Annotated in this window: 95 protein-coding genes, 1 tRNA gene and 4 pseudogenes (1 of these 100 running past the window's edge); 54 read left to right on the top strand and 46 right to left on the bottom strand. The window is 71.0% G+C overall.

Translation table 11 applies throughout. The features are described from left to right. From AC07C1_RS18735 to AC07C1_RS18700, 8 genes are all read right to left on the bottom strand, one after another. Positions 1-1,005: the 5' portion of a lysine N(6)-hydroxylase/L-ornithine N(5)-oxygenase family protein gene (locus tag AC07C1_RS18735; protein ID WP_478940268.1), read on the bottom strand. It extends 273 nt beyond the left edge of the window; only the first 1,005 of its 1,278 coding nucleotides appear in the window; its start codon is at positions 1,003-1,005; its stop codon lies off the left edge, out of view. Beyond that, positions 989-2,431: a lysine decarboxylase DesA gene (gene desA / locus AC07C1_RS18730; protein ID WP_478940267.1), complete on the bottom strand. Its 1,443-nt coding sequence runs from the start codon at positions 2,429-2,431 to the stop codon at positions 989-991. Before desA ends, AC07C1_RS18735 begins: the two co-directional genes overlap by 17 nt. A 110-nt stretch (positions 2,432-2,541) precedes the next feature. Beyond that, the gene (locus AC07C1_RS18725; RefSeq protein WP_478940265.1) at positions 2,542-3,384 is read right to left on the bottom strand and encodes a siderophore-interacting protein; all 843 of its coding nucleotides are present in this window, start codon (positions 3,382-3,384) and stop codon (positions 2,542-2,544) included. Positions 3,385-3,432: 48 nt separating this feature from the next. Beyond that, positions 3,433-4,479: an ABC transporter substrate-binding protein gene (locus AC07C1_RS18720; protein ID WP_478940263.1), complete on the bottom strand. Its 1,047-nt coding sequence runs from the start codon at positions 4,477-4,479 to the stop codon at positions 3,433-3,435. Positions 4,480-4,628: 149 nt separating this feature from the next. Next, positions 4,629-5,789, bottom strand: a complete 1,161-nt coding sequence (locus AC07C1_RS18715) for an acyl-CoA dehydrogenase family protein (protein ID WP_478940262.1) — start codon at positions 5,787-5,789, stop codon at positions 4,629-4,631. Positions 5,790-5,794: 5 nt separating this feature from the next. Further along, positions 5,795-6,715 (bottom strand): hydroxymethylglutaryl-CoA lyase, encoded by a 921-nt coding sequence (locus tag AC07C1_RS18710; protein WP_478940427.1) that lies wholly within the window; start codon positions 6,713-6,715, stop codon positions 5,795-5,797. Between the two features lie 17 nt (positions 6,716-6,732). Next, positions 6,733-8,748 carry an acetyl/propionyl/methylcrotonyl-CoA carboxylase subunit alpha gene (locus tag AC07C1_RS18705; protein WP_478940260.1) on the bottom strand — a complete coding sequence of 672 codons (2,016 nt, stop codon included), beginning with the start codon at positions 8,746-8,748 and terminating at the stop codon, positions 6,733-6,735. 11 nt (positions 8,749-8,759) lie between these two features. Next, the gene (locus AC07C1_RS18700; protein WP_478940259.1) at positions 8,760-10,376 is read right to left on the bottom strand and encodes a carboxyl transferase domain-containing protein; all 1,617 of its coding nucleotides are present in this window, start codon (positions 10,374-10,376) and stop codon (positions 8,760-8,762) included. Between the two features lie 97 nt (positions 10,377-10,473). On the opposite strand from AC07C1_RS18700, the gene AC07C1_RS18695 reads away from it, so the two are divergent. The 5 genes from AC07C1_RS18695 to AC07C1_RS18675 all read left to right on the top strand — a co-directional run bounded on the left by AC07C1_RS18695 (position 10,474) and on the right by AC07C1_RS18675 (position 14,530). After that, complete coding sequence (locus tag AC07C1_RS18695) at positions 10,474-11,073, top strand: SACE_7040 family transcriptional regulator (RefSeq protein WP_478940257.1); 600 nt, start codon at positions 10,474-10,476, stop codon at positions 11,071-11,073. Between the two features lie 26 nt (positions 11,074-11,099). Beyond that, entirely contained in the window at positions 11,100-11,675 is a 576-nt protein-coding gene (locus AC07C1_RS18690) for a Uma2 family endonuclease (protein WP_478940255.1), read from the top strand. 133 nt (positions 11,676-11,808) lie between these two features. Beyond that, a complete protein-coding gene (locus AC07C1_RS18685) occupies positions 11,809-12,966 on the top strand; it encodes an acyl-CoA dehydrogenase family protein (protein ID WP_478940254.1) in 1,158 nt (385 codons plus the stop codon). 35 nt (positions 12,967-13,001) lie between these two features. After that, the gene (locus AC07C1_RS18680; RefSeq protein ID WP_478940253.1) at positions 13,002-13,874 is read left to right on the top strand and encodes an acyl-CoA thioesterase; all 873 of its coding nucleotides are present in this window, start codon (positions 13,002-13,004) and stop codon (positions 13,872-13,874) included. Between the two features lie 308 nt (positions 13,875-14,182). After that, positions 14,183-14,530 carry a hypothetical protein gene (locus tag AC07C1_RS18675; RefSeq protein WP_478940251.1) on the top strand — a complete coding sequence of 116 codons (348 nt, stop codon included), beginning with the start codon at positions 14,183-14,185 and terminating at the stop codon, positions 14,528-14,530. Positions 14,531-14,615: 85 nt separating this feature from the next. Here AC07C1_RS18675 and AC07C1_RS18670 read toward each other — a convergent pair whose 3' ends face one another. Further along, on the bottom strand, positions 14,616-15,404 hold the full coding sequence (locus AC07C1_RS18670) for a phosphatase (protein ID WP_478940250.1): 789 nt from the start codon (positions 15,402-15,404) through the stop codon (positions 14,616-14,618). Between the two features lie 78 nt (positions 15,405-15,482). Continuing rightward, positions 15,483-17,084 carry a PucR family transcriptional regulator gene (locus tag AC07C1_RS18665; RefSeq protein ID WP_478940248.1) on the bottom strand — a complete coding sequence of 534 codons (1,602 nt, stop codon included), beginning with the start codon at positions 17,082-17,084 and terminating at the stop codon, positions 15,483-15,485. A 170-nt stretch (positions 17,085-17,254) separates the two neighbouring features. Here AC07C1_RS18665 and AC07C1_RS18660 point away from each other — a divergent pair, with 170 nt between their 5' ends. Genes AC07C1_RS18660 through AC07C1_RS18650 form a run of 3 tightly spaced genes read left to right on the top strand, consistent with a single transcriptional unit; the run spans position 17,255 to position 21,449 of the window. Beyond that, on the top strand, positions 17,255-18,715 hold the full coding sequence (locus tag AC07C1_RS18660) for a sodium:solute symporter family protein (RefSeq protein ID WP_478940246.1): 1,461 nt from the start codon (positions 17,255-17,257) through the stop codon (positions 18,713-18,715). A 56-nt stretch (positions 18,716-18,771) separates the two neighbouring features. Further along, positions 18,772-19,740 carry an agmatinase gene (gene speB / locus AC07C1_RS18655; RefSeq protein ID WP_478940244.1) on the top strand — a complete coding sequence of 323 codons (969 nt, stop codon included), beginning with the start codon at positions 18,772-18,774 and terminating at the stop codon, positions 19,738-19,740. 23 nt (positions 19,741-19,763) lie between these two features. After that, positions 19,764-21,449 (top strand): thiamine pyrophosphate-binding protein, encoded by a 1,686-nt coding sequence (locus tag AC07C1_RS18650; protein ID WP_478940242.1) that lies wholly within the window; start codon positions 19,764-19,766, stop codon positions 21,447-21,449. On the opposite strand, the gene AC07C1_RS18645 is transcribed toward AC07C1_RS18650, so the two are convergent. Next, positions 21,446-21,658 carry a DUF397 domain-containing protein gene (locus AC07C1_RS18645; protein WP_478940240.1) on the bottom strand — a complete coding sequence of 71 codons (213 nt, stop codon included), beginning with the start codon at positions 21,656-21,658 and terminating at the stop codon, positions 21,446-21,448. The two genes, AC07C1_RS18650 and AC07C1_RS18645, sit on opposite strands and share 4 nt — an antisense overlap. A gap of 8 nt (positions 21,659-21,666) precedes the next feature. After that, a complete protein-coding gene (locus tag AC07C1_RS18640; RefSeq protein ID WP_478940238.1) occupies positions 21,667-22,518 on the bottom strand; it encodes a helix-turn-helix domain-containing protein in 852 nt (283 codons plus the stop codon). Between the two features lie 206 nt (positions 22,519-22,724). Between AC07C1_RS18640 and AC07C1_RS18635 the strand changes: the two genes are divergently transcribed. Beyond that, on the top strand, positions 22,725-23,132 hold the full coding sequence (locus tag AC07C1_RS18635; RefSeq protein WP_478940236.1) for an ATP-binding protein: 408 nt from the start codon (positions 22,725-22,727) through the stop codon (positions 23,130-23,132). 21 nt (positions 23,133-23,153) lie between these two features. Here AC07C1_RS18635 and AC07C1_RS18630 read toward each other — a convergent pair whose 3' ends face one another. Beyond that, a complete protein-coding gene (locus tag AC07C1_RS18630; protein WP_478940234.1) occupies positions 23,154-23,522 on the bottom strand; it encodes a hypothetical protein in 369 nt (122 codons plus the stop codon). Positions 23,523-23,684: 162 nt separating this feature from the next. On the opposite strand from AC07C1_RS18630, the gene AC07C1_RS18625 reads away from it, so the two are divergent. The 5 genes from AC07C1_RS18625 (at position 23,685) to AC07C1_RS18605 (ending at position 31,832) form a co-directional block, all read left to right on the top strand. Then, a complete protein-coding gene (locus tag AC07C1_RS18625; protein ID WP_478940233.1) occupies positions 23,685-24,608 on the top strand; it encodes a serine hydrolase in 924 nt (307 codons plus the stop codon). A gap of 53 nt (positions 24,609-24,661) precedes the next feature. Further along, positions 24,662-25,705 carry an esterase-like activity of phytase family protein gene (locus AC07C1_RS18620; RefSeq protein WP_478940231.1) on the top strand — a complete coding sequence of 348 codons (1,044 nt, stop codon included), beginning with the start codon at positions 24,662-24,664 and terminating at the stop codon, positions 25,703-25,705. Between the two features lie 91 nt (positions 25,706-25,796). Then, on the top strand, positions 25,797-29,516 hold the full coding sequence (locus tag AC07C1_RS18615) for an ABC transporter ATP-binding protein (protein WP_478940229.1): 3,720 nt from the start codon (positions 25,797-25,799) through the stop codon (positions 29,514-29,516). A 397-nt stretch (positions 29,517-29,913) separates the two neighbouring features. Continuing rightward, the gene (locus tag AC07C1_RS18610) at positions 29,914-30,306 is read left to right on the top strand and encodes a hypothetical protein (protein WP_478940227.1); all 393 of its coding nucleotides are present in this window, start codon (positions 29,914-29,916) and stop codon (positions 30,304-30,306) included. Positions 30,307-30,407: 101 nt separating this feature from the next. Further along, positions 30,408-31,832 (top strand): S28 family serine protease, encoded by a 1,425-nt coding sequence (locus AC07C1_RS18605; RefSeq protein WP_478940225.1) that lies wholly within the window; start codon positions 30,408-30,410, stop codon positions 31,830-31,832. Positions 31,833-31,985: 153 nt separating this feature from the next. Here the strand turns inward: AC07C1_RS18605 and AC07C1_RS18600 are convergent, their stop codons facing one another. Continuing rightward, positions 31,986-32,612: a hypothetical protein gene (locus AC07C1_RS18600; protein WP_478940224.1), complete on the bottom strand. Its 627-nt coding sequence runs from the start codon at positions 32,610-32,612 to the stop codon at positions 31,986-31,988. Between the two features lie 86 nt (positions 32,613-32,698). After that, on the bottom strand, positions 32,699-34,555 hold the full coding sequence (locus tag AC07C1_RS18595; protein ID WP_478940222.1) for a glycoside hydrolase family 3 protein: 1,857 nt from the start codon (positions 34,553-34,555) through the stop codon (positions 32,699-32,701). Between the two features lie 313 nt (positions 34,556-34,868). Here AC07C1_RS18595 and aroA point away from each other — a divergent pair, with 313 nt between their 5' ends. Then, on the top strand, positions 34,869-36,104 hold the full coding sequence (gene aroA / locus AC07C1_RS18590; protein WP_478940221.1) for a 3-phosphoshikimate 1-carboxyvinyltransferase: 1,236 nt from the start codon (positions 34,869-34,871) through the stop codon (positions 36,102-36,104). Positions 36,105-36,250: 146 nt separating this feature from the next. Here the strand turns inward: aroA and AC07C1_RS18585 are convergent. From AC07C1_RS18585 to AC07C1_RS18575, 3 genes and pseudogenes are all read right to left on the bottom strand, one after another. Then, positions 36,251-36,535, bottom strand: a pseudogene (locus AC07C1_RS18585) (LysR substrate-binding domain-containing protein); the annotation flags it as partial. Between the two features lie 154 nt (positions 36,536-36,689). Further along, the gene (locus AC07C1_RS18580) at positions 36,690-37,490 is read right to left on the bottom strand and encodes a sugar phosphate isomerase/epimerase family protein (protein WP_478940425.1); all 801 of its coding nucleotides are present in this window, start codon (positions 37,488-37,490) and stop codon (positions 36,690-36,692) included. A gap of 18 nt (positions 37,491-37,508) precedes the next feature. Continuing rightward, a complete protein-coding gene (locus AC07C1_RS18575) occupies positions 37,509-38,477 on the bottom strand; it encodes a bifunctional helix-turn-helix transcriptional regulator/GNAT family N-acetyltransferase (RefSeq protein WP_478940219.1) in 969 nt (322 codons plus the stop codon). 257 nt (positions 38,478-38,734) lie between these two features. Between AC07C1_RS18575 and AC07C1_RS18570 the strand changes: the two genes are divergently transcribed. Further along, entirely contained in the window at positions 38,735-40,162 is a 1,428-nt protein-coding gene (locus AC07C1_RS18570; protein ID WP_478940217.1) for an alkaline phosphatase family protein, read from the top strand. Positions 40,163-40,999: 837 nt separating this feature from the next. On the opposite strand, the gene AC07C1_RS18565 is transcribed toward AC07C1_RS18570, so the two are convergent. Further along, positions 41,000-42,046: a LacI family DNA-binding transcriptional regulator gene (locus AC07C1_RS18565; RefSeq protein WP_478940216.1), complete on the bottom strand. Its 1,047-nt coding sequence runs from the start codon at positions 42,044-42,046 to the stop codon at positions 41,000-41,002. Positions 42,047-42,297: 251 nt separating this feature from the next. On the opposite strand from AC07C1_RS18565, the gene AC07C1_RS18560 reads away from it, so the two are divergent. From AC07C1_RS18560 to AC07C1_RS18550, 3 genes are read left to right on the top strand one after another with little or no spacing between them, the layout of a single operon-like run. Further along, complete coding sequence (locus AC07C1_RS18560) at positions 42,298-43,449, top strand: Gfo/Idh/MocA family protein (protein ID WP_478940214.1); 1,152 nt, start codon at positions 42,298-42,300, stop codon at positions 43,447-43,449. Beyond that, positions 43,446-44,597, top strand: a complete 1,152-nt coding sequence (locus AC07C1_RS18555) for a dihydrodipicolinate synthase family protein (protein ID WP_478940212.1) — start codon at positions 43,446-43,448, stop codon at positions 44,595-44,597. Before AC07C1_RS18560 ends, AC07C1_RS18555 begins: the two co-directional genes overlap by 4 nt. Continuing rightward, complete coding sequence (locus AC07C1_RS18550; protein ID WP_478940210.1) at positions 44,594-45,433, top strand: sugar phosphate isomerase/epimerase family protein; 840 nt, start codon at positions 44,594-44,596, stop codon at positions 45,431-45,433. The genes AC07C1_RS18555 and AC07C1_RS18550 overlap by 4 nt, the downstream gene beginning before the upstream one ends. 41 nt (positions 45,434-45,474) lie before the next feature. Here the strand turns inward: AC07C1_RS18550 and AC07C1_RS18545 are convergent, their stop codons facing one another. Beyond that, a complete protein-coding gene (locus AC07C1_RS18545) occupies positions 45,475-46,377 on the bottom strand; it encodes a ribokinase (RefSeq protein ID WP_478940208.1) in 903 nt (300 codons plus the stop codon). Positions 46,378-46,417: 40 nt separating this feature from the next. Continuing rightward, the gene (locus AC07C1_RS18540) at positions 46,418-46,933 is read right to left on the bottom strand and encodes a hypothetical protein (RefSeq protein ID WP_478940206.1); all 516 of its coding nucleotides are present in this window, start codon (positions 46,931-46,933) and stop codon (positions 46,418-46,420) included. A gap of 53 nt (positions 46,934-46,986) precedes the next feature. Here AC07C1_RS18540 and recD2 point away from each other — a divergent pair, with 53 nt between their 5' ends. Beyond that, the gene (gene recD2 / locus AC07C1_RS18535) at positions 46,987-49,254 is read left to right on the top strand and encodes an SF1B family DNA helicase RecD2 (protein ID WP_478940204.1); all 2,268 of its coding nucleotides are present in this window, start codon (positions 46,987-46,989) and stop codon (positions 49,252-49,254) included. Between the two features lie 242 nt (positions 49,255-49,496). Then, positions 49,497-50,786 carry a citrate synthase gene (locus tag AC07C1_RS18530; protein ID WP_478940202.1) on the top strand — a complete coding sequence of 430 codons (1,290 nt, stop codon included), beginning with the start codon at positions 49,497-49,499 and terminating at the stop codon, positions 50,784-50,786. Positions 50,787-51,382: 596 nt separating this feature from the next. Here the strand turns inward: AC07C1_RS18530 and AC07C1_RS18525 are convergent. The 4 genes from AC07C1_RS18525 to AC07C1_RS18510 form a co-directional block, all read right to left on the bottom strand. Next, a complete protein-coding gene (locus AC07C1_RS18525; protein ID WP_478940200.1) occupies positions 51,383-53,629 on the bottom strand; it encodes a heavy metal translocating P-type ATPase in 2,247 nt (748 codons plus the stop codon). An 88-nt stretch (positions 53,630-53,717) separates the two neighbouring features. Beyond that, positions 53,718-53,957, bottom strand: coding sequence for a heavy-metal-associated domain-containing protein (locus AC07C1_RS18520; protein ID WP_478940198.1), 240 nt, complete (start codon positions 53,955-53,957; stop codon positions 53,718-53,720). A gap of 74 nt (positions 53,958-54,031) precedes the next feature. Next, positions 54,032-54,982: a PrsW family intramembrane metalloprotease gene (locus tag AC07C1_RS18515; protein ID WP_478940196.1), complete on the bottom strand. Its 951-nt coding sequence runs from the start codon at positions 54,980-54,982 to the stop codon at positions 54,032-54,034. A gap of 98 nt (positions 54,983-55,080) precedes the next feature. After that, positions 55,081-55,734: a TetR/AcrR family transcriptional regulator gene (locus tag AC07C1_RS18510; RefSeq protein WP_478940195.1), complete on the bottom strand. Its 654-nt coding sequence runs from the start codon at positions 55,732-55,734 to the stop codon at positions 55,081-55,083. 166 nt (positions 55,735-55,900) lie between these two features. Between AC07C1_RS18510 and AC07C1_RS18505 the strand changes: the two genes are divergently transcribed. Both AC07C1_RS18505 and AC07C1_RS18500 read left to right on the top strand, forming a co-directional pair. Beyond that, entirely contained in the window at positions 55,901-58,108 is a 2,208-nt protein-coding gene (locus AC07C1_RS18505) for an MMPL family transporter (protein ID WP_478940193.1), read from the top strand. 151 nt (positions 58,109-58,259) lie between these two features. After that, on the top strand, positions 58,260-59,309 hold the full coding sequence (locus AC07C1_RS18500; protein ID WP_478940191.1) for a zinc-dependent alcohol dehydrogenase family protein: 1,050 nt from the start codon (positions 58,260-58,262) through the stop codon (positions 59,307-59,309). 113 nt (positions 59,310-59,422) lie between these two features. On the opposite strand, the gene AC07C1_RS18495 is transcribed toward AC07C1_RS18500, so the two are convergent. After that, on the bottom strand, positions 59,423-59,623 hold the full coding sequence (locus AC07C1_RS18495; protein WP_478940189.1) for a helix-turn-helix transcriptional regulator: 201 nt from the start codon (positions 59,621-59,623) through the stop codon (positions 59,423-59,425). Between the two features lie 272 nt (positions 59,624-59,895). Continuing rightward, positions 59,896-60,810, bottom strand: a complete 915-nt coding sequence (locus AC07C1_RS18490; RefSeq protein ID WP_478940187.1) for a sugar phosphate isomerase/epimerase family protein — start codon at positions 60,808-60,810, stop codon at positions 59,896-59,898. A gap of 125 nt (positions 60,811-60,935) precedes the next feature. Between AC07C1_RS18490 and iolC the strand changes: the two genes are divergently transcribed. The 6 genes from iolC to AC07C1_RS18460 all read left to right on the top strand — a co-directional run bounded on the left by iolC (position 60,936) and on the right by AC07C1_RS18460 (position 68,863). Then, complete coding sequence (iolC, locus tag AC07C1_RS18485) at positions 60,936-61,886, top strand: 5-dehydro-2-deoxygluconokinase (RefSeq protein WP_478940185.1); 951 nt, start codon at positions 60,936-60,938, stop codon at positions 61,884-61,886. Between the two features lie 59 nt (positions 61,887-61,945). Continuing rightward, the gene (locus AC07C1_RS18480) at positions 61,946-62,830 is read left to right on the top strand and encodes a Cgl0159 family (beta/alpha)8-fold protein (protein WP_478940424.1); all 885 of its coding nucleotides are present in this window, start codon (positions 61,946-61,948) and stop codon (positions 62,828-62,830) included. 7 nt (positions 62,831-62,837) lie between these two features. Beyond that, positions 62,838-63,662, top strand: a complete 825-nt coding sequence (gene iolB / locus AC07C1_RS18475) for a 5-deoxy-glucuronate isomerase (protein WP_478940183.1) — start codon at positions 62,838-62,840, stop codon at positions 63,660-63,662. Further along, entirely contained in the window at positions 63,659-65,545 is a 1,887-nt protein-coding gene (gene iolD, locus AC07C1_RS18470) for a 3D-(3,5/4)-trihydroxycyclohexane-1,2-dione acylhydrolase (decyclizing) (RefSeq protein WP_478940181.1), read from the top strand. The genes iolB and iolD overlap by 4 nt, the downstream gene beginning before the upstream one ends. Before the next feature lie 15 nt (positions 65,546-65,560). Continuing rightward, on the top strand, positions 65,561-67,063 hold the full coding sequence (gene mmsA / locus AC07C1_RS18465; protein ID WP_478940179.1) for a CoA-acylating methylmalonate-semialdehyde dehydrogenase: 1,503 nt from the start codon (positions 65,561-65,563) through the stop codon (positions 67,061-67,063). 390 nt (positions 67,064-67,453) lie between these two features. Continuing rightward, the gene (locus tag AC07C1_RS18460; protein ID WP_478940177.1) at positions 67,454-68,863 is read left to right on the top strand and encodes an APC family permease; all 1,410 of its coding nucleotides are present in this window, start codon (positions 67,454-67,456) and stop codon (positions 68,861-68,863) included. Between the two features lie 8 nt (positions 68,864-68,871). On the opposite strand, the gene AC07C1_RS18455 is transcribed toward AC07C1_RS18460, so the two are convergent. Next, positions 68,872-69,027 carry a hypothetical protein gene (locus AC07C1_RS18455; RefSeq protein ID WP_478940175.1) on the bottom strand — a complete coding sequence of 52 codons (156 nt, stop codon included), beginning with the start codon at positions 69,025-69,027 and terminating at the stop codon, positions 68,872-68,874. 114 nt (positions 69,028-69,141) lie between these two features. On the opposite strand from AC07C1_RS18455, the gene AC07C1_RS18450 reads away from it, so the two are divergent. The 3 genes from AC07C1_RS18450 to AC07C1_RS18440 all read left to right on the top strand — a co-directional run bounded on the left by AC07C1_RS18450 (position 69,142) and on the right by AC07C1_RS18440 (position 73,601). After that, positions 69,142-71,784, top strand: coding sequence for a CocE/NonD family hydrolase (locus AC07C1_RS18450; protein WP_478940173.1), 2,643 nt, complete (start codon positions 69,142-69,144; stop codon positions 71,782-71,784). Then, positions 71,781-72,644 (top strand): ABC transporter permease, encoded by an 864-nt coding sequence (locus tag AC07C1_RS18445; protein ID WP_478940171.1) that lies wholly within the window; start codon positions 71,781-71,783, stop codon positions 72,642-72,644. Before AC07C1_RS18450 ends, AC07C1_RS18445 begins: the two co-directional genes overlap by 4 nt. Before the next feature lie 459 nt (positions 72,645-73,103). After that, the gene (locus AC07C1_RS18440) at positions 73,104-73,601 is read left to right on the top strand and encodes a chaplin (RefSeq protein ID WP_478940169.1); all 498 of its coding nucleotides are present in this window, start codon (positions 73,104-73,106) and stop codon (positions 73,599-73,601) included. Positions 73,602-73,790: 189 nt separating this feature from the next. On the opposite strand, the gene AC07C1_RS18435 is transcribed toward AC07C1_RS18440, so the two are convergent. Both AC07C1_RS18435 and AC07C1_RS18430 read right to left on the bottom strand, forming a co-directional pair. Then, positions 73,791-75,056 (bottom strand): NAD(P)-binding domain-containing protein, encoded by a 1,266-nt coding sequence (locus AC07C1_RS18435; RefSeq protein WP_478940423.1) that lies wholly within the window; start codon positions 75,054-75,056, stop codon positions 73,791-73,793. Then, positions 75,056-76,306, bottom strand: coding sequence for a carboxylate--amine ligase (locus AC07C1_RS18430; protein WP_478940168.1), 1,251 nt, complete (start codon positions 76,304-76,306; stop codon positions 75,056-75,058). Before AC07C1_RS18430 ends, AC07C1_RS18435 begins: the two co-directional genes overlap by 1 nt. Before the next feature lie 166 nt (positions 76,307-76,472). Here AC07C1_RS18430 and AC07C1_RS18425 point away from each other — a divergent pair, with 166 nt between their 5' ends. Continuing rightward, positions 76,473-77,780, top strand: a complete 1,308-nt coding sequence (locus tag AC07C1_RS18425) for a glycoside hydrolase family 26 protein (RefSeq protein WP_478940166.1) — start codon at positions 76,473-76,475, stop codon at positions 77,778-77,780. A 29-nt stretch (positions 77,781-77,809) separates the two neighbouring features. Here the strand turns inward: AC07C1_RS18425 and AC07C1_RS18420 are convergent, their stop codons facing one another. From AC07C1_RS18420 to AC07C1_RS18385, 8 genes are read right to left on the bottom strand one after another with little or no spacing between them, the layout of a single operon-like run. After that, on the bottom strand, positions 77,810-78,466 hold the full coding sequence (locus AC07C1_RS18420; RefSeq protein WP_478940164.1) for a YveK family protein: 657 nt from the start codon (positions 78,464-78,466) through the stop codon (positions 77,810-77,812). Then, a complete protein-coding gene (locus AC07C1_RS18415; RefSeq protein WP_478940162.1) occupies positions 78,463-79,614 on the bottom strand; it encodes a glycosyltransferase in 1,152 nt (383 codons plus the stop codon). The genes AC07C1_RS18420 and AC07C1_RS18415 overlap by 4 nt, the downstream gene beginning before the upstream one ends. Continuing rightward, positions 79,614-80,378, bottom strand: a complete 765-nt coding sequence (locus tag AC07C1_RS18410; protein ID WP_478940160.1) for a polysaccharide deacetylase family protein — start codon at positions 80,376-80,378, stop codon at positions 79,614-79,616. The genes AC07C1_RS18415 and AC07C1_RS18410 overlap by 1 nt, the downstream gene beginning before the upstream one ends. After that, positions 80,362-82,047: a murein biosynthesis integral membrane protein MurJ gene (gene murJ / locus AC07C1_RS18405; RefSeq protein WP_478940159.1), complete on the bottom strand. Its 1,686-nt coding sequence runs from the start codon at positions 82,045-82,047 to the stop codon at positions 80,362-80,364. The genes AC07C1_RS18410 and murJ overlap by 17 nt, the downstream gene beginning before the upstream one ends. Next, positions 82,044-83,381 (bottom strand): O-antigen ligase family protein, encoded by a 1,338-nt coding sequence (locus AC07C1_RS18400; RefSeq protein ID WP_478940157.1) that lies wholly within the window; start codon positions 83,379-83,381, stop codon positions 82,044-82,046. Before AC07C1_RS18400 ends, murJ begins: the two co-directional genes overlap by 4 nt. A gap of 3 nt (positions 83,382-83,384) precedes the next feature. Continuing rightward, positions 83,385-84,854, bottom strand: coding sequence for a sugar transferase (locus AC07C1_RS18395; protein ID WP_478940155.1), 1,470 nt, complete (start codon positions 84,852-84,854; stop codon positions 83,385-83,387). Continuing rightward, positions 84,851-86,089: a glycosyltransferase gene (locus AC07C1_RS18390; RefSeq protein WP_478940153.1), complete on the bottom strand. Its 1,239-nt coding sequence runs from the start codon at positions 86,087-86,089 to the stop codon at positions 84,851-84,853. Before AC07C1_RS18390 ends, AC07C1_RS18395 begins: the two co-directional genes overlap by 4 nt. 49 nt (positions 86,090-86,138) lie before the next feature. Beyond that, the gene (locus AC07C1_RS18385; RefSeq protein WP_478940151.1) at positions 86,139-87,242 is read right to left on the bottom strand and encodes a DUF3344 domain-containing protein; all 1,104 of its coding nucleotides are present in this window, start codon (positions 87,240-87,242) and stop codon (positions 86,139-86,141) included. 280 nt (positions 87,243-87,522) lie between these two features. On the opposite strand from AC07C1_RS18385, the gene AC07C1_RS18380 reads away from it, so the two are divergent. The 7 genes from AC07C1_RS18380 (at position 87,523) to AC07C1_RS18350 (ending at position 93,037) form a co-directional block, all read left to right on the top strand. Next, positions 87,523-87,762, top strand: coding sequence for a chaplin (locus AC07C1_RS18380; protein WP_478940150.1), 240 nt, complete (start codon positions 87,523-87,525; stop codon positions 87,760-87,762). Between the two features lie 193 nt (positions 87,763-87,955). Next, positions 87,956-88,225 carry a hypothetical protein gene (locus AC07C1_RS18375; RefSeq protein WP_478940149.1) on the top strand — a complete coding sequence of 90 codons (270 nt, stop codon included), beginning with the start codon at positions 87,956-87,958 and terminating at the stop codon, positions 88,223-88,225. Positions 88,226-88,491: 266 nt separating this feature from the next. Further along, positions 88,492-88,995, top strand: a complete 504-nt coding sequence (locus AC07C1_RS18370; RefSeq protein WP_478940147.1) for a tyrosinase family oxidase copper chaperone — start codon at positions 88,492-88,494, stop codon at positions 88,993-88,995. Next, positions 88,979-89,845: a tyrosinase family protein gene (locus AC07C1_RS18365; protein WP_478940146.1), complete on the top strand. Its 867-nt coding sequence runs from the start codon at positions 88,979-88,981 to the stop codon at positions 89,843-89,845. Before AC07C1_RS18370 ends, AC07C1_RS18365 begins: the two co-directional genes overlap by 17 nt. 318 nt (positions 89,846-90,163) lie before the next feature. Beyond that, entirely contained in the window at positions 90,164-90,397 is a 234-nt protein-coding gene (locus AC07C1_RS18360) for a hypothetical protein (protein WP_478940144.1), read from the top strand. Between the two features lie 277 nt (positions 90,398-90,674). After that, a complete protein-coding gene (locus AC07C1_RS18355; protein ID WP_478940142.1) occupies positions 90,675-90,938 on the top strand; it encodes a hypothetical protein in 264 nt (87 codons plus the stop codon). Between the two features lie 635 nt (positions 90,939-91,573). Next, complete coding sequence (locus AC07C1_RS18350) at positions 91,574-93,037, top strand: hypothetical protein (protein WP_478940141.1); 1,464 nt, start codon at positions 91,574-91,576, stop codon at positions 93,035-93,037. Positions 93,038-93,597: 560 nt separating this feature from the next. Here the strand turns inward: AC07C1_RS18350 and AC07C1_RS18345 are convergent. Continuing rightward, positions 93,598-93,849 carry a chaplin gene (locus AC07C1_RS18345; RefSeq protein WP_478940140.1) on the bottom strand — a complete coding sequence of 84 codons (252 nt, stop codon included), beginning with the start codon at positions 93,847-93,849 and terminating at the stop codon, positions 93,598-93,600. 644 nt (positions 93,850-94,493) lie between these two features. Next, on the bottom strand, positions 94,494-95,000 hold the full coding sequence (locus AC07C1_RS18340; protein WP_478940138.1) for an SRPBCC family protein: 507 nt from the start codon (positions 94,998-95,000) through the stop codon (positions 94,494-94,496). A 210-nt stretch (positions 95,001-95,210) separates the two neighbouring features. On the opposite strand from AC07C1_RS18340, the gene AC07C1_RS18335 reads away from it, so the two are divergent. Further along, positions 95,211-95,462, top strand: a complete 252-nt coding sequence (locus AC07C1_RS18335) for a hypothetical protein (protein WP_478940137.1) — start codon at positions 95,211-95,213, stop codon at positions 95,460-95,462. 107 nt (positions 95,463-95,569) lie between these two features. After that, positions 95,570-96,064, top strand: a complete 495-nt coding sequence (locus AC07C1_RS18330) for a hypothetical protein (protein ID WP_478940135.1) — start codon at positions 95,570-95,572, stop codon at positions 96,062-96,064. 294 nt (positions 96,065-96,358) lie between these two features. On the opposite strand, the gene AC07C1_RS18325 is transcribed toward AC07C1_RS18330, so the two are convergent. Further along, positions 96,359-97,534 carry a PP2C family protein-serine/threonine phosphatase gene (locus AC07C1_RS18325; protein ID WP_478940421.1) on the bottom strand — a complete coding sequence of 392 codons (1,176 nt, stop codon included), beginning with the start codon at positions 97,532-97,534 and terminating at the stop codon, positions 96,359-96,361. 319 nt (positions 97,535-97,853) lie between these two features. Between AC07C1_RS18325 and AC07C1_RS18320 the strand changes: the two genes are divergently transcribed. Further along, positions 97,854-98,891: an ATP-dependent DNA ligase gene (locus AC07C1_RS18320; RefSeq protein ID WP_478940134.1), complete on the top strand. Its 1,038-nt coding sequence runs from the start codon at positions 97,854-97,856 to the stop codon at positions 98,889-98,891. A 634-nt stretch (positions 98,892-99,525) separates the two neighbouring features. Here AC07C1_RS18320 and AC07C1_RS18315 read toward each other — a convergent pair. After that, positions 99,526-100,278, bottom strand: coding sequence for a GntR family transcriptional regulator (locus AC07C1_RS18315; protein ID WP_478940133.1), 753 nt, complete (start codon positions 100,276-100,278; stop codon positions 99,526-99,528). A gap of 79 nt (positions 100,279-100,357) precedes the next feature. On the opposite strand from AC07C1_RS18315, the gene AC07C1_RS18310 reads away from it, so the two are divergent. The 5 genes from AC07C1_RS18310 to AC07C1_RS18290 all read left to right on the top strand — a co-directional run bounded on the left by AC07C1_RS18310 (position 100,358) and on the right by AC07C1_RS18290 (position 103,490). After that, a complete protein-coding gene (locus tag AC07C1_RS18310) occupies positions 100,358-100,636 on the top strand; it encodes a hypothetical protein (RefSeq protein ID WP_478940131.1) in 279 nt (92 codons plus the stop codon). 523 nt (positions 100,637-101,159) lie between these two features. Further along, the gene (locus AC07C1_RS18305; protein ID WP_478940129.1) at positions 101,160-101,384 is read left to right on the top strand and encodes a hypothetical protein; all 225 of its coding nucleotides are present in this window, start codon (positions 101,160-101,162) and stop codon (positions 101,382-101,384) included. Then, positions 101,381-102,124 (top strand): GntR family transcriptional regulator, encoded by a 744-nt coding sequence (locus tag AC07C1_RS18300; protein WP_478940128.1) that lies wholly within the window; start codon positions 101,381-101,383, stop codon positions 102,122-102,124. Before AC07C1_RS18305 ends, AC07C1_RS18300 begins: the two co-directional genes overlap by 4 nt. Further along, complete coding sequence (locus AC07C1_RS18295; protein WP_478940126.1) at positions 102,121-102,423, top strand: hypothetical protein; 303 nt, start codon at positions 102,121-102,123, stop codon at positions 102,421-102,423. The genes AC07C1_RS18300 and AC07C1_RS18295 overlap by 4 nt, the downstream gene beginning before the upstream one ends. A gap of 374 nt (positions 102,424-102,797) precedes the next feature. Continuing rightward, positions 102,798-103,490 (top strand): Shedu anti-phage system protein SduA domain-containing protein, encoded by a 693-nt coding sequence (locus AC07C1_RS18290; RefSeq protein WP_478940124.1) that lies wholly within the window; start codon positions 102,798-102,800, stop codon positions 103,488-103,490. Between the two features lie 551 nt (positions 103,491-104,041). Here AC07C1_RS18290 and AC07C1_RS18285 read toward each other — a convergent pair. Together AC07C1_RS18285 and AC07C1_RS18280 are read right to left on the bottom strand one after the other, a co-directional pair. Then, positions 104,042-104,408: pseudogene (locus AC07C1_RS18285) on the bottom strand (tyrosine-type recombinase/integrase); the annotation flags it as partial. Positions 104,409-104,796: 388 nt separating this feature from the next. Next, the gene (locus tag AC07C1_RS18280; RefSeq protein WP_478940122.1) at positions 104,797-107,289 is read right to left on the bottom strand and encodes a phospholipase D-like domain-containing protein; all 2,493 of its coding nucleotides are present in this window, start codon (positions 107,287-107,289) and stop codon (positions 104,797-104,799) included. Between the two features lie 1,124 nt (positions 107,290-108,413). On the opposite strand from AC07C1_RS18280, the gene AC07C1_RS18275 reads away from it, so the two are divergent. Further along, positions 108,414-108,593 carry a hypothetical protein gene (locus AC07C1_RS18275; RefSeq protein WP_478940120.1) on the top strand — a complete coding sequence of 60 codons (180 nt, stop codon included), beginning with the start codon at positions 108,414-108,416 and terminating at the stop codon, positions 108,591-108,593. 313 nt (positions 108,594-108,906) lie between these two features. Here the strand turns inward: AC07C1_RS18275 and AC07C1_RS18270 are convergent, their stop codons facing one another. Next, positions 108,907-109,128 carry a hypothetical protein gene (locus tag AC07C1_RS18270; protein ID WP_478940119.1) on the bottom strand — a complete coding sequence of 74 codons (222 nt, stop codon included), beginning with the start codon at positions 109,126-109,128 and terminating at the stop codon, positions 108,907-108,909. 75 nt (positions 109,129-109,203) lie between these two features. Between AC07C1_RS18270 and repSA the strand changes: the two are divergent. The 3 genes and pseudogenes from repSA to AC07C1_RS18255 all read left to right on the top strand — a co-directional run. Continuing rightward, positions 109,204-110,262 (top strand): annotated as a pseudogene (gene repSA, locus AC07C1_RS18265) (replication initiator protein RepSA); the annotation flags it as partial. Further along, on the top strand, positions 110,259-110,459 hold the full coding sequence (locus AC07C1_RS18260) for a helix-turn-helix transcriptional regulator (protein WP_478940117.1): 201 nt from the start codon (positions 110,259-110,261) through the stop codon (positions 110,457-110,459). The pseudogene repSA and the gene AC07C1_RS18260, both read left to right, overlap by 4 nt. Continuing rightward, positions 110,459-111,859, top strand: coding sequence for a tyrosine-type recombinase/integrase (locus tag AC07C1_RS18255; RefSeq protein WP_478940115.1), 1,401 nt, complete (start codon positions 110,459-110,461; stop codon positions 111,857-111,859). The genes AC07C1_RS18260 and AC07C1_RS18255 overlap by 1 nt, the downstream gene beginning before the upstream one ends. A 181-nt stretch (positions 111,860-112,040) precedes the next feature. On the opposite strand, the gene AC07C1_RS18250 is transcribed toward AC07C1_RS18255, so the two are convergent. Next, positions 112,041-112,113 (bottom strand) — tRNA-Arg (locus tag AC07C1_RS18250). A 321-nt stretch (positions 112,114-112,434) separates the two neighbouring features. Here AC07C1_RS18250 and AC07C1_RS18245 point away from each other — a divergent pair. Beyond that, entirely contained in the window at positions 112,435-114,042 is a 1,608-nt protein-coding gene (locus tag AC07C1_RS18245) for a dynamin family protein (protein WP_478940113.1), read from the top strand. Between the two features lie 678 nt (positions 114,043-114,720). After that, positions 114,721-115,343, top strand: a pseudogene (locus tag AC07C1_RS18240) (hypothetical protein); the annotation flags it as partial.

Below are 115,343 nucleotides of genomic sequence, written 5' to 3'. Positions count from 1 at the left end.
GGTGGCGAGGATCAGGCCCTCGCTGGTCAGCTCGTAGTCCTTCTCCTGCTCCTCCTGGCGCAGGCCGAGGGTGTACGTGCCCTTCTCGTGACGCGCGCTGCGCAGGGCCGAGTTGGTGAGCAGGCGGGTGGGGACCGGGCCGCCGAGGTTCTTCTGGTAGAGCAGGTCGAAGATCTCGTTGACCAGGTCGCCGTCGATGCCTTTGAACAGGCCCTTCTGCTGGGCCGTGAGCCGGTACCGGGTCGCTTCCGGGAGCGCGTGGTAGTAGTCGATGTACTCCGGGGAGGTCATCTCCAGCGTGAGTTTCGTGTACTCGAGCGGGAAGAAGCGCGGCGAGCGGGTGACCCAGTTCAGCTGGTAGCCGTGGACGTCGATCTCGCTCAGCAGGTCGTGGTAGATCTCGGCCGCCGACTGCCCGCTGCCGACCAGCGTGATCGACTTCTTGCGTTGCAGCTCCGCCTTGTGCTGGAGATAGCGGGAGTTGTGGATGAAGTCGCCGTCCAGGTCCCGGCAGGCGTTCGGGATGTGGGGCGGGGTGCCGGTGCCGAGGACCAGACGACGGGCGCGAAACGTTTCGCCGGCCTCGGTGCGGACCGCGTACAGGTCGTCCTCGTACGTCACCCGGGTGACCGTGGTGCCGAAGCGGACGCTGCTCAGCTGGTTCGCCGCCCAGCGGCAGTAGTCGTCGTACTCGACCCGCAGCGGGTAGAAGTTCTCGCGGATGTAGAACGAGTACAGTCTGCCCCTCTCCTTCAGGTAGTTGAGGAAGGAGTACGGCGAGGTCGGGTCGGCGAGGGTGACCAGGTCCGACATGAACGGGGTCTGGAGGTGGGCGCCGTCCAGGAACATGCCCGCGTGCCACTCGAAGCCGGGCTTGGACTCCAGGAAGACGCCGTCCAGTTCGGCGATCGGCTCGGTGAGGCAGGCGAGCCCGAGATTGAAGGGGCCGAGCCCGATCCCCACGAAGTCGTGGGTCGTGCTCGGAGCTTCAGGACGCGCGGTCAAGGGACTCTCCCAGGTACTGCTCGGCGTGGCCGGCGATCAGGTCGAGGACGGCGGCGATGTCGGCCGTCGTGGTCTCGGGGTTGAGCAGGGTGAACTTCAGGTAGTGGCGGCCGCCGACCTTGGTGCCCGCGACCACGGCGTCGCCGGAGGCGAACAGGGCCTTGCGGGCATGGAGGTTGGCGCGGTCGATCTCGGCCGGGTCGGTGACGGCCGCCGGGATGTAGCGGAAGACGAGGGTGGACAGGGTGGGCTCGACGACGACGTCGTAGCGCGGGTCGGCGGCGAGCAGCCGCCAGCCCTGCCGGGCCAGGTCGCAGACCTCGTCGAAGAGCTGCCCGATGCCGCCGGCGCCCATCGTGCGCAGGGTGAGCCACAGCTTGAGGGCGTCGAAGCGGCGGGTGGTCTGCAGGGACTTGTCGACCTGGTTGGGGATGCGTTCCTGCACCGTGCGGCGCGGGTTGAGGTACTCCGCGTGGTAGGTGGCGTGCCGCAGGGTGGCCGCGTCCCGGACCAGCACGGCGGAGGAACTGACCGGCTGGAAGAAGGACTTGTGGTAGTCGACGGTGACCGAGTCGGCGCGTTCGATGCCGTCGATGCGGTCCCGGTACTTCAGGGAGGCGAGCAGTCCGCAGCCGTAGGCCGCGTCCACGTGCAGCCACACCCCGTACTGGGCGCACAGTCCGGCGATCTCCGGCAGCGGGTCGATGGAGCCGAAGTCGGTGGTGCCGGCGGTGGCGACGACGGCCATCGGAACCAGGCCGTCCTTGATGCAGCGCTCCAGCTCGTGGGCGAGGGCGACCGTCTGCATGCGCTTGTCGTGGTCGACGGGGACGGTGACGACGGAGTCCGGTCCCAGGCCGAGCAGTTTCGCGGACTTCTTCACGCTGAAGTGGCCGGCCTCGGAGGCGAAGACGCGCAGTCTCGCCGGATCGTCGTTCTTGGCCTCCTCCCTCGCCAGCAGCAGCGCCTGGAGGTTGGACTGGGTGCCGCCGGAGGTGAACACGCCGTCGGCCGCCGGGCCGAGGCCGATGCGGGCCGCCGTCCAGTCGATGAGCCTGCGCTCGATCAGGGTGGCGCCGGCCGACTGGTCCCAGGTGTCGAGGGAGGAGTTGACCGCGGAGAGCACGGCCTCGGCGAGCACCGCGGGGATGACGACCGGGCAGTTGAGGTGGGCGAGGTAGCGGGGGTGGTGGAAGTAGACGGCGTCCCGGAGGTAGAGGTCCTCCAGCTCGTCCAGCACGGCCGCGGTGTCGCCCAGCGGCCGGTCGAGGTCGATCGCGTCGATGCGGGGCGCGAGCGCGTCCACGGTGATGCCGGTGAACGGACGGTCGGTGGTGGCGAGTTTGGCCGCCACCCGCTCGACTCCTTCGGTCACGGAGCGGCGGTAGTGCTCCGCGGTGAGGCCATTGAGCAGGTGCGAGCGCATGTGGGGGTCCTCCGAGGGAACAGTCCGTGAGGGATAACTTAGGTTAGCCTAACCTAAGTTACCTGGGTCGAGGTATGCCTCTGCGCTGACAGGCGTCACTCCGGCGGCGGTTACTCCGCCGCGCGCAGCTGTTCCTCCGTCATGCCCTGCCGCCAGTACCCGACGAACGTCACCCGGCGCCGGTCGATCCCGCGCTCGCCGACGAAGTGCCGGCGCAGCGCCTTCACCTGGCCGGACTCGCCCGCGATCCACACGTACGGCCGCTCGGCCGGGGGGAGCCGGCAGGCCCGTACGGCGTCGACGGCCGTGGGGGAGTGCACGTGGCGTACGAGCCAGGTGATCTCCGCGTCCGCCTCCGTCGCCACGTCCTGGATGTCACCGGCGTGCGGCACCTCGAGCCAGGCGCGGGCGCGGGTGCCGGCGGGCAGGGTCTCGAGGATGGCGGTGGCGGCGGGTACGGCCGTCTCGTCGCCGCAGACGACGACGAGGTCGGTGTCCTCCGGCGGCCGGAAGCGGATCGCGCGGTTGTCGGCGATCGCCGGTCCGAGCAGCAGGACGCGGTCACCGGGGGTGGCACGGGAGGCCCAGCGGGACGCGGGCCCGGCCGGGGTGGGGGCGCCGGGCTCGACGCCGTGCAGCGCGAAGTCGATGTCGATCTCGTCGGGGTCCCGGCGCAGGGCGCGGAGCGTGTACGAACGCATCACGGCCCGTACCTCGTCCGGGAGTTCCCGCCAGCCCTGCCACCAGCCGTCCCCCAGCTCCAGCGGGACGACCGGCTCGCGCTGCCCCGGGTGCGGCAGGAAGAGGGACAGGGACTGGTCCCGCCCTGCGGAGTGGAAGGCGTGCAGATCGGCACCGGCGAGGGTGACCCGGACCAGGGACGGCCCGAGCCGCCTCGTCCGTGCGACCTGAAGGGAGAAGAAACGGAACGGGGCGGCCACGGCCGTCGTCATAGGGGGCTCCTGAGGGTGGGATTCAGGGCTTTGTCGGCTTGTCCGGGGTCAGGCGACCTTCTTGGCCTTCTCCAGCGCCTCGGCCAGGGTGGTCAGCAGCGGCACACACTTGCCGTACGACAGAATCGGCTCGGGGGACCGCGCGATGACCTGGCCGGCCTTCACCGCGGGCAGCTTCCTCCAGGTCGCCTTGGTGATGTCGGCCGGCTGGATGGTCGAGGAACGGTCGTCCATCATGATGATGTCGGCCGGGTACTTGTCGACGTTCTCCCAGCTCAGCGACTCGTACCAGCCGCCGCCCTTGGCCTTGGCGCTCTCCGGGGGCTCGACGAGGTTCACGCCGAGGGACTTGAAGTACTCCAGGTCGACGGAGAGGTTGGTGCCGGAGACGTAGAAGAGCTGGTCGCTCGCCGAGCCGGCCATCACCTTGATGCCGGGCTTGGCCTTGGCGGCGGCGCGCAGCCGGGCGGAGGCCTCCTCGAAGCGCTTCCTGGCGGCGGTCACCTCGGCGGCCTTCAGGTTCGCGCCGAGCGACCCGGCGAGGTCCCACATGCGCTGCAGCGACTGGGTGAGCCGGCGGTCGTAGACGGAGATGCCGACGCTGGGGGCCAGCTGGGCGATCTTCTTCTTCGACTCCTCGGGGACGTACCAGAGGGTGCCCGCGCCGTCGAACATCGTGGAGATCAGCACGTCCGGTGCCAGGGAGGCGTACTTCTCGATGTTGAACTGGCCCCAGGTGTTGCCGATGACCGTCACCTTGCTGACGTCCATGTCACCGGCTTGGACGTCGGGCTTGCCGTCCTGGGCCTTCGTCGGGCCGAAGACGCCCTTGACCTGGATGCCGTAGTCGTACAGCGCGGCGCCGACACCGGTGAACGCCACGATGTTCGCCGGGACCTTGTCCAGCTTCACGGTGGTGCCGCGGTCGTCCCTGAAGGACCAGGGGCCGGACCTGGCGGCCGCCGTCTCGTCACCGGTGCCCGCGTTTTTCCCCTCGCCGTCCCCACAGGCGGCGAGCGCGGCGCCGAGTCCGAGGGCGCCGCCCGCGGCGAGCAGTCCGCGGCGAGTGAGATGGGTGGCACGGGCACGGGGCATGGGTGCGACTGCTTTCGAACGGGGCGAGACGCCCGCCGGACAAGTTCGAAGGTAGGTTAGCCTAACCTTGCTTGATGTCCAGAGGGCGGGGCATCCTCCCCGGCGGGTCCCCGTCAGGGCGCCCGTGGTGTCCAACGGGCGCCCGGGGGTCAGCTCACCAACCCCAACTCCCGTGCGATCAGCAGGCGCTGGACCTCGCTCGTGCCCTCGCCGATCTCCAGGATCTTGGAGTCGCGCCACATGCGGGCCACCGGGTACTCGTTCATGAAGCCGTAGCCGCCGTGGATCTGGGTGGCGTCGCGGGCGTTGTCCACGGCGACGGTGGAGGAGTGGAGCTTGGCCAGAGCCGCTTCCTTCTTGAAGGGCTCGCCGGCCACCAGGCGGGAGGCCGCGTCGCGCCAGGCCAGACGGGCCGTGTGGGCCTTCATCTCCATGTCGGCGATCTTGAACTGGATGGCCTGGTTGGCGCCGATCGGGCGGCCGAAGGCGTGCCGTTCCTTCGCGTACTTCACCGACTCGTCCACGCAGCCCTGCGCCAGGCCCGTCGCGAGCGCCGCGATGGCGATGCGGCCCTCGTCCAGGATGCGCAGGAACTGGGCGTAGCCGCGGCCCTCGTCGCCCAGGAGGTTGGCGGCGGGGACCCGGACGTCGGCGAACGACAGCTCGCGGGTGTCGGAGGCGTTCCAGCCGACCTTCGAGTAGGGGGCCGCCACGGTGAAGCCCGGGGTGCCCGACGGGACGATGATCGCCGAGATCCGCGGCCTGCCGTCCGGCTTGCGGCCGGTGACCGCCGTGACCGTCACCAATCCCGTGATGTCCGTGCCGGAGTTGGTGATGAAGCACTTCGTGCCGTTGATCACCCACTCGTTCGTGTCCGGGTCCAGACGCGCCGTCGTACGGGTCGCGCCGGCGTCGCTGCCGCCGTCCGGTTCCGTCAGGCCGAACGCGCCCAGGATCTCGCCCGCGCAGAGCCGGGGGAGCCACTCGCGCTTCTGCTCCTGCGTGCCGAACAGGTGAATCGGCATGGCGCCCAGGGAGACCCCGGCCTCCAGGGTGATCGCCACCGACGAGTCCACCCGGGCCAGTTCCTCCAGGGCGATGCCGAGGGCCAGATAGTCGCCGCCCATGCCGCCGTACTCCTCCGGGAACGGCAGCCCGAACAGGCCCATGCGGCCCATCTCGCGGACGATCTCGTACGGGAACTCGTGCCGCTCGTAGAAGTCACCGATCTTCGGCGCCACGACATCGTGCGCGAACTCCTCCACGGTACGGCGGAGTTCTTCCAGCTCGGGGCTGAGGTGGTGGTCCATGCTGATCACTGGTCCTTGTGGGAGAGAGCGCGGACGGTACGGGACGGGCTGGGGCGGCCCAGTCGTTCGGCCATCCACACGCTCGTGGCGGTGAGACGGCCGAGGTCGACCCCGGTCTCGATGCCGAGGCCGTGCAGCATCCAGACGAGGTCCTCGGTGGCGAGGTTGCCGGTGGCGGACTTGGCGTAGGGGCAGCCGCCGAGGCCGCCCGCGGAGGCGTCGACGGTCGTCACGCCGCGTTCCAGGGCCGCGTAGGTGTTCGCGAGCGCCTGCCCGTAGGTGTCGTGGAAGTGCACGCCGATCACGTTCGTCGGCACACCGCTCTGGTTGAGGACGTCGAGGAGTTCGCGGACATGGCCCGGGGTGGCGACGCCGATCGTGTCGCCGAGGCTCAGCTCGTCGCAGCCCATGTCCCGCAGCGCCGTGCAGACGCGGGCCACCTGGTGGAGCGGGACCGCGCCCTCCCACGGGTCGCCGAAGCACATCGACACATACCCGCGCACATGCACGCCCGCGTCCTTCGCGCGCCGCACCACCGCCTCGAACACGGCCAGCGACTCGTCCAGCGTGCGGTTGAGGTTGGCCTTCGCGAAGGACTCGGTGGCACTGGCGAAGACAGCGACGCGCTCCGCGCCCAGCGCCAGCGCCCGCTCCAGGCCGCGCTCGTTGGGCACCAGTACCGGCAGGTCCACGTCCAGGTCGCGCACCAGCGGGAACAGCTGCTCGGCGTCGGCCAGCCGAGGCACCCAATCGGGGTGCACGAAGCTGGTCGCCTCGATGGTCGTCAGGCCCGCGTCGGCCAGGCGGCGCACGAACTCCGCCTTCACCTCGGTCGGTACGACCGTCTGCTCGTTCTGCAGCCCGTCGCGCGCGCCGACCTCGTGGATCCGCACCCGCGCGGGCAGTTCCCGGGCCGGTACGACCATGGGCAGCGCGTCGGCACTCACTGCGCCGCCTCCTTGGGCGTGATGACCGCCAGCACCTGGTCCATGGCGACCGTCGTACCCGGCGTCACGTCCAGCTCGGCGACCGTCCCGGCGTGCGGGGCGGAGATGACGTGCTCCATCTTCATCGCCTCCACCACCAACAGGCTCTGCCCGGCCGCCACTTCGTCGCCGACGGCCACCTTCACCACGGTCACCGTGCCGGGCATGGGCGCGGTCAGCGACTCGGCACCCGAGTGGGCCGCGCGACTCAGCGAGGCGGCCACCGGGTCGTGGTCGCGCACCTGCCAGGCGTCACCGTCCCGGCCCAGCCAGGTGCCGTCCGGCAGCGCGGCGAAGGTGTGGGTGACGCCGTCGAGCCGGAACGTGAACCGGTGCCCGGCGCCGCGCCCCGGAGGCACGCCCCCGGATCCCCGAAGCGGCGTGTCCGCCCCGGGGAGGAGCAGCTCGATTCCGCCGTCCGGTGCACTGCGCACGCGCAAGGTCACCGGCTCCTGGCCCGGCACCCGCAGGTGGTGCGGCGTCCAGGCCCGCTCGCCGCCCAGCCGCCAGCCGTCGGCGGCGGCGAACGGGTTCCGCCATCCGGAGCCGCCGGCGGGCGCGAGCGCGCTGTGACGCAGCAGGGCCGCCGCCGCGTAGACCTCCGCCGGCACCTCCTGCGGCACCAGCCCGTCCACTTCCCGCTCCACCAGCCCGGTGTCCAACTCGCCCGCCATCACCGCCGGATGGGCCAGCAGCCGGCGCAGGAAGCCCGCGTTGGTCTGCACGCCCAGCGTGACCGTCTCCGCGAGGGCCGCCCGGAGCTTGCGGAGCGCACTCGCGCGGTCGGGGCCGTAGGCGATCACCTTGGACAGCATCGGGTCGTACAGGCTGCCCACCTCGGTGCCCTCGCTGAGCCCGGAGTCGGTGCGGGCGCCGTCGCCCTGCGGCTCGTTCAGCAGCAGGACCGTGCCGCCGGAGGGCAGGAAACCGCGTGCGGGGTCCTCCGCACAGATCCGGGCCTCGACCGCGTGCCCGGTCAGCGTCACGTCCTCCTGGGCGAAGCCCAGCGGCTCCCCGGCCGCCACCCGCAGCTGCCACTCCACCAGGTCCAGGCCCGTGATCAGCTCGGTGACGGGATGCTCCACCTGGAGCCGGGTGTTCATCTCCATGAAGTAGTACGACGACGGATCCCCGCCCGGCACGATGAACTCCACCGTGCCCGCGCCCCGGTACCCGCAGGAGCGGGCCGCCTGTACGGCCGCCTCGCCCATCGCCGCGCGCGTGGCCTCGTCGAGGAGCACGCTCGGCGCCTCCTCGATGATCTTCTGGTGCCGCCGCTGGAGGGAGCACTCGCGTTCACCGAGGTGGACGACGCCCCCGTGGCCGTCGGCCAGCACCTGGATCTCGATGTGCCGGGGCCGGTCGATCCACCGCTCCACCAGCAGGGTGTCGTCGCCGAAGGAGGCGCGGGCCTCGCGGCGGGCGGCGGCGATCTCGTCGGCGAGCTGTCCGGTGTCCCGCACGAGCCGCATGCCCTTGCCGCCACCGCCCGCGGAGGGCTTCAGCAGCACCGGCGTCCCGATCTCCCGGGCCGCCCGGGCGAGTTGCGCGTCCGTCAGTCCGCTGCCGCTCGAACCCGGCACGACCGGCACCCCGGCCGCCCGCACCGTCTCCTTGGCGCGGATCTTGTCGCCCATCAACGCGATGGCGTCCGCCGGCGGGCCGATGAACACCAGCCCCGCCTGTGCGCACGCGCGCGCGAACCCGGCGTTCTCGGCGAGGAAGCCGTACCCGGGATGGACGGCCTGGGCGCCGGTGCGGGCGGCGGCCTCCAGCAGCCGCTCCACCGACAGATAGCTCTCGGCCGCGGGCGCCGGACCGATCCGTACCGCCGTGTCGGCCTCCCGGACATGCCGCGCGTCGGCGTCGGCGTCGGAGAAGACCGCCACCGAGCGCACGCCCAGCGAACGGAGCGTACGGATGACGCGTACGGCGATCTCGCCCCGGTTGGCGACCAGCACTGTGTCGAACACGGTTCCCCTCCTCACATCCGGAAGACGCCGAACTGGGGGTCTCCCAGCGGCGCGTTGGCGCAGGCCGTCAGGGCGAGTCCCAGCACCTGACGGGTTTCCAGCGGGTCGATGACGCCGTCGTCCCAGAGGCGGGCGGTGGCGTAGTAGGCGTTGCCCTGGCGCTCGTACTGCGCGCGGATCGGCGCCTTGAAGGTCTCTTCCTCCTCGGGCGGCCAGCCCTCGCCGCGCGCCTCCAGCTGGTCGCGCTTGACCGTGGCGAGGACGCTGGCGGCCTGCTCGCCGCCCATGACGGAGATCTTGGCGTTGGGCCACATCCACAGGAAGCGGGGCGAGTACGCCCGGCCGCACATGGAGTAGTTCCCGGCGCCGTACGAACCGCCGACGACAACGGTCAGCTTCGGCACGCGCGTGCAGGCCACCGCCGTGACCATTTTGGCGCCGTGCTTGGCGATGCCACCCGCCTCGTAGTCCTTGCCGACCATGAAGCCGGAGATGTTCTGCAGGAACACCAGCGGGATCCCGCGCTGGTCGCACAGCTCGATGAAGTGGGCGCCCTTCTGGGCGGACTCGGAGAACAGGATGCCGTTGTTGGCGACGATCCCGACCGGGTGGCCGTGGACGCGGGCGAAGCCGGTGACCAGGGTCTGCCCGAACTCGGCCTTGAACTCGGCGAACCGTGAGCCGTCCACCACGCGCGCGATGATCTCGCGTACGTCGTAGGGGGTGCGGGAGTCGACCGGGACGGCGCCGTAGAGCCCGTAGGGGTCCGCCTTGGGCTCGACGGACGGCTGGACCTCCCAGGGGAGGGACTGCCGGGCCGGCAGGGTGGCGACGATGTTCCGGACGATCCTGAGGGCGTGCGCGTCGTCCTCGGCGAGGTGGTCGGTGACCCCGGAGACCCGGGAGTGGACCTCGCCGCCGCCCAGCTCCTCGGCGGTGACGACCTCACCCGTGGCGGCCTTCACCAGCGGGGGCCCGCCGAGGAAGATCGTGCCCTGACCGCGGACGATCACGGCCTCGTCGCTCATCGCCGGGACGTAGGCGCCGCCGGCCGTGCACGACCCGAGCACGGCGGCGATCTGCGGAATCCCGGCGCCGGACATCCGGGCCTGGTTGTAGAAGATCCGGCCGAAGTGCTCGCGGTCCGGGAAGACCTCGTCCTGCATCGGCAGGAAGGCCCCACCGGAGTCGACCAGGTAGACGCACGGCAGCCGGTTGTCCAGGGCCACCTCCTGCGCGCGCAGGTGCTTCTTCACCGTCATCGGGTAGTACGTGCCGCCCTTGACGGTGGCGTCGTTGGCGACGATCACACACTCGCGCCCGCCGACCCGCCCGATCCCGGCGATCACCCCGGCCGCCGGGGCCTGTCCCTCGTACATCCCGTCGGCGGCGAGCGGCGCCAGCTCCAGGAAGGGCGACCCCGGGTCGAGCAGCGTGTCCACCCGGTCCCGCGGCAACAGCTTGCCGCGCGCGGTGTGCCGTGCCCGCGCCTTCTCGCCGCCGCCGAGAGCCGCCGCGGCCAGCTTGGCGCGCAGCTCCCCGACGAGTGCGAGGTGGCCTTCCTCGTTGGCCCGCCAGGCCTCCGACGCGGGATCTGCCGCGCTCGTCAGCTCCGGTGCCTCGTGCATCCTGCGGTCCCCTCACCCGGTGATCGAACCGGTTAATGAGCGTTAACCATTTCCTTCAGGTTAACGACCGCTAACCTCGCTGTCTAGAATTGCCTGCATGGTCACCAGAACCGACGCGCCCACCCGCCGCGAGCAGATCCTCAGGGAGGCCGCCCGGCTGTTCGCCGAACGCGGCTTCCATGGCGTCGGTGTCGACGAGATAGGCGCCGCCGTCGGCATCAGCGGACCCGGCCTCTACCGGCACTTCCCGGGCAAGGACGCGATGCTCGCCGAGCTGCTGGTGGGCATCAGCGGCCAGCTGCTGACCGGAGCGAAGCGCCGCCTGGCGGAGGCCGACGGGGACACCGGTGCCGCGACGGTCCTCGACTCCCTCATCGAGGGCCACATCGACTTCGCCCTCGACGACCGTCCCCTGATCACCCTGCACGACCGCGAGCTGGACCGCCTGCGCGACAGCGACCGCAAGCTGGTGCGGCAGCTCCAGCGGCAGTACGTGGAGCTGTGGGTGGAGGTCGTGCGGGAGGAGTACCCGGCGCTGACCGAGCCCACGGCGCGCTCGGCCGTCCACTCGGTGTTCGGCCTGCTCAACTCCACCCCCCACCTCGGCCGCGCCGGGACCCTGCCGGGCCGGGGGACCACCGCCGCCCTGCTGCACCGGATGGCACGGGGGGCGTTCGCGGCGGCGGGGGCGGAGTGAGGCGGGGGGGTCGCTACTTTCGGACCATGGACTACGCGAAGATGCGCTCGATCGCCGAGGAACTCGATGCCTGCTCCGAGCGGCTCGAGGGTGCCTGGAGGGTGGAGATCGGGCCGTCGGGGCCGGCGCTGGCCATGATCTGTTCCCCGAAGCGCCGCGCGGGCACGGTCCACCGCCTCCGCGACCAGCTCAACGCCCAGCTGCCCGTCACTCACCCCGGCTGTATCTGTGCGAACGGCCCCCAGATCGAGAACCCGGTGATCGGTCGTATGCGCCGTCCTGACGCGATCGTCGTGCCCGAGGCCGTACTCGACGAGGAGGGTTTCGCGGTCGACGCGACGCAGGTGCCGGCCGTCGTCGAGATCATCCCGCCGTCCGGCCCGGGCGGCGACTGTGCCGAGAAGCTCGCCGACTATCCGGCCATGAGCATCCCGCACTACATGATCGTCGACCCGCGCACCGGAACGATCGAGGTGCACTCCGACCCCTGCAAAGGGCGCTACACCCGCAAGGACCCGTACATCTACGGCGACTCCGTGCCGTTCGGTCCCTGGATCGTGGAGACCTCGGCCTTCCGCCGGTACGGCAGGGCCGGGGACTGACGCCGTCCCCGCTCGCCCGTTCCACCCGCGTGGTCAAGGTCACCCTGGACGCCGGAACGTACTCACCAGTACCTTGGAGTCTGAGCAAGCGCTTAGACATGCCGATGTCACAAGGTACGTGGAGGTGGGCGGCGTGCGCCGTACGGTGTTCAACGAGGATCACGAGGCGTTCCGGGAGACCCTTCGCGCCTTCATCGAGGCCGAGGTCGTGCCCGTGTACGACGAGTGGTTCGCCGCCGGCCAGGCGCCGCGCGACTTCTACTACAAGCTCGGCGAGCTGGGCATCTTCGGCATCAGCGTGCCGGAGGAGTTCGGCGGCGCGGGCCTGGACACCCACAAGTTCGAGGCCGTCGTCTACGAGGAGACCTCCCGCGCGGGCGTGAACTTCGGCGGTTCCGGCGTCCACGTCCTGCTGGCGCTCCCTTACATCAAGATGCTCGCCACCGACGAGCAGAAGAAGCGCTACCTGCCGAAGTTCGCCACCGGCGAGGAGATGTGGGCCATCGCGATGACGGAGCCGGGCACCGGCTCCGACCTCGCGGGCATGAAGACCACCGCCAAGCTGAGCGAGGACGGCACGCACTTCGTCCTCAACGGCGCCAAGACCTTCATCACCGGCGGTGTGCACGCCGACAAGGTGATCGTCTGCGCCCGCACCGCCGCGCCCACCGCCGAGGACCGCCGCCACGGCATCTCCCTGTTCGCCGTGGACACGAAGTCCGAGGGCTACTCCGTCGGGCGGAAGCTCGACAAGCTCGGCCTGAAGACCTCCGACACCGCCGAGCTGGCGTTCGTCGACGTCAAGGTCCCCGTCGAGGACCTGCTGGGCGAGGAGAACAAGGGCTTCTACTACCTCGGCCACAACCTGGCCTCCGAGCGCTGGGGCATCGCCTTCGGCGCCTACGCGCAGGCCAAGGCCGCGGTCCGGTTCGCCAAGCAGTACGTGCAGGAGCGCACCGTCTTCGGCAAGCCGGTCGCCCACTTCCAGAACACCAAGTTCGAGCTGGCCGCCTGCCAGGCCGAGGTGGACGCCGCCGAGGCCGTCGCCGACCGTGCGACCGAGGCTCTGGACGCCGGTGAGCTGACCCCCGCCGAGGCCGCCTCCGCCAAGCTGTTCTGCACCGAGGTCGCCCACCGCGTCATCGACCGGTGCCTGCAGCTGCACGGCGGCTACGGCTACATGAACGAGTACCCGATCGCCCGCCTGTACGCGGACAACCGCGTCAACCGCATCTACGGCGGCACCAGCGAGATCATGAAGACGATCATCGCCAAGGACATGGGTCTGTAAGGTCTCCGCAATCACTGGCCGGTACAACCAACTCCATGAGCCAGGCACTCCAGGACCTCCTCGATCTGCTCGACCTCGAGCAGATCGAGGAGGACATCTTCCGCGGCCGGTCCCGCTCCGCCGTCGTACCCCGGGTCTTCGGCGGGCAGGTCGCGGCGCAGGCGCTGGTCGCCGCCGGGCGGACGGTCCCCGCGGACCGGCCGGCCCACTCACTGCACGCCTACTTCCTGCGCCCCGGTGACCCGGGCGCGCCGATCGTCTACACCGTGGACCGCATCCGCGACGGCCGGTCCTTCACCACCCGGCGCGTGGTCGCCGTCCAGCACGGCAAGCCGATCTTCCATCTGTCGGCTTCCTTCCAGACGTACGAGGAAGGGCTCGACCACCAGGCGCCGACGCCCCCCGCGCCCGACCCGGCGACCCTGCCGACCTCTCAGGAGCGGCTGCACGGCTACGGCCACCTCGAGCCGGAGGTGGTCCAGCGGTTCCTGGAGGCCCGCGAGGCGATCGACCTGCGGTACGTGGACGAGCCGCCGTACGGCAGGTTCGGTGAGCCGCGCGAGCCGCACTCCCAGGTGTGGTTCCGCACCAACGGCAAGCTCGACGACGATCCGCTCTCCCACGTCGTCCTCGCGACCTACGTCTCCGACATGACGCTGCTCGACTCCGTGCTGCTCGCGCACGGGCGCGGCGGCTGGGCCGTCGGTGATGTCGTGGGGGCCTCCCTGGACCACGCGATGTGGTTCCACCGGCCCTTCCGCGCCGACGAATGGCTGCTGTACGACCAGGAGTCGCCGTCCGCGCACGGCGGCCGGGGCCTCGGCCAGGCCCGCATCTACACGCAGGACGGGCGGCTCGCCATCTCGGTCATCCAGGAGGGTGTGGTCCGCGTCCCGAGACGAATGTGACGGGCGTGCCTTCGGAGATGACGCGTGACGCAAGCGGGGCTAGGCTCTTGGAGTGAAAGCCGCGGCGAGCGGCATGCCCGGCCGACGAGGTTCCGGAGCCTCCGGATCTCAGTCGCAGCACTCGATGGCGTGATCACACGTACGGGTGGTCTGCAGGCGTCGGCGACGGGAGCATGCGTCTTCTCGTTCGACTCGCTGCGGTGACCTCGAGACCGCGCCGCGTTCTCCTTCTTGCCGCGGTGGCGGCCATCCACCTCGCGCCCTCCTGCGGGAGCACGCGAGAGACGATGGAGATGGAAGGTATACCCATGCGAGCACAGCGCACGAGGCGTCTTGTCGCGATGTCCGCCACCGGTCTGCTGCTGGCCGGCGGAGCCGCGATCGGCGCGGCCGGCACCGCCTCGGCCTCTGACCACGGCGACCACGGAGACAACAGCTCCTACAGCCGGGACTTCGGGGACGACAACGGGCGTCACGGCGACCACAGCTGGTGGAACGACGATGACGACGACTACGGCCGGAGCGACCACGGCGGCTATGGCAACGACGATGACGGCGGCTATGGCAACGACCACGGCGGCGGCTACGGCGGTGACCACGGCAACGGCAACGGTCACGGCGGCGGAGGTCATGGAGGAGGTGGCCACGGTCACTGATCCGACCACGAGCTGATCAAAGACGTGCGGCCCCGACAGCGGGGCCGTACCTCATGGTTGACACCCCGTCAGTCCGGCACCCTCGTCAGGCCAGGCCCGCCTCCGCCAGCAGATATGCCGTCATCGGGTCGTAGTAGCGGGGGCTGACCACATGGTCGTCGAGCGGTACGACCACCTGCAGGGTGCCCTCGGACTCGGCGAGGAACAGCGCGGGGTCGTTGCTGTCGGCGTACCCGACGGAGTCGACGCCGTGCCGGCCCGCGTATCCGGCCCAGCCGTGGTCGGCGACGACCAGGTCGGGCAGCGCACGCCCGGCACGCTCAAGTCCCGTCAGAATGGCCCGCATCGGCTCCCCGGAATGGGTGTGCCACAGCGTCGCCCCGTGCTCCAGCACGGCCACGTCCGCGAACTGCATGACATACCCCTCGTCCGTCTGCAGCCCGTCCGGGATGACGACGATCTCGCAGCCGGCGGCGCGCAGCGCGGCGGCCGTCGCCCGGTGCACGTCCAGCAGGCCGCCCGGGTGACCGGTCGCGAACAGCACCCGCTGCTTCCCGCCGGCCGCCTTGCGCAGCCGCGCCGCCATGCGGTCCAGCGCGTCCACGGTCAGCTCGGGGTCGATGGTGTCCTGCCCGTACCGGTACCCGGGATCGTCGTTGACGCCGACCCGCTCGGCCATGACCGCCAGCACGTCCTGCTCGTCCGTCCACCGGTCGCCCAGCTCCAGACCGAACCAGTAGAGGCGGTCGCCGTTGGCCAGCTTGCGGTAGTGGGAGAGGTTGTTCTCGCGGGGCGTGGCAACGTCCCCCGCGATACGGGTCCTCACCAGGTGGTCGACGAGCTGGGCGCGGCTGGGTGTCCCGGATATCGGCATGACTCCCATTGTGAGGCAGCGCGCCGCGGGCGTCTTCGGCATATCGCCTCCTGGGACGGGGGTCACCCGGCCGTGCCGTCAGCTCCGTCGCAGCGCGAACCACAACTCCATGCGGACGTCGGCGTCGTCCAGGTCGGCGTCCAACAGGGCGGCGCAGCGGGCGATCCGCTGCCGCACCGTGTTGCGGTGCACGTCCAGCGCCACCGCGGTGCGGTCCCAACTGCCGTGCAGCGACAGCCAGGCACGCAGGGTCTCGGCGAGCGCGGCCTGCCCCGCGAGGGGCGCGAGCAGCGCGCGGGCGTGCGTCTCGGCGTCCGCCCGCGGCACCAGGTCCGCCAGCGCCGGCCGGGCCGCGTGCCGGACCAGCGGGGTGCGGGTGGCGCGGGCGCGGGCCAGGGCGCGGGCCGCCTGGGTGTCGGCGGCCGGCCACTCGGGCGGCTCGACGGCGGCGCTCACCCCGAGTGTCCAGCCGGGCTGCGGCCCCGGTTCCCGCCCGGCCGGCACCAGCACCCGTACGACGTCACGGGTGACGTCGACCAGCGGCGAACCCAGGGCGGCGCCCAGGGCGGAGGCGGCGACGGTGTCCGGTTCCTGGGTTTCCGGCCGCGCGTGCACGACGAGCCACCGCCCGCCCCCGGCTTCCCCGGGGGACACCCGGCCGAGCAGCGGGGCCACCTCCTCGGGCGGGGCGCCCAGCAGCAGCCGCACCAGTGCCGAGGACCGGGCGGCACCGGCGCCGCTCTGGTGCTCACCGGTCAGCAGCGACAGCAGTACGGCGGCGACGGAGGCGATGGTGTGGTCGCCGGGTTCGCGGTGGGCGGTGGCCACGCCGAGCACGAAGCCTTCGCCGGCGCCCAGGGCGTAGACGGCGAGGTGGGTGGAGCCGAGGGTGTCGGTGGCGGAGGTGGGCCGCGGCCGGGAGGAGGACGTCTGTGCGGCGGGCGCCGGCGTCGCGGCGGGGGCGGGGCCGTCGCCCGGTGCGTGGTCGGCCGCCGTCGTCGCCCTGCCCTTCGGCCTGACCACACCGGCCAGCTTCGCCAGGGCCGCCCGCACGTCCTCGGCCGTCTCCCGGCCCGCGCCCGCGATGTCCGTACCGTCAGGCCCGTACAGCACCGCGCGCCCGCCCAGGCGCTGGGCGAGCTGGCGCAGCACCGAGGGGACGGGATCGGGGCGGGCGGCGGCCGCCGCGAGGCTCTGCTGGGCCTCCGTGGCACGGCGCAGCTCCGCCAGGCGGGCCTGGGCCATCAGCTGCCACACCGCGCGGGCCACTCCGGAGAAGGTGGTCTGCGGCGGGACCTCCAGCAGGGGCAGGCCGTGGGTGTCGCAGGCGTCGACCAGGGCGCTCGGCACCGTTTCGTGCACCGGCGCCAGGCCGAAGCCGAGGGCCGCGCCGCCCGCAGCCACGATCCGGGAGACGTAGTCGCCGAAATACGTGCCGGAACCCGCGGCCTCGGGGATGTGCACCCCGGCCGTCAGCAGCAGCTCGCCGCCCAGCAGGTACGGGTAGGGGTCGGCCATCTCGGAGGTGTGCGCCCAGTGGATCACGATGCCCGGGTCCGTGGGGCCCGCGATCTGCCGCAGCCCCAGATCCTCCCGCGCCAGCAGGGCCGACAGCGGGACCGGTGGGGTCGGTGGGACGGCTGGGGTGATCGTCTCCGGCATGATGTGCGTTTCCTCCATCCCGCCCCGTTCATATGGATGAAACGTACTCTTCGCAGTCGCTTTCCAGCCACCTAGGGTCGACACGGAACGGCAGCCGCGGGTACGGGCGGATGTCCCCGCGATCCGCTGCCGTCGCACCCCCACGTCTCTGCACGACACGCCACCGAAGTGCGCGAAGGAGGGCCTCCATGGCCGTCGACTACACAGTGATCGTCGTCTATCTCGCCGGCATGCTGGCCATGGGCTGGTGGGGCATGCGCCGGGCCAGGTCCAAGAGTGACTTCCTGGTCGCAGGCCGCCGCCTCGGCCCCGCCATGTACTCCGGCACCATGGCCGCGATCGTCCTCGGCGGTGCCTCCACCATCGGCGGCGTGGGCCTCGGCTACCAGTACGGCCTCTCCGGCGCCTGGATGGTCTTCACCATCGGCCTCGGCCTGCTGGCCCTCTCGGTCTTCTTCTCCGCCCGCATCGCCCGCCTGAAGGTCTACACCGTCTCCGAGATGCTCGACCTGCGCTACGGCGGCCGGGCGGGCGTGATCTCCGGCGTGGTCATGTGGGCCTACACCCTCATGCTCGCGGTGACGTCCACCATCGCCTACGCCACGATCTTCGACGTCCTGTTCGACATGAACCGCACGGTCGCGATCATCCTCGGCGGCTCGATCGTCGTCGCCTACTCCACCCTCGGCGGCATGTGGTCCATCACGCTGACGGACATGGTCCAGTTCGTCGTCAAGACCATCGGCGTGCTGCTCCTGCTCCTGCCCATCGCCGTGGTCAAGGCGGGCGGCTTCTCCGCGATGAAGGCCAAGCTGCCGACCTCGTACTTCGACCCGCTGGGCATCGGCGGCGAGACGATCTTCACCTACGTCCTGATCTACACGTTCGGCATGCTGATCGGCCAGGACATCTGGCAGCGCGTGTTCACCGCCCGCGGCGACAGGACCGCCAAGTGGGGCGGCACCGTCGCCGGAACCTACTGTCTGGCCTACGCCCTCGCCGGCGCGGTGATCGGCACGGCCGCCAAGGTGCTCTACCCGAAGCTCGGCAGCCCCGACGACGCCTTCGCCACCATCGTCAAGGACGAACTGCCCATCGGTGTGCGCGGACTGGTGCTCGCCGCCGCCCTGGCCGCCGTGATGTCCACCTCCTCCGGCGCCCTGATCGCCTGCGCCACGGTCGCCAACAACGACATCTGGTCGCGGGTGCGCGGTGTCGTGCGCCGGGACGGCGAGGAACCCGACGAGGTGGCGGGCAACCGTGCGTTCATCCTGGTCATGGGCCTGGCGGTGATCGGCACCGCGATCGCGCTCAACAACGTGGTCGAGGCGCTGACCGTGGCCTACAACCTCCTCGTCGCCGGTCTGCTCGTGCCCATCCTCGGCGGCCTGCTGTGGAAGCGCGGCACCGTGCAGGGCGCCCTCGCCTCCGTGATCGTCGGCGGCCTCGCCGTGATCGGCCTGATGGCCGGCTACGGCATCCTCGCCAACGAGCCCGTCTACTACGGCCTGCTCGCCTCCCTCGCCGCCTACGTCGCCGTCTCCCTGGCGACGAAGCCCACCGACGAGACGGTCCTCGCCACCTGGCGCGAGCGCCTCGCCGGACGGTCCCCCGAACTCGCGTCCGAACCGGTCCCGGCTCACCAGTAGAGTCGTATGGAAAGCAGTACATGCGCGACCAAGCGCAGGAAAGAAGGCATTTCATCATGAGCAGCAACGAGACGCCCCGCGGCCCCGTCGACTCCTCCCGCATCCCGCGGTACGCCGGACCCGCGACCTTCGCCCGGTTGCCCCGTCTCGACGAGGTCGGCACCGCCGACGTCGCCGTCGTGGGCGTGCCGTTCGACTCCGGCGTCTCGTACCGGCCGGGCGCCCGCTTCGGCGGCAACGCCATCCGCGAGGCGTCCCGGCTGCTGCGCCCCTACAACCCCGCGCAGGACGCCTCCCCCTTCGCCCTCGCCCAGGTCGCGGACGGCGGCGACATCGCCGTGAACCCGTTCAACATCAACGAGGCCGTGGAGACCATCGAGGCGGCCGCGGACGAGCTGCTCGGCACCGGCGCCCGCCTGATGACCCTGGGCGGTGACCACACCATCGCCCTGCCGCTGCTGCGCTCGGTCGCGAAGAAGCACGGCCCGGTGGCCCTGCTCCACTTCGACGCCCACCTCGACACCTGGGACACCTACTTCGGCGCCGAGTACACCCACGGCACCCCGTTCCGCCGCGCGGTGGAGGAGGGCATCCTCGACACCGAGGCGCTCTCCCACGTGGGTACCCGCGGCCCGCTGTACGGCAAGCAGGACCTCACCGACGACGAGAAGATGGGCTTCGGCATCGTCACCTCGGCGGACATCTACCGGCGCGGCGCCGACGAGGTCGCCGACCAGCTCCGTCAGCGCATCGGCGACCGCCCGCTGTACATCTCGATCGACATCGACTGCCTCGACCCGGCCCACGCGCCCGGCACCGGCACTCCCGAGGCGGGCGGCATGACCTCCCGCGAGCTGCTGGAGATCCTGCGCGGCCTGGCCTCCTGCAACCTGGTCTCGGCGGACGTCGTCGAGGTCGCTCCCGCGTACGATCACGCGGAGATCACCTCGGTCGCGGCCTCCCACACGGCCTACGAACTGACCACCATCATGAGCCGCCAGATCGCGGCTGCCCGCAACGCCTGACGCTCCATAGGGGACCGAGAGCAGTGACTCACGACCACGACCTGGTACTCCGCCCGACCGAGGCGCAGATCTCGACCGCGCTGAATCCTCCTCCGGGGCGCAACGGCGGAGACCTGGTCGTGGAGACCCTGGCCGGGCTGGGCGCGACGACCGTCTTCGGCCTGCCCGGCCAGCACGCCCTCGGCATGTTCGACGCCCTGCGCCGCTCCTCCCTGCGTTACATCGGGCTGCGGGTGGAGAACAACGCGGGCTTCGCGGCGGACGCGTACGGCCGGATCACCGGCGAGGCGGCCCCGCTGCTCCTGTCGACGGGCCCCGGCGCCCTGACCTCCCTCGCGGCCCTCCAGGAGGCGGCAGCGGCCTCCGCCCCCGTCCTGGCCGTCAGCAGCCAGATCCCGACGGCCGGCCTGGGCGGCGGCCGCCACGGCTACCTCCACGAACTGCCCGACCAGGCGGCCTCGTTCCGGGGCGTGGTGAAGTCGGTCCACACCGTCCGCACCCAGTCCCAGATCCCCTCCGCCATCGCGGCGGCCTGGAAGTCGGCACTGACGGCTCCGCACGGCCCGGTATGGGTGGAGATCCCGCAGGACGTACTCCTCGCCGAGACCTCGTTGCCGGTGGTGACGGCGATGGACGCGGCCCCGGACGACCTGGTGCCGCGCCCCGAGCTGACGGCGGTCGCGGCCGACCTGCTGTCGCGCGCGGCCCGCCCGGCGATCATCGCGGGCGGCGGGGTCGTACGGTCGGACGCCTCGGGCAAGCTGCGGCAGCTGGCCGAGAAGCTGGACGCCCCCGTGGTGACGACCTTCGGCGGCAAGGGCGCCTTCCCGTGGAACCACCCCCTGTCCCTCCAGTCCTGGCTGGAGGACCGGCACACGACGGACTTCCTGGAGGACGCGGACGTCCTGCTGGTGGTCGGCTCGGGCCTCGGTGAACTCTCCTCCAACTACCACACGTTCAAGCCCCGCGGCCGCGTGATCCAGATCGAGGCGGACCTCGGCAAACTGGAGTCCAACCACCCCGCCCTCGGCGTCCACGCGGACGCCCGACTGGCGTTGCAGGCCCTGCTGGAGACGGTGGAGGAGCGGACGGACGAGACCGCGCGGGGGCGGGTGCGGGAGCTGCTCGACAAGGTGGCGGCCCGTATCGCGTCCCAGGACCTCACCCTGGAACAGAACGTGCTGGCGGCGGTCCGCCGCGCCCTGCCGGCCGACGCCCCGTCCTTCTGGGACATGACGATCCTGGCCTACTGGGCCTGGTCGGCGTTCGATCCCCAGGGTGCGAATGTCATGCACTCCGCGCAGGGCGCCGGCGGCCTCGGCTACGGCTTCCCGGCGGCGCTGGGCGCGGCGGCGGCGGACCCCACGCGTCCGGTGCTCGCGGTGTCGGGCGACGGCGGCGCCCTCTACTCGATCGCCGAGCTGGCCACGGCCCGCCAGTACGACCTCCCGGTCACCTGGCTGATCGTCGACGACGGAGGCTACGGCATCCTCCGCGAGTACATGACGGACACCTTCGGCCAGGCGACGGCGACGGAACTCTCCCGCCCGGACTACGTGGCGTTGGCGGAGTCCTTCGGCGTCCCGGGCGTCCGTACGGCCCCGGAGACCCTGGAGGAGGACCTGACGAAGGCGCTGGCGACACCGGGCCCGTCGGTGGTCGTACTCCCCGCCGTACTGCGGATGTTCGCACCGACGCACCTGGCTTAGCCGGAGTTCTCCCGCACGAGCGACCCGGCCCCCTTCAGGGCATCGACGAAGCGGGTGAAGACCCCGGCCGGGAAGGTGAGGGTGGCTCTGGCGGGGGCCTTTGAGTCGCGGACGGCTATGTGGTTGTTCAAGTCGGCGACTTCGACGCATGCGTTGCCTTCGCCACCGCCGGAGAAGGACGACTTCCGCCATATGGGCGAGATGGTCATGGTGCTCTTCACAGCTCCTTGGCCAGCTTGTGGATGAAGTCACGAGAACGCGCGGGTTCGAGTGACACCGCTTCTACCCTACGGAAGAGCGTTCGAAAGCGGCTGAGTTGGGCTTCGGCGTCGACGAAGAGCGTGCCGTGGGGGCCATCGCGCACCACGGTGTCCAACTGGGGGACGGGACCGCCCGCGTACACCATGGCGCTGTCGGCACCTGCGAAGGCGTCCAGCTCGAAGGGGATCACCCGGACGGTTACGTGAGCAGCCTCGGACAGTTCCAGGATGCGGGCGAGCTGTGTCAGGGTTGCGGCGCGGTCACCGACCCTGATGCGCAGCGCCGCTTCGTGGATCACAGTCTCGTACGGGATTGGGTCGGGGCGCTCGATGATGACTCTCCGCCTCATACGGTGGTCCACCCAGCGTTCCAGCTCGCTCTCCGGGAAGTCCGGGTTCACGTACGAAAAGAGGGCGCGCGCGTACTCCTCCGTCTGAAGGAGGCCGGGAACGTGCAGGAAGTCCACGTCCCACCGGTAGCTCGCGTGATGCTCCAGCTCAGACAGGTCCAGGAACGAGGTGGGCAGAGAGCCCCGGTACTCCTCCCACCAGCCGCACACCCGATCGGTGGCCATGGCCACCAGCGCCTCGATCAACTCGGTGTCCGTGCAGGCGTAGTGCGCGGCAAGCCGCCGTACGCGGTCCCCGCTCACACCCGCTGTTCCGAACTCGATCTGACTTACCTGAGCCGAGTCCGTCCCGAGCAGGGCAGCGGCTTCGCGGCCCTTGAGGCCGGCGGCTTCACGTAGCTTCCGCAGCTCAGCACCCAGACGCGCCTGGCGTGCGGTGGCTTCCTTCCTGCGCGCCATGTCTTCCTCCCGCGCCCAACTGCCATGAAGACCATCCTCGTTCGAGGGTCAGATTACGGCAACGACTTGCGCGGTCCCAAATTGTGGCCCTACCGTCGGTGACGCAACGCACACACAGCGGAAGCGCACCGCTCCGTCTCTGTCATGACGGCTGCGGCAATGCCACCGCGCGCGAAGATCCCTGGCCTCACCGGAGTTGATGACGCATGCCCGAAACCTGGGACTACACCCTCTACATCCCGAACGACCTCAGAGCCGTCACGGTCTGCCGCCGCACCCTGCGCCTGATCCTGACGATGCACGGGCTGATCGGCCTCGTCGACACGGCGGAGCTTCTCGCGGCGGAGCTGGTCTCCAACGCGGTACGCCACACGAAGGGGCCGGCCGCGCTCAGGGTGCGCAGGACGCCGGAGGGCGTGGTGTGGATCGGGGCGTGGGACACGGACCCCGGGCCGCCCCGGCCTCCGCGACCGTTGGACCAGGTCGCCGAGCCGGCGGAGGAGGGGCGGGGCCTGGCGTTGATCCAGGCCTGCGCGGACTACTGGGGTTGGCAGCCGTCGGCCAGGTTCGGGAACCGGGGCAAGTTCGTGTGGTGCGAACTGGAGGCCGCGTGACGGTCGGCTGCTGAAGCGGGGTCAGGGCAGGACGGCCCGGAAGTCGTCCCTCAGCTCCGCCAGCTGCGCCTCGTATCCCGCCCTGTGCTCCGCCAGCTGCGCCGGGTTGATGGTGTGGTGGGGGACCGGGCCGTCCGCGAGCAGGCCCGGTATCGCCTGGAACGCCTTGGCCGCCGCCTCCCAGTGCGCGCCCCCGCGGCCCCGCGCCTTCGCCAGGTTGACGTAGGCGTCCGTCCTGATGCGGCTCATGCGCTGCTTCGGGCCGTCCTTCGCGGGGAAGTCGCCCGGGCTCGGCAGCTTGCGGCCGGTCTCGGCGACATAGTGCAGGACGGCGAGTGCCGCGAACAGCCGCCCGGACCGCCTCAGTTGGCTCTCCCTCTGCTGTGCCATGGGCGAATCATTGCCATGCCCGCGCCCCTTCACCCATCGAACTCCGGCCCCGCGAACACGTGTACAACTTTCGGTCGCCCCCGCGAGTCGATTCAGGTGGCGCATGCGTGCGCTCCACGGCGTTCAGGGGGACGCCTGTACGACATTCAAGGGGGACTTTCCATGACTCACCAGACATCCGGGCGGGCCGGCGTGCTCGCGGCCACCCTCGGTGCCGCCCTGCTCATACCGGCCGTCACGGCCGCCACCCCGGCCGCCGCCGCCACGCCCACCGTGAGCTGTACGTCCGCCAAGGCGGGCCTCGCCGCCAAGCTGCAGAAGGACATCACGGCCGCCCTCGCGGGCCGCGAGGGCACCGTCGCCATCGGCCTGTACGACCGTGGCACGAAGACCACCTGCGCCCTCCGGGCCACCAGCGCCTACGACTCGGCCAGCACCGTCAAGGTCACCGTGCTCGCCACACTGCTGTGGGACGCGAAGAAGCACAACCGGTACCTGACGGACACCGAGGCCTCACTCGCCAAGGCCATGATCACCAAGTCCGACAACGACGCGACCAGCAAGCTGTGGAAGCAGCTGGGCATGACGAAGATCAAGGGTTTCCTGGCCGCTGCCGGGATGACGAAGACCACGCCGGGCGCGAACGGTTACTGGGGCCTGACCCAGGAGAACGTCACCGACGAGCAGAAGCTGCTCCAGCTCGTCACCGCCAAGAACAGCGTGCTGAGCGACAACTCCCGGGCCTACATCCTGAAGTTGATGGGACAGGTCATCTCCTCGCAGCGCTGGGGCACGCCCGCCGGTGCGCCGTCCTCCGTCGCGGTGCACGTCAAGAACGGCTGGCTGCAGCGCTCCACCCACGGCTGGCGCGTGCACAGCCTGGGCACCTTCAACGGCGCCGGTCACGACTACACGATCACCGTGCTGACGCAGGACAACAGCACCATGAACTACGGCGTCACCACCATCCAGAACGTCGCCAGGGCCATCCACAAGGACCTGGTGCCGACCACCGCCGGCGCCACGCGCTACACCCCGACCAGCCGGCCCAGCGAGGCGTTCGTCGCGGTGCCCGCGCAGGGCTGAGGCTTCACGAGGCGGTCTCCCGCCGGTCACCGGACCGCCCTACGGTGACGGGCATGCGTCTGAGAACCGTACTCGCCACCCTCACCGCCGGCCTGGCGGCGGTCAGCTGCCTGACCACCGCCGGGCCCGCGAGCGCCCGCGCGGCCGCCGTCGGCACGGCGAACCCGCACGCCTGTTCGCCGGCCGTCTCCCTCACCCGCTTCAGCGACGCGCTCGACAAGACGACCTACGACGGCACCTTCGTCGGCAACTTCTCCGCCCTCGCGGTGGACCGGGACGGCTCGCTCGCGGCCCTGGCGGACCGGTCGTCCCTGTTCGGCCTGGACCCCCGGTCCCTCCAGCCGAAGGCGGCCGTCCACCTCGCCGACGAGAAGGGCGCCGACCTCGACTCCGAGGGACTCGCCATCGACGGCGACGGCACCCGGCTCGTCAGCTCCGAGACCGAGCCGTCCGTACGCCGCTACTCCCGCGACGGCAGGATCCTCGGCCGGCTCCCGGTGCCGGCCTCCCTCCGGGTCGCCCCGGCCGGCCGCGCCACCGCCAACCAGACCTTCGAGGGCCTGACCCTGCTGCCCGGCGGCCACCGGCTGCTGGCCTCGATGGAGTACGCGCTCTCCGGCGACAGCACGGGGATCGTCCGTTTCCAGACCTGGGAGCGTGCGCGGGGCGACCGCTTCCGGCTCGCGGCCCAGTACGCCTACCGCACCGACGCCGGCCTCGGCGTCCCCGAGGTCCAGGCCACGCCCGACGGCCGCCTCCTCGTCCTGGAGCGCGGTTTCACCTCCGGCGTGGGCAACACCGTCCGCCTCTACCTGGCCGACCCGCGCCACGCCACGGACACCAGCGGCATCGAGAACCTCACCGGCCGGCCGGACGTCCACCTGGTCAGGAAGACCCTGCTCACCGACCTCGCCACCTGCCCGCCCCTGGGCGCCACGGCGAAGCAGCCGCAGCCGAACCCCCTGCTGGACAACATCGAGGGCATGACGGTCACGGGCCGTGACCGCACCGGCCGCCTGAAGGTGCTGCTGGTGAGCGACGACAACCAGAACGCGGCGCAGACGACGCGGTTCTATTACTTGCGAGTACGCGTCTGACGGATGCCTCCGGTTTGTTGCGGAGGGATGAAATCCGCTTGATGGGGCGTTGGTGCCTTCCGGTAGACCAGGTCGACAGGAAGGCACCGGCGTGGCAACGCAACGGGGATGGGCACGAAGGCTGGCGGGCTACGCCTGGCGATATCCCAAGGACGTCGTCCTGGCCCTCGGCTCCTCCCTCGCGGGCATGGCCGTTCTCGCCGTCGTCCCGCTGATCACCAAGGTGATCATCGACGACGTGATCGGGGACCACAGCCGCGGCATGGCCCCCTGGGCCGGTGCCCTGGTCGGCGCGGCCCTCCTGGTCTACGCCGCCACCTACGTCCGCCGCTTCTACGGTGGCCGGCTCGCCCTCGACGTCCAGCACGATCTGCGGACCGAGATGTACGGCACGATCATCCGGCTCGACGGCCGCCGCCAGGACGAGCTGTCCACCGGGCAGGTGGTCGGCCGGGCCACCAGCGACCTCCAGCTGATCCAGGGCCTGCTCTTCATGCTCCCGATGACCATCGGGAACATCCTGCTCTTCGTGATCTCCCTGGTGATCATGGCGTGGCTGTCGCTGCCGCTGACCCTGGTCGCGCTCGCCGTCGCGCCCGCGCTCGGCTGGATCGCCCGGTGGAGCCGGACGAAACTGCACCCCGCCACCTGGTACGCCCAGGCTCAGGCCGCCGCGGTCGCGGGCGTGGTCGACGGCGCCGTGAGCGGCGTACGCGTGGTGAAGGGCTTCGGGCAGGAGGAGCAGGAGACCGGGAAGCTCCGGGAGGTCGGCCGCCGCCTGTTCGCCGGACGCCTGCGCACCATCCGCCTGAACAGCAAGTACACCCCCGCCCTGCAGGCCGTACCCGCGCTCGGCCAGGTCGCCATGCTGGCCGTGGGTGGCTGGCTCGCCGTACGCGGACACATCACGCTCGGTACCTTCGTCGCCTTCTCCACCTACCTCGCCCAGCTCGTCGGCCCCGTCCGCATGCTCGCGATGGTCCTCACGGTCGGCCAGCAGGCCCGCGCCGGCACCGAGCGCGTCCTGGAGCTGATCGACACCGAGCCGACGCTGAAGGACGGCACGAAGGAGCTGCCCGCCGACGCGCCCGCGACCGTCGAGTTCGACGACGTGTCCTTCGCGTACGACAGCGGCGCGCAGGTCCTCGACGGGCTCAGCCTGGAGATCCGGGCCGGTGAGACCCTCGCCGTCGTCGGCTCCTCCGGCTCCGGCAAGTCCACCCTCTCCCTGCTCCTGCCGCGCTTCTACGACGTCACCCACGGCGCCGTCCTGATCGGCGGCCACGATGTGCGCGAGCTGACCCTGGACTCGCTGCGGGCCGCGATCGGCCTGGTCCCGGAGGACTCCTTCCTCTTCTCGGACACGGTCCGCGCCAACATCGCCTACGGCCGCCCGGACGCCGGCCAGGAGGAGATCGAGGCCGCCGCCCGCGCCGCCCAGGCGGACCGTTTCATCGCCGAGCTGCCCGAGGGCTACGACACCACGGTCGGCGAGCACGGCCTGACCCTCTCCGGCGGCCAGCGCCAGCGCGTGGCGCTCGCCCGCGCCCTGCTCACCGACCCGCGCCTGCTGGTCCTGGACGACGCCACCTCGGCCGTGGACGCCCGCGTCGAGCACGAGATCCACGAGGCGCTGAAGCAGGTGATGGCGGGCCGCACCACCCTGTTGATCGCCCACCGCCGCTCCACCCTGAACCTCGCCGACCGCATCGCCGTCCTGGACGGCGGCCGGCTCGCCGACCTCGGCACCCACGAGGAGCTGCAGGAGCGCTCGGCCCTCTACCGCCGGCTGCTGACCGACCCGGACGAGCTGGGCGGGGTCTCCCCGGGCCATGACCGCCCGGCCGAGCCGCAGGAGGACACCTCCCTCCGCGACGAGCTGGACGCGGAGTTCGACGCCGAGCGCGGCGTGACCCGCAGGCTGTGGACCGGCGACCGCGCGCCCAAGGACCAGGCGTTCAGCGGCTCCCCGGCCACCCCGGAACTCCTCGCCCAGGTCGATGCGCTGCCCCCGGCCACCGACACCCCCGACATCGACGAGGGCCGGGCGGTCCTCCCGGAGGACTCCTACGGCCTGCGCCGTCTGCTGCGCGGCTTCCGCACGCCGCTGCTCGTCAGCCTGCTGCTGGTCGCCGTGGACGCGGGCGCCGGCCTGCTGCTGCCAGTGCTGATCCGGCACGGCATCGACCAGGGCGTCACCCGGACGGCCCTCGGGGCGGTGTGGGCGGCCGCCCTGCTCGGCCTGCTGACCGTCCTCGTCCAGTGGGCCGCGCAGACCGGCGAGACCCGGATGACCGGCCGTACCGGCGAACGCGTCCTGTACACGCTGCGGCTGAAGATCTTCGCCCAGCTCCAGCGGCTCGGCCTCGACTACTACGAGCGCGAGCTGACCGGGCGGATCATGACCCGGATGACGACGGACGTCGACGCCCTGTCGACGTTCCTGCAGACCGGTCTGGTCACGGCGTTCGTCTCCGTCGTCACCTTCTTCGGCATCATGGTCGCCCTGCTCGTGCTCGACGTGCAGCTGGCCCTCGTCGTGTTCGCCACCCTGCCCCCGCTCGCCGTCGCCACCTTCTTCTTCCGCCGGGCGAGCGTGAAGGCGTACCAACTCGCCCGCGAGCGCGTTTCGGTGGTGAACGCCGATCTCCAGGAGTCGGTGGCGGGACTGCGCATCGTGCAGGCGTTCCGGCGGGAGCGGGACGGTGCGCGGCGGTTCGCCGAGCGCAGCGACAGCTACCGCGGCGCCCGCATCCGCGGCCAGTGGCTGATATCGATCTACTTCCCCTTCGTCCAGCTGCTGTCCTCGGTCGCCGCGGCGGCCGTGCTGATCGCGGGCGCGGGACGGGTGGAGGCGGCCACGCTGACCACGGGCGCGCTGGTGGCGTACCTGCTCTACATCGACCTGTTCTTCGCGCCCGTCCAGCAGCTCTCCCAGGTCTTCGACGGCTACCAGCAGGCCACGGTGTCGCTGGGCCGCATCCAGGAGCTGCTGCGCGAGCCGACGTCCACCGAGGCCGCCGCCGAACCCCTCGACGTCTCGTCCCTGCGCGGTGACATCGCCTTCGAGGACGTGTCCTTCGCGTACGGCGACGACGAGGAAGCACTCACCGGTGTCGACCTGACGGTCCCGGCCGGGCAGACGGTCGCCTTCGTCGGTGAGACGGGCGCCGGGAAGTCGACGCTGGTGAAGCTGGTGGCCCGGTTCTACGACCCCACCGCGGGCCGGGTCACGGTCGACGGCACGGATCTGCGGGCCCTGGACCTCACCTCGTACCGGCACCGGCTCGGGGTCGTCCCGCAGGAGGCGTACCTCTTCCCCGGCACGATCCGCGACGCCATCGCCTACGGCCGTCCCGACGCCACCGACGCCGAGGTGGAGGCGGCGGCCCGGGCGGTCGGGGCGCACGAGATGATCGCCACGCTGGAGGGCGGCTATCTGCACGAGGTCGCCGAGCGCGGCCGCAACCTCTCGGCCGGCCAGCGCCAGCTGATCGCCCTCGCCCGCGCGGAACTGGTCGACCCCGACATCCTGCTCCTCGACGAGGCCACCGCCGCCCTCGATCTGGCCACGGAGGCCCAGGTCAACCAGGCCACCGACCGCCTGGCGGGCCGCCGTACGACCCTGGTGGTGGCCCACCGGCTGACCACCGCGGCCCGCGCGGACCGGGTGGTGGTGATGGACCACGGCCGGGTCGCGGAGGACGGCACCCACGAGGAACTGCTGGCTCGCGGTGGCCGGTACGCCGAGCTGTGGCGGACCTTCGTGGGCCAGTCCGAGCCGGAGGAGCCGGTGGGCGCCTCCCGCTGAGCCCGGCCGGCACCCCGACGCGCCCCCGGCGACGCGCGCCACTGCGACCGGCCGACGGTCCGACGCGGTCTCCGGCGATGCGTGCCGCGGGGACCGCCGATGGCCTGGGTGTGGGTCCGGCCGGTGTGCGGCCTCCGGTGGCGCCTCCTTCTGAGCCCGGCTGACATCCCGACGCGCCCCCGGCGACGCGCGCCACTGCGACCGGCCGACGGTCCGACGTGGTCTCCGGCGACGCGCGCCACTGCGACCGGCCGACGGCCCGGTGGGGGCTCGCCGGTGTGCGGCCCCCCGGCGACGCGTGCCGCTGACGGTCGTGCAACCATCCGACACATGTCGTGCGTCCGTACATCAGTACGGCCATCGGGGGACGGACGACCGCGACAGGGGGAGGACGACAGTGGACAGTGGTGGGATACGCCGACGGCTGGCGCTCGGCGCGGCCGTGCTGGCCGCGTCCGGGGCGCTCGCGCTCACGGCCACCGGTACCGCACAGGCCGGCTCGGCCCGCGGCTGCTCGGGGCACGAGGTGCGGACCCTGCCGTTCCGCACCGGCGTCACGCACGTGTACAAGCATGACGGCTACGTCTGCGCCATCACCGTCGCCAGACACCCCGGCCCCACCCAGACCATGTCGGTCAGCGTGCAGGCACGCGGCAACCGGCCGGTCGTCGACAAGGGCCGCTACAAGCACCACGCCGGCCCGGTCACCGTGCACGCCGGGCACCGCTGCGTGTGGATCACGGGCTCGGTGGGGCGGTACACGGTCAGCTCCGGCTGGATCCTGTGCTGAGCGCACCGACCGGATCGTGAGGCCCGCTCAATCCCCTCTGGCGTGACGGCAGTTGCTGGGATAGCTTCCGGCGCACATTTGTCTCACAGGGGAGAGTGCGCATGCGCAAGGCGCTCAGATGGCTGCTGGCGCTCACGGTGTTCATAGGCACGCTGAGCACAGCGGGCGCGGCCACCGCCGCACAGTCCGAGCCCACCGACATCAAGGACCGGCTGCTGTCCATACCGGGCATGAGCCTGATCGACGAGAAGCCGTACCCCGGCTATCGCTACTTCGTCCTGAACTACACCCAGCCGGCCGACCACCGTCATCCGGACCGGGGCACCTTCCAGCAGCGCATCACCGTGCTGCACAAGGACACGAGCCGCCCGACGGTCTTCTACACCAGCGGCTACAACGTCTCCACGACCCCCTCGCGCCGCGAGCCCACCCAGATCGTGGACGGCAACCAGGTCTCCCTGGAATACCGCTACTTCACCCCGTCCCGCCCCGCCCCGGCCGACTGGTCCAAGCTCGACATCTGGCAGGCGGCGAGTGACCAGCACCGCGTGTACGAGGCCCTGAAGTCCGTCTACCCCGCCAACTGGCTGGCCACGGGCGGCTCCAAGGGCGGCATGACGGCCACGTACTACGAGCGGTTCTACCCGCACGACATGGACGGCGTGGTCGCTTACGTCGCCCCGAACGACGTCGTGAACGACGAGGACTCGGCCTACGACCGCTTCTTCGCCCGCGTCGGCACCAAGGAGTGCCGGGACCGGCTGAACGCCGTGCAGCGGGAGGCGCTGGTGCGCCGCGAGCCGCTGGAGCGGAAGTACGCGCAGTACGCGGCCGGCAACGGCTACACCTTCGGCACCATCGGCGGTCTGGACAAGGCGTACGAGGCCGTCGTCCTCGACTACGTGTGGACTTTCTGGCAGTACAGCCTGCTGAAGGACTGTGACACTGTCCCCGCCGACGCGGCCACCGCGAGCGACGACGAGATCTGGAAGTCGGTCGACACCATCTCCGGCTTCTCCGCCTACACCGACCAGGGCCTGGAGCAGTACACGCCGTACTACTACCAGGCGGGCACCCAACTCGGCGCACCGGCGATCCACTTCCCCTGTATCGAGCGGAAGTTGATCCGCTACGGCTACCAGCCGCCGCGCCACTTCGTGCCCCGCTCCATCCCGATGCGCTTCCAGCCGCGGGCGATGCGGGACGTGGACAGCTGGGTCCGCCACCACGCCGCGCACATGCTCTTCGTCTACGGCCAGAACGACCCGTGGGGTTCCGAGCGGTTCCGGCTCGGCGCGGGCGCCCGTGACTCCTATGTCCTCACCGCGCCCGGCCTGAACCACGGCGCGAACGTCGCGGGCCTGGTCCCCGGCCAGAAGGCCCTCGCCACCGCGCGCATCCTGCAGTGGGCGGGCGTGGCCTCGCCGGCGGTCCGGGCGAACCCGTCGGCGGCGAAGCCGCTGGCCCGCTACGACGCGAAGCTGGACGTCCGGGACGTGGAGCGCGAGCCGGCGCTGCGGCCCTGAGGCCGGCTGACACCCGGGCCGCGACGGCGGGTTACGGCACCGCCGGACCCCGCCGTCGTGGCGCGGACGCCGTCGTGGCCCGGACGCCGTCGTGGCCCGGACGCCGTCGCGGCGCCGCCCGGCGCTCAGCCCGTCGGCCGGCGGCGGCCGTGTTCACAGGCGCCGGGCGCAACCCACCGGGTCGCGGCCGCCGATGTGGACGTACAGCACGGTCGACGCGGGGCAGCCGTCGCGGGCCGGTGCCGCCTCGGTGATCCGGTACTGGGGTCCGTGCCGCCCCGAGCCGTCGCACGGCGTCTCGCGGACCTGCCCGTCACCGGAGCCGTACACGCAGTCGCCCGGTATGGTCCGCGGGCCGCCCCCGCCGCCGGGATCGCCGGGGTGCGGGCGTTCCAGGCCGCGCATGCAGGCGTAGCCCCGCGGGACCGCCCCGTCGCCGTCCTCGTCGCCGGCCGCGGCCCGGGCGCTGATGTGCAGCACGAAATCGGTGGTCGCCGGGCACAGCGGGCCGTCGGTGACCGCACCCTCGTAGCGGGCGACGACCCTGGCCGCCGCCCGCTCGCTCGTACACGGCACCTCGGTGAAGCCGGCCGTCCCGAAGGAACTGCACTCGCCGGCCGCGAGGAACTCGGCGCCGTAGCCACCGGTGGTGGCCGACGTGGACCGGGCGCTGCCCACCGGGGCGTCCGCCGGGCCCCGGCAGCCGGACAGGGCCGGCAGGGCGGCGGCCACGAGGGCGGTGAGCAGCAGCCGGCAGCGCACTCCCGCGGCACCGTTCATCGCGAACCCCCAGACGCCCCCTCCAGCGCGGCCCGGGCGCCGGGGCCACGCCGGCCGTATGGGAGGGTTTCCGCGTGTCGAGGGTGTTACGCCCGGTGCGCTGCGTATGTCTCGTACGACAGCCCGTACCCGATGGGGTACAGCACCTGTGCCGGATCGTCCGCCCGCTGTACCGGCACCGGCAGCTTCCCGCGCGGTGCCACCCGCCCGGCGATCACCCGTGCGGCGGCCCGCAGTTCGGTGTCGGTCCAGCAGTACGTCGCCACACAGCCCTTCACCGACGGCAGCTGGGCGACGTCGTAGGGGTTGCGGACGGCCACCGCCACCACCGGTCTGCCCGTCGCCAGCAGCCGCTCCACCAGCGTCCGCTGCGAACTGCCCGCCGTCACGTTGTACGTGGCCACGACCACCGCGTCCGCCTCCTGCGCGGCCGTGACCGCCTTGGTGATGGTCGCGGCCGAGGGTGTGGTGCCGGTCGGGAGGGCCGTGGCGGTGAAGCCCAGTTCGGTGAGGGCGGCGGCCAGCACACCGGTGGGCGGGCCGGTGGTGCCGGACGGCGAGGCCGGGTCGGCGCCGACGACCAGGATCCCGTGGGTGGTACGGGGGTCGAGCGGGAGCAGGCCGTCCTCGTTGACCAGCAGGGTCGTGGTCCGCTCGGCGATCCGGTCGGCGGCGGCCAGATGGGCTCTGGTGCCCACCGTGCGGTCCACGCCCGCCCGGCTGACGTAGGCGTCGCTGAGGAGTCCGAGCCGGGCCTTGAGGCGCAGGATGCGCAGGATCGATTCGTCCAGGCGGCCCTCGGTCAGCTCGCCCTCCTGGACGGCCTTCAGGACCGCGTGCCAGGCCACGTCGATGGACGGCGGGTTGAGCAGTTGGTCGACGCCGGCCTTGAGCGCGAGCACCGGCACCCGGTCGTCGCCGTACTTCGTGCGGACGCCCTCCATGCCGAGCGAGTCGGTGATCACGACCCCGTCGTAGCCGAGTTCGCCGCGCAGGATGCCGGTGAGGATCGGGTGGGACAGGGTGGCCGGGTCACCGGAGTCGTCGAGGGCCGGGAACTGGATGTGCGCGGTCATGATCGAGTCGATGCCCGCCCGGATCGCGGCCCGGAAAGGCACCGCGTCCAGCCTTTCCCACAGCCCCCGGCTGTGGGTGATGACCGGGAAGCCGTAGTGGCTGTCGACGGCGGTGTCCCCGTGGCCCGGGAAGTGCTTGGCGGTCGCCGCGACCCGGGACGCCTGATAGCCCTTCACCTCGGCGGCCACCAGTCCGGCCACCGCCTCCGGGTCGGCGCCGAAGGACCGGACGCCGATGACCGGGTTGGCCGGGTTGACGTTCACGTCGGCGTCGGGCGAGTAGTCCTGGTTGATGCCCATCGCGCGCAACTCGGCGCCGGAGATGCGGCCGAGGGTGCGGGCGTCGGAGCGGGAGCCGCCCGCGCCGATCGCCATGGCGCCGGGGAAGAGGGTCGCGGGCTTGCCGACCCGGCAGACGGCGCCGTGCTCCTGGTCGGTGGCGATGAGCACCGGCAGTCCGCGCGGCTGGTCCAGGGAGGCCCGCTGGATGCCGTTGGACAGGTCCGCGATCTGGTGCGGGTCGCGGGTGTTGTGGGCCCAGGTGAAGTAGATGATGCCGCCGACGCGGTACTTCGCGATCAGCTCGGCGGCCGTGCGGACCCCGATCTCCTTGAGGTTGGCGTCGACGTCGGCCTGGTCCGGGGCGATGGCGGAGTGGCCGTAGACCCGCATCACGAAGAGCTGGCCGACCTTCTCCTCCAGCGACATCCGGGAGATCAGGGCACGCAGGTGGTGGTCGTCGGGGGTGGCGGCGCGGGCGGTCGTCGGTACGGTCAGCGCGGCGGTGAGACCCGCGGTCGCGGCGAGCACGGCGCGTCTGGACGGCCGTGCGGTGTTTCCCGTGCTTCCCGTGCTGGTGTCGTGCACGTGCGCTCCTTCCAGAGGAGAACCGCTGAAGGAAACTTCCGAGGAGTCACCAATATCCGGGAAGTTTCTTTCCGTCAAGGGAATGCACAGTACCCGCGCAGGGGGCCGCCACCGGCGCATGGGAGGGAGGGCGCGCCGGTGGCGGCGGGCCGCCGGCCGTGCCGCGGCGGAAAGGGTGGGCCGGCGCTCGCGGTCAGTCGCGGAGGGCCGACACCACCGGAAGAAGGAAGGGGTCGAAGGAAGGGGTCGATGGAAGGGGTCCATCCTCTGGACTTCGATGACCGGAGTGCGGACGAGCGGTCATCATGCGGCCATGCCCGCAGTCGACATCCCCGGTTCCAAGTCCATCACCGCCCGCGCGCTCTTCCTCGCGGCCGCCGCCGACGGCGTCAGCACCCTCGTCCGGCCGCTGCGCTCCGACGACACCGAGGGCTTCGCCGAGGGCCTGACCCGGCTGGGCTACCGGGTGGGCCGCACCCCGGATGCCTGGCAGGTGGACGGCCGCCCGCAGGGACCCGCGCTCGCCGAGGCCGACGTCTTCTGCCGCGACGGCGCCACCACCGCCCGCTTCCTGCCCACCCTGGCCGCCGCCGGCCACGGCACCTACCGCTTCGACGCCTCCCCGCAGATGCGCCGCCGCCCCCTCGGACCGCTCAGCCGCGCCCTGCGCGACCTGGGTGTCGATCTGCGGCACGAGGAGGCGGAGGGCCACCATCCGCTCACCGTCCGGGCGGCCGGGGTCGAAGGCGGCGAGGTCGTCCTGGACGCGGGCGAGTCCTCCCAGTACCTCACCGCGCTGCTCCTGCTGGGCCCGCTCACCCGCCGGGGCCTGCGGATCCGGGTGACGGACCTGGTCTCGGCGCCGTACGTGGAGATCACGCTCGCGATGATGCGGGCGTTCGGCGTGGAGGTCGTCCGGGACGGCGCGGTGTACGACGTCCCGCCCGGCGGCTACCGGGCCACCACCTACGCCGTGGAACCCGACGCCTCGACCGCGAGCTACTTCTTCGCCGCGGCGGCCGTCACCCCGGGCCGCGAGGTCACCGTCCGGGGCCTCGGCGCCGGCGCGCTCCAGGGCGACCTGCGCTTCGTCGAGGTGCTCCGGCGGATGGGCGCGGAGGTCGAGGTGGGCGAGGACCGGACGACCGTACGCGGCACGGGAGAGCTGCGCGGGCTCACGGTGAACATGCGGGACATCTCCGACACCATGCCGACGCTGGCCGCGATAGCGCCGTTCGCTTCCGCCCCGGTCCGCATCGAGGACGTCGCCAACACCCGCCTGAAGGAATGCGACCGGCTCCAGGCCTGCGCGGACAACCTCCGGCGGCTGGGCGTGGACGTGGCGACCGGCCCCGACTGGATCGAGATCCGGCCGGCCCGGCCCGTGCCCGGGGTGGAGATCAAGTCCTTCGGCGACCACCGCATCGTGATGTCCTTCGCGGTGACCGCCCTGCGCACACCCGGCCTGTCGTACGACGACCCCGCCTGCGTACGCAAGACGTTCCCGGGCTTCCACGAGGCGTTCGCGGCGTCGCGCGCGGTCGGCTGACGGCCGCCGACTCCTCGGCCGCACACCGGAGCTGATCCCATACCACCCCCAGCACCGGATCCCCCTCCGCCCCCGCCCGCACCAGCCGCGAACACGTTCCGGGACGGCGGCCGGCCCGTCACGGGCAGCACGGTGAGGCGGCGGTGGGCGTACAGCGGCCGTACCAGGCGCGGCGCCAGCGCCACCCCGGCGCCCGCCTCCACCAGAGCGGTCAGCGCGGCCCAGTCGTTCACGGCGTGGCGCACGTCCGGGATGAAGCCGGCGGCCGCGCACACCGCGCGGGCCACCGCACCGCAGCAGCTCTCGGTGGCGCCGACGATCCAGGACTCGCCGGCCAGGTCCCGCAGGCAGGCGCGGTCGCGGGCGGCCAGCGGGTGATCTTCGGGCACCAGCAGGTCATGCCGCCGCCCTTCTCGGCCCGGGGGCGTCATCGGCCGGCCGGCGAATCACCCCGCCGACCCGGCCAGGGGATGGCGCGGCGCCCCCAGAGGTGTGGGGCGTGCGACCGGCCGCATACCGCCGGCAGACGACGGACGGCACGACGCGGTGCCTCATGTCGCGGTCGCGGGCCTCCCGGCGGAGCGCCTACGCCGCCTCGCCCAGCAGCCGTACGAGGTGGTCGCGGCCCGCGCCGAGCAGCTCGGGAAGCGGGGCGGCGGCCTCGTACCACCGCTTCTCGTACTCCCAGCACAGCCAGCCGTCCCAGCCGTGCCGGGAGAGGACCTCCACGCACTCGGTGAGCGGCAGCACGCCCGCACCGAGCGGTCGCGGGGTGGTGTCGTCGGCCGACGAGATGTCCTTGACCTGCACATACCCCAGGTGCGGGGCGAGGGCGGCGTATGTCTCCGAGGGCTGCTCACCGCCCAGCCAGGTGTGCATCACGTCCCACAGCGCGCCCACCTGCCGGTGTCCGACCGGGCCGAGGACGCGGATGACGTCGGCGCCGGTGCGGTGCGAGTCGTGGGTCTCCAGCAGGATGCGGACGCCGAGCGCCGCCGCGTCCTCGGCGGCGGTACCGAGCCGCCGGGCGGCGACGGCGTCGGCCTCCTCCCGGGGCCGGCCGGGATCCGCGCCGGGGAAGACACGGACGAAGGGCGCGCCCAGGTCATGGGCCAGCCGGAGGAGACCGCGGATCTCTTCCAGTACGGGACCGTCGTCGCCCGGGGCGGCGACGCGCGCGTACCCGGCGACGCCCAGCAGCTCGACCCCGGCACCCTGGAACAGGGCTGCGGCCTCGGCGCGTTCGGCCGGGGAGAGGCCGGGGTGCACCGGTTCCTCCGGGTGGGCGCGCAGTTCGACGCCGTGATAACCGTGTGCGGTCGCGAGCGCCAGGACCTCCGCGAGGGGCAGGCCCGGGACACCGAGAGTGGAGAACGCCAGCTTCATGGGCACGGAACGTACCCCTCAGTCGCCCGGTCCATGCAACTCCAACCGCCAGTCCTGGCCGATGAGATCCTTGCCGAAGGAGCGGTGCGGTTTCTCGCCGACGAGGACGAAACCGTGCCGCTGGTAGATACGGCGGGCCCCGCCGAGCACGTCGTTGGTCCACAGCACCAGGTCGCGGTAGCCGACCCCGCGCGCGAAGTCGACGACGGCCCGCACCAGCCGGTCGCCGACGCCGTGCCCGCGCGCCTCGGGCTCGACGAGCAGCAGCCGCAGCCGCGCGGTGCCCGGCGCGTCGTCCCGTACGCACATCACGCATCCCACCGGGCGCCCCTGCCCGCTGCCGGCCTCGCCCGAGCCGCGGGACCCTCCTCGCTCGGCGATCCACACCCGCTCCAGATGCGGGTCGTGGTCCTCGGCGAAGTCGGCGACGACCCGCGCGACGAGGCCCTCGTAGCCGGCGTTCCAGCCGTACTCGGCCGCGTACAGGGCGGCGTTGCGCTGCACGATCCAGCCCAGGTCACCGGGGCGCGGCTCACGCAGCACGACCTCGCCGGGCTCCGCGGCCGTTCCGTCCCCGAGGATGTCCCGAATGGTCCCCATGGCCTCGGCCAGCCGGGTCCGGTCCCGTGGGGCCACGGTGTCGAGCAGCGCCCCGACCGTCTCCCGGGCCCGCTCGTCCAGCAGTCCGGCCGCCTCCTGCCCACGCCCGGTGAGCCGCACCCGCCGCCGTCGTGGGTCGCTGTCCGACGGGCCGCGCTCGATCAGCCCGCCCTCCTCGAACCTGTTCAGGATCCGGCTCAGATATCCCGCGTCCAGACCGAGCCCCGTCCGCAGGTCGGCCGCGTCCAGCTGCGGGGCGTGCGCGAGTTCGTACAGCACTCGGGACTCGGTGAGGGTGTACGGGGCGTACAGGTGGCGGCCGTAGTCGAGGGCGCCGATGAGCCCGGTGTAGAAGCGGTTGAAGGAGCGGATGTCCTCGACGGTCATGGCACGACCCCGGATAGTTGACTGAGTCAGAGATCCCCTCCGAGAGTACGCCGTCGTTCGCGTCGCGTGAAGACACCGCGACCCCGGTGGGGACCGGTCGCAGGACGGCGACATTCGGCCGGTAAATGTCATGACTTTGCCAAGTTCATGGCGCACGTTGACCGCATGCTCATCGCCGGCCACCGCTGTCGCTCGCCTCCCCGGGGCGGAATGTGGCTCGCGGTCCGGTCCACGCGATCACTCAAGAAGGGGCGTCCATGGCCGAGTTGACTCGACGTAGACTCCTGGGTTCGGCCGCCGGCGCGCTGGGTGGCGCGGCGGCCCTCTCCCTCCTCCCGCCGAGCGTCCAGAAGGCGGTCGCCGCCGGACAGCCCCGGCGCAGCTCACTGCGCGACATCGAGCACATCGTCCTGCTGATGCAGGAGAACCGGTCCTTCGACCACTACTTCGGCACCCTCTCCGGAGTACGCGGCTTCGCCGACCCGCACGCGCTGAGGCTCGACAACGGGCGCAGCGTCTTCTACCAGCCGGACGCCCAGAACCCGAGGGGGTACCTGCTGCCCTTCCACCTCGACACCCACACGTCCAGCGCCCAGGCCATACCGTCCACCAGCCACGCCTGGTCGGTGCAGCACGAGGCGTGGAACGGCGGCAGGATGGACCAGTGGCTGCCGGCCCACCGCAAGGCCGACGGCGTCGACGGCCCCTACGTCATGGGCTACTACACGCGCGAGGACATACCGTTCCAGTTCGCGCTCGCCGAGGCCTTCACCATCTGCGACCACTACTTCTGCTCGGTGCTCGGCCCCACCTGGCCCAACCGGCTGATGTGGATGACCGGCTCCATCGACCCGGCCGGCACGCAGGGCGGCCCGGTCATCAACAACAAGGCCCCGACGCCGTACCGCTGGACGACCTACGCCGAGCGCCTGCAGGCGGAGGGGATCAGCTGGAAGGTGTATCAGCAGGACGACGACTACGGCTGCAACATGCTGGAGCAGTTCGCCACCTTCAAGAACGCCCAGCCGGGCACCGACCTCTACGAGCGCGGCATACGCCCGCAGCCCGAGGGGACCTTCGAGGACGACGCCCGGAGCGACCGTCTCCCCGCGGTGAGCTGGATCGTGCCGCCCAGCTACCAGTCGGAGCACCCGGACTACCTGCCCGCCGCGGGCGCCGACTTCGTGGCGTCGAAGATCGAGGCGATCGCGTCCAACCCGAAGGTGTGGCGGAAGACCGCCTTCATCCTCAACTACGACGAGAACGACGGCCTGTTCGACCACGTGGCCCCGCCCACGCCCGGCGCCGGAACGAAGGACGAGTTCATCGGCGGCCTCCCCGTCGGCGGCGGCTTCCGCGTTCCCGCGATCATCATCTCCCCCTGGACCGTGGGCGGCTGGGTCGCCACGGAGGCCTTCGACCACACCTCGGCCCTGCGGTTCCTGGAGTGCTTCACCGGCGTCGAGGAGCCGAACATCAGTGACTGGCGACGCGCCACCTTCGGCGACTTCACCAGCGCCTTCCGTTTCTCCCACACCCGCCCGCGCGCGCCCCGCCTGCCGGACGACACGGCGGAGCAGCTGGAGAAGGCGAAGGAGGAGGTGGAAACGCTGCCTGAGCCGACGCTGCCGGGCGCGGACCAGACGTTCCCCCACCAGGAGCGGGGCCACAGGCCGCACCTTTAGTGACAACGCCCCCAGGAGAACACCTGATCGCCACCGGCACGCCCTCCGACGACGGCGCCATGACCGACGCCAGGGACGCGGGGAACTGCGCACCCAGTCACAGCCGACCGGCACTGGACGGTCCGGCGCGGGCAGCACGGGCGCGCCTTTCCGGCGACGGCGCCATGGCCGACGCCAGGGGTGCGGGGAACTGCGCGTCCAGCCACAGCCGGCCGGCACTGGACGGTCCGGCGCGGGCAGCACGGGCGCGCCTTTCCGGCGACGGCGCCATGGCCGACGCCAGGGGTGCGGGGAACTGCGCGCCCAGCCACAGCCGGCCGGCACTGGACGGTCCGGCGCGGGCAGCACGGGCGCGCCTTTCCGGCGACGGCGCCATGGCCGACGCCAGGGACGCGGGGAACTGCGCGCCCAGTCACAGCCGGCCGGCACTGGACGGTCCGGCGCGGGCAGCACGGGCGCGCCTTTCCGGCGACGGCGTCATGGCCGACGCCAGGGGTGCGGGGAACTGCGCGCCCAGTCACAGCCGACCGGCACTGGACGGTCCGGCGCGGGGATCACGTCAGGGGTGCGGGGAACTGCGCGTCCAGCCACAGCCGGCCGGCACTGGACGGTCCGGCGCGGGGATCACGTCAGGGGTGCGGGGAACTGCGCGTCCAGCCACAGCCGGCCGGCACTAAACGGTCCGGCGCGGGCAGCACGGGCGCGCCTTTCCGGCGACGGCGTCATGGCCGACGCCAGGGGTGCGGGGAACTGCGCGCCCAGCCACAGCCAACCCGCACCCGACGGCCACCCGCACCACCGCCAGACCACCGAGGGCCACTCACCCCCAACGGCCACTCACCCCCGCGGCACTCCGGAGGAGCCCCGCACCATCAACTCTCCCCGTACCGAAGCGATCCCCCCGGGCGGCGGTTCCTCGCGGCCCATCGCGATACGCCCCGCCCGCGCCCCCGCCTCCGACAACGGCAGGCGCACCGTGGTGAGCGACGGCACCGCGTCGACGCTGAACGGCAGGTCGTCGAAGCCGGCCACCGAGACGTCCTCGGGGATGCGCAGGCCGGACTCGCGCAGGGCGGCGCAGGCGCCGAGGGCGACGGAGTCGTTCGCGGCCACGATCGCCGTCAGCGCGGGATCGCGGCGCAGCAGTTCCAGCGTGGCCTCGTAACCGGACCGGCGGTCATAGCGGCCGTACACCGTCCAGCGCGGGTCCTCCTCGAGGCCGGCCGCCTCCAGCGCCGCGCGGTGGCCCTGCAGGCGGTGCCGGGTGGTCGTCCGCTCCTCGGGTCCCGCGATGTAGCCGAGGCGGCGGTGGCCGAGGCCGATGAGGTGGTCCGTCAGCGCCCGGGCACCACCGCGGTTGTCGAAGGTGAGGGCGACGGCCCGGGTGTCCGGCGCCGGTGGACGCCCGCACAGCACCACCCGGGTCCCGGCCTCCGCCAGCTTCCGCAGCTTCGCCGCGACCGCCGCCGCGTGCGGCACGTTCTCCATGGCCCCGCCGGTCAGCACCACGGCCGCGGCCCGCTGCCGCTGGAGCAGGGTCAGGTACGTCAGCTCGCGCTCCGGTGATCCGCCCGTGTTGCAGACGACCGCCAGACGTTCTCCGCCCGCACGCCCGCCCGGCCCCCCGATCTCCGCCTGGATGGCGCTCGCCATGATTCCGAAGAACGGGTCGGCGATGTCGTTGACGAGGATGCCGACCAGGTCGGAGGTGGCGGCGGCGAGCGCGCTCGCGGGACCGTTGAGGACGTAGTCCAGCTCGTCCACCGCCCGCAGCACCCGCTCGCGCGTGGACGCGGCCACCGGGTAGTTGCCGTTCAGCACGCGCGACACCGTCGCGGGGGAGACCTGGGCGCGGGCCGCCACGTCCGCCAGGGTCACCGTCATCTGTCGTCCTCCGGTCGCGCGTCTTGCCGTACGCCCTCGTAGACAGCCAGACCCCGGTCCTGGTTCCGAGAGGCTGTCGAGCAGACCTTAAAGCCACGGACCCCCGTTGTTCGCCCCCTCGAACAACTCGAAGAGGACACGGTCTTGTACAGACCACTGGCAGGGGCTAGCTTCTCACCAGATAGAAAGCGCTTGCTGCACTACCGACGCTGCTGCTGAACGGGGCGCTGGCGCCCACGAAGGGGACTGACGTGACACGGAAGACGGTGCGTATCGCCATGAACGGCGTGACCGGGCGCATGGGCTACCGCCAGCACCTGGTCCGGTCGATCCTCGCCCTGCGCGAACAGGGCGGCCTCGACCTCGGCGACGGCACCGTGCTCTGGCCCGAGCCGATCCTGCTCGGCCGCCGCGAGCACGCCCTGAGGGAGATCGCCGAACGGCACGGCCTGGAGCACGTCGCCACCGATGTCGACGCCGTCCTCGCCGACCCCACCGTCGACATCTACTTCGACTCCCAGGTCACCTCCGCCCGCGAGGAGGCGATCAGGAAGGCCATCGCCTCCGGCAAGCACATCTACACCGAGAAGCCCACCGCGACCGGTCTCGACGGCGCCCTCCAACTCGCCCGTCTCGCCCGCGAGAAGGGCGTCAAGCACGGAGTCGTCCAGGACAAGATCTTCCTGCCGGGCCTGCTGAAGCTGAAGCGGCTCATCGACGGCGGCTTCTTCGGCCGCGTCCTCTCCGTCCGCGGCGAGTTCGGCTACTGGGTCTTCGAGGGCGACTGGCAGGCCGCCCAGCGCCCCTCCTGGAACTACCGCGCCGAGGACGGCGGCGGCATCGTCGTCGACATGTTCCCGCACTGGGAATACGTCCTCCACGAGCTGTTCGGCCGCGTGACATCCGTCCAGGCCCTGGCCACCACCCACATCCCCCAGCGCTGGGACGAACAGGGCAAGCCCTACGACGCCACCGCCGACGACGCCGCCTACGGCATCTTCGAACTGGAAGGCGGCGCCATCGCCCAGATCAACTCCTCCTGGACGGTCCGCGTCAACCGGGACGAACTCGTCGAGTTCCAGGTCGACGGCACCGAGGGCTCGGCCGTGGCCGGCCTGCGCAACTGCCGCGCCCAGCACCGGTCGGCCACCCCCAAGCCGGTGTGGGATCCGGACATCCCCGCCACCGAGGTCTTCCGCGATCAGTGGCAGGAGGTCCCCGGCAACGGCGAGTTCGACAACGGCTTCAAGGCCCAGTGGGAGTTGTTCCTCAAGCACGTCCACGCCGACGCCCCCTACCACTGGGACCTGCTCGCCGGCGCCCGGGGCGTCCAACTCGCCGAACTGGGCCTGCGGTCCTCCGCCGAGGGCCGCCGCATCGACGTACCGGAGATCGCACTGTGACCATCCAGCTCCCGGCCCCGGACGGCACGTTGCGCGCCTACGAGCCGCGCACCGAACCGCTGACCTTCTCCTCCGGCACCCCCTTCACCTCCCGCACCGTCTTCTCGGCGGCCCACGTCGTCGCCGACCCGTACGCCGACGTCTCGCCCGACTCACCCGCCGCCGTCCACTGGGACGCCACCCTCGCCTTCCGCCGCCACCTGTGGTCCCACGGACTGGGTGTCGCCGAGGCGATGGACACCGCCCAGCGCGGCATGGGCCTGGACTGGGCGGGCGCGGCCGAACTGATCCGCCGGTCGGCGGCAGAGGCGAAGGCGGTCGGCGGCCGCATCGCCTGCGGGGTCGGCACCGACCAGCTCACCGGGGGATCCCTGGCCGAGATCAGGGCGGCCTACGAGGAACAGCTCGCCGTCGTCGAGGAGTCGGGCGCCCAGGCCATCCTGATGGCGTCCCGGGCACTGGCCTCCACCGCCTCCGGCCCCGAGGACTACCTGGAGACCTACGGCCATCTCCTGCGCCAGTCCGCCGAGCCGGTGATCCTGCACTGGCTGGGCCCCATGTTCGACCCGGCGCTGGAGGGCTACTGGGGGTCGAGCGACCTCGACGCGGCCACCGGCACCTTCCTGGAGGTCATCGCCGCACACCCCGACAAGGTGGACGGCGTCAAGGTGTCGCTGCTGGACGCGCGGCGGGAGATCGACCTGCGTCGTCGCCTCCCCGACGGGGTCCGCTGCTACACGGGCGACGACTTCAACTACCCGGATCTGATCGCGGGCGACGACAAGGGTTTCAGCCACGCCCTGCTCGGTATCTTCGACCCGCTGGGCCCACTGGCGGCGGAGGCCGTACGGACCCTCGACACCGGTGACGTCCCGGGCTTCCGAACCCTCCTGGATCCCACGGTCGGCCTCTCCCGCCACCTCTTCCAGGCACCCACCCGCTACTACAAGACGGGCGTCGTCCTCCTCGCCTGGCTCGCGGGCCACCAGTCGCACTTCACGATGGTCGGCGGCCTTCAGTCGGCCCGCTCCCTCCCGCACCTCGCCCGCGCCTACGAACTCGCCGACGGGCTCGGCCTGTTCCCGGACCCCAAGGTCGCCGAGGAACGCATGAAGACCCTGCTGTCGCTGTACGGGGTGAACCGATGACCGGCACCGGACTCGAACGCCTCGCCATCAACCAGGTGACGGTGAAACAGCTGTCCATGCCCGAACTGGTAGATGCCTGCGTGCAGTTGGGTGTACCAGCCGTGGGCCTGTGGCGTGAGCCGGTCCAGTCGTACGGGGTGGAGAAGACAGCCGAACTGGTCCGCGACGCGGGCCTGACGGTGACGACCCTGTGCCGGGGCGGCTTCCTCACGGCGATCGACCCGGAGGAGCGGGCGGCAGCCCTGGCCGACAACCGCCGTGCGGTCGAGGAGGCGGCCACGCTCGGCACGGACACCCTGGTCCTGGTCTCGGGAGGCCTCCCGCCCGGTGCGAAGGACCTGCGGGCCGCCCGGGAGCGCATCGCCGACGCCCTGACCGAACTGGCCCCCTACGCCGAGGCACACGGAGTCCGCCTGGCCATCGAGCCCCTGCACCCCATGTACGCGTCCGACCGCTGCGTGGTCTCCACCCTGGCCCAGGCCCTGGACCTCGCCGAACGCTTCCCCGCGCACCAGGTCGGGGTGACCGTGGACACGTACCACATCTGGTGGGACGACCAGGCCCCCGCCCAGATCGCCCGCGCGGGCGCGGCGGGCCGCATCCACACCTTCCAGCTCGCCGACTGGACCACCCCCCTCCCCGAGGGCGTCCTCAACGGCCGCGGCCAGATCGGGGACGGCTCGATCGACATGCGTAAGTGGAAGGCATACGTGGAGCAAGCCGGCTACACGGGCCCGATCGAGGTCGAACTCTTCAACGAGGGGCTGTGGGCGCGGGACGGCCGGGAGGTACTGGCGGAGACGGCGGCACGCTTCGTGGAGCATGTGATCCGCTAGGGAAAGAGCGCGGGAGCCCGTGCAACCCCCAACCCCCTTCTTCACAGCGCCGCGACCTCTTCGGCCGTCGGGTACGACTCCTGCGCCCCCCGCTTCGTCACGGCCGCCGCCCCGACCCGGGCCGCGTAGGCCGCCGCCTCCCGAAGGGGCACCCCCGTCCCCAGCCGCCACGCCAGCGCCGCCGTGAACGCGTCACCGGCGCCCGTGGTGTCCACCGCGTCCACCTTCACCGACGGCACCCGCGCCACGCCCGAACCGTCGCACACCAGCGCGCCTTCCGCGCCCAGCGTCACCACCACCGAGCGCGGGCCCCGGGCGGGCAGCAGCCGCGCCCAGTCCTCCGGGTCCCCGCCCACGCAGGCGTCCCCCAGAATCATCCGCGCCTCGTGCTCGTTGACGATCAGCGGGTCGCAGGCCGCCAGCACCTCGGACGGCAGTGGACGCGGCGGCGACGGGTTCAGCACGAAACGGCTGCCGGGAGCCAGCTTCCGTACGACCTCCACGACCGTCTCCAGCGGGATCTCCAGCTGCGCCGAGACCACCCGGGAGGCGTGGAAGAGGCGGCTCGCCGACCGGACGTCCTGCGGCGTCAGCCGGCCGTTCGCGCCCGGCGACACCACGATGCTGTTGTCCCCGCGGGGATCGACCGTGATCAGCGCGACGCCCGTCGGCGCCCCGCCCACCAGCACGCCCACCGTGTCGGTCCCGGCCGCGCGCAGGGAGTCGAGCAGCAGCCGGCCGTGCCCGTCGTCGCCGACCCGCGCCAGCAGGGCCGTACGCGCCCCGAGGCGGGCGGCGGCGACCGCCTGGTTGGCGCCCTTGCCGCCCGGGTGTACGGCCAGGTCACCGCCGAGCACCGTCTCGCCGGCGGCCGGCCGCCGCTCGACGTCGATCACCAGGTCGGCGTTGGCCGAACCCACGACCAGGAGATCGTAGTCGTACATCCGTCGACTCCCCTGAGAGAACAGAACTGCCCATCACTCGTCAGAGCCAGAAGACCGCGGCCAGGGTGATCAGGGTGGCCAGGGCCGTCAGGCCGCCGAAGACTCCGAAGGCTATGGCGATCTTCACGCTGGTGGGGCGGATCTCCCGCCAGCCCAGCTCCGCGGCCACGCCCCGGATCAGACGATGGCCCTCGGCGGACGAGAAGGTGTACTGGCCGGAGCCGTCCAGGTTCCGCTGCGATGTGAAGGACACGCTCCGGCCGACGGAGACCGTCCTGCCCAGCCGCACACCACTCAGGCCCACCTCGTACTCGACGGTGCGGACGACATCCGTGATGGAGAAGACCCTCTCCTTCGGTTGCACCGCGATGCGGTAGGTGTGCACCTGGCTGACGCGGCGACGGGACAAGAGGTCCTGCGACTGCGGGGCGTTCACGTCCACGGTCAGTTCCCAGCCCCGCTCCGCCGGGCACATCCGGTACGGAGTGCCCGTGGCGGCAGCCGCGAGGCGGGTGTAGAACTCCCCGGCGGAGCCTGTGCTGTTGGTGTCCGTCATGAGCACGCACAGTAACAGCGCCCTCTGTCACACCCTCCCGGTACCGTCGGAGCATGGCTCAACAGGCGGGGAACCCCACGGCCGAGCGGCGGCTCGCCACGCTCGAAGGCGTGCTGGAGCGCGTCACGTACGCCAATGAGGAGAACGGCTACACGGTCGCCCGGGTCGACACCGGAAGAGGCGCCGGAGACCTCCTCACGGTGGTCGGCGCGCTGCTCGGTGCCCAGGTGGGGGAGTCCCTGCGGATGGAGGGCCGCTGGGGGTCGCATCCGCAGTACGGCAAGCAGTTCCACGTCGAGAACTACACGACGCTCCTGCCCGCCACCGTCCAGGGCATCCGCCGTTACCTCGGCTCCGGCCTGGTCAAGGGCATCGGACCGGTCTTCGCCGACCGCATCACCCAGCACTTCGGGCTGGACACACTCAGGATCATCGAGGAGGAGCCCAAGCGGCTCATCGAGGTGCCCGGCCTCGGTCCGAAGCGGACCAAGAAGATCGCCGACGCCTGGGAGGAGCAGAAGGCGATCAAGGAGGTCATGCTCTTCCTCCAGACCGTCGAGGTGTCGACGTCCATCGCCGTGCGCATCTACAAGAAGTACGGCGACGCCTCCATCTCGGTCGTGAAAGAGCAGCCGTACCGGCTGGCCGCCGACGTCTGGGGCATCGGCTTCCTCACCGCCGACAAGATCGCCCAGTCCGTCGGCATCCCGCACGACAGCCCGGAGCGGGTGAAGGCGGGCCTGCAGTACGCGCTGTCCCAGTCCGCCGACCAGGGGCACTGCTTCCTGCCGGAGGAGCGGTTGATCGCGGATGCCGTCAAGCTCCTCCAGGTCGACACCGGGCTCGTCATCGAGTGTCTCGGGCAGCTGGCCCGGCCCCCGGAGGACGGGACGGATCCCGGGGTCGTCCGGGAGAAGGTGCCCGGGCCGGACGGCGGTGGCTCGGAGCCCGTGACCGCCGTGTATCTCGTGCCCTTCCACCGTGCGGAGCTGTCCCTCTCCTCCCAGCTGCTGCGTCTGCTGCGCACCGGCGACGACCGGATGCCGGCCTTCTGGGACGTGGACTGGGACAAGGCCCTCGGCTGGCTGAGATCGCACACCGGCGCCGATCTCGCCCCCGAGCAGGAGGCGGCGGTGAAGCTCGCGCTGAGCGAGAAGGTCGCCGTGCTGACCGGCGGGCCCGGTTGCGGCAAGTCCTTCACGGTCCGCTCGATCGTGGAGCTGGCCCGGGCCAAGCGGGCCAAGGTGCTGCTCGCCGCCCCGACCGGCCGTGCGGCCAAGCGGCTGTCGGAGCTGACCGGCGCCGAGGCGTCCACCGTCCACCGGCTGCTGGAGCTGAAGCCCGGCGGTGACGCGGCCTACGACAAGGACCGCCCGCTGGATGCCGACCTGGTGGTCGTGGACGAGGCGTCGATGCTGGATCTGCTGCTCGCCAACAAACTGGTGAAGGCGGTGCCGCCGGGGGCGCATCTGCTGTTCGTGGGGGACGTCGACCAGTTGCCCAGCGTGGGTGCGGGCGAGGTACTGCGGGACCTGCTCGCCGAGGACAGTCCCGTCCCCGCCGTCCGGCTCACCCGCGTCTTCCGGCAGGCGCAGCAGTCGGGCGTCGTCACCAACGCGCACCGGATCAACGCCGGGCAGCATCCGCTCACCGACGGGCTCAAGGACTTCTTTCTCTTCGTCGAGGACGACACGGAGGAGGCCGGGCGGCTCACCGTGGACGTGGCCGCCCGGCGCATTCCGGCCAGGTTCGGGCTCGACCCTCGGCGGGACGTGCAGGTGCTCGCGCCGATGCACCGAGGGCCGGCCGGCGCGGGCAACCTCAACGGCCTGCTCCAGCAGGCCATCACGCCCGGCCGGCCGGACCTGCCGGAGAAGCGGTTCGGCGGCAGGGTCTTCCGCGTCGGCGACAAGGTCACCCAGATTCGTAACAATTACGAGAAAGGGAAGAACGGCGTCTTCAACGGCACCGTGGGCGTGGTCACCTCGCTCGATCCGGTCGACCAGCGTCTGACGGTGCTGACGGACGAGGACGAGGAGGTTCCGTATGAATTCGACGAACTGGACGAGCTGGCACACGCGTACGCGGTGACCATCCATCGCTCGCAGGGGAGCGAATATCCCGCCGTGGTGATTCCCGTCACCACCGGAGCATGGATGATGCTCCAGCGGAACCTGCTGTACACGGCGGTGACACGGGCGAAACGACTCGTCGTCCTCGTCGGTTCACGCAAGGCGATCGGGCAGGCGGTGCGCACGGTGTCCGCGGGACGGCGCTGGACGGCGCTGGACTTCAGGCTCCGCGGTTCCCGATCGGCCTGACGACCGCCTCCGACCAGGGGCGGCGACCGGCATCACAAAAAATGATCGATCAAACGAGTCGCAAAGGTCACAGAGCACTTCCAGATGCCGGGCGGAGGGGGCAGGATGAGCAGGTTGGCGGCACTGAGTGCCGTCAATAGGCCCAATGGTCGACCCCGAGTGCACTCTCCTGAGCCAAATGGGGGATGGTAGAGACAGTCAGGGCACCTCGAAGATGAGGCACTACGTCGGTGAGGGAAGACGTGAGCGACAACTCTGTAGTACTGCGGTACGGCGACGGCGAGTACACCTACCCGGTGGTCGACAGCACCGTCGGCGACAAGGGCTTCGACATCGGGAAGCTCCGCGCCCAGACCGGTCTGGTGACCCTGGACAGCGGATACGGCAACACGGCCGCCTATAAATCCGCGGTCACCTACCTCGACGGCGAGTCGGGCATCCTCCGCTACCGCGGTTACCCCATCGAGCAGCTGGCCGAGCGCTCCACCTTCCTCGAGGTGGCGTACCTGCTGATCAACGGTGAGCTGCCCACCGTCGACGAGCTGACGACGTTCAAGAACGACATCACGCGGCACACCCTCCTGCACGAGGACGTCAAGAACTTCTACAGGGGCTTCCCGCGCGACGCGCACCCGATGGCCATGCTGTCGTCGGTCGTCTCGGCGCTGTCCACCTTCTACCAGGACAGCCACAACCCGTTCGACGAGAACCAGCGCGACCTCTCCACGATCCGCCTGCTCGCGAAGCTCCCGACGATCGCGGCCTATGCGTACAAGAAGTCGATCGGCCACCCGTTCGTCTACCCGCGCAACGACCTCGGCTACGTCGAGAACTTCCTGCGCATGACCTTCTCGGTCCCGGCGGACGAGTACGAGCTGGACCCGGTCGTCGTCTCCGCGCTCGACAAGCTGCTGATCCTGCACGCCGACCACGAGCAGAACTGTTCGACCTCCACGGTCCGTCTGGTCGGCTCCTCGCAGGCCAACATGTTCGCTTCGATCTCGGCCGGCATCAGCGCGCTGTGGGGCCCGCTGCACGGTGGCGCCAACCAGTCCGTGCTCGAGATGCTCGAGGGCATCCGTGACTCCGGCTCCGACGTCGACACCTTCATCCGGAAGGTGAAGAACAAGGAGGACGGCGTCCGTCTGATGGGCTTCGGCCACCGGGTCTACAAGAACTTCGACCCCCGCGCCAAGATCATCAAGGCCGCCGCGCACGACGTGCTCTCCGCCCTCGGCAAGTCCGACGAGCTGCTGGACATCGCCCTGAAGCTGGAGGAGCACGCGCTGTCCGACGACTACTTCGTCGAGCGCAAGCTGTACCCGAACGTGGACTTCTACACCGGTCTGATCTACCGGGCCATGGGCTTCCCGACCGAGATGTTCACGGTCCTGTTCGCCCTCGGCCGGCTGCCGGGCTGGATCGCCCAGTGGACCGAGATGATCAAGGAGCCGGGCTCCCGCATCGGCCGCCCGCGCCAGATCTACACCGGTGTGGTGGAGCGGGACTTCGTTCCGGTCGAGGAGCGCTGAACACACCGGACGGGTGGGCCTGCCGGACCGGCAGGCCCGTGAACCACCGGTGACAAGCGAAAAGCGGAAGGCGCCCTGACGCCGGTCCCCCCACGGGCCGACGACCAGGGCGCCTTCCCATGTCCCGGTGCGGATTCCCCCCACGGGATCCGGCCGGGCGCTCGGAGAGGACAGCGCCTGAATTCGCTGTCTGAGCACAACGAGCAGAACTCGTCGGACTCCAGTGATGTGGTGCGATCTGCCGGGACAACGCACGCAGGGAGGGCCGCTCAAAGCTTCCCGGTGTACGTGCCCCGGCAACGCATCTCTGAGGAAGTCCCCCAAGACATCCCCAGATGCCAGTCAGCGCCCCCCAAGACGCTGGTCTGACATCGCCAACTTAGACCTTCGAACCCCTTCGATGGTTACGTTCGCATCACTGTGATCTGCGTCTCTTGCATATGTCCTATAGGTGCGCAAGAGCCCCGATACGACGATCGGGACCCAAGCGTAAGGATGATGCGCGAGCCTTGTGAAGAGCTTATGTGAGGCGCGCGCCGGACTCCAGGGGGACTCCTACTTCGATCCCCCCGAATCCCCGGCGGTGCGGGGCGGCCTCACCGGAAGGTCCGCAGCCGCAGGCTGTTGGTCACCACGAACACCGAGGAGAAGGCCATCGCGGCGCCCGCGATCATCGGGTTCAGCAGGCCCGCGGCGGCCAGGGGCAGCGCGGCCACGTTGTAGCCGAAGGCCCACACGAGGTTGCCCTTGATGGTGGCGAGGGTGCGCCGGGAGAGCCGGATCGCGTCCGCGGCCACGCGCAGGTCCCCGCGCACCAGGGTCAGATCGCCGGCCTCGATCGCCGCGTCCGTGCCGGTGCCCATGGCGAGACCCAGGTCGGCGGTGGCCAGCGCGGCCGCGTCGTTGACGCCGTCGCCGACCATCGCCACGGCCCGCCCCTCGCGCTGCAGCCGTCGTACGACGTCCACCTTGTCCTCGGGGAGCACCTCGGCGATCACCTCGTCGATGCCGACGGCCTCGGCGACCGCCTCGGCGACGGTGCGGTTGTCCCCGGTGAGCAGTACCGGCGTGAGCCCGAGGGCGCGCAGCTCGCGCACCGCCTCGGCGCTGGTCTCCTTGACCGCGTCGGCGACGGCGAGGACTCCGCGGGCCCGGCCGTCCCAGCCGGCCACGACGGCCGTGCGGCCCTGCCGTTCGGCTTCCCGGGCCGCGCGGGCCAGCTCCGGCGGGAGGTCGTCGTACAGGCGCCCCACGGCCACCTCGCGGCCGTCCACGCGCCCGCGTACGCCTCGCCCTGGGACGTTCTCGAAGTGTGCGACCGCCGGCAGGGCGCCGGCGCGCTCCTCGGCGCCGGCGGCGATCGCGCGGGCGACCGGGTGCTCGGAGGCGTGCTCCAGGGCGCCCGCGAGGCGCAGCAGCTCCTTCTCGTCCTCGTCCTCGGCGACGTACACCGCCTGGAGGGTCATCCGGCCGGTGGTGACGGTGCCGGTCTTGTCGAGGACGACCGTGTCGACGCGGCGCGTGGACTCCAGCACCTCGGGGCCCTTGATGAGGATGCCGAGCTGGGCGCCGCGGCCGGTGCCGACCATCAGCGCGGTCGGCGTGGCGAGGCCCAGGGCGCAGGGGCAGGCGATGATCAGTACGGCGACGGCGGCCGTGAACGCGGCGACCGGGTCCCCGGTGACGCCCAGCCAGACGCCGAACGTACCGAGCGCGAGGAGGATGACCACGGGCACGAACACGGCGGAGACGCGGTCGGCGAGCCGTTGCACCTCGGCCTTGCCGTTCTGCGCGTCCTCCACGAGCCTGGCCATCCGGGCGAGCTGGGTGTCGGCGCCGACCCGGGTGGCCTCGACGACCAGCCGGCCGCCCGCGTTGACCGTGGCGCCGGTGACCCGGTCGCCCGGGCCGACGTCCACCGGCACCGACTCGCCGGTGAGCATGGACGCGTCCACCGCGGAGACGCCCTCCACGACGGTGCCGTCGGTCGCGATCTTCTCGCCGGGCCGTACGACGAACCGGTCGCCGGCCCCGAGGGAGCCCACCGGGACCCGCACCTCGCGTCCGTCCCGCAGTACCGCGACGTCCTTAGCGCCCAGCTCCATCAGCGCCTTCAGGGCGGCCCCGGCGCTCCGCCTGGAGCGGGCCTCCAGATAGCGGCCCAGCAGGATCAGCGCGACGACCCCGGCGGCGACCTCCAGGTAGATGGTGGACGCGCCGTCCATCCGCGACACGGTGAGGCGGAACTCGTCGTGCATGCCGGGCATGCCCGCGTCACCGAAGAACAGCGCCCACAGCGACCAGCCGAACGCGGCCAGCGTGCCGACCGAGACGAGGGTGTCCATGGTGGCGGCGCCGTGCCGGGCGTTGGTCCAGGCGGCCCGGTGGAAGGGGGCGCCACCCCAGACGACGACGGGCGCCGCGAGCGTGAGCGAGAGCCACTGCCAGTTGTCGAACTGCAGCGCGGGGACCATCGCGAGCAGGACCACGGGCGCGGCGAGCAGTGCGGAGACGAGCAGTCGGTGTCGCACGGCGCCGAGTTCGAGGTCCGGCCCGGGCGTCTCCGGGGCCGCCTCGGGCGCGGGCTGTGGTGGCGGGGGTTCCTCGGCGGTGTACCCCGTCTTCACCACGGTGGCGATCAGGTCGGCGACCTGGACGCCCTCGGCGTAGGTGACCTTCGCCTTCTCGGTGGCGAAGTTGACGGTGGCGCTCACGCCCTCCATCCGGTTGAGCTTCTTCTCCACCCGGGCGGCGCAGGAGGCGCAGGTCATTCCGCCGATGAGCAGCTCGGCCTCGGAGGCCGTACCCGTGGCTATGGCTGTCCCTGCGGTGGTGCTGGTCATGTGCCGGACTCCAGACTTCGGACCGGGCCGTACGGATCCAGTATCAGCTGGCCGGCACCGCCCGGTCGGGGAAACGGAGCGTACTTTCTCAGGCCTTGCCGGCCAGCTCGAAGCCGGCCTCGTCGACGGCGGCGCGCACGGCGTCGTCGTCCAGCGGGGCCTCGGAGACGACGGTCACCTCGCCGGTCGACGCGACGGCCTTCACCGAGCTGACGCCGGGGATCTGGGAGATCTCGCCGGAGACCGAGCCCTCGCAGTGGCCGCAGCTCATGCCGGTCACCTGGTAGACGGCGGTGACGGAGCCCGGGGTGTCGGTCTGGGTGCTCATGTCGTTCTCCTCGTCGGTGCTTCTTGGGCCGGTGGGGGCCCGTCAGGGAACCCCACGCTCTCCACAGTATACCCCTAGGGGGTATTCCTCCAAGGGGTGCCCCGGCGCGCCAGCGCCCGCACCCAGCCGATCCCGGCCAGGGCGACCAGGGCCATGCCGCCGACCGAGAACAGCGTCAACAGGTGCTCCTGTTCCGCGCCCGGCCGGCTCGGGTACCCCTGCGCGAACAGCGGGAGGCGCAGGCCGGTGCCGGCCAGGCGGGCCACCAGCCAGACCGCGATGCCGTGCGTGGCGTCCCACAGGGTGTGCAGCAGGGAGGCGCCCATGTAGGCGGCGATCACGGGCGGGGCGTACCGGAAGCGCCCGTTCGGCCGGCGCAGCGACAGCAGCGCACTGCCCGCGATCGCCGTCCACAGGCCGTGTCCGAGAGGCGCGAGTACCCCGCGCAGCAGCTCCCTCTCCAGCAGCGTGCGCAGGCCGACGCCCTCGCTCGAGACCGCCGCGCCGTAGGCGTACCCGGCACTCTCCAGTGCCGCGAAGCCGAAGCCCACGGCCGCGCCGAGCACCAGACCGGCCCGCGTCCCGCGGATGCCCGGCTGCCGGCGGAGTACGAACACCAGCGCCCCCAGCTTGGCCGCCTCCTCGATCAGACCGACGCCGAGGAGCGTCCCGGGGGAGGGGCGCAGCAGGTACGACTCCATCTGTGCGGCGCCGGGCACGCCGAGCGTGCCACCGGCCAGGAAGCAGCCGAGGATGGCGCTGACGCCCAGGTCACGGCCGTGCCGCTCGTAGGCCCACAGTACGAAGACGACCGGTACGAGGAAGCTGCCGAGCAGGATCGGCGTCGGCAGCAGTGCGGTGTTCCGTGTGGCGTACGAGGCCCCCGCGGTTACCGTCCACAGGGCGAGCCCGCCGCCCAGGACGCGCCGCCACAGTCCCGCCCCGATGCGCGGGTACGGCGGTGGGGGCTGCTGCGGGCCGGGGATGCGGGCCTTGGGCGTGCCGGGCGGCGGTGAGTGGCTCACGTGGGTCCCTCGGGCTGCTGGGCGATGGATCCGCTGGGCGATTTATCCGCACCTTAGGCAGATGTCCCGTGGGTCGCAGTCCGGGGGGTGCGCTGGGGTCACGTACGGCCGGGCCGGTCGCCCGCCAGCGGTTCCAGGTAGCGGATCAGGACGTCCTTGACCTCTTGGATGTACGCCGCGCGCTCATCGCCCTCGTGGGTGAGGGCCAGTTCGAGTCCGGCCTTGTAGATGCCGAGGCAGACGTGTGCCGTGCGCGAGATGTCGGCCGGGGAGGCGGCGGGCATGAGGGAGGCGAGCAGGGTCTCGATGCGGCCGATCACGGTCGTGTGCAACTGGTCGTGCGCCTCGGCCATCCGGCCCGGGATGTCGGGGCCGTGCATGAGCGCGAAGAAGACCGGGTGGTCGGTGTTGAAGGCCATGAACCGGTCGACGGCCGAGCCGATCGCCTCCTCCAGGGGGGTGGCGGGACCGACGGGCGCCAGGGCCTCGCCGTAGGTCGCCCGCATCTCGTGCATGAGCCGGTCGCCCAGCTCGATCGCGATCGCTTCCTTGTTCGGGAAGAACTGGTAGAGCGTGCCCGGCGAGACGCCGGCCTCGCGGGCGATGGCGTTGGTGCTGGCGGCCGTGTAGCCGGTCGTGCAGAAGACCTGGGCGGCGGCCTGGAGCAGCTGGGCGATACGGCGTTCGCCGCGGGCCTGGCGGCGGCGCGGCTGCTCCTTCTCCGTCTTGTCGGGCTCGGTCTTCTCGGGCACGCGTTATCCCCAGCTCTCGGAACGCGATTGACAAACGCGAGCGGTCGCTCGCATTCTTGTGAAACGCGAGTGATCTCTCGTGTTTGCCAGTCTATGGGCAATGGCTCATCCATGCTGCCGTGCTCGCACACGGCCGCGCCGGCCAGGGTGAAGGGGACACCGCACGATGACCGAAGTCAACACACCGCCGCGATCCGGGGACGGACCACCCCGTCCCGGCGGATGGACCCGCTTCGTGACCGCCCGTCCACGCCTGTCGCTGCTCGTGGCCCTGCTGCTCACCGCGCTCGCCGTGCTGGCCGGCAGCGGGGTCGCGGATCACCTCGGCAGCGGCGGCTGGGAGGACCCCGCCGCCGAGTCGACGTACGCGACCAAGGCGCTGGAGCGCGAGTTCCCCGGCTCCCAGCCGAACCTGCTGCTCCTGCTCGACTCGGGCCGGGCCTCGGTCGACGACCCGGCGGTCGCCGCCGAGGCCCGAAACCTGACCACCCGGCTGGCGGGGGAGAAGGGGGTCACCGGCGTCGGCTCCTACTGGCAGAGCAAGTCGCCCGCCCTGCGTGCCGAGGACGGCCGCGAGGCGCTGATCGCCGCCCGCATCACCGGCGACGAGAACGCGATGGCCCGGACCCTGGACCGCATAGCCCCCCACTACCGGGGCACGCACGGCCCGGTAGAGGTGAAGGTCGGCGGCATCGTCGCGGTCCGGCACGAGATGCAGACCATCATCAAGGAGGACCTGACCCGGGCCGAGATGATCGCCCTGCCCATCACCCTCGTGCTGCTCGTGATGGTCTTCGGCAGCGCGGTCGCCGCCCTGCTGCCGCTGGGCATCGGGATCGTGGCGATCCTCGGGACGAACGCGGTGCTGCGCGGTCTGACGACCTTCACCGACGTCTCCGTCTTCGCGCTGAACCTCACCACGGCTCTCGGCCTCGGCCTCGCCATCGACTACGCCCTGTTCATCGTCCGCCGCTACCGCGAGGAACTCTCCACCGGCGCCGACCCGTCGACGGCCGTGGGGACGACCCTGCGCACGGCCGGCCGCACGGTGCTCTTCTCCGCGCTCACGGTCGCGGTGTCCCTGGCCGCGATGATGGTCTTCCCGCAGTACTTCCTGCGGTCCTTCGCCTACGCCGGCATCGCCGTGGTCCTGCTCGCGGCGGCCGCCGCGCTGATCCTGCTCCCGGCCGCGCTGATCCTGCTCGGCCACCGGGTCAACTCCCTGGACCTGCGCCGCCTCCTCCGGCGCGGTCGCGCGTCCCGGCCCGCCGAGGGCACCGCCTGGGCACGTGCCGCCTCTCTGGTCATGCGCCGCGCCCCGCTCTTCGCGCTCGGCACCACCGCCCTGCTGGTCATCCTCGGACTGCCCTTCATGGGCGTGAAGTTCGGCACCGCCGACGACCGCCAGCTCCCCTCGACCGCCGAGTCCCATGCGGTGCAGCAGGACATCCGCGACGGCTTCCCGGGCAGTCCCGGCGGCGGGCTGGAGGTCCTCGCCGAGGGCGGGGCCACCGAGGCGCAGTACGCCGCCTTCAGGCAGCGGGTGGCCGCCCTGCCCGAGGTGGCCCGCGTCGACGGCCCCCTGGTCAAGGGCGACGCGGCCTACTTCACCGTCCAGCCGAGAGGCGAGGCCGTGGACGACCCCGCCCAGCGTCTGGTGGGTGACCTGCGCTCCCTGCATGCCCCGTTCGACACCGAGGTGACCGGCACGGCGGCCGCCCTCGTCGACACCAAGCACGCGATAGCCGAACGCCTGCCCTGGGCGGCCCTGTTCATCGCCGTGGTGACTCTGCTGCTGGTCTTCCTGCTCACCGGCAGCGTGCTGATACCCCTGCAGGCCGTGGTGCTCAACGCGCTCAGCCTGACGGCGATGTTCGGCGCGGTGGTGTGGGTCTTCCAGGACGGCCACCTGTCGGGCGCGCTCGGTTTCACCAGTTCCGGCTCCATCGAGACCACCTTGCCCGTCCTGATGTTCTGCGTGGCCTTCGGTCTCTCCATGGACTACGGCGTGTTCCTGCTCTCCCGCATCAAGGAGGAGTACGACCGCACCGGTGACCACGACACGGCCGTGCGCCACGGACTGCAGCGCACGGGCGGGCTGATCACCGCGGCGGCGATCATCCTCGCGGTGGTGATGGTCGCCATCGGCACTTCACGGGTGACCAACACCAAGATGCTGGGCCTCGGCATCGCGCTCGCGGTGCTGATGGACGCCATGGTGGTGCGCAGCCTGCTGGTCCCGGCCATCATGCGGCTCACCGGCCGTGCCACCTGGTGGGCCCCGGCCCCGCTGCGCCGCCTCCACCAGCGGTTCGGCCTGAGCGAGGGCGAGTCGGCCGTAGAGACGGAGGAGAGGGAACCGGTACCGGTGTGAGCGTGCGGCCCGTGTGGGCGGTCCGCCCCCCACAGCCCCGGATCACCGTCGGCGCCTGCGGCCGGACGGACCCGTCGGTCACGGCCGCTGTCGGCCCGTTGCACACGTCGTGGACACTTGACCCCTGAAGCGACCCGGGACGGTGAGGTGCATGAGAGCGGTGGTGTTCGAGCGGTTCGGCGAGCCTGCCGAGGTGCGGGAGGTGCCCGATCCCGAGCCGGCCGAGCACGGTGTGGTGGTGCGGGTCGAGGCGACCGGGCTGTGCCGCAGCGACTGGCACGGCTGGATGGGGCACGACCCCGACATCACGCTGCCGCACGTGCCCGGGCATGAACTCGCCGGTGTCGTCGAGACGGTGGGCGCGCGGGTGACCGGGTGGCGGCCCGGTGACCGTGTCACCGTGCCCTTCGTGTGCGCCTGCGGCACCTGCCCGTCCTGCGCGGCGGGTGACCAGCAGGTGTGCGAGCGCCAGACCCAGCCCGGCTTCCACCACTGGGGCTCCTTCGCCGAGTACGTGGCGCTCGACCACGCCGACGTCAACCTCGTCGCCGTCCCGGACGACATGGCCTACGCCACCGCCGCCGGCCTCGGCTGCCGCTTCGCCACCGCCTTCCGTGCCGTGGTGCAGCAGGGCCGGGTCGCGGCCGGGCAGTGGGTCGCGGTGCACGGCTGCGGCGGAGTGGGCCTGTCGGCGGTGATGATCGCGGCGGCCTCGGGGGCCCGGGTGGTCGCCGTCGACGTAGCGCCCCAAGCCCTCGACCTGGCGCGGAAGTTCGGCGCCGCCGAGTGCGTGGACGCGACCGGCGTGCCCGACACGGCCGCCGCCGTCCGCGAGCTGACCGGCGGTGGCGCCCACCTCTCCCTCGACGCCCTCGGCTCACCCGCCACCTGTGTGGCCTCCGTGAACGGCCTGCGCCGCCGCGGCCGGCACGTCCAGGTCGGCCTGCTGCCCTCCCCCGACGGCACCACACCTGTCCCCCTGGCCCGCGCCATCGCTCTGGAACTGGAGCTCCTCGGCAGCCACGGCATGGCCGCGCACACCTATCCGGCCATGCTCCACCTGGTCCGCGCCGGCATCCTGCGCCCCGACCTCCTGGTGACCTCCACCATCGCCCTCGACGCGGCCCCGGCGGCACTCGCGGCGATGGGCACGACAGCGGGGGCGGGGGTCACGGTCATCGAGCCATGGGGCCGGGGCTGAGGGTTCCGCCACGGCACCGTCTCGCTCGGCGCAGACCGCGGAGCCCCTTGCTCCCGGGCGACGGAGGGCGCGCGGGGGTTCTCCGCCGGGGCCGTCCTCCGGAGCCCGGGCGTTCAGTCCTGTCTGCGGCCGCGGTTGCCGGGGCGCAGGGCGACCCAGGCGCGGACGGTGTCGGCGTACCAATAGGGCTTGCCGCTCTCCACGTGGTCGGGCGGGGGCAGCAGACCGTGCTTGCGATAGGACCGTACGGTGTCCGGCTGCACCTTGATGTGCGCCGCGATCTCCTTGTAGGACCAGAGCCTCCGGTCGGTCATGAGCCGCACCTCCCTGCGTGCGCCGCGGCGGCGGCCGAGGACGGCCGTCGGGGGAGCCGGGCGCTTCGCTGGCGATCAACAAGCCTGTGTCCGGTGAACGACGCTCAGTGACCAAGGGACAGTGCCTGTGGGTCGGGTGTGACCGAGAACCCGCGTAATCGCGACATGCGTGACACGAAGGGGGTGTTTGTGACACAGCTGCTGCAAAGGTGCACGCCGGTTCGCGGGCGGGGCGTGTTGACTTCTGGGACCGGGACCGTACGGGGGCGCTGCTACGCCCCGCACGAGCGAAGGAAGGCCCGCGTCCGCCGGGCGATCGGCAGCGGCTTGTCGGGGTGGCACGGATACATGTCCTGCTCGACGATCGCGAACAGGTCGACGCCCAGCCGCTGCGCAGCGGCAAGAACCGGACCGAGTTCCGGCACGCCGCCCGGCGGTTCGCACATCACACCCTGGGCGACCGCCGGGCCGAACGGTGTGCCCTTGTCCCGCACGTCGGCCAGGATCTCCGGGTCCACCTGCTTGAGGTGCAGATAGCCGATCCGCTCGCCGTAGGTCTCGATCAGCTTGACGCTGTCCCCGCCGCAGTAGGCGTAGTGCCCGGTGTCCAGGCACAGCGACACCAGGTCGGAGTCCGTGCCGTCGAGGAAGCGGGTGACGTTCTCCTCGCTGTCGATGTGGGTGTCGGCGTGCGGGTGGACGACGATTCCGAGGCCGTACCGCTCGCGCACCTCCCGCCCGAGCCGCTCGGTCAGCGAGGTGAGGTTCCGCCACTGCTCCGGCGTCAGTTCCGAGGGCTCCAGCACCTGCCCCGTCCGGTCGTCCCGCCAGAAGGACGGGATGACGACCAGGTGGCGGGCGCCCATCGCCTGGGTGAGGGCGGCGATGGCGGAGACATGGGCCCAGGTCCGTTCCCACACCGCCGCGCCGTGGTGCAGGCCGGTGAAGACGGTGCCGGCCGACACGTTGAGGCCACGCCGGGCGGTCTCCTCGGCGAGCACCGCCGGGTCGGTGGGCAGATAGCCGTAGGGGCCCAGCTCGATCCATGTGTAGCCGGAGGCGGCCACCTCGTCCAGGAAGCGCCGCCAGGGCACCTGGCCGGGGTCGTCCGGGAACCACACGCCCCAGGAGTCGGGCGCCGAACCGATGCGGATGCGGGAGAGTGAGGAAGGCGACAGCGACGTCATGGCCGTCAGCGTGCGGGCGCGGAGAAAGCGGTGTCAAGGACTGGTCCGAATGTCTGGACAAAACATTGACAGGGCTCGGCGTGCGGGACTAGAAAGCCGGGGAGAGCCATGACGAAGGGAAGCCGATGGCCTACGACCTGATCACCATGGGGCGGATCGGAGTGGACCTCTATCCGCTGCAGACCGGTGTCCCGCTCGCCCAGGTGTCGTCCTTCGGCAAGTTCCTCGGCGGGTCGGCGACGAACGTCGCGGTCGCCGCGGCCCGGCTCGGCCGGCACACCGCCGTGATCACCCGTACCGGCGACGATCCGTTCGGCGCCTATCTGCACGAGGCGCTGCGCGGCTTCGGCGTCGACGACCGCTGGGTGACGCCGGTCCCCGGGCTGCCGACCCCCGTCACCTTCTGCGAGGTCTTCCCGCCGGACGACTTCCCGCTCTACTTCTACCGGCAGCCCAAGGCGCCCGACCTGGAGATCGACGCCCACGACCTGGACCTGGACGCCGTCCGCGACGCCCGGATCTTCTGGGTCACCGGTACCGGCCTGAGCGAGGAACCCAGCCGTACGGCGACCCTCGCGGCCCTCGCCCACCGGGCGAGGTCGGGCACGACGGTCTTCGATCTCGACTGGCGGCCGATGTTCTGGACCGACCCCGAGTCCGCCCGCCCCTTCTATGCGGAGGCGCTGGCCCACACCACGGTCGCCGTCGGCAACCTGGACGAGGTGGAGATCGCCACCGGGGTGCGCGAACCCCATGCGGCGGCCCGCGCACTGCTGGCCGCCGGGGTGGAGATCGCCGTGGTGAAGCAGGGGCCCAAGGGGGTGCTGGCCGTCAGCGCCTCGGGCGAGTCCGCCGAGGTGCCGCCGCTGCCCGTCGACGTCCTCAACGGACTCGGCGCGGGAGACGCCTTCGGCGGCTCGCTGTGCCACGGTCTGCTGGCCGGCTGGGACCTGGAGACGAACATGCGGCACGCCAACGCGGCCGGCGCCATCGTCGCCTCCCGCCTGGAGTGCTCCTCCGCGATGCCGACCCCCGACGAGGTGGCCGCCGCGCTCGAGGCCGGAGCGGTGCTGTGAGGGCGGGCCGCGTCGCGGGCACGCACACCCACGGAGGCGACGGGGTCCGTCACCCGCGCGTGGACGTGGCCGAGCTGGTCCGCATCCGCACCCACCACCCCGAGGCGATCGCCGAGGCCGCCGCCCGCCGGGCCCGCAGGCCCCTGCTGCACGAGAACGGCCGGCTGATGATCGTCGCCGCCGACCATCCGGCCCGGGGCGCCCTCGGTGTCGGTGACCGCAAACTCGCCATGGCCAACCGGGCCGACCTGCTCGAACGCCTGTGCCTGGCGCTGTCCCGCCCCGGCGTCGACGGCGTCCTCGCCACCGCCGACATCCTCGACGACCTGCTCCTGCTCGGCGCCCTCGACCACAAGGTCGTCATGGGCTCCATGAACCGCGGTGGCCTGCAGGGGGCCAGCTTCGAGCTGGACGACCGGTTCACCGGCCACCGCCCCGAGGACATCCAGCGCCTCGGCTTCGACGCGGGCAAGCTGCTGCTGCGCGTCGACTACGCGGACCCGGGCTCCCTGACCACCCTGGAGTCCACCGCCCGCGCCATCGACGACATGGCCGCGCGCCGGCTGCCCGTCTTCGTGGAGCCGTTCATCAGCCGCCGCGGACCCGGGGGGAAGCTGGGGAACGACCTGTCCGCCGAGGCGGTCACCAAGTCCATCGCCATCGCCTCCGGCCTCGGCGGCTCCTCGGCCTACACCTGGCTGAAGGTGCCGGTCACCGAGAACCCCGACGACATGGCCCGGGTCATGGAGACCTCGACCCTGCCGGCCGTGCTGCTCGGCGGCGACATCGGCGACTCGCCCGAGGACCAGGTCGCCGCCTACGAGAAGTGGCGCGGGGCGCTCCAGCTGCCCACCGTGCGCGGCCTGGTGGTCGGCCGCTCACTGCTGTACCCGGCGGACGGCGATGTGGCCGCCGCCGTGGACACCGCCGTAGGACTGCTGTGAGGGGCGCATGACCAGCATCGGCCTGCACCTGCCCAAGGGTGCCACCGCGAACGCCCAGTACGCCGTCGACATCGACCCCAAGCGCGCCGCGTGGACGCACAGCAGCCTGCGCGTCGTCGAGTTGGCGCCGGGTGGTACGCATACGTTCACCACCGGGGACAGCGAATGGATCGTGCTTCCGCTGGAAGGCGGATGTGCCGTACAAATTGAGGAAAACGAGTTTCAACTCCTGGGCCGGGAAAGCGTGTTCGCGGACGTCTCCGACTTCGCGTACGCCCCCCGGGACACCCGGGTCCAGATCGCCTCCGGCGCGGGAGGCCGCTTCGCCCTGGCAGGAGCGAAGTGCGAGCGACGACTCCCCGCCCGCTACGGCCCCGCGCCGGAGGTCCCCGTCGAGCGGCGTGGCAGCGGCATGTGCGCCCGCCAGGTGCGCAACTTCGCCTCCGCCGACTCCTTCGACTGCGCCAGGCTGATCGCCGTCGAGGTGATCACCCCCGGCGGCAACTGGTCCTCGTACCCGCCGCACAAGCACGACGAGCACCGGCCGGGCGAGGAGTCCGAGCTGGAGGAGATCTACTACTTCGAGATCGACGGCGCGAACGGTCTCGGCTACCAGCGCGTGTTCCCCTCGCGCGAGGGAGGCTCGGACGTCCTCGCCGAGGTCCGCTCCGGCGACGCCGTCCTCGTCCCCGACGGCTGGCACGGCCCGTCGATCGCCCAGCCCGGGCATGACATGTACTACCTGAACGTCATGGCCGGGCCCGGCGAGGCGCGGGAGTGGCGGATCCGCTTCCACCCGGACCACGTAGAAAGCACAGGGGGGTACCGATGACCACCTCGACGACGAGGCTCACGGTCGCGCAGGCACTGGTGCGCTTCCTCGCCGCCCAGTACACCGAGCGCGACGGCGAGCGGCAGCGGCTGATCGGCGCCACCTGGGGCATCTTCGGCCACGGCAACGTCGCGGGACTCGGCCAGGCACTGATCGAGTACGCCGGCGTGATGCCGTACCACCAGGGCCGCAACGAGCAGTCCATGGTGCACGCGGCGGTCGGTTACGCCCGCCAGTCGGGCCGCCTGTCCACGCACGCGGTGACGACGTCGATCGGCCCCGGCGCGACGAACCTGGTCACCGGAGCCGCCCTCGCGACCATCAATCACCTCCCGGTCCTGCTGCTGCCCGGTGACGTCTTCGCCGGCCGCCCCGCCGACCCGGTCCTGCAGCAGCTGGAGGTGCCGTACGCGGGTGACCTCTCGGTCAACGACACCCTGCGCCCGGTGTCGAGGTACTTCGACCGCATCACCCGCCCGGAGCAGCTGATCCCGAGTGCGCTGCAGGCCATGCGGGTCCTGGCCGACCCCGTGGAGACCGGCGCGGTCACGCTCGCCCTGCCGCAGGACGTGCAGGCGGAAGGCTACGACTGGCCGGAGGAGTTCTTCGCCGAGCGCGTGTGGACCGTACGACGGCCGGGCGCGGATCCCAACGAGCTGGCCGAGGCGGTCCGGGCGGTCCGGGCGGCGCGCAGGCCGCTGGTCATCGCGGGCGGCGGGGTCCACCACAGCCGCGCCGAGGCGGCCCTCGCCGAATTCGCCGAGGCCACCGGGATACCGGTCGCCTCCACCCAGGCCGGCAAGGGCTCCCTGCGGTACGACCACCCGCAGGACGTGGGCGGGATCGGCCACACCGGCACCGCGACCGCCGACGAGCTGGCCCGCACCGCGGACCTGGTGATCGGCGTCGGCACCCGGTACACCGACTTCACCACCGCCTCCGGCACCCTCTTCGAGAACCCGGACGTCCGTTTCCTGAACCTCAACATCGCGCCCTTCGACGGCCACAAGCTGGCCGGGCTGCCGCTGATCGCGGACGCTCGCAGCGGCCTGGAGGAGCTGACCGAGCGGCTGCGGATGCACGACCACCGGGTCGCCGGCTCGTACGTCGCGGAGTACACCGAGGACAAGGAGCGCTGGGAGCAGCGCGTCGACGCCTGCTTCGAGGCGGACGAACCGGACGTACGGCCGTCCCAGCCGCAGGTGATCGGCGCCCTGGACGCGCTGGTGGACGAGTCCGACATCATCATCAACGCGGCCGGCTCGCTCCCCGGTGACCTGCACAAGCTGTGGCGGGCCCGGTCCCGGGACCAGTACCACCTGGAGTACGGCTACTCCTGCATGGGCTACGAGATCCCGGCCGCGATCGGCGTCAAGCTCGCCGCGCCCGAGCGGAACGTGTGGGCGCTGGTCGGCGACGGGACGTACCTGATGATGCCGACGGAGATCGTGACCGCCGTACAGGAGGGCATCGCGATCAAGATCCTGCTGGTGCAGAACCACGGGTACGCCTCGATCGGTGGTCTGTCGGAGTCGGTGGGCGGCGAGCGGTTCGGCACGGACTACCGGTTTCCGACGGACGAGGGGACGTACACGGGCGCCCCGCTGCCCGTCGACCTCGCCGCCAACGCGGCCAGCCTCGGCATGCGGGTGCTGCGCGCGAGGACCGTACGCGACCTGCGCACGGCGCTCGCCGAGGCGCGGGCGGCCGACACTCCCACATGTGTCTATGTGGAGACCGAAACGTCCGACACTGTGTCGGGCGCGCCTCCGGCACAGGCCTGGTGGGATGTTCCTGTGGCCGAGACCGCGACCAGACCGTCGGCGGTCAAGGCACGTGAGCTGTACGAACGGCACGTCTCGACCCGACGCCGCCATCTGTAAAAGGAGTTTCTGGGCATGACGAAGATCGTCAACCACTGGATCGGCGGCAAGACCGTCGAAGGCGCGTCGGGTACGTACGGGCCGGTCACGGACCCGGCGACCGGCGCGGTCACCACGAAGGTCGCGTTCGCGTCGGTCGAGGAGGTGGACGCGGCCGTCGCGGCGGCCAAGGACGCCTATCTGACCTGGGGCCAGTCCTCGCTGGCACAGCGCACCACCATCCTCTTCAGGTTCCGCGCGCTGCTGGACGCCAACCGGGACGCCATCGCGGAGCTGATCACCGCGGAGCACGGCAAGGTGCACTCCGACGCGCTCGGCGAGGTCGCGCGCGGCCTGGAGATCGTCGACCTGGCGTGCGGCATCAACGTTCAGCTGAAGGGCGAGCTGTCCACGCAGGTCGCCAGCCGGGTCGACGTGGCGTCCATCCGCCAGCCGCTCGGTGTCGTCGCGGGCATCACGCCGTTCAACTTCCCGGCGATGGTCCCGATGTGGATGTTCCCGATCGCCATCGCGACCGGCAACACCTTCGTGCTCAAGCCGTCCGAGAAGGACCCGTCGGCCGCCGTGAAGATCGCGGAGCTGCTGGCCGAGGCCGGTCTGCCCGACGGTGTCTTCAACGTCGTGCACGGCGACAAGGTGGCCGTCGACCGGCTGCTGGAGCACCCGGACGTCAAGGCCGTCTCCTTCGTCGGCTCGACCCCGATCGCCCGCTACATCCACACCACCGCCTCCGCCAACGGCAAGCGCGTGCAGGCCCTCGGCGGCGCCAAGAACCACATGCTGGTCCTGCCGGACGCCGACCTGGACGCGGCCGCCGACGCGGCGGTCTCGGCGGCCTACGGCTCCGCGGGCGAGCGCTGCATGGCCATCTCGGCGGTCGTGGCCGTCGGCTCCATCGGCGACGAGCTGGTGGAGAAGATCCGCGAGCGCGCCGAGAAGATCAAGATCGGCCCGGGCAACGACCCGACGTCCGAGATGGGCCCGCTGATCACCAAGGCGCACCGTGACAAGGTGGCGTCGTACGTGGAGGGCGCCGCCGCGGAGGGCGCCGAGGTGGTGCTGGACGGCACCGGTCACACCGTCGAGGGCTTCGAGGACGGCCACTGGATCGGCATCTCGCTGCTGGACAAGGTGCCGACGAGCGCGAAGGCGTACCAGGACGAGATCTTCGGCCCGGTCCTGACCGTCCTGCGGGTCGGCACCTATGAGGAGGGTGTGGCGCTCATCAACGCCTCGCCCTTCGGCAACGGCACCGCGATCTTCACCCGGGACGGCGGCGCCGCCCGCCGCTTCCAGCTGGAGGTCGAGGCCGGCATGGTCGGCGTGAACGTGCCGATCCCGGTGCCGGTGGGCTACCACTCCTTCGGGGGCTGGAAGGATTCGCTCTTCGGCGACCACCACGTCTACGGCAACGACGGCACGCACTTCTACACCCGAGGCAAGGTCGTCACCACGCGCTGGCCCGACCCGGCCGACGCGCCGGCCGGCGTGGACCTGGGCTTCCCGCGCAACCACTGAGCGTCACCCGGAGGTCACCTCCGGCCCCCGTCAGGCCGTCCGGATACCGGACGGCCTGACATTTTTTTGACACGTTACCTGCGGTTCCCGTTCAGGCGGGATGAAACGGGTGACGAAGGGGTTGCACCTAGATGACCTTTGAAAGCAAGGTCACATCCACATAGAGCTTGATGGATGCTCCTATGAGGCGTTGCAGCCTAGGAAAGTGATGCGGCGCCGGTCATGCCGTGACTGCGGATTCCGAAGGTAAACGGCCATTGACGGGACGGTTTTCGTCGGGGTTCTCTATGCAGCGCCGGGAGCGGACGAGACGAACGTACGACGATCCGCCGGAGGCGATAGCGCTCCCGTCCCCAACCCTCAGTTAAACGAGTCGATCGGAACCGCCGCATGACCGACACGCTCCAGAAGTCCGTGGTAGACACCGCGACGGCCCCCTCACCGGGGCTGAAGCGTTCCATCGGTGTCGTCGGCGGCACCCTGCTGACGCTGTCGTGCGTCACGCCCGCCTCCACGCTCTTCGTGGTCGTCCCCGACCTGTTCGGCTCCCTCGGCACCGCCACCGCCCTGACGATCGCCATCGGCTCCCTCCTCTGTATCGCCGTGGCGTTCTGTTACTCCGAGCTGGGCACCCTCATCCCCAGCGCGGGCGGCGAGTACGCGATGGTGTCCACCATGGCCGGGCGGCTCGCCGGCTGGCTGGTCTTCGTGCTCTCTCTGCTGGTGGTCATGATCGTGCCGCCGGTGATCGCCATGGGCACGGCCGACTACCTCTCTCCGATCGTGCACCTCGACCCCTCGATGACCGGCGCCGGCGTGATGCTGCTCGCCACTCTCGCGGGCCTGCTCGACCTGCGTGCCAACGCCTGGATCACCGGCATCTTCCTGGTCCTGGAGGTCATCGCTGCCGGCGTCGTCGCCCTGCTGGGCTTCACGCACAGCCACCGCGGGGTCGGCAGCCTGGTCTCCATGCAGGTGGCCGGAGCGCACGGCCACACCGACACCGTGACCGCCATGCTGGTCGTCTCCGGACTCGCCATCGCCCTCTTCGTCACCCAGGGCTTCTCGACCGCCGTCTACCTCTCCGAGGAGCTGGAGAACCCCCGTCGCAACGTCGCCCGCACGGTGCTCGCCACCCTCGCCATCTCCACCGTGGTCATCCTGGTGCCGGTCGCCGCGATCACCATGGGCGCCGGTGACCTCCAGGAGCTGACCGGCGGCGACATCAGCTCCATGGTCACCGCCTGGTCCAACTCCGCGGTCGGCACCTTCGTCAGCCTCTGCGTGGCCCTCGCCATCATCAACGCGGGCATCGTCATGGTCATCCAGAACTCCCGCGTCCTGTTCGCCTCCGCCCGCGACAAGGCCTGGCCCGCCCCGGTCAACAGCGTCTTCTCCAAGCTCGGCCGCTTCGGCTCCCCGTGGGTCGCCACGCTCGCCGTCGGCGTCCCCGGCGCGGTGCTCTGCTTCGTCAACCTGGACACCCTGTACGGCGTCACCGGCGTCTCGGTGACCGGCATGTACCTGCTGGTCGCGATCGCCGCCCTGCTGTCCCGCCGCGGCTCCCACAAGCACACGGCCGCCTGGCGGATGCCGCTGTGGCCCGCGGTGCCGGTGCTGCTGATCGCCGTCCTCGCGTACATCCTCACCCAGCAGGAGACGAGCTACCTGCTGTGGACCGGCGGTATCACGGCCGTCGCCACCCTCTACTGGGCCCTCTACCTGCGCCCGCGCCGCGAGACCCGCTGGCTGGTGTCGATCCCCGAGGACGAGCGGGTCCCGGCGCAGGCGCAGGCGTAACGGGAGCCTCAGAACTCCCACGTCACCACCGCGCATCCCGTCGTCCTTGCCGCCCGTACTCCGTAGGCGGCAAGGACGACGTCGTTTCCGGGTGCCGGCGCCGACCCGTACGCCTTGGTGGCGACGACGACGTCGGTGACGGAAGGGGCCCGGTGAATCTCCATGGGCTTCGTACCACGCCCGAAGTACGCGGCAGCACACCCGTACGCCCCAGGGAGGGGCAGCGGATCAGCCCGGTGGCCGCATCGGTTGTCGGTGGCGGCCCGTACCGTTGACGCATGGATCTTCGAGTGCCCGCGCTGCGAGGGCTGCTGGAGGGGCCGCGCCGGCTGATGGCCGCCGCGGCCGCCGTCGTGGTGCTCGCCGGCGGCGGGACGTGGACGGCGGCCGTCGCCTCCGACGACACGCGGACGGTGCGCCGCAGTGACCAGGTCATGGCGGTCGACGGCGTGCGCCTGGACACCTCGTTCTTCGCCCCGGCCGCCGCCGGCACCCACCCCGCCGTCCTGCTGGCGCACGGCTTCGGCGGCAGCAAGGACGACATGCGGCAGCAGGCCGAGGACCTCGCCCGGGACGGGTACGCGGTCCTGACCTGGTCCGCGCGCGGCTTCGGCAGGTCCACCGGGAAGATCGGCCTCAACGACCCGAAGGGCGAGGTCAGCGACGTCTCCCGGCTCATCGACTGGCTGGCGAAGCAGCCCCAGGTCCGGCTCGACAGTCCCGGCGACCCGCGCGTGGGCGTCGCCGGCGGCTCCTACGGCGGCGCGATCTCCCTGCTCGCCGCCGGATACGACCACCGTGTCGACGCCATCGCCCCGGCCATCACGTACTGGAACCTCGCGGACGCCCTGTTCCCGAACGGCGTCTTCAAGAAGCTGTGGGCCGGCATCTTCTTCAACACCGGCGGCGGCTGCGCCCGCTTCGAGCCCGCGCTGTGCCGGATGTACGACCGGGTCGCCGAGTCCGGCACTCCGGACGCGGCCGCCCGGCGGCTCCTGGAGGAACGCTCACCGTCCGCCGTCGGTGACCGCGTCAAGGTGCCCACCCTGCTGCTGCAGGGCCAGACGGACTCCCTGTTCACCCTCGGCCAGTCCGACGCTGCCGCGAAGGCGATCAGGGCAGGCGGCGCCCCCGTGGACGTCGACTGGATCGCCGGCGGGCACGACGGCGGGGACATGGAGACCGACCGGGTGCGGGCGCGCGTGCAGGCCTGGTTCGACCGGTACCTCAAGGGCGACAAGAACGCCGACACCGGCCCGGCCTTCCGGATCACCCGGACCGGAGGCGTCGACTCCACCGACGGCACCGCCCAGTTGCGCGGCGCGAGCGCCACCGCCTACCCCGGTCTGCACGACCACCCGCGCGCCATCGCCCTCACCGGTGGCGAGCAGCACGTCGCCAACCCGGCCGGCGCCAGCCCGCCCGGCGTCTCCGCGCTGCCCGGGCTCGGCGGCTCCGGTGGCCTCGCCCAGCTGTCCGCGCTCGGCGTCGGGATCTCCCTCGACTTCCCCGGCCTGTACGCGAAGTTCGACTCGGCACCGCTCACCCGCGACCTGCGGATCACCGGCGCACCGACCGCCACCGTCCGCGTCACCTCCAGCCGTGACGACGCCGTCCTCTTCGGCAAGGTCTACGACGTCGGCCCCGACGGCACCCGGCAGGTCCTGCCCGCCCAGCTGGTCGCCCCGTTCCGGGTGACCGGAGCCAGGGCCGGCAAGGACGTCACCGTCACCCTCCCGGCGATCGACCACGAGGTGCAGAAGGGCCACCGGCTCCGCCTGGTCCTCGCCTCCACCGACCTCGGTTACGCCTCACCGGCCGCACCGGCGACCTACACCGTCTCCCTGAAGGGAGACCTCAGCGTGCCGACGGCCCCCGCCGTCACCACCGCCGCGGCACCCCTGCCCGCCTGGGTCTGGTGGCTGCCCGCGGCCGGCGCGCTCGCCCTGCTGCTCACCGGCCGCCGCCGTACGGCCGCCCCCGCACCCGATCCGGAGCTGGCCGACGTCCCGCTCGTGATCAAGGACCTGAGCAAGCGGTACGCGAAGTCCACCGACCGGTATGCGGTGCGCGAGCTGTCCTTCCGGGTGGAGAAGGGCCAGGTGCTCGGCCTGCTCGGACCCAACGGCGCGGGCAAGACCACCACCCTGCGCATGCTGATGGGCCTGATCAAGCCGGACGACGGCGAGATCCGCGTCTTCGGCCACGCCGTCCGGCCCGGCGCGCCGGTGCTGTCCCGGGTCGGCGCGTTCGTGGAGGGTGCCGGTTTCCTGCCGCACCTGTCCGGCCGGGAGAACCTGGAGCTGTACTGGCAGGCCACCGGTCGCCCGCCCGAGGACGCACACCTGGACGAGGCCCTGCGGATCGCCGGGCTCGGCGACGCGCTCGCCCGCGCGGTGCGCACCTACTCGCAGGGCATGCGCCAGCGCCTCGCCATCGCCCAGGCCATGCTCGGCCTGCCCGACCTGCTCATCCTCGACGAGCCCACCAACGGTCTCGACCCGCCCCAGATCCGCGAGATGCGCGAGGTGATGATCCGCTACGCGGCCGGCGGCCGCACGGTGATCGTCTCCAGCCATCTCCTCGCCGAGGTCGAGCAGTCCTGCACCCACCTGGTGGTGATGGACCGCGGCCGCCTCGTCCAGGCCGGCCCGGTACGGGAGATCATCGGCTCCGGCGACACCCTGCTGGTCGGCACCGCCACACCGGTGGAGGAGCCGGTCGTGGAGAAGGTGGCCGCGCTGCCCGGCGTCGCCTCCGCCGTGCGCGCCGACGACGGGCTGCTCATCCGGCTCGAACCCGGCGGCACGGCCGAGCGGCTGGTCGTGGAGCTGGTGCGGCTGGAGGTGCCGGTGGCCTCGGTCGGCCCGCACCGCCGCCTGGAAGACGCCTTTCTCACCCTGATCGGAGGTGCCGCATGAGCACGCTCGCCGAGCGCGCCGAGACGGCGTCGGGCTACCGCGCGGGCCGTACCCTGCCCCTGCGCGTGGAGCTGGTCCGGCAGCTCAAGCGGCGCCGCACCCTGGTCATGGGCGCGATCCTCGCCGTGCTGCCGTTCGTGCTGCTGATCGCCTTCGCCGTCGGCGGGGACCCGGGTAGCCGGAACAACCAGGTCACGCTGATGGACACGGCCACCGCGTCCGGCGCCAACTTCACCGCCGTGAACCTGTTCGTGTCGGCGGGCTTCCTGCTGGTGATCCCGGTCGCCCTGTTCTGCGGGGACACCGTCGCCTCCGAGGCGAGCTGGTCCTCCCTGCGCTATCTGCTGGCCGCGCCCGTGCCGCGGGCCCGCCTGCTGTGGTCCAAGCTCGTCGTGGGACTGGGACTGAGCCTGGGCGCGATGGTGCTGCTGCCGGTCGTGGCCCTCGCGGTCGGCACGGCCGCCTACGGCTGGGGCCCCTTGCAGATTCCCACGGGCGGCGCGCTGGACTCGGGCACGGCGGCGCAGCGCCTCGTAGTCGTGGTGGCGTACATCTTCGTGTCCCAACTGGTCACCGCCGGACTGGCGTTCTGGCTGTCGACCAGGACGGACGCCCCGCTCGGCGCGGTCGGCGGCGCGGTCGGCCTGACCATCGTCGGCAACGTCCTGGACGCGGTCACCGCCCTCGGCCACTGGCGTGACTTCCTGCCCGCGCACTGGCAGTTCGCCTGGGCCGACGCCGTCCAGCCGCACCCCGAGTGGTCCGGCATGATCCAGGGCACGGCGATTTCCACCACGTACGCCCTGGTGCTGTTCGCCCTGGCCTTTCGCGGTTTCGCCCACAAGGACGTGGTGTCCTAGCCGGTCGGGTGGCACCCGTTGGTCCCCGGACCTTTCCGCCTGCGGGAAGGTCCGATCGGGTGAACCCCCGCAACCAATTCTCCGGCGTCTGGTTGATGACGCAGTGGGGCATGCGACGCTACGAGAGAGGAACGCGCAGTGCGCAGGAAGCTTGCCATCGCCAGCGGCAACAGACCGACCGTCGCGAAGGGCAACGGCGGGGAACGCTGAGTCGGCTGCCGAGCCCGGGCCGTCCGCTGTTCCGGCCGCGGTCACACGGCCTTTTCGGAGCGGGCTTCCCCGCCTGAGGGCCAAACGCGTGGTGGCGCGAGGCGCACGGGCGGCTCACGTCGGCAGCGAGTGCAAGAACGGCTGACCGCCCGACGCACCAGCCTTCCGGCTGTGTCATGGCTGGCCTTGGACGTCCATCTCCGTGCCAAGGCCGGCTTTTCCAGTTCTTCAAGCAGGAAGATAACCACATTGCGACAGACCCTGAGCAGGGGAGTGTTCGCGGCGGCCGCCGCCACGGGCATTCTGTCCCTGTCCTGCAGCTCCGCCCTCGCCGACACGAACGCGGCAGGAGTCACCACGGATTCCCCCGGTGTGCTGGCCGGGAACAGCGTGCAGGTGCCGATCGAGGCGCCGGTGAACGTGTGCGGCAACACCGTCAACGGGGTCGCGGCGTTCAATGAGGCGGCCGGCAACTCCTGCGCCAACGGGACAGCGCCGCCGCCCGTCAGCACTCCCAGCCCGACCCCGCCGCCTCCCCCGCGCGCCAGTGAGACGCCGCGCCCGACGCCTCCGCCCACCCGGACCAGCCACACGCCGCCTCCGGCCGTCGTCGAGCACCCCGACGAGCCGCCCCGGCTGGCCGAGACCGGCAGCAAGACCATGCTGGCGACCTCGGCGGCCAGTGCCGCACTGATCGCGGGCGGGGCGATGCTGTACCGCCGCGGCCGCGGGGCCTCCCGCCGATAGCTGCTCCCGGGTGCCGGACGCTGTCCGTCCGGCACCCGCGCGCCCCCGCTCCGGCCGAGCAGCACCACCCGGACCGGGACGGGCCAGAACACGAGGACCGGCACCCGCCCCCTCAGTGGCAGACCGGTGGGCCGCTGACGACTCGCTCTCCGTCAGCGGCCCGGGGGCGCCCGCCCACGTGTTTGCCCGTCAGCGGCGCGCCGGCGCCGGCGACCAGGCTCGGCTGCTGCCTCCCGGAACGGGGATCGTCCCGCCCGTCGGGGTCCTCTTGAGCCGGCGCCGTACCCCTCCCACGAGTGTCGACGCAGTGAAGGTCGCGCCCTGGACGAAGCGCATGGCCGGCCCGAAGCCGGAGGCGGTCACCAGGCCCGCGAGGAACAGACCGGGCTGGGAGGACTCGAAGTCACGCCCGACCGCGGGAGAGCCGTCGGGCAGGGCCGCCAGCGACCCGCGAAGCCCGTCGGAGAGCAGCCCGAGCCGGTCGCAGCGCGCCCGGAACCCCGTGGCGGCGATGACGTGCTCGGTCTCCAGGGTGCGCGGGGCGCCCATGCGGCTCATGATGTCCAGCCGTACACCGCCCGGCACCGCACAGGCCGCGGTCACCTCATGGCCCGGCAATAGCTCCACCGCGCCCTCCACCCGGTCCCGCACCCACCACGCGCCCGCCGGCCCCAGCGCCGTGGCCGCGATGCGCGCCCGGGTCGGCCCCGGCAGGTGCCGGAAGAGGCCGGGGCGCTCGGCGTAGAACCAGTTCCGCCAGCCGGGGCCGAGGCCGCTGTGCGGGGAGCGAACCGACTGCCACCACGGGCGCTCCCAGGGCGGCGGCACGTCGTTCCACCGCAGCCCGTCCGCCCGCGCCAGCACCCGCACACGGGTGCCCTGTTCGGCGAGCAGCGCCGCGGTCTCCAGGGCCGCCTGGCCGCCGCCGATCACCGTGACGTCCTTGCCGCGGAAGCGGTCGAGGTCATTGTGGTGGCTGCTGTGCGTCACCAGCGCGGGGTGCAGTCCGCGCAGTGCCTGCGGTACCTCGACGAACGGCATCACACCGACCGCCAGCGCCACCGTCCGCGCGTGCAGCACCTCCCCGTCCTCGGTGACCGCCGTGAAACCGCCGGGGCCGGACGCCACCCGGGTCACCATGCGCTCGTCCACCTCCGGCACGGCATGGCGTGCGAACCACAGGCCGTACGACGCGAACGCCTCGACGGGGATCGGCTCCGCGCGACGTGCCGTAAGGCCGTGCTCCGCGCAGTACACGTCCAGACGCCAACGCCCGGCCGGGTCGGAAAGGTTGGACGCCGACGGCTCCGACTTGAGGAACATCCCGCGGGGCATATGGTCCCGCCAGGACGCCATGGGCCGGCCGATCAGGCGCAGGTTCAGCCCGGCGGCCGCGGCGTGGGAAGCGATCGACAGGCCGTACGGGCCTGCACCCACCACCAGTAGGTCGTACATCATCGACTGCTCGCTTTCTCGTTGTCGGTCAGGGCGGGCGAGGCCGCCGGGGGGATCAGGCGTGGCGCCGGAGCGGTCGCGCCCAGCCGCTCCCGCAGCCGACGGGACACATGCCGGCACCACAGGGCCCACATCGCCCATCCGGGAGCGCGGTCGTCCGGGGCGTACCAGGCGAGTTCGCGCCCGCCGGGCGCCGGACGCAGCGCGGCGAGCGGCGCGTAGTTCTCCACCACGAACGCCCGCCCGGCCAACGGTGTCCCGTCCGGCAGTGGACGGCCCGTCAGGTCGAGGTGCAACGCGCGTACGACGTCCAGCCCCGTGCTGTCCGCGAAGAGCCGGAACTGGGCGCCGGGGCGCGGGTTGAAGTCGAGCAGGTGATAGCGGCCCGTCGCGACGCAGCGGCGGAAGTCGAGGTCGAGGACGCCGCGGTAGCCCAGCTCGCCGGTGAGACGCTCGGCCAGCGCCTGCACCTGCGGGTTGGGTGTCCAGCAGCCCACCGCGGTCAGGCCCGCTCCACGCGGCCAGGCCAGATGCTTGCGGCCCGGCCCGCCCGCGCGCACGGTGCCCGAGTGGTCGGCGTAACCGTGGAAGAACCAGTCCCGGTCCCGTCCCGGCGGCAGGTACGCCTGGAGCAGCAGCCTGCTGCCCGCCTCCTCGGTGCGCAGGTACAGCTCCTGGGCCTGCCGTTCGGAGCGCACCAGCACCGTGCTGCGCAGCCCGCTGCCGGCGGGCAGCAGCCAGGGCCGGCTCCACTTCGCCACCACCGGCAGCCCGAGCCGCCGTGCGGCGTCGGCGGCTCGCGCCGGACTGTCCGGGACCAGCGTCACCGGGTGCGGGACGTCCGCGGACGCGCACACGGCGGGCAGTTCCTCTTTGTCGGCGACGCGTTCGGCCAGCGTGCACGGCATCGTCGGCAGGAGGTAGGAGGGTGCGAGGTCATCCCGCATCCGCCCCACGGCGATCGCGCTCGCGTCGTCCATCGGGACCAGGACGGCGGGACGCCCGATGCGGTCAGCCACGCGGCGCAGCACGGCGAGGATGTCGTCCGGGGATGCTCCCGGGAGCGGCGGGGGATGCATCCGGCTCACGTAACGCGATTTGCGGACGGGACTTCCCGTCGAATCGGCGACGACATGGACCTCCACACCCGCCCTGCCGAGCGAGCGCACGGCTCCAAGCGTTCCGTGGTGAAAGGGATTCCGGTCGATCCGCAGCAGTACGGCGGGGACCCGGGTGTCGAGTAGCGACACGGCTTCTCTTTTCTCTCGGATCGGCTCACCCGCACGGGTGAGCGCAGTACTCGAAAGCCGCAATGGTGTTGGCGCCATGGGCTTTGCTATGCCTGACTTAATATGACATTTCGTCAATAATGGGAAAGAAAGCTGGATGTGGACGAGAGCGAAGAAAGATGCGGGCATGGCCCCACAGCACAAGCGGGCCCGGGTCCGCCGGCTGGTCGTGGGCGCGGCGGCGCTCGTCGTGTCCGCCGCCCTGGCCGCCGGTCGCGCAGCGGGGGTGCAGGTGCTCGGACCCGCCTCTCCTCCCGTTCCGGTGCCGCCCCCGACGAGACCCGTGGTGGCCGTCCCGGCCGTTCCCGCACCCGCGGTCACTCCAGCGGCCGGCAATCCTCCGGCTGTCCCCGGGCTGCCGAAGCCGCCTGCGGTGACCCCTCCGGCGCCCGGCGTGCGCTGGCCGGACTTCGGGGCCTTCCTCGGTTCCGACGCCGGCGGCGTGGCCCGCATCCCGCTGCTCAGCCGCTGGCTGGGCGGTGCCGAGATCCGCGTCGGCCACACTTATCTGCCCGGCAACAGCTGGAGCGACATCGAGGGTGGCCTCGGCTTTCTCCCCGCATGGGCACACTGGCGCAACGAGAAGGCCGACCGGATGCTCGTCCTGAACGTCCCCCTGCAGGAGCGCAACGAGGAGGGCGTCTCCGACGCCGGCGTCCGGCAGCTTGTGCGGCGAGGCGCGGCAGGTGAGTTCGACCACCACTTCCGCGCCCTGGCCGAACGGCTGGTCCGGCTGGGGGTGCCGGACACGGTTCTCGTGCTCGGCTGGGAGATGAACGGCGTCACCTACACCCATCGCTGCGGGCCCGACCCCCAGGCCTGGAAGACGTACTGGAGAAGGATCGTCACCACCATGCGCTCGGTGCCCGGACAGAGGTTCCGGTTCGATTTCGCACCGAGCCGCGGCCGGGACGCCGTTCCCTGGACGCAGTGTTACCCCGGGGACGACACGGTCGACATCATCGGCATGGATTCCTACGACCAGCCGGCCGGAATGTCGTTCGACCGGCAGGTGAACGAGCCCTACGGACTTCAGGCACACGTGGAATTCGCCAAGGCCCACGGCAAACCCGTCTCCTATCCGGAATGGGGGCTGTTCCGCAACGGCGACAACGCCGAGTACATGGGGCGCATGCTCGCGTGGATGGACGAGCACAAGCCCCTCTACAACACGCTGACCGACTACTGCCCGCACGGCGTGTGGCAGTGCGGGAGCAATCCGGGGTCGTCCCTCGTCTACCGGTCCTTCCTCTTCGGCCGCACCGACGAGGTCGGCCGCACCCCCACCTCCACCCCGGCGCCCCCCGCACCCACCGCGCCCACCGCACCGCCAGCCCCGGAGGGCTGTTCGCGACTGGACCTGGGCACATGGGTGGAGCACTGGCTCGGCGGGACACTCTGCGTCCGCTTCGGCTGGTGGCCCGGCGGCGACTAGCGTGACGAGGCCGGCCGGGTGCACCGTGGTCACCGCTGGCCGCGCACATCGGCGGCGGCGGCCGGGCCGGGCACCGAGGCGGCGGGGACGGGGTCGTCGTCCTGGCGGGTCCGCCTCGGCCGCGCGAGCAGCGCCAGGCCGCACAGCAGCCCGCCCGCGCACGCACCCACCAGAGCGGTCACCTTCGACGACGCGGAGGTCGGCTCGGTCGGCTTGGCCGCCTTCGAGAACTGCACGAGCTGGACATGGGTGCTGCCCTTGGCGGCGTTCGCCTGCCGGGTCAGCGCGCGGGACACGGCGTTGGCCATGTCCGAGGCGAGACCCGGGCGCGAGGAGGTGGCCGACACGGCGACCATCGGAGCGTCCGGTGAGGTCGCCGCCTGCACGCTCCGCTGCAAGGTGCGCACCGGCACGCCCGCCCGCTCCCGCGCGTCCGCCAGCACCGTGAGCTGCGTGGCGACCCGGCCGTACGCCTGCGCGAAACCTAGGGCCGAGTTCACCTCGGTCTTCCCGGTCGGTACCGCGACGACGTAGCTGGTGGCCGTGTACGTCGGAGGGGTCAGCATGCCGTACGCGCCGCCACACAGGCCGCCGACGAGGATGCCGGCCGCGAGCACGGACCAGGACGGCAGCCTCCTGACAGGGGCCAGGGACAGGCGCCACGTACGGGTAGGTGTGTCGGTCATGACGGACTTGCTCCCAAGGGTGAGACGGACGACGAGCTGGAGACCGCTGCCGCATACACGTCCATGAGCCGGGCTGCGCTGCGGGTGATGCTGTAGCGGTGCGCGGCCTGGGGGGCCCTGCGCGGCCGGGGGCCCGCCGCCCGGACCTCGGCGATCGCGCGGGCGTACGCCTCGGGGCCGCCGCGCACGTGCCGGGCGCCGGCGGCGGCCGACGGCGGCAGATCCTCGATCGCCGGACAGGAGGTGTAGAGCACCGGCAGGCCGGACGCCAGCGCCTCCACGACCGCCAGGCCGAAGGCCTCCTCCGTGGACGGGGACGCGAGCACGTCCATCGCGGAGGTGAGCGAGGGCAGGTCGGGGCCGGGGGAGCCGTCGGGAACGTAGGGACGTTCCCCGGTGAACAGGACGCGCCCGGCCACACCGGCCTCGTGTGCCGTGCGGCGCAGGACGTGCTCCTCGGGACCGCTGCCCACCAGCAGCAGCCAGTGATCGTCCGGGAGGCGGGTGAGCGCATGGACGAGGACGTCGAACCGCTTGACCCGGGCGAGCCGGCCCACACCGCCGACGACGCACGCGCCCTCCGGCAGGCCGAGGCACCGGCGGGTGTGTTCGCGCCGCTCCCGGTCGAAGCGGAAGCGGTCCAGGTCGATGCCGTTGGGGACGACCTCGATCCGTGGGGCGGGCACGCCCCAGCGTTTCAGGCGGTCGGCCACCGTCGGGGAGACGGCGACCGTCGCTGAGCCGAGACGCTCGCTGGAGAGGTACAGCGCGCGCACCCCCGCCGTCAGCCTGCGGCCCTCCATCTGCGAGTCGCCCAGGGAGTGTTCCGTGGCGACGACCGCACGGACCCCGGCGATGCGTGCGGCGAGACGGCCGTAGACGCAGGCCCGGTACAGGTGCGTGTGCACCAGGTCGTAGCCGCCGGCGCGGATCAACCGGACCAGGCGCGGGAGCGCGGCCAGGTCGCGGTTGCCGCCCATGCCGAGATGCACGACGCGGACACCGTCGGCGGCGAGGCCCTCGGCGACCGCACCGGGGTTGGTGAGCGTCACGACGTCGCAGTCGACGGGCAGGTGGCGCAGCAGAAGACGCAGCTGCTGCTCGGCCCCGCCGACGCCGAGGCCGGTGATGATGTGCAGAGCCTTCATCACAGGCCCTCCACCGGGCGCCGGCGCAGCCGGTGCAGCCGGTGCTTGAGGTGCAGGCGCCAGGCCGTGTCGTTCTGGCCGACGTGCACGCGTGGCAGGGCGTGCCGACCGGTCAGCGGGCCGGGATCGATGGCGCAGGCGTAGGCGTACCCCGCTTCCCGTACGGCCTCGACGGCGCGTACGTCGACCATGCCGTACGGGTAGCAGAAGCCGCCGATCCGGGCGCCGGTCAACTCCTCGAGCAGCGCGCGGCTCTCGGTGACCTCGGTCTTGAGGGTGAGGTCGTCCGCCCGGGTGAGGTCGACGTGCGTCAGCCCGTGCGAGCCGATCTCCACGCCCTCGGCGGCCGCGTGCCGGATGCCGTCCGCGGTCAGCAGCGGCTTGCGCGGGCCGAGCGAATCCCAGGCGTTGTCGCCGCCGAGCCGCCTGGGCAGGACGAAGAGGGTGGCTCCACAGCCCCAGCGGCGCAGCAGCGGCAGGGCGTCGGTGACGAAGTCGGCGTAGCCGTCGTCGAAGGTGAGCCCGACCAGATCTCGTCCCTCGCCCCGCGAGCGGGCGGCGAGCAGCTCGGCCACGGACACGCCCCGCAACCCCCGCCGGCGCAGCCATGCCAGCTGCCGACCGAGCCGCTCGGGCGTGACCGTGATGCGGTACGGGTCGTCCGAGCAGTCGCCCACCGAGTGGTACATCGCCACCCACGGGATCGGACCCGGGCGCGGGGCGGGGAATCTGGTGGTGTCGACGGAATCAACGGATACGGCCATGTGTGAGCCTTCGTGTGACGGTGCGTACGGAGCGCAGTGCGGATGCGAAGCTCTGGGCGTCCGGGGCCCAGGCGAGGGGGACGAAGACGGCGATCACGGTCAGGCAGCCGGCCACCAGGCCCGCCACCGGGGACTGAAGCCGGCCGGCGACGAACGCCCCGGCGAAGGTGGCCACGACCGCCGCGCGTACCGGCCTGCTCAGCTCGGCCAGTACCGGCCTGATGTGGATCGACACGCTGTGGGGGCCGTTGCGGGGCGTCCGCAGGCCGACGAGCAGCAGGGCGGCCGTGACGGTGATGCCGAGGGCGTTGGCGGCGGCGATCCCGGACACGCCCCAGGTGCCCACGGTCGCGGCGCCGATCCAGGACGTCACGGCGATGCCCACGGCCATCGCGCCGACGGGGTACCAGCTGGGCCGGCCCGCAGAGAAGTACGAGCGGGTCAGGGCGCCGACCAGGGTCTGGCCCAGCAGCCCGAGGGCGTACACGCGCATGACGTCGGCCGTGGCCGCGGTGTCGCTCGCGGTGAACGCACCCCGCTGGAAGAGCAGTTCGACCATCTGTGGGGCGCAGGCGATCACCGCGCACATGCCCAGCAGCACCAGACAGGAGGCCACCGCCAGATCCCGCTGCACTCGGCTGCGGGCCCGTTCGGTGTCGCCGTCCGCGAGCGCCCGTGCCACCACCGGAAAGGTGACGGTGCACACCATGAGCGACAGCGTCATCGGGATCTGGGCGACCTTCTGCGCGTAGTTCAGGTGCGAGATGGCCCCGGCGGGCAGGTGGGAGGCGAGGAAACGCTCGACGAGGACCTGCGACTGGCGGCACAGGGCGAACAGCAGCACGGCGGCGACCAGCGCGAGTTGCACCGGCCGGTCCGCGACCTCGGCCTCGGCCCCGCGCGGCGTGCGCTCGCGCGACGTCAGCTGCCGCCAGAGCGAGGGAAGTTGTACCACCACCATCAGACAGCCGCCCGCCGCGACCCCGACCGCGGCGGAACGCACGCCCCAGCCTGCGCCGAGCAGGAACATCGCGGCGATGATGCCCGTGTTGTAGACGACGTAGATCGCCGCGGGCGCGAGGAAGCGGCGGTGCGCCCGCAGGGCGGCGCTGCAGTACCCGGCGAGCCCGAAGGCCAGCACGCAGGTCGCCGTGAGCCGGGTGCAGTCGGTGGCGAGCCGCGGGTCGGGCAGGCCGGGCGCCAGGGCCTGGACCAGGTACGGAGCCGTGCCGGCGATCACCGCCGCCACCGCGGCGAAGGCGAGGCACAGGCGGGGCAGGGTGGCGACCACCAGGGCGCGGACCGGGTCGCCCGGGGCGCCGCGGGCGCGGCGGGCCAGCGCCATGCTGAACGCCGGGATCAGCACCAGCGCCATCCCGTCCTCGATGAGCAGCGTGGCGGCGAACTCGGGCACGGTCCACGCGACCAGGAAGGCGTCCGTGTCGCTCCCGGCACCGAACAGCCGCGCCAGCGCCTGGTCGCGCACCAGGCCCAGCACGGAACCGGCGATGGACAGCGACGCCGTGACGAGCGTGGCCCTGGCGAGGAACTTCCGGGAGGCCGAGGTCGCCTCGGTGCCGTCCCCGGCCAGGGTGGCGGCACGCGCCGAGGGTACGGTCGCCGCGCCATCGGTTTCTGATCCGGCGGTGTGTGAAGGTCTCACCGTCATCGCGCCTCGGCCTCCTCGACGCGTACCCCGCCCACCGGGAGGACGTCCCCCTGCTCGTCGCCGGCCAGCGCCCACCACGCCACCAGCCCCAGGCCCATGGCGGTCAGCACGGTCGAGGGGCCGCCGATGTCCCCGTACACGAAGTCGGTCAGCAGCCAGACCAGCAGCCCGCAGGCGACGAGCGCGCAGTCGGGTCCAGGTCCGCGGAGGCGGCCACGCAGTAACCCCCGCAGTCCGCACACCAGCAGCGCCAGCCAGCTCCCGGCCAGCCCGAGCAGCCCGACCAGGCCCTGCTCGCTCAGCACCAGCAGGTACATGTTGTGCGGCGACAGCAGCGGCTGCCTGTGGTACGCCGCTCCCGCGCCCGCGATCTCGGCGCCCGACGACAGCGCCAGGGTGGCGTGCCCGTCCCGGTACTGCGGAAAGCCCTTCAACCCGACACCGGTCAGCGGGTGTTGGCGCCACATGCCGGTGGCGGACGCCCACAGGGTGTACCGGTCGACGACGGACTGGTCGGGGGCGTGGGTGACCTGCGTGATGCTGGTGATCCGCTGCTGCAGCAGCGCCGTGCCGACCCCGAAGCCGCCCACCAGGATCACGCCCGCGGCGACCGCGGCAGCGGCCACCTTCAGGGCGCGCCGCAGCCCGGCTGCCACCAGCTGCACGATGCACGTCAGCATCGTCGCGATCCACGCGCCCCGGCTGAAGGAGACCGCGAGCGGAGCCAGCAGTGCCAGAGCGCACCCGGCGGCGATCGCCCGCTGCCGTACGGACGCCCTGCCCAGTGCGATCCCGACCGCGCACACCAGGCCGAGAGAGACCGCTGTCGCCATGCCCATCACGTCCTGCGGCCCGAACGTGCCGACCGCCCGGATGTCCTCGCCCTGGTAGGAGGCGCCGGTCCGGGTGACGTACTGGTGCACGCCGATGGCGCCCTGGCACAGCGCCAGACCCACGAACGACCAGGCCAGCACCCGGAAGTCGGTCCGGTCGCGGATCAGTAGCAGCACGGCCGCCGGGACGAGCACGAAGATCTGCAGATAGCGGCCGAGGCCGGTGAGCCCGACCTCCGGCGAGGACGCCCCCATGGCGGCGAGCGCGAGTCCCACGACGGGCAGGCCGAGCACCACGGCCGCCGTGCGCGACAACGGGCGCCGCCGTTCGCGCAGGACGCGGGTCACGCAGTACACCACCATCAGCCCGGAGACCACGTCGGCCGGCCCCGCGCCACCCGGCGTCAGCGGCAGGGCCAGCACGGCGAACACGGCCACCGCGGGCAGGACCGGCACCGGCGCGGTGGCCCGGCGTGGGAGTGGTGTCAGGGCGTGGCTCACGGCTCAGCTCCCCGTCGGACGTACCAGCGAGATCGCGGTGCGCAGCAGGATGCAGACGTCCTGCCACAACGACCAGTTGTCGATGTAGGCGTTGTCGAACCGGCTGCGGTCCTCGATCGAGGTGTCACCGCGCAGCCCCTGGATCTGGGCAAGGCCGGTGATGCCGGTCCGCATGCGGTGACGGGCCGCGTAGCCGGGGTAGGTCTGGCTGAACTGCGAGACGAAGTAGGGGCGTTCGGGGCGGGGGCCGACCAGGCTCATGTCGCCCCGGAGCACGTTCCACAGCTGGAGCAGCTCGTCGAGCGAGGTGCGCCGCAACATACGGCAGAACCAGCGCATCTCGTTCTCGTTCGCCACGCTCCACCGGGTCGCCGATTCGTGCTCGTCCACCGGACGATGCGTACGGAACTTCAGCAGGGTGAACGGCCTCCCGTTCCTGCCGATGCGCTCCTGCCGGAACACCACGCCCGGTCCGTCGCTGATCCGCAGCACCACCGCACACATCAGCAGCAGAGGGCTGACCAGCAGCAGCAACGTCCCCGAGACGAGGATGTCGAGCATCCGCTTGCCCACGCTGTCGCGGCGTGCCGGGGACATGTCCAGACGTCGGCAGGAGAACCCGGCAAGCCGCTCCTTCGCCGCGTACGACGGGGAGTCGGCGTCGACTTCCCACACCACGCAGCCCGACTCGGCCAGCTCCCCCAGCAGCGATCCCTGTTCGGTGCGTACGGAGGGGTGAACGGCCAGCACCGCCCGCACCCCGTTCTGGATGACCGCCCGCTTGACCTCCTCGCCGGTCGTCAGCACCGGCAGGCTCTCGATGCCGTCCGCCTCCTCGGCGACGATCCCCACCGGCCGCACGCCGCACCGCGGGTGCCGCAGTACGGCGGCGGCCACACGCTGTGCGGTCGCCCCCGGGCCGACCAGGAGTGCGGTGTGCGGGTGGCGCAGCAGTGCGGCGCGCCGCCACCCGTGCACGGCGCCGCGCAGCGCACAGCCGGCCACCGCCTGCAGGGCGAAACCCGTCAGCACGGTGCCGACGGACAGGGCCCGCTCCGGCCGGTACGCCGCCACCAGCGCCGTGAGCGCCAGCCAGACCACCGCGACGCGGCCCCACAGTGCGGGCAGCTCCTCCAGTAGCGCCGGCACCGGCGGCCGGCCGCCGCGGGGGCGCAGCAGCAGCGATGCGACGATCAGCAGGGCCACGAGCAGCGGGTGCTGCTGGTCCTCGGTGAGTGCCAGGGCGCCCGGCAGGGCGGCGACGCCGTCCGCGAGCAGCAGCGGCACCGGGGAGTCCGGCCGTGCCCAAGGCCACGGGGCGGGGGACCCCGGTCCCCCGCCCCGCGCCCAAGGCCATGGGGCGGGGGACCCGGCGGCGGTGGCCGTGCCGCGCTGCGGCAGGACCGAGACCGGTGAGGATGGATGGTCCAGCGGCTGTACGCCGGGGGAGGGGGCGGTACGTTCGGCGGTCACGATGGGTTCGACTCCCTGTGCTCGGTGGACGCGACGCGCTGTGTGGTCTGGTTCGCCTCGGCGCGCTCGACCGCTCGGGACGGGCGCGCACCTTCGGTTGCGGGCCATGTGCCGAGCAGGTCGCGGTAGCAGTGCGCGACGGCCTCGGCGGCGTGCCGCACGTCATGGGCCGACAGCACGTGCCGACGGGCCCGTTCGCCGAGCGACTCGCGCAGCGGCGGGTCGAGCAGCAACTCCGTGACGGCTCCGGCCAGCACCACCGGGTCGTCCGGGGGGACCAGGCACCGGGTGGCGAAGGAGGACGGCAGGCTCTCGCGGGCACCGTCGACGTCCGTGACGACCACGGGCCGAGCGCAGGCCATCGCCTCCAGCGGGGCCAGCGCCATGCCCTCCCAGCGGGACGGCAGGACCACGAGATCGGCGGCCTGGTACCAGGGGGCGGCGTCGGCGACGGCTCCCGCGAACAGCACGGATGCCGGGGCGTCTTCGCGAAGCCGGTCGTGGTCCGGCCCGTCGCCGACCAGGACGAGGCGGGCGTCGGGCACCTTGCGCACGACGGCGTCCCACGCCCGCAGCAGGACGTCCTGCCCCTTCTGCCGGCACAGCCGCCCCACGCAGACGGCGAGCGGTGCCGCCGGGGGGAGACCGGCGAGCGGCGCGAGCCCGGCCCGCACGGCGCCGGCGGTGGCCGGGTGGAAGCGTTCGGGATCGATGCCGTTGGGCACGACGACCCAATGGCCGGCGATCCCGGCGCGTACACCGGTGGCGCGCTCCGCCTCGCTCACGCACAACACCCGTGCGGCCCAACGCGCCCCCCATCGCTCCCAGCGGAGCGCGAGGCCTCCGGTGACCCCGCCGGCCGCCTCGAACGACCAGGCGTGCGGCTGGAAGACCGTCGGAATCCGCCCGCGCACCGCGAGCCGCCCGGCGAGCCCGGCCTTCGAACTGTGCGCGTGCAGCAGGTCGGGGCGTACCTCGTCGATCAGCCGCGCGAGGTGTCGCACCTCCCGTACGAGCGACGGACCCGGCGACCGCGCCGCCTGCCACTGCCGTACGTGCGCGCCGAGCGCCCGCAGCTCCGCCGAGAGCGCGCTGTCGGGGCAGGCGACGGTGACGTGCAGGCCGTCCGTCAGCTGTGCTCGGACCAGGTCCGTCACCACGCGCGCGACCCCGCCTTCCACCGGCTGGGTGAGATGCAGGACGCGCGGCCGGGGGCCGGTGGATGACAGCAGCATATGTACGGCTTTCTCGCTCACGAAGGCCTCGGGAGGGGCGGCGCCGCGTTCACCGCCGGGCGTCCACGGCGGCGAAGAGGACACCGGCCCACGCCGCGTTCCGCCGGGATCTCAGCCGGAGGGTCAGCTGGTCACCGGCGTGCTTCAGGCCTCTGCCGAGATCGAACACGTCGGAGTCGTAGCCGAGGGTGTTGGCGTACGCCGGGACACGCGCCGGGGGCGTCCCCTCTGGCTCGCTGATGGTGGAGTTCAGGAAGTCGGCACGGGGATTGGCCGGGTTGGTGAGGCCGATGGCGGCGGAGCCGGGCCGGCCGGTCACCAGGGTGAGCGAGTCGCCGGTGACACCGCGGTCGCCGTTGTACGCCACCAGCCCCGCACGGCCTCCCGCGCCCGCCGCGAAGTGCAGGTTGCGCAGCCGGATCTGTCGTCCCGAGCGGGACCTCAGCGATGCGAAGCCGTCCCAGAGCGTGATGTCCCGCAGCGGCTCTGCCGGGTTCTCGTACGCCACCACCAGCGTCCAGCCGCCCCATGCCCCGACCGCCGACCTGCCGTTCGCCACGTTGACCTGCGCCACCGTGTACAGGCCCGGCGCGCTGTCCCGTACCAGCCGCGTCACGTCCGCCGATGCCTGGAAGGCGTCCGAGCCGTCTGCCACGCGGTGTCCGATCACCGTGTCCGCGAGGATTTCCTTGTACTCCCCGCCGGGCTCGGCGATCAGCACCCGCCCGTTGTCCTTCGGTGGTTTCTGCTCGCCCACGCGCAGATTGCCGCCCCAGTACAGGCGCGCGTACGTCACTCGGGAGCCGGGTGGCAGGCGGACCTCCGCGCGGGAGGAGTTGTAGGTGTTCGGGTCGTGGTCCACGTCGATGTAGAACATGTCGAAGGCGCCGTTCACCCCGCGCCCGCCCGCCTGCGCGGCCGCGCACCTCTTGGCCCTGCGGCAGGTGATGGAGGCGTTGGCCGCGCGAGCGATGCCGCCGTGCTGGTGCGCGCGGTACCGCTGGGCGAAGGCGAGGCTGCGCGCCTCCGGTGCCTCCGGCGCCTCTGGCGTGGCCGGCGCGGCAGCCGTGGAGCCGTCGGGCGCCCAGAACGCGGCGAGGGAGAGGACGCCCACCGTCGCACGGCGAAGCAGCGGACCCGGGGAATGGCGCATGACCGTCGTTGCCCTTTCGGAACAGGTGGCGGTGGTGGCAGTGGCACGAGTGCGATCTGGCACCGAAAGAGACGTGCCGGAAGATTCGCGACTTTAGTCATCAAACGTATAAATTCGGCAGAATTGCGCGGTGTCCGACAAGTGTGTCGGAAGCGTGGAGGCGGTCTTCCGTCCCGAGACCACCCCGTTGGCGTAACAACCCGGCGCAGTGCCGCGCGTTGACACCGGAGCCGGGCAGCTGGCCCGGGCATCCTGCGTCGATTCCAAGGAGCGCTTCCCCATGTCCCGTATCGCAAAGGGTCTGATCCTCACCTCCGTCGCTGCCGCGGCCGCCGCCGCCGCTGCCGGCACCGCTTCCGCCGGCAGCGGCGCGAGCGGAACCGCCGCCCAGTCCCCGGGCCTTGCGTCGGGCAACGTCGTCGAGGTCCCGGTCCACACTCCGGTCAACGTCTGCGGCGACACCATCAACGGCGCCGGCCTGATGAACTCGGCGACCGGGAACTCCTGCCTCAACGGCTGACGTCCGCGATCGTCCTGCGGCCCGCCGGCTCCGGCGCTCTCCGGTCGTACAGCTTCCCGAGACCCGGTCCTCAGAGATCTCATATGAGGACTCACCATCTTCCGGGCCTCGGGTTACCGCCCCGGTCAGCGCTCGTTAGGCACGGCGACAGACTCTTCCGCCGGCAACCCGCGTTGCCGAAGAAAGGAACACGATGAAGTCCCTGAAGGTTGCCGCCGTCCTTGCCGGGTCCTTGATCGCCACCGGTGTGGCCGCGCCCGCGTTCGCCGCAGGCGCCACCGACTCGGTGCCCACCGGCCTCAGTGGCGCCATCGACACCACGGCCCCCCTCGACGTGACGCGTCTGCAGCACGTGCGGGACGTGCTCGGCATCGAGGGCAAGGACTCGCTGGTTCACACGGCGAAGGAGGCCGCGAACGCGGTGAAGGGCACCAAGCCGGTGCACGGCGAACTGGCGCTGTAGAGCTGGGACCACGCCGTACGGAGGCGGCCCTCGGTGGGTTCGAGGGCCGTTTCTCCGTGTGCACGGCCAGTGACACCGCCCTCCCGGCCCGGGCCTGCGGACCCCCCTGGCACACGTCGCCCTCGGTGACGGCTTCGACCGCGTCGACGGCATGCCAACCTCGACGTCCGGCCGCCGGTGATCACTTTTCCTGGCCGCGTGCGGTGACCGCGCGGGGCATTCGGCAGTTACGGCTCCGGACAACCGGACAGGACGAGGAGTAAGCCATGGTCGTCAGCGTCGGTGGAGAACCGGCGGGTGCCGAGGACGGAGCACCGGGCCCGGTGCGGTCGGGACCGGCGGGCCGGACACGGCGGAATGCGGCGCGCCGTCTGCTCGCCTGCGCGCTCACCGCCGTCCTGGCCCCCATGACCGAGGCGTGCCTCTCGTCGCGCCCAGGATCCGGACCCGAGGACAAGCCGGGCGGCACCGCCTTCGACCAGAGCCATCGCGGCCGCCGCATCCGAGGTGTGTGGACCCCCGCCCGCGGCAAGGCCGTGGAGGGTCAGTGGCACGTCACCGTGGACGGCCGCCCTCTGCAACTGATGCGCCGCGCCGACGGCACCTGGCTGAGCATGGTCGACCACTACCGGTCGTACCGGACACCTATCGAGGCCGCCCGCGCCGCCGTCGAGGAACTCGGCCCGGGGCGGCGGCTGCGCGACCTCGCTCGGGACGCGGACGGCGCGGGACACCCGCACACGGGGGGCCGGCATGGCGTACGTGCGTAAGGACGTCGGCACGCTCACGAGGGACGAGATGCGCCGGTTCGTCAACGCGCTGCTGGAGGTCAAGCGGCAAGGCCAGTACGACGAGTTCGTGCGAACGCACATCCAGTATTTCGCCTCTGACGGCGAGCAGGGACTGCGCACCGCGCACATGGCGCCCTCCTTCCTGCCCTGGCATCGCCGGTTCCTGCTCGATCTGGAGGAGGCGCTGCGCCGTGTGGACTCCTCGGTGACCGTTCCGTACTGGGACTGGACGCGTGATCGCACGACCACATCCCTCCCCTGGACGGAGGACCTCCTCGGCGGGGACGGGCGCCGCTCCGACCGCCAGGTGATGACCGGCCCGTTCGCCCATGGGGAGGGCCACTGGACCATCAAGGTGGGCGTGACCGACGAGGTGTTCCTCACCCGGGACCTCGGCCACTCGCGCGATCCGATCGACCTGCCCACGAAGAGCGACCTGGAGAGGGCGCTGGAGGATCCCGCCTACGACGTCGCGCCCTGGGACTCGACGGTCACGCGAGGTTTCCGCAACAAACTGGAGGGCTGGGGCACCGGGCGGGGTGGCACCTCCTGGCACAACCACAACCGGGTGCACCGCTGGGTCGGCGGGGTGATGCTCGGCGCCGCCTCCGTCAACGATCCCGTCTTCTGGCTGCACCACGCCTTCATCGACCTGCAGTGGTACCGCTGGCAGCGCCGGCACGGCGGGGCCCGCTATCTTCCCGAGACGCCGCCGGGCCCCGATGAGGAGCAGCACGACCGGATCGTGGCACGGCACCAGAAGCTGCCGCCGTGGGACGTGACTCCGGATGAACTGGAGGACGTCGGCCACATCTATGGGTACGGGTGAGCTGACGCGTGTGCATGGGGCGGGGGGCGTTCACCGTGTGGCGCCGCTTCCTGGCCGCCAGCCCATTTGGGGGGGTCCTCGAATTGCGTGCCGACGGCCACCGAGCGTGCGACAGAGCGGTCACGGATGGGCACCGCGAATTGAGCTGAGAAATGAGGCGCGCCTCTCCCCTTGCTCCATCTGTGGCAACTCTTGGCCATACGGGTGAAGGCGCGGATCTTCTTGCTGGAGAGGTCGTTGGTCTGGGTGTTAAATCCTGCTCACGGGGATTCCGCAACGGCGGGACTCCATCGCAGAAAACCGAAGGGAAGAAATTCCGTGTCGAAGATCAGCTTTGAAGAGCTTGACGGCCTGACGGGCGAGATGCTGCCGGAGCGCGCGGTGCTGTCCGCCTTCTACGGTGGCGGCGGCGACAACGGCGGCAGCAACATCGTCAGCAACCCGGTCTGCACGAGCCAGCAGCTCCAGCCGGCCGGTCTCCTCACCACCCTGCTCGGGACCCAGAACCAGCAGCGTGACTGCAGCGCCTCCGTGGCCAGCACCACCTTCTAGTAGCGACGGCAGCGGCCGGGGCACCCTGCCCCGGCCGCTGCTTTCGTGTCGGCCCCATACCGCGTTCAGCGCGGAGCAGTCACGGATCGGCACTCTGCATTGATCCGGCAAAAGATGCATGTCTTTCCTCTTGCTCCATCTGTGGCAACTTTTGGCTGCACGGGTGAAGGCGTGGATCTTCTTGCTGGAGAGGTCGTTGGTCTGGGTGTTAAATCCTGCTCACGGGGATTCCGCAACGGCGGGACTCCATCGCAGAAAACCGAAGGGAAGAAATTCCGTGTCGAAGATCAGCTTTGAAGAGCTTGACGGCCTGACGGGCGAGATGCTGCCGGAGCGCGCGGTGCTGTCCGCCTTCTACGGCGGTGGCGGCGACAACGGCGGCTACGGCGACGGCGGCCACGGTGGCGGCGGTAGCAACATCGTCAGCAACCCGGTCTGCACGAGCCAGCAGCTCCAGCCGTCCGGCATCCTCGGCGACCTCCTGGGGACCCAGAACCAGCAGCGTGACTGCAGCGCCTCCGTGGCCAGCACCACCTTCTAGTAGTGGCGGCAGCGGCCGGGGCACCCTGTCCCCGGCCGCTGTCCTCATGTCGGACCACGCTCATGAAGGCGTGTGCTTTCGGCGCCCGAAGCGGCGCCGGGCGTCTCGCCGGGTGCCACGGCCCCGCGGCAACAGCACACACCACATCCAACTCCCCGCAGACCGTGACGTACGCGGTAACGGTGGCGGAGCCACGGTCACCCATGCCCGCCGGGCCGGTGTGTCGCATGTCGACGGCACGCAGGGGTTGCTCGGCGCTGGGCCTCGGCTCCGAAACCAGCGGCACGATGAGCGCGTCGGCTGCGTTCATCGCCACCTAGGCGCACGGGTCCCCCGCACCGGCCGCGGTCACCGTGACGAAGGTACCGGTGCACCGGAAAGGCCCTGCAGCCGGGACTGTGGCCGGCGGCTCGAGAACGCGTCCATCGCCGGGCGGAGGAGCACAAACGGGGCCGGCCGCCGCGAGGCCCCGGCGGGAGAACTATTCCCCTTGGGAGATCGCCATCAGTACGCAAGCACCCACGCCGGTTCAGTCGGAGCCGCCTGCCCCCGTCGGGGCAGCGCCCAGGCTCACCGAGGGAACCGAGCTGGTAGGCGAGTTCGCCGGTTCCGGATACCGCCAGCCACCCCACCTGGTGCACCGCTTCGACGGGCAGGTCATCCAACTGCCCGACGTGCTCTACAAGACCGCCAGGAGTCTGGAGCGACACCAGGCCGAGGAGACCAGATCGGGCGACGGCCGTCAGCTCCTCGACCGTGTGGCGCAGGAACTGACCCGGACCACGGGTCGTACGTTCGCCGCCGACCATGTGGCCTTCGTGCTCGACAACAAGCTCGCACCGCTGGGGATCACCACGCGAAGCGACGGCACCCTCGCCGACTTCGCCAAGACGCAGCACTCGTTCCTCGGTCTCCGCCACCGCACCGCAGTGGTATCCGAAAACGGCGCCTGGATCATCGCGGGGATCTTTTCCTGGCTGTTCCAGCCCCTCCTCGTGCTCTTGGCCGTATCGACGTTCCTGGCGACCGAGATCTACCTCTTCGCCACTCAGGACGCCGGCCTCGCCATGATCGCGGTGATGTCCGACCCCGGCGGCACTCTCACCATGATCGGACTGGCTCTGGCGTCCGCCGCCTTCCACGAGATCGGCCACGCCTCGGCTTGCCGTTACGGGAAGGTACGCCCCGGGGCCATGGGGTGCGGGCTCTACCTGGTGTGGCCGGCCTTCTACACGGATGTCACCAACTCCTATCGACTTGACCGCGTCGGAAGACTGCGCACCGACCTGGGCGGCGTCTACTTCAACAGCCTGTTCATCCTCGGTCTGATCGCGCTGCACCTCCACAGTCCGTCCCCGGTACTGCTGGCGGCGATCCTGCTCGTCAACCTCGAGATGTTCCAGCAGCTTGTGCCGACCCTGCGATTCGACGGCTACTACATCATCTCGGACCTGGTCGGCATCCCGGACCTGTTCAAGTACATCGGCCCCATCCTGCGCCGCACTCTCCTGCGACGCCCACCGGAGGAGCGGCTCCAGGCCCTCAAGCGGTGGCCCCAGGTCGTCGTCACGATCTGGGTCCTCACGGTACTGCCCGCCATCGGAACGCAACTCGGCATCATCGTCTTCCGCCTGCCCCAGATGGCGACCACTGCGTGGGCCGCTTCCGTCACGCTCGTCAGCAGGGCCACCACCAGCGCCACACCCGTGCTGAGCACAGCGGCGGCCTGCGTGCAGATCCTCTTCCTCGTGCTGCCGCTGCTCGGTGCCCTGCTCATGCTGTGGAACCTGGGGAATTCGGCGGTCCAGTTCCTTCGCCGACGCTTCGGCAGACACACACCCCGCCCTGAGGGCCACCGGCACGGAACCCTGTCACTGCTGCTGTGGGGGGCCGTGGGCGCCGCTGCCGCCCTCGGCCTTGCCTACCTGCTGTGGATGCTGATCCGCCCGGTGGTGTCCAAGGACCACGCGGCTCCCAGCCGTGCCGTCCGGTCACACCCGACGGTCGCTCCAGAAACGCCATCGGCAGCGCGACCCCCAGCAGATCCCGCGCTGCCCACCGGCTCCACCGGCGTCGGCCATGGTCGCGTCATGCTGTGAAACACGATGGGCTGCCATGCGGTACGGACGGCCACTGAGTCGGTCGGGGGAATCTCGCGGGCGTGGGGACCGCGGTGGGCCCGGGTGCGGAAAAACCCCGCAGCCTGGAACTGGTCAGGATCGGCGGGGACATGCCGGATGGACCCCGGGACGCCGAAAGCCGGAGTGATCCCCGGGAGAACACCTCGAGCGCCACCGCGTCATCCCGAGGCTCGAGGAACCCGGGGCCGCCGTGCGCACACCGCTGTTGTGGGGCGCAGGGAAGTCAGGGCGGGCGGTCCTGGGCCTCGGCAACTCCGGGGGGCGGTGTGCGGGGCCCCGTCGGGAGGCATGGCCCCCAAGGGGCGCGGCACCATGAGGGGCGGGTGATGGCACGGCACGAAGCGACGTCTGTCCTGGAAGGTGACGCCGGATCAGGTGGAGGACGTCGGGATCGGCGGTATTCGAGAGGCGTACACATACGGCTGAGCCCCGCGGTCGGACTCCGCCAGGGCTCAGCCGTGTGCTTGCTGCGTGTTGGGCGCAGGCTTTGATCAGAGGCCGTAGTGGCCCTCGTCCTCCTACTGGCCGTCGGCGTTGCCGCAGGCGTTGCCGCTGGCAGGGTTCATCATGCCGAAGAGCGCGCTCACGGTGTTCCCGCAGAGGTTCGCCGGCACGTGGACGGGGGCCTGGATGTCGTTCCCCGACACAACCCCGGGCGAGCTGATGGCCCCGCCGTTGGCATCCGCGCCGGCCGAGGCCAGACCGGCCCCGCTGAGGACCAGGGCGGACGTGCCCAGACCGAGGGTCGCCAGCTTCGCGATGCGAGACATCACGGTTCTCCTTTGAGTCGATTACCACAGCCGCACGAACACGGCCGCACGCTTTCTTCAACGCTCCCGAGCACCGCAGGTCACGGTTTCGTCCAGGAATCTCCCTTTCATGGGAAGTAGGGCTTTGATCAGATGAGATGTCCAGGAAGGGAACGTTCCCGTCTACCGCGGCGGCGGCGACCACCTGCCGCAGTCGGACGGGGGGGGCGAACGTCGGCCCACCAGTGAGCCGCGTCGGCGTGGACGGGGGCACCGCCGGTCGTCGAGGACGAGGTCTTCCTGGTCAGCCGCATGCGGAAGCACTTTCACCGCACCGGGGAGGTTCGGGCGGCCGCCGACCCGGAGCCTGGCCCGCGGCGGACGCGTCATCACCGCGGCCGCACTCGTCATGACGGCTGTGTTCGGCGGCTTCGTCCGACGTGTCGGAGCGCACCATGAGGCCGGCGTGCGGGCCTCCCGTCGGGAAGCGCGGGGATGGCTGTGGTGATCAGGGGGCCGCACGCCATCGCTTTCCAGGGCGAAGCGGGCCGGCTGCTCACGGGTTCCGTCTGTCGCAGGGTCTGGCGCATCTCCTTTCGTGCTTGGCGTCTCGTCGACCGGCCTTCGACACGCATTCGGCAGGCGGCAGGCGGCAGGCGGCAGAGTCAGGGGCCGCCGGGCGTCCAGGCCCGGGACGTCGGTGCGGCAAGCTCGGCCAGGTGGTGCAGCGAGTTGGTGAGATGCTCAGGGCCGAACGGCGGGAACTGGATGCCCCGCTCCCGGATGAACCGCGGCACCGCCGACCAGTCGTAGGTGAGCGTGACCTCGGTCTCGGACGGACCGAGCGGCGCAAGGCCGTAACGCCAGATCCAGCCGCCGAACTCCAGTTGACCGTCGCCCTTCTCCTGCCCCGTCAGCCAGCCGATGGCGCGGGGCGGGTCGAGCACCTGGACCTTGTTGACCACCTGGTAGTCACCGTTTGGATGGTTGGGGTGATACATGTCCATCCGGAAAATCTGCCCCACCTCGGTCAGTGGCGCCCGGTCGACAGGTTCCTGAACCCAGCCGGTGCCGTCGATCGCAGCATGGGTCGTCGGGTCCGCGAGCACCGCGAACACCCTCGCGGCGGGCACGGCGACAGCCAGGGTGGCGCTCACGTTCTCCTGGTCCATGGTGTGCACACTCCTTGTCATCTCGTCTCGGGCCTCCCGCAGGCGCGGAAGGGGTTCCCAACATGCAGACGACGCGGCGAGGCGGAACTCATCGGTCGTGTGGGCGGAACCCGTACCCGTGCCACCGGGGCTGTCCGGCTGTCACCGGGTTTTCGCGGGTGGCCGTGGCCCGGCCCGGCGGCGCTCCCCTTCACCTCTGGGGGTCGGCGCATGACCGAGCGAACCAGCCCCCAGCGCGTCCCCTCTCTCCCGGAGTCGGTCATGGCGTTACTGAGCGCGGTCCATGACGCGCTGGACCTCCCGCTTCCGGGGCTGACCGACGCGGATGAACGCGCCTGCGCCACGCTCTTGGCCCGCCGGGCGATGAATGCACGGGTCATCCTCGCCGGCATCCTGCACGCCAGAAGACCGGGGCCGACGGGCCGGCCGCTCCTTCACTCCTGCTTCGCGGCATGTGAGTGAAAGCTGTGCGCGCCTTGGCGTGGATGACGTTGTCCGGGCATACATTCATATGTTTTCCCGACAAACAGGGCTTCCGCCCGTTTCCGTCAGAGAATGGAGCGCATGGAGTGAAACAGAAGTGCAGGGTTGCCGCGTCGCTGACCGCCGCAGTCGTCATGACGTTCGTCGGAGCCGGAGCAGCACAAGCTGCGAAGCAGCCCGGGGCAGCAAACGGCATGACCGCCCGCGCAGGCATCGCATACGCCGGCGGGTGCGACCACGACCACGACCACGACTGCCCGAAGCCCACGCCGGTGCCAACGGGGTGCTTCGACATCGACTCGGCAGTTCAGGATCCGGACAAGTACCTCTCGGTGGTGTGTAACGGGCGGGTGTACGTCCTGACGGTCAGAGAGGCGCCGCCCTCGGCCCCTCAGCCTGTGGGCGACTGGCAGTTCGTGGGCGGCCCGACCAACGTTGTCGACGCCACACTGGCGACGCGCGCCAACCAGGTCTACGTCAGCGTGCTGACCGCCACCGGTACGGTATTCCAGGGCGTTTGCACCGCGACAGAGCCGCTCACGGTACCGTGCACCTTCACGCAGATGCCCACGCCTCCGTGATGAGACACAGGCGCACCCCAGCTGGACTGCCGAGCTGACCGCAGGTTCCGTGTGACATGACGAACCTGCCCCCGGCGGCTGGAGGAGCCGAGCCGACAACCCGTGTCGTACCCCCTCCGTGCCCGATCCTCCGGGGAACCACGGCGACTGACGGGGACGCAAACGCACGACCCCTGCCCGCTTGGCCAGGGGTCGCCCGCAGCGGCCGGGGAAGGGCGGCAGGTCGGGCTTCCAGGAAGAGGCGCGACGCGTGCCACTCAGCGGCAGCCCGGCACTGTCCAGAGAGCACTGTGGTCACGGCTGCTGCTTTGTGCGGCCGGCTGAGGCTTGTTGGGTGTCCGCGCCGGAGCTGACGTGTCGTTGGGTCTCCTGGGGACCGTGCCAGTCCAGGCACATCACGGTGGCATCGTCTTCGAGCCGGCCGCCGGCAGCGTCACGGACTGCGGACGTCAGCATCAACGCGGTCTCCCGCGGGTGCAGGCCCCGGGTGCGCTCCAGCAGGGCGCGCAGGTCGACCCTCTCCCCGTGCCGTTCGACCATGCCGTCGGTGAACATGAGCAGACGGTCACCATGGCGCAGATCGAGGTCCTGAACGCGGTAGGGGAGGGTCGCGAACTCGGACAGCCCGAAGGGATGGTCCACCTCGCAGGTAATCACCTCCACAGCGCCCTCACGCATCCGCAGCGGCCAGGGGTGTCCCGCGTTGACGAGCTGGGCCCGCCCGGTGCGGAGATTGATGCGCAGCAGCTGCCCCGTGGCGTGCCCTTGGCCGTGCTCGACCAGGGCCTGGTCGGCGCGGTGGGCCTGTTCGGCCAGGCCGGCTCCGGCTCGGCGGGCGCCGCGCAGGGCACTCACCAATACTGTGGCGGCCAAGGCGGCGTCGATGTCGTGGCCCATGGGATCGGTCACCGACACGTGCAGCGCGTCCCGGTCCAGGGTGTAGTCGAAGGTGTCGCCGCTGAGGTCTTCGGACGGCTCCAGGCTCCCGCACAGTGTGAACTGCGCGGCCTCGCACGACAATGACAGGGGGAGCAGCTGGTACTGGATCTCTGCCGCCAGGGTGGGCGGCCTGGAGCGTTTCCCCCAGGTGTAGAAGTCGGTGAAACGCCCGTTGGCGATCACGATGTAGGCCAGGACATGGGCGGCTTCCCCGACCTCATCTAGGACGTCCTCGCCAGGTGCGGCAGGCAGGAGCAGCTCCAGCAACCCGATCGCATCCCCCCGGTTGGTGACCGGCACGATCAGCCGCTGCCCCTGACCGGTCGCCTCCTGATACAGCCGCTGTGTACGGATCACCTCCTCGTAGACGCTGCCGAACAAGGGGATCCGCTCCACCTCCCGCCCGTCCTCCGCTGGGGCGGTCGACAGCCGCGCCACCGCCTTCCCCGTCAGGTCCACGATGAGGAAAGAGACCTTCGTAGCCTCGAAACGCCGCCGCAGGTCCTCCGCGATCACGTCCACCGCATCCACCGGCGCGGCCGTCTCCGCTGCCGTCAGCAACCGGGGAAGTCCACTCTGCCCACCATTCACGACCGCAGTTCCTTCCACCCGCCCCGCCTACCAGCAAGAGAATCACCACGGCGAGCGTCAACCCATGAAAGTAAGAATAAGTACAGATCATGGCGTTATGTGTTCACGGAAGTGAGTTTGTTTCGCGGCGTCCACTCGCTGACGCGGCCGTCGCGAATGCTCCAGTCGCGAACTCGACGAAGGGGTGGCCGCCTCTGCCCCGCTGTTGGGCAGCAAAGCCGAGACGATCACAGGTGCCCCAGTCCATATCAAGGGGTCTATGGCTCATGAGACATGGCAAAGTCTGGAGAAGGACGGCTACCGCGCCCTGCTTTTCACCCCGAGCTCCGCTCGCGGCTCGACGATTCTCCAGTCCCGTCGGGGCGCCTTCATCCAGGGGCGCTTTCCCGACCTTGGCCAGGCCGCCGGGAGTCTGCCCGGTGGCCTTCTCCTCGATGGCGAACTGGTCGTGTGGGATGGTGAGCAGCTGTCCTTCGAGGCGCTGCAGTGCCGTGCCGCTTCCAGTGGCCGGACAGCCGCACGGCTTGCCGAGGAACTGCCTGCGCACTTCATCGCCTTTGATGTCCTGCAAGCCGACGGTCAGGAGTTGCTACGTGAGCCGTACGCACGTCGACGCGAGAAGCTGGAGGGCCTGTTCAGCGAGCATGGGCTGATTACGCCGTGGACGTTGTGCCCCGAGACAAGCGACGTCCGGACTGCACAGGAGTGGCTAACCTCCTGGACGCAGGTGCCAGGCCTTGAGGGGCTGGTGATCCGCGGGCGGGACCAGCGATACCTCCCGGGCGTTCGGGGTTGGTACAAGATCCGCCGCAGGAACACGACCGAGGGCATCGTCGGGGCGATCACCGGTACCCTGCCCCGCCCGCAAAGCCTCTTGATGGGCCGCTACGACCAGGACGGAGCCTTGCATCTGGTCGCCCGTGGCACCCAGCTGTGCCCTGAGTCGGCCCGGCGTGTCGCCGGCAGGCTCACCGCTGCCAGGCCTGGGCACCCGTGGGAGGGCGTGCGATTCACCACGTCGTGGGCGTCTCGGACACCGCTCGACGTCGTCCTCGTCGAGCCCGCACTGGTCGCGGAGATCGACGTGGACACTGCCCAGGAAGGGGGGCCTGGCGGCATCCGGTGCGGTTCATCCGTCTCCGTGAGCACATGGCGCCACAGGACGTTGCTGCCTTCGGCGAGGACGCTGTGCCGGCCGCCGGGTGACCGCACGGTCGGAGCTGCCCTGTGCATCTCGAGGCAGCTTCGGGACGTCGAGAGCGATCCTGGCTCGCGGTTGCCTCTCCGCCCTGCCTGAACGGCCTGAAGGTGCCCGGAGAACTTCTCCGCGTATTCACCGCGGCCACCCGCAGAAAACCGGTGACAGCCGGACAGCGCCGGACCCTCCCCGCGACCACCAGGAGCGATCCGGCGCTCTTCTGCGTAGACCTGCACCCACCCTGACCAGCAAAAAGCCCTCCCGATGGGAGGGCTGAGGCTGGGCGCCCCCGGCAGGACTCGAACCTGCGGCCAAGCGCTTAGAAGGCGCTTAGCGGGTTGCGTATCGCACCCTTGCTGACCTGCTCCTCTTCCCGTGCTCGGCGTCATATGGACCAGCCTTCGACACGCATTCGACTGGCGGCGGCCAAGTATCCGGTAGAGACCGGATCGAGGCATCAAGATCACAAAAGGCCTCGTATACGAGGCTGACTTCCCCCCTCGTGGCGCGCACTGTAGCTGTAGCGAGGCTGGGCGTCGGTACCACAGTTGGTACTGCCTTACCGGACTGTCCTGGACCACGCTGGGACTCATATCGATCGGCAGGGCCGAACGCGTGGACGCGACCACTCGGGCACTGACTCCGGCCCTCGTGCGCGAAATCGTGACGGAGCCACAGGGGTACGGGAGGTGTGATGGATAGTCACTGGGAGCGCAACGGCCCAGAACCGTCATCAATTGATCGGAATCTCGTAGACGATCTCGCAGTGAGCAGCGGGCACCACGATGTCCGCCGTCTCCACGGGCCGTCCCTCGTCGCTGTAGTACGTCCGCCGAATGTGCGTGACGAGCGCGGCCTTCGGGATGCCCAGGAGTGACGCCTCCTCGGCGGTCGCCTGCCTCGGCTCAGGCTGCTCCACGGCGTGGCTGACGGTGACACCGATAGCGGCCATGCGGTTCACGACCCCTGCCCCGGCGTGCGGCCCCCCTTCCGGGAGGACAACGAGAGTGCCGGCGGTGAGGTCGTACGGCTCCCAACTCGTCGACAGCTGCACGGGCCTGCCGTTGGCCAGGAACTCGTACGTCGTCCGAACACACAGGTCACCCTCGGCAATGCCGAGCCGCGCTGCGATGTCCGCCGGAGCCGGCACCTTGGCCTCAGTCCGGCTCTCCCAGTCCCCTTGCCTGCCTACAGCCTTCATGTCCGCCCGGAACGGAGACCCGTCGGGCCGCTCACGCGCGGACGAACGGACCACCCGCACCCGTTGTCGGGGCTCGGCGACGTACGTGCCCGAACCGGCGCGGCCCTCCAGCACACCCTGGGAAATCAGCAGCTCCTGAGCCCGGCGGACCACGTTCTCGCCGACCCCGTACTCCTGGCCGATCTGGGCGCGGGACGGCAGACGGTCCCCGGGCTCCCATACGTGCTCCGCGATCCGGCGCCGGAGTTCGTCGGCGATGCGGAGATAGGGCGGCTGCTCAGGCATATGGAAAATCTAGTCCACTAGCTCTAATCTAGTCCACTAGCTTCACTGAAAGTGATCGCCGGCTGACGGAGGCTGCCCTGTGCCCGCTTCGGGATCTCGCGTGGCGGCCATCGCCGCCCGGCTGTCCGCCGTCGGGCTCCCCGCGCGCGTGGAGGAGCACGACCGCTACACGTCGGTTGAAGCGGAGATACCGGAAGCGCCCTCCGCTGACTTATGGCGGGAGGCCCTGGAAGTGGTGGCCGAGGCCGATCGGTTCGGACTCCTCGCCACCAGCCTGAACGGCCGCACCCTCTGGGCGGTCGTACACAAAGCGGTCCCCGCGACGGGCGATGTCGGGGGACCGAGCCATCAGCGATAGGAGCTGAGCAGCGTGCTCCACCGTATCCGCCGTGCCGTCTCACTCACCAGAGCGCGGTACGCCTCCAAGGGCAGGCGCCGCCGTCCCTTAACGACCTCCCGGCCGACGGTCGCCCCTGCCTGCCCGGCGTCCGCCGAGGCGTCGAGGCGGCCACTGGGCCGGGTTTCTGACATCGCCGACCATCGACTCCCGCTCGCAGGGGAGGACAACGCACTCGTCCGCCCCCACGTGCGGGCCTGGGAGGAACGAGTACGGCCACGGGCGGTGCTCGTCGCTTCCCATCTGCCGGCTGAAGCCTGGTCGACCCTGGCGGGGGGCCGCTGATGTCTCCACGCCAACAGCTTCGCGTCACCGACGCCTCGGCCGTCCCCTACCGGTCGACCGCCTGCCGTATCGGCACACACCCGCTCTGCACGGAGTCCTCTCCCGTCTCCGCGCCGATCGACCTGCCGGTTGTCTATGAGACGTGCGCGTGCCCGTGTCACTCGATCCCGGGCCACTCAAAGCCCAGGGAGGTGCAGCGGTGAGCAGCTGGGCACCGGGCGGCGCGCTGGTTTCCACGGTCGAGGTCACGGCGACCACCGTGCAGCGTGGTGACGTCATTCAACTGGGCGGCAGAGCGTGCCGGGTTATGGACCTCATCCAACTTCCTCAAGGCGCCAAACGACTCCTCTTCGAGTCGGGCGAGCTGCTGACCATACACACGCGAACCCGGCTCGCTGCCGTTCGCGTGCTGAGAAGGCGGTGACCCGGTCCGTGCCTTCACGCCATCACGACATCGCCGACGATCTCCGGCGCCAGATCACAACCGGCGCAGTCAAACCAGGTGAACGCCTGCCATCCGAGGCAGACCTCGCCGACCGATACGAGGTCAGTACGGCAACACTGCGAAGTGCGCTCGCAGTCCTCCAAGGCGAAGGTCTTGTCAAGAAGATTCACGGAAAAGGCAACTTCGTCCGCCGCTCCCTCCGCAAGATCGTGTACGTCGGGGGGTGGGGAACGCTGGATCCATGGACCGCCGCTGAAGCGGCCATGCGCGTCACTGTTCGCACCACCACCGTGCAGGCAGACGGCCATCTGACGACCTTGCTAAGGGTGCCGACGGGCAGCCCTCTTGCTGAGTTCTTCTGCATCAGCCATGAGGGAGACTCACCACACGGTCTGGCCCGCATCTACATCCCGCGCGACCTGGCACCGGCCGGCGTGCTGGGCGACGACTCCTCGTGGCGGGACACGGCCACGCGATTCGCCGTCCTCGGCTCGGCACCAGCAACTGTCCGGGAGACGGTATGTGCTCGTCCACCGACACCGGACGAGGCATCCGCCCTCCGGATCGGCCCAACGGCGGCAGCCCTCGCGATCACACGGGTCGCGACCGACTCCACCGGTCGAGTCGTCGAGGCCGCGCTGCTCGTGTTCCCAGGGGATCGCGTCGACGCGGTCTTCACCACCCACGACGTGACCGATGAGAAGGGCACCCAACGATGACGGCACCGAACGAACTGCAACTCCTTCCGTGGTCGGGGCCGGAGGGGAAGCCCTGCTACTTGGACACCGACGACAAGGCCGGCTACATGTCCCGCCTGGCGGACGACATCGAAACGGTGCAACTGGGCACGGCTGCCGAGCTGCTGGAGCAGGCCTCGGAAACCCTCGACGATGAGAACGCGGACCCGGAGGAACTGCGTCGATTGGCGCGGGAACTGACGGGTGCTTTGCGTGATGTGCACCGCGTTGCGACCAGTCGGGGTCACCTCCTGGCGGCAAGCGACCTTCATCGCTCCTGAAGCGGGCGGCTGCGTTTAGCGCCTGCCGACGGCGACACTTCCGTTCCATCCTGGCGGGGAGAGGCACCCGGATACGAGCCCGGGCGCTTCTCCCCGTTCTCTCTGTGTGACGCCCGAACCCGCAACGGCTCCGGAGGCCGCTTGGCTCCTGCATAACGAGGCTGGTCACGGCCTTACACGTCGCAGATCCGGCGGAACGAGTCCACGGGTAGTCCACGGTCGCGAGCCGAGGAACCTAGCCGCGGCGGAGCCGTGCTATGCAGCGGATTCGGCGCCCTCCTGGCTCACCCTTCTCCATCGCCACCCTCGGCAGCGGGGCCCTCGGATCCACCAAAGAGGTCCCTCCAGCCGCCCCCACAAGGCAGTATCCCGGTATGGATGATTGGGACGCATACACCCTGTCAGTTCACGAGCAACTGACTGCAACAGGATTCGTACATGTGTGCAAGTGGGCGGGGCACTTCGATCCAGAGACCTTCACGAAGTACGAAGAGGTTCTGTCAGCTGCCGAGGATGAGAAACCGATCCAGAAGTTCCTGGAAGAGAACCCCTGGATGCTGATCCAGCAGATGGGAGGAAGCTGCAGATGGATTCGCCCCCAGGTGAGACTGGGTGATGCTTACGTACCTGATTTCCTGGTGGCCAGACTCGACAGCTACCAACTGAACTGGACCCTCGTCGAGCTGGAGAGCCCCAGAGCTCCACTCTTCATGGCGAGCGAAAAGAACGCCAATCGACCCGCAGAAAAGCTTCGAGAAGGACTCGACCAGATCACCGAATGGCGGCGATGGCTACGCGCAAACACTGACTATGCTCAGAGGCCGCGTGGAACCGGGAAGGAAAGCCTGGGGCTTGTCGAGATCGGCGACTGGGCCAACGGACTGGTCATAATTGGCAGACGGTCTGAAATGACGATAGCGCAGCGCAGAACGCGTGATCAGTTGGCTTTTGAGAGCAGGACAAACATTTACACGTACGACTGGTTGACCGACGAGGGTCGCAGAGTCCGCGGACGTGTAGAGGAGCTTGGAGACGGCACCTGCGAAGAGTGCTCGATGTTCCTCTAGCCAGGAGAACGCAGGACAGGGGTTGACGGGTGCGCCAACCGATCAGGCGCGCGTGTGCAGGGCACCCACCACCGAGCCTTAGTCACGCTGTCTGGCGATGTCCGCCAGAGTAAGCCGTTCCGGCGAAAGCGTGGTTGGGCGGCCTTGAGCGATGACCTCTTCGTCCCGAAGCAACTTGGGTGCCCCCTCGACCTTGGGCCGGCGTGCCTCTCACCTGCTGCGACGGTCCGCAGTCGTCCGCCGTCGTTCGCCGCTGTGCGTCGGCGTTGTCACGCAGTTAGACACTCACCCGTCCTCGACCAGGCGCTTAGTGGACGGAAGGCGAACCCGTGCTCGCCGGAGGACCGTGGACATACGGAACGGTCGTGGTCTGGCCGGATGACGGACGGCTGGCACTGCGCTCCCTTGGACGCACAGGGAGATCCCGAACGGGAACACGCCGCCCTCTTTCGATTGCCCCCCTGGCCCCGCCCGGCATCCTTGCCGAGTTCCTGCTGCGGCTGCTCCCGTCGGGTGTGACGCCCCAGCCCGGTCCTGACATGAGTACCGAAGAAAGCCGCCAATACTGCCTTACGAGTGCGCTCCTGGCTGGACGGCATGAGGTGCGCGTATACGCGGAGCGTCAGGCCAGGGTCCGAGTGGCCGAGGTACTCGGCGAGAGCCTTGATGTTCTCTCCTGCATCCAGGAGCACCGACGCGTAGAAGTGACGGAGGGCGTGCATGCCGTTCTCGCGGGACTCGGCGTACGACTCGCCCGGCTTCCGGTCGGCGATCACACCGGCCGAGGCCAGCGCGCGCTTCCACACCTCCTCGTTGAGGGACGTCGGCATCGGTGACCGGACCGGGGAGGGGCACGTCCCGCAGCTTCCCGCCCTTGGGCGGGGCGAACACGGGCTTGCTACGGCTCAGCTTGATTCTCTACTGGTTCAAGTCGGCTCGCCCCGCTCGCCGCGCGCGGCCCGGCCCCCGGCCGGGCCTGCGCTTCTGTCTCCGCCCCGCTCCAGCCCGGCCGGCGCCCGTGCCGCGCTCCTGGCTCGACGGCATCAGAGTGGGCATGCACGCGGAGCGTCAGGCCCGCGTCCGAGTGGCCGTGTGATCTCGTCGGACCGTCGGAGCCGTCATGTGGGTCGGCGGCCGTAGAGCCAGCTGTCGTATGGGGCCTGGTCGACGAGGTCGTACCGGCCGATCGCTGTAGGGGGCCAGGACGAGGGGGAGCGCAGTACCAAGGGCGGCACCCCTGGCAGGGGGTGCCGCCCTTGGGCGTTCATACCGCGCGGGACTCAGGAGTGATGGCACGCCCTGAGCCTCAGGAGTTGCTGAACGCGTCCCGCAGCCGCATCTCGTTGAATCCGTTGCCGTCGTAGTCGTCCGAGTACGTCAGCGCGAGGCGGCCGGTCGAGGCCAGGGTCACGGCCGGACCGCCCTGGCCGCCGCCGGTCACCACGTTCATCCGGTAGGCGGGGAGCCTGCCGGTCGTCGTGCCGTCGGCGTTGAAGCCGCGGGCCCACACGTCGTCCTTGCCCGCGTACAGGGTCCCGCCGATGTTCACGTCGAAGGCCTCCTTCCACGTGACCACGAAGCTGCCGTCGTCGGCGACCGCGACATCGGCGACGTCCTGGTCTGAGATCGGCCGCTGGCCGTCGACGTACGGGCCGCTGATGGTGCCGTCCTCGGTGATCCGCTGCTCGGCCGCCGCGGCGCTGCCGGTCGCGGAGAAGACGCGGTCGTAGATCCGCTGCGGCCGCACCAGCGTGCCGGTGCCAGTGGTGTACTCGTCCGTCCACGCCACGACGAACCGGCCGTCGCCCGTCGACGCCACCGCGGGAACGGTCTGCTGCCCGTCGGCGAGGGAGTTGGCCACCTTGCGGGCCACGGCGAAGCCGCCCGAGGTGCTCAGCTTCGCGAGACCGATGTTGATGCCGCCGTTGCCGTCCGCGTCCTCCTCCCAGACGATCGCGGTGTTCCCGGCGTCGTCGATCGCCGCGTCGGGGCGGCGGTTCGACCCGGCTGCACCCGAGTTGATCGTGCTGACCTGGACGTCCTGGTAGCGCAGCGTACGGGTCCCGGACCAGCTGCTCGCGTAGATCTGGTTGAGCGTGGAGCCGTCGGCCGTGCTCTCCCAGGCGACGGTGTAGGAGCCGTCGCCGGCCACCGCGACCGTCGGCCGCAGCTGGTCCCCGTTACCGGAGGCGTGCGGGCGCGGCAGGGCGGTCACCGTGCCGTCCGGGGCCACCTTCACCACGGCGATGTCGGCGAACTTGTTGCCGTCGTCGTCCTTGGCCCACGCGACGATCGCGTTGCCCTGGTCGTCCACGCCGACGTCGGGCTTCTGGTGCGACCACGTCGTGTTGCCGGCGGTGCCGCTGTTGCTCAGCAGCTTCTCGTTCCACAGCGCGACGCCGTCCTTGTACATGCGGATGTACACGTCGGTGCCCAGCTCGATGTCCGAGGAGTCGTGCCGGTCGCCCTGCTCGTACACCACCGCGGTGTAGACGGACGAGGTGCCGCCGGAGGCGATGGCGCTGTAGTGCTGGTCGCCGCCGGCCTGCACGTTGACCCGCGAGTAGTGCTGGGACGTCGAGCCGTACTTCGAGGCGTCGATGTCGACCGCACCCGAGTGCACCTTGTTGAAGTTGGCGACGTAGGCCTGGTAGACCGTCGGGTCGTCGATACGCAGCAGCGTCTCGTCGTTCGTCTTCAGCGAGCCCGAGGTCCAGTTGTGGGAGCCCGTGTACACGTGCTGGACCTTGGTGCCGTCGGCCTTCGTCCACTCCGTCAGCAGGTACTTGGAGTGGGTGGTGCCGTGGTTGCAGGAGGCGGTCGCTGAGGACTTGTAGCGGCACCCGCCGGGGCGGTTGCCGTAGGCCGCGATGTCGAGGGCGGTCAGGTCGTTGACGCCGTCGTTGCCGCCGCCGTTGCTGAGATCGCGGACGTTCGCGTCGACGCTGCACCCCTGGGACCGCTTCGCCTGCAGGGCGTCGTAGACACCCGGGCGGGTGGTCCGCTGGTCGAGCTCGGCCGCCGAGATCCTGATCTTTCCGTCGATCGAGCAGTCGACCTTGTCGATGAACGAGGCGAGGATGTCGGCGTTGCCGTAGTGGGTGGCGTCCGAGGCGGTATCACGGGGGAAGAAGAACGCCTCGACGGGAGAGCTCGGGTCGCCCGTGGTGTAGTCGTACGTTGTGTGCAGGCTGTCGCCGGCATGCTTGATCTGGTCGTTGAAGTGCGCGCGGTACCGGGAGGCGAGGGTCGCGTTGTTGGACACGACGACCGCGTTGTTGATCTCGCCGTCCTGGCCGCCCGCGAGGTTCTGCGAACTCTGCCAGACGACGTTCTTGCGTCCGTCGGTGAGCGCGTCGAACACGATGTACTTGTCGTGGTCGATCGCATTCGTGTCGCCCGAGCCGTTGCCCAGGCAGCCGCGGGAGCACCAGGTGAGGCTGGAGTTGCCCGTCAGCGTCAGACCGTCCAGGTTGCTGCTGCCCCGGTTCGCCGACTCCGAGATGATGCGCAGCGTGACGCCGCGGCTCTGGGCGGCGGTGAGCTTCGCCCGCAGATCCGAGCTGTTGAACCAGTACATGCCCATGTAGAGCGTCGAGTTGGGCGCCGCGAGATCGATCAGGTCGCCGACCGAGGTGTTGATCGAGGAGTCGTACGTCGTGGGCGTGGGGTAGTTGAACACCGCCGAGTAGTTTCCGGAGACGACGGTCTCCGCCTGAGCGGTGGCCGGAGCGAGCAGTGCCGCACCGAGGGCGAGAGGGGCACCGAGTGCCGCCAAGCGCCGTATCTGTCTGCCCATCTGTTTCCTTACATACATACGAGTTGGGGAAGCGCCATCTTATGGTGCGCTTATTTACGTTCTTGACCGACGGTCGACGCGTCAGCGCACGGTGACACCCGTGACGGGTGACGGAACAGCGGAGCGCGCTCACGAACCTGCCCGATCCGCGGGCCGGCGTAATGGGCCATGAGCCCTCGCGCCGAAGGGGACGCCCGACAACGCGGCGAGTGCCGTAGCCGGCGTCGCGCACCCGCCGGGATCAGGGGACAGCCCTTGGAGCGGCCAGCTCCCGACGCAGTTCACGCATCGCCTCTGCCAGGCGCTCCACTCCTCCTATCCAGGCTGGGCGTTGAAGTCGGCTGCCTTCCGGGACCGGGGCCCAACTCACTCGCATCCACGTGTCGGCGAAAGTGCCGAGCGAAGTCTCGGTGCCCCAGGGAGCGAGGAAGGCACCGATGGCCACGCCGGCGAGCGCGAACGTTGGCGCGATCCTTGGTGTAAGCCCAGCCAGGTGTTGCCCCGATCATCCCGGTGTTCAGGTGAAGGGATGCTCCTCCGTTCCGTGGCGGGCCGTCTGCGGGCCGTGCGAGGCCGCTCGACAGCAGTCGGCAACGGCCGATGGCGACCTCTTAGAAGATGCGGGCACACCTTGGTGAGGCGGTCGGCTCCTCCCTTGAGATCGCCGTGTCGGCCTGTCGAGTGCCGCTGTCGTCTGCCGTCGTTGCCGTCAGCGCTGCCGTCACTGGCGGCGGCAACATCGCGTGCGCACCGCATTAGGAGCAGGATGGGCGGCTGCTGGCGCGACCTGGCCGCCGTCGCTCGCTGGTCCATGACGTTACGCACAGGCGAGAACGAGCCAACTTCGAACCGAAAGATGATCATCCATGGCCATCTGCGCAGATGGCTAAGAAAAAGCCGCAGGTCAGGCGTCTGTAGCCTCACCTACAGAAAACTTGGAGAGCGGCAAAAGCCCTGCTGGGGAACGCAGTTGAGTCCGTGGCTGACGGCTGACGTTGACCACATCAACCCCACCTCGTGGCACATACCGTCTACGGAAACGCGGACGGGGACCGCCCCGGCATGGGCGATCCCCGCAGTGTCCGCGTGCAATGCCCCAGCGAGAGCAAAACAAGGACAGGCACATGGAAGCACAGATGTGGAAACCTCTGCGGATCGAGTACCGCCGCCCCCAGCTCCAGGACTGGATCAACGTGGCCACCCTCGGCACCGCAATCCACCTGCAACCGCAGGTCCCGACCGGATTCGCTTTCGCGGCCGCAGTGACCCTCCTCCGGTGCCTGCGCTACCGCCGTACTGTCTGAATCCACACCCCAACATCGGAGTCCCCTGTCGCACACGCGGCAGGGGGCTTCGCCCGTTCCGCCGCCCCCAGGTCGGGCGGACGTCCACACCACCGGGCCCTTCGGTATCTCCCGCCTCGCACCATCAGCTTGGGAAGCTGCGGGCATCGGGGGCCTGTTGGGTGCGCTGACCTGCTCGAACAGCCTGCCCGCGGCCTTTGCGGGCCCGGCTGCCTTCACCGTGATTCCCCGCTGTTCCCCGCTCGATCTGGTGTGCTTGTGGTGCGGTCGCTGTCGGCGTGGGGCTCTACGAACCGGCCCGTCTGCAAGTGCCTCAGAGGTGTTGCTTGGCTTCCCTGATCAGTCGGCTGATGTCGTCACGGGTCCGTACCCTGGCATCGTCGAGTTCTGTTCTGCTGTGTGTCTTGGACAGCGCGGTAACGTCTGCGAGCACGTCCTCCGCGGCCTGGCTCAGCGTCTCGTCTTCGGTAAGCATCTGTACCCGAAACAGTGCCTCTTGGGCGTTGGAGCGTAGGTCGTAGGCGCGGATCCGCACCGTGTCGGGGTCCTCCGGTGGTGGCTGTTCGTGTTCGCAGAACCAGAGGTGAACCAGGCAGCGGCGGTAGTTGACCCCGACCGCCGCGACATCCCCGCCACCGTCCGCGATCACCCGCGCGTCTTCGCCACCCTCACGGCCCCCTCGTTCGGCCCGGTCCACAACCGTCCCGATCACGGCACCTGCCGCTGCGGCACCCCGCACGCGCCCGATGCTCCGGAGCTGGGCACCGCCCTCGACCCGGACAGCTACGACTACGCGGGCGCCGTGCTGTTCAACAACCACGCCGGTCAGCTCTGGCAGCGCTTCACCACGCGACTCCGCCGCGAACTCGCCGCCCGCGCCGGCCTGCCCCGCCGTGAACTCGCCGAACACCTTCGCCTCTCGTACGGCAAGGTCGCCGAGTTCCAGAAGCGCGGCGCCCTGCACTTCCACGCCGTCGTACGCGTCGACGGCCCGGAGGGGCCCGGGACACCCCCGCCCGCCTGGGCCACGGTCGACCTCCTAACAGACGCTGTACGTGCCGCCGCAGCGCACTCGTACACGTCCGTATCGGTCCCGGCTGCCGGTGACGAACCCGCCCGTACCTTCGGCTGGGGCCGACAGCTCGATGTCCGCCCGGTCAAGGCCTTCGGTGACGGTTCCGACATCACCGAACAGGCCGTCGCCTCGTACGTGGCCAAGTACGCCACCAAGGCCGCCGAGAACACCGGCACCCTGGACCGCCGTATCGGCGAACTCGCCGAACTCGACCGCCACTAGGTCCCCGACCACACCCGGCGCCTCATCACCGCCTGCCGCGACTTGGACAGCCTCTACCCGGACCGGCGTCTCTGGGCCTGGGCCCACATGCTCGGCTTCCGCGGACACTTCTCGTCCAAGTCGCGCACCTACTCCACCACCCTCGGCGCCCTGCGCCAGGAGCGCGCCGACTACCGCGCCGCCCAGGAGGCATCCGTCCTCGGCCTCGACGACCGCGAGCCGGACACCGTCCTCGTCCTGGCGGACTGGCAGTACGCCGGCCACGGCCACACCCCGGGCGAGGCCGCCCTCGCCGCGACCATCGCCCGCGACCTCCAGACCAACCGCGAGACCGCCCGCGACGCCCTCCTGAACGAACGGAGCACGGAATGACCACGGCCATCCGGTCACGACGCACCATGCTCACCCTCGCGGAGGTCTGCGAGGAACTGGCCATCTCCCGCTCGACCTTCTACGACTGGCGGGCCAAGCGCCGCGCGCCGCGCTGCATCAAGCTCCCGAACGACGATCTCCGGATCCGGCGGAGCGACCTCGATCACTGGCTCGACGACTGCGAGGACGCCGCCTGATGGAGACTACGTACGACGTGAAGATCTACAAGATCCTCACCTACAACGGCGCCCGGAAGACCACGTACACCGTGCGCTGGACGGTGGCGGACAAGCGCTGGCGCGAGCCCTTCAACACCGTCGCGCTCGCCGAAGGGTTCCGCTCCGAACTCATCCGGGCCACGGGCAAAGGCGAGGCCTTCGTCGTCGCCACAGGTCTCCCGGTGTCTCATCGCTCCAAGTCGGCTGCCATGAGCTGGTACAAGTTCGCCGTCGAGTACATAGATGCCCGCTGGTCTCAACTCGGCGGCAACAGCCGCAAGAACATCGCCAAGACCATGACGGCGACCACCATCGCGCTGCTGCGGGCCAAGCCCACCCAGTTCGCCCCTGCGGCCGTACGCACCGCGCTGCGTGAGTGGGCGTTCAACACGAACCGACGCCTGGACGCGCCCCGAGACGTGGTGGCCATCCTGAAGTGGGTCGAGCGGAATTCCCTTCCGGTCTCGGTCTGGGAGGACCCGGAGAAGGTCGACCAGGTCCTGCAGGCCATCGACACGCGCCTCGACGGCAAGCAGGCGGCGGCCTGGTCCCGGAAACGCAACCGCCGGATCCTCAACGTCGCCATGAAGTACGCGATCCGGCGGCGCATCCTGCGGGCCAACCCCCTGCCCAAGGGCAAGGACGCGACCGCCGCCACGAAGACCACGAACGCCGTGGACAAACGGTCCTTGCTGAACCCCGAGCAAGCCGCGGCGATCCTCGAATGGATCCGGCGCCGGCCGCGCGGCGGTCAGCGGCTCCACGCCTTCTTCGCCACGCTGTACTACTGCGGCCCCCGGCCCGAGGAAGCCGTAGCCATGCGCGTCGAGGACGTGACCCTGCCCGAACCCGACGCCGACGACCAGTGGTGCGAGTTGCTGATCCACACGGCGACTCCGGAGGTCGGGAAGCAGTGGACCGACACGGGGGAGATCCACGAGCAACGCGACCTGAAAGGCCGCGCGGAGGGCGAGACGCGCACGGTGCCGGGGCACCCGGCCCTCACGCGCATCCTGCGGCAGCACATCGAGGACGAACAGCTCCAGCCGGGTGATCTGCTCTTCCAGGGTGAGTCCGGCGGCATCCTCGCCGGCTCCGTCATCCGCCGGGCGTGGCGCAGCGCACGGAAGGCCGTACTGCCCCCGCACGTCTTCGAGTCACCCACCGGACGGCGCGTGTACGACAACCGGAACACGCGCCTGACGAAGTGGCTCAACGACGGGATCCCGCCCGCTCAGGTGGCCGAGTGGGCCGGGAACAGCGTTGCCGTGCTGCTGGCGACGTACGCCCGGCGCGTCGACGGGCAGCTGCCGGACCTGAAGCGGCGGCTGGAAGCCGCGGGTGACCTTCCGGAGACGGAGGTGCCAGGCGCTGGCTGATCGTCCCCCGGTCGAGAACTTCGACACGTATTCGACACGGCCACCCGCGAAAGCCCGGTGACAGCCGTACAGCCCCGGACCGGACCCTTGATCATGAAGAGGGCGTCCGGGGCTTCGTCGTACCCACGGACATCTGCTCTGACCTGCAAAAAGCCCTCCCAAACGGGAGGGCGAAGACAAGCGCCCCCGGCAGGACTCGAACCTGCGGCCAAGCGCTTAGAAGGCGCCTGCTCTATCCACTGAGCTACGGGGGCCTGGTGGGGTGGCTCCGTACCTGGTGCCCTGGGGTGGGCTGATCCGTGACGTCGCCGGGGACAAGGATAGGGCTCCCCGTTCCTTGACCCTGTCGCTTCGCCTCCGTGGCTCGATGTGGAGGTTCGGTGAAGCGGTCCTGATAATCGCAGGCAGGTACGAATCGTGCACCGGTTTTGGCCTCCGACGCACCGGGTGTTGTGCACTCGTTATGCCTGGACTGTGCCCGTGTCCTGGTCGCCCCTTCCGTCCGATCTGTCCCGTCGGCACGCAGACATATCTATATGCTTCAGAATTCCCCTAAAATTGGGCATTCTTCGCATGTGGTGACCTTGGACGTACGGCCTCAGCTGCTCGACACGCTCTCCGCTCTGCGCGACCGTGTCGCCGCCGCACGCTTTCCGCTGCCCTTGGCCGGGGCCCCACGCGCGCGTGCAAACCGTGACGAACTCCTGGCACAGCTCGACGACTATCTCCTGCCCCGGCTACGAGAGCCCGAGGCGCCGTTGCTGGCCGTCATCGGCGGCTCCACCGGCGCGGGCAAGTCGACGCTCGTCAACTCCCTCGTCGGCCGACGGGTGAGCGAGGCGGGTGTGCTGCGGCCGACGACCCGGACCCCGGTCCTTGTCTGCCATCCGGAGGATCATCACTGGTTCAGCGCGATGCGCGTGCTCCCCACGCTCACGCGCGTGTGGACGCCCCACCAAGACCCTGTCGACGACCTCCTGGTGCCCGGCGAGGATCACGGGCGCGTGCTGCGCATCGAGACCGCCGACACCCTTCCGCGCGGGATCGCCCTTCTCGACGCCCCCGACATCGACTCCCTGGTCGCCGACAACCGCGTCGTCGCCGCCGAACTGATCTGCGCCGCCGACATCTGGATCATGGTCACCACGGCCGCCCGCTACGCCGACGCCGTCCCCTGGCACCTGCTGCGCACCGCCAAGGAATACGACGTCACCCTCGTCACCGTCCTGGACCGGGTCCCCCACCAGGTCGTCTCCGAGGTCTCCCGGCAGTACGGCGCGCTGCTCACCAAGGCCGGGCTCGGCGACGTACCGCGCTTCACCGTGCCCGAGCTGCCCGAATCCGCCTGGGGCGCCGGTCTGCTGCCCGGCACCGCCGTCGCAGCCCTGCGGACCTGGCTCGTCCACCACGCCCAGGACCCCACCGCCCGGCAGAACGTCATTGCCCGCACGGCGCAGGGTGTCCTCGACTCGCTCAAGTCCCGTATGTCCGAGCTGGCCAGCGCCGCGGCCGCCCAGTACGCGGCTGGCCTCCGGCTCACCGCGGCCGTGGACTCCGCCTACGACAGCGAGCACGCGCGCGTACGCGGCCGTCTCCAGTCCGGCGCCGTCCTCGCTGGGGACGCCCTCAAGCGCTGGCGGGCCTTCCCCCTGGACTGCACCGCCGGCGAGCTGCTCGACGCCCTCGTGGAGAGCCTGGCCGCGCTGCTGCTGTGCTCCGTCACCGCCGCCGACGAGCGTGTCGACGAGGTCTGGCGGCGCGAGCCCGCCGGGGCCGCCCCGGGCCTCGCCGATCACGCCACCTCCTTGGAGAGGGCCGAGCACCGCATCGGCATTGCCGTACGGCGCTGGCGGCGTGAGCTGGAGGAGTACGCCGAGGACGAGGTACGGGAACTGGACCGTACGGCCGCACCGGACTCCGAGGTCGTCGCCGCCCTGGTCGCCACCGCGCTGCTGGGCGGGCGCCGGGCGCGCAACGCGAGCGAGGGGCTCGCCGAGCGGCTCGGCGCGCACGGCGCGCTGCGGTTGCGTGACCGGGGCGGACGCCTGCTCCACGAGTACGTGGACCGCGTCATGCTCGCCGAACGCGAGCGGCGCCTCGCCCCGCTCGACGCCCTGGACGTCCATCCGGAGCCCCAGGCCGAACTCATCGCCGCGCTGTCGGTACTGCAGAAGGAGAGGTGACCGGTGACCGCCGTCACTGACCAGGACCACACGGATCACACCGACCACATGGGGCGCATGACGCACGGCCACCACGAGGGGCCCGGACCCCAGGAGCGCGGCGACCACACGGGGCCGGCGGCGGCGCCCATGGAGCGGGGCGACCACATGGGGCCTGGTCCCATCGAGCGGGGCGACCAAGCGGGCGCAGGTCCCATCGAGGGGGGCAACCACACGGGAACCGGGCCAATGCAGCGGGGTGGCCGCACGGGCTCGGAGGCCGTCGGGCCCGGCGGGCGTAGCGAGAGTGGCGAGCCTGGTGACGGTTCGACGGGGCGGGGTGGCCCGTCCCTCGCGGGGTCGCGCAGCGCGTCCCCGGCGGGACTGGGTAGCCAGGGCCCCACGGGGGACGGCGAGGGGGGCCCTGGGGAGGGCCAACTCTCGGACGGCGGCGACAGGGGCACCGGGGAGTGCCGTCCGTCGGACGGCGCATCCGGTGACGGCCCGTACGGCGACGCCGGTGCTGCCGCCGCCCCGGCCGCCGGCACTCACGCCGGCACTGCCATCGCGGGCGGGGACGGTGGGCGGCACGCGCGCGTGGAGGACGCGAGTGCGGAGCCGGAACGGCCGCCCACGATGCCGGGTGAGAGCGGGGGCGAGGGGGTGGGCGAGGACGCGCAGCGGGTGCAGCACACGTGCGTGACGGACGAGAAGCACGCGCGCGTGGAGGGTGAGAAGCACGCGCGCGTGACGGACGGGAGCGCGGACGGGGTTGGGCCGGCGCGTGGGAAGGGCGCCGACGCGGGCACGGGGGCACGTCCCCTCACGCCGAAGCCCCGCAACACCGAGGACACGCCGAGACCGCGCCCCACTGAGGAGACATCGAAGCCCCGTGCCGATGAGAACGCCCTGAGGTCACGTTCCGCCGAGGACGCGCTGAAGCCCCGCAACGCAGCCGAGGCGCTGACGTCCCGTGCCACTGAGGACGCGCCGAACCGCGGCAACGCCGACGAGGCGTCGAAGCCCCGCATCGTCGAGAGGGTGTTGCAGTTCCGTCCCAGCGACGCTGAGCCGAAGCCCGGCCACACCGGCGAGGCATCGAGGCCAGGCCGCACCGGCGAGGCATCGAAACCCGGCGCCACCGACGAGGCGCCGAAGCCCGGTCGCACCGGCGAGGCATCGAGGCCCGGCAACGCCGACGAGGCGTCGAAGCCCCGCATCGACGTGAGGGTGTTGCAGTTCCGTCCCAGCGACGCTGAGCCGAAGCCCGGCCACACCGGCGAGGCATCGAGGCCAGGCCGCACCGGCGAGGCATCGAAACC

It is taken from the genome of Streptomyces sp. NPDC045022 (assembly GCF_056432605.1).
This window is presented reverse-complemented; position numbering and strand designations above follow the sequence as displayed.

Coding starts and splice junctions, on each gene's coding strand:
- AC07C1_RS18630 (WP_478940234.1), bottom strand. CDS start 23,522: ATGGCACAGCAGAGGGAGAGCCAACTGAGGCGGTCCGGGCGGCTGTTC.
- AC07C1_RS18725 (WP_478940265.1), bottom strand. CDS start 3,384: ATGACGACGGCCGTGGCCGCCCCGTTCCGTTTCTTCTCCCTTCAGGTC.
- AC07C1_RS18390 (WP_478940153.1), bottom strand. CDS start 86,089: ATGCTGCTGTCATCCACCGGCCCCCGGCCGCGCGTCCTGCATCTCACC.
- AC07C1_RS18645 (WP_478940240.1), bottom strand. CDS start 21,658: ATGACCATCTCGCCCATATGGCGGAAGTCGTCCTTCTCCGGCGGTGGC.
- AC07C1_RS18565 (WP_478940216.1), bottom strand. CDS start 42,046: ATGACGGTGACCCTGGCGGACGTGGCGGCCCGCGCCCAGGTCTCCCCC.
- AC07C1_RS18280 (WP_478940122.1), bottom strand. CDS start 107,289: ATGGGCAGACAGATACGGCGCTTGGCGGCACTCGGTGCCCCTCTCGCC.
- AC07C1_RS18525 (WP_478940200.1), bottom strand. CDS start 53,629: ATGACCAGCACCACCGCAGGGACAGCCATAGCCACGGGTACGGCCTCC.
- AC07C1_RS18380 (WP_478940150.1), top strand. CDS start 87,523: ATGTCCCGTATCGCAAAGGGTCTGATCCTCACCTCCGTCGCTGCCGCG.
- AC07C1_RS18455 (WP_478940175.1), bottom strand. CDS start 69,027: ATGGAGATTCACCGGGCCCCTTCCGTCACCGACGTCGTCGTCGCCACC.
- AC07C1_RS18570 (WP_478940217.1), top strand. CDS start 38,735: ATGGCCGAGTTGACTCGACGTAGACTCCTGGGTTCGGCCGCCGGCGCG.
- AC07C1_RS18410 (WP_478940160.1), bottom strand. CDS start 80,378: ATGGCCGTATCCGTTGATTCCGTCGACACCACCAGATTCCCCGCCCCG.
- AC07C1_RS18680 (WP_478940253.1), top strand. CDS start 13,002: ATGAGCCAGGCACTCCAGGACCTCCTCGATCTGCTCGACCTCGAGCAG.
- AC07C1_RS18495 (WP_478940189.1), bottom strand. CDS start 59,623: ATGACCGACCGGAGGCTCTGGTCCTACAAGGAGATCGCGGCGCACATC.
- AC07C1_RS18710 (WP_478940427.1), bottom strand. CDS start 6,715: ATGGTCGTACCGGCCCGGGAACTGCCCGCGCGGGTGCGGATCCACGAG.
- AC07C1_RS18600 (WP_478940224.1), bottom strand. CDS start 32,612: ATGAACGGTGCCGCGGGAGTGCGCTGCCGGCTGCTGCTCACCGCCCTC.
- AC07C1_RS18385 (WP_478940151.1), bottom strand. CDS start 87,242: ATGCGCCATTCCCCGGGTCCGCTGCTTCGCCGTGCGACGGTGGGCGTC.
- AC07C1_RS18315 (WP_478940133.1), bottom strand. CDS start 100,278: ATGCCTGAGCAGCCGCCCTATCTCCGCATCGCCGACGAACTCCGGCGC.
- AC07C1_RS18345 (WP_478940140.1), bottom strand. CDS start 93,849: ATGTCTCGCATCGCGAAGCTGGCGACCCTCGGTCTGGGCACGTCCGCC.
- AC07C1_RS18625 (WP_478940233.1), top strand. CDS start 23,685: ATGACTCACCAGACATCCGGGCGGGCCGGCGTGCTCGCGGCCACCCTC.
- AC07C1_RS18275 (WP_478940120.1), top strand. CDS start 108,414: ATGGAAGCACAGATGTGGAAACCTCTGCGGATCGAGTACCGCCGCCCC.
- AC07C1_RS18580 (WP_478940425.1), bottom strand. CDS start 37,490: ATGAAGCTGGCGTTCTCCACTCTCGGTGTCCCGGGCCTGCCCCTCGCG.
- AC07C1_RS18435 (WP_478940423.1), bottom strand. CDS start 75,056: ATGTACGACCTACTGGTGGTGGGTGCAGGCCCGTACGGCCTGTCGATC.
- AC07C1_RS18575 (WP_478940219.1), bottom strand. CDS start 38,477: ATGACCGTCGAGGACATCCGCTCCTTCAACCGCTTCTACACCGGGCTC.
- AC07C1_RS18690 (WP_478940255.1), top strand. CDS start 11,100: ATGGACTACGCGAAGATGCGCTCGATCGCCGAGGAACTCGATGCCTGC.
- AC07C1_RS18700 (WP_478940259.1), bottom strand. CDS start 10,376: ATGCACGAGGCACCGGAGCTGACGAGCGCGGCAGATCCCGCGTCGGAG.
- speB (WP_478940244.1), top strand. CDS start 18,772: ATGAGCAGCAACGAGACGCCCCGCGGCCCCGTCGACTCCTCCCGCATC.
- iolD (WP_478940181.1), top strand. CDS start 63,659: ATGACCACCTCGACGACGAGGCTCACGGTCGCGCAGGCACTGGTGCGC.
- AC07C1_RS18370 (WP_478940147.1), top strand. CDS start 88,492: ATGGTCGTCAGCGTCGGTGGAGAACCGGCGGGTGCCGAGGACGGAGCA.
- AC07C1_RS18520 (WP_478940198.1), bottom strand. CDS start 53,957: ATGAGCACCCAGACCGACACCCCGGGCTCCGTCACCGCCGTCTACCAG.
- AC07C1_RS18340 (WP_478940138.1), bottom strand. CDS start 95,000: ATGGACCAGGAGAACGTGAGCGCCACCCTGGCTGTCGCCGTGCCCGCC.
- AC07C1_RS18290 (WP_478940124.1), top strand. CDS start 102,798: ATGGATGATTGGGACGCATACACCCTGTCAGTTCACGAGCAACTGACT.
- AC07C1_RS18675 (WP_478940251.1), top strand. CDS start 14,183: ATGCGAGCACAGCGCACGAGGCGTCTTGTCGCGATGTCCGCCACCGGT.
- AC07C1_RS18640 (WP_478940238.1), bottom strand. CDS start 22,518: ATGGCGCGCAGGAAGGAAGCCACCGCACGCCAGGCGCGTCTGGGTGCT.
- murJ (WP_478940159.1), bottom strand. CDS start 82,047: ATGACGGTGAGACCTTCACACACCGCCGGATCAGAAACCGATGGCGCG.
- AC07C1_RS18635 (WP_478940236.1), top strand. CDS start 22,725: ATGCCCGAAACCTGGGACTACACCCTCTACATCCCGAACGACCTCAGA.
- AC07C1_RS18505 (WP_478940193.1), top strand. CDS start 55,901: ATGACCGAAGTCAACACACCGCCGCGATCCGGGGACGGACCACCCCGT.
- recD2 (WP_478940204.1), top strand. CDS start 46,987: ATGGCTCAACAGGCGGGGAACCCCACGGCCGAGCGGCGGCTCGCCACG.
- AC07C1_RS18255 (WP_478940115.1), top strand. CDS start 110,459: ATGGAGACTACGTACGACGTGAAGATCTACAAGATCCTCACCTACAAC.
- AC07C1_RS18375 (WP_478940149.1), top strand. CDS start 87,956: ATGAAGTCCCTGAAGGTTGCCGCCGTCCTTGCCGGGTCCTTGATCGCC.
- AC07C1_RS18605 (WP_478940225.1), top strand. CDS start 30,408: ATGCGCAAGGCGCTCAGATGGCTGCTGGCGCTCACGGTGTTCATAGGC.
- AC07C1_RS18445 (WP_478940171.1), top strand. CDS start 71,781: ATGAGCACGCTCGCCGAGCGCGCCGAGACGGCGTCGGGCTACCGCGCG.
- AC07C1_RS18450 (WP_478940173.1), top strand. CDS start 69,142: ATGGATCTTCGAGTGCCCGCGCTGCGAGGGCTGCTGGAGGGGCCGCGC.
- AC07C1_RS18665 (WP_478940248.1), bottom strand. CDS start 17,084: ATGGAGGAAACGCACATCATGCCGGAGACGATCACCCCAGCCGTCCCA.
- AC07C1_RS18500 (WP_478940191.1), top strand. CDS start 58,260: ATGAGAGCGGTGGTGTTCGAGCGGTTCGGCGAGCCTGCCGAGGTGCGG.
- AC07C1_RS18420 (WP_478940164.1), bottom strand. CDS start 78,466: ATGACCGACACACCTACCCGTACGTGGCGCCTGTCCCTGGCCCCTGTC.
- AC07C1_RS18320 (WP_478940134.1), top strand. CDS start 97,854: ATGGCTCATGAGACATGGCAAAGTCTGGAGAAGGACGGCTACCGCGCC.
- AC07C1_RS18720 (WP_478940263.1), bottom strand. CDS start 4,479: ATGCCCCGTGCCCGTGCCACCCATCTCACTCGCCGCGGACTGCTCGCC.
- AC07C1_RS18490 (WP_478940187.1), bottom strand. CDS start 60,810: ATGACGTCGCTGTCGCCTTCCTCACTCTCCCGCATCCGCATCGGTTCG.
- mmsA (WP_478940179.1), top strand. CDS start 65,561: ATGACGAAGATCGTCAACCACTGGATCGGCGGCAAGACCGTCGAAGGC.
- AC07C1_RS18460 (WP_478940177.1), top strand. CDS start 67,454: ATGACCGACACGCTCCAGAAGTCCGTGGTAGACACCGCGACGGCCCCC.
- aroA (WP_478940221.1), top strand. CDS start 34,869: ATGCCCGCAGTCGACATCCCCGGTTCCAAGTCCATCACCGCCCGCGCG.
- AC07C1_RS18715 (WP_478940262.1), bottom strand. CDS start 5,789: ATGGACCACCACCTCAGCCCCGAGCTGGAAGAACTCCGCCGTACCGTG.
- AC07C1_RS18660 (WP_478940246.1), top strand. CDS start 17,255: ATGGCCGTCGACTACACAGTGATCGTCGTCTATCTCGCCGGCATGCTG.
- AC07C1_RS18545 (WP_478940208.1), bottom strand. CDS start 46,377: ATGTACGACTACGATCTCCTGGTCGTGGGTTCGGCCAACGCCGACCTG.
- AC07C1_RS18695 (WP_478940257.1), top strand. CDS start 10,474: ATGGTCACCAGAACCGACGCGCCCACCCGCCGCGAGCAGATCCTCAGG.
- AC07C1_RS18540 (WP_478940206.1), bottom strand. CDS start 46,933: ATGACGGACACCAACAGCACAGGCTCCGCCGGGGAGTTCTACACCCGC.
- AC07C1_RS18425 (WP_478940166.1), top strand. CDS start 76,473: ATGGCCCCACAGCACAAGCGGGCCCGGGTCCGCCGGCTGGTCGTGGGC.
- AC07C1_RS18295 (WP_478940126.1), top strand. CDS start 102,121: ATGACGGCACCGAACGAACTGCAACTCCTTCCGTGGTCGGGGCCGGAG.
- desA (WP_478940267.1), bottom strand. CDS start 2,431: ATGCGCTCGCACCTGCTCAATGGCCTCACCGCGGAGCACTACCGCCGC.
- iolB (WP_478940183.1), top strand. CDS start 62,838: ATGACCAGCATCGGCCTGCACCTGCCCAAGGGTGCCACCGCGAACGCC.
- AC07C1_RS18335 (WP_478940137.1), top strand. CDS start 95,211: ATGACCGAGCGAACCAGCCCCCAGCGCGTCCCCTCTCTCCCGGAGTCG.
- AC07C1_RS18260 (WP_478940117.1), top strand. CDS start 110,259: ATGACCACGGCCATCCGGTCACGACGCACCATGCTCACCCTCGCGGAG.
- AC07C1_RS18365 (WP_478940146.1), top strand. CDS start 88,979: ATGGCGTACGTGCGTAAGGACGTCGGCACGCTCACGAGGGACGAGATG.
- AC07C1_RS18620 (WP_478940231.1), top strand. CDS start 24,662: ATGCGTCTGAGAACCGTACTCGCCACCCTCACCGCCGGCCTGGCGGCG.
- AC07C1_RS18415 (WP_478940162.1), bottom strand. CDS start 79,614: ATGAAGGCTCTGCACATCATCACCGGCCTCGGCGTCGGCGGGGCCGAG.
- iolC (WP_478940185.1), top strand. CDS start 60,936: ATGGCCTACGACCTGATCACCATGGGGCGGATCGGAGTGGACCTCTAT.
- AC07C1_RS18670 (WP_478940250.1), bottom strand. CDS start 15,404: ATGCCGATATCCGGGACACCCAGCCGCGCCCAGCTCGTCGACCACCTG.
- AC07C1_RS18550 (WP_478940210.1), top strand. CDS start 44,594: ATGACCGGCACCGGACTCGAACGCCTCGCCATCAACCAGGTGACGGTG.